Below are 109537 nucleotides of genomic sequence, written 5' to 3' on the forward strand. Positions count from 1 at the left end.
TTGCTCCGTGGGCCCGCCGCGAAGGGCCATCCATGGCCCAGCGCGGCTATCCCGGCATCCATGCCGGGATGCCCACTCCACAATGCCTGCGTGCGGCCATCGTGGTTAACGGGGCGCCGAGATCAACGTCCACCGCGAGGCGGCCTTAGAGCCGACCTGACTCTCCTGGTCGTACACCTGTCAGATCTGTGGGAGCAAAGCTTGCTCGCGAAGACGGCGGCACATCCAACGCTGATGCAGGCTGGTCCACCGCTATCGCGAGCAGGCTCGCTCCCACAGGGAAAACGCGGTCCCACCAAGAACCAGGTCGGCTACCAGGCCGCCTCGTGGTGGACGTTGATCTCGGCGCCCCGTTAACCACGATGGCCGCACGCAGGCATTGCGCAGTGGGCACCTCGGCATGGATGCCGAGGTAGCCGCGCTGGGCCATGGATGGCCCTTCGCGGCGGCCCACGGAGCAATGCCGGAGTGCGGGCATGCCGAGCCCTAGCGAGGCACCGAGTGGTGGGGCATGAGCGTTTTGCTTACTTTTGCGCTTCTCAAAAGTGAGCCGCCGTCAGGGCGGAACCCTAAGCCGCCGTTACCGCAGCAATGGATATGTACCCGATCAACAAAATCTTGGCCAGCCGTAAGGCCGCCATCGCGGGCAAGCCTTGCTCCCACAAGATTTGTGGCCGGTCTGACAGACGCGGCGACTTTTCCGACGAAGTTTTAAGGTTGCTGCTCGGAAGCGGTATCTCTAGCTTGTTCGGGTCGCTGCCAATCCAGCGACCGGGACTGCAAGCCCGCCGAATTCGTTAGGCGCCAGCGCCCGGACCCACGTCTCGGGCTCCAATTGATGCAGGAGCGCCGTTATGAAAAAACATCATCCTTCTTCGCCATCAGAAAGCACTTTCCCCTACAACGACCCCGATCCAGAAAAGCTCCAAGAGGCCGCAGACCGAGCACTCGATTACCATCTGGGCACCCACCCTGATCCCAAACCCAAACCCAAACCCAAACCCAAACCCAAACCCAAACCCAAAACCTCAACTCAAGTTTTCACCGTCATCGATACCCTCGACACCGAGTGCCTGCTAGCAAATCTCAGCGAAACCCTGGCCTCAGCCAGTGCCATGGTCAACGACCTGGCGTTCGATCTGGAAGGCTCGCGGCGGCATGTCGCGCTCGGCGTGGCGCAGATGATTGACTTGAGTGAGTTGTTGGCCAATCGAGCGCTGGATCTCATCGACCCGCGTTAACCCAGTCGCTGTTAAAACACGCACAAACAAAAAGCCCACCTTCCGGTGGGCTTCGTGTTTTAGCGTTCAAACATCAATCAGAACAGTTTCATCTTCGGTGCTTCTTCTTTCACCGGTTCGTTCTTGCCGCTCTCGGCATTCCAGCCACCACCCAGTGCCTTGTACAGATTGACCTCGCTGGTCAATTGCGAGAGGCGGTCGGTGATCAGCGATTGTTGGGCGCTGAACAGTTGGCGTTGGGCGTCGAGGAAGGTCAGGTTGCTGTCGACGCCGATGCGGTAGCGACGCTCGGCCAGGCGGTAGTAGTCCTGGTTGGCGGCGACGAAGGCGGTCTGGGCCTGCAACTGTTCGTTGTAGGTCCGGCGTGCGGCCAGGCCGTCGGAGACTTCCTGGAACGCGGTCTGAATCGACTTCTCGTAATTGGCGACGTTGATGTCTTTCTGGATTTTGGCGTAATCCAGGCTTGCCCGCAGGTTGCCGGCGTTGAAAATCGGCAGATTGATTTGCGGGGCGAAGGTCCAGGTGCCTGAGCCGCCCTTGAACAGCCCGGACAGGTCCGGGCTCAAGGTGCCGGCGTTGGCCGTCAGGCTGATGCTTGGGAAGAATGCAGCCCGCGCGGCGCCGATGTTGGCGTTGGCGGCCAGCAGGTTGCGTTCGGCCTGGAGAATGTCCGGACGACGTTGCAGCAGGTCCGATGGCAACCCGGCCGGCATTTCGCTCAGCAGGTCATCGCTCAGCGGTTGCGAGTTCAGGTTGGCCGGCAGGCCAGTACCCAGCAGCAGGGTCAGGTTGTTCTCGTCCTGGGCGACCTGGCGGGTGTAGCGAGCCAGTTGCACGCGGGCGTTCTCTACCGCCGTGCGCGCCTGGCTCAAGTCCAGGGCCGAGGCCACGCCAACTTCGGCGCTGCGCGAGGTCAGCTTGAGGCTTTGATCGTAAGCGCCCAGGGTGTCCTGGGTCAGCTTGAGCAGTTCCTTGTCGGCCTGCCAGGTCAGGTAGGCGTTGGCCACGCTGGCCACCAGGCTGATCTGGGTGCTGCGACGGGCTTCTTCGGTCGCGAAGTAGCTTTGCAGCGCTTGCTCGCTCAGGCTGCGAACCCGACCGAACAGGTCCAGTTCATAGGCACTGATGCCCAGGGTGGCCGAGTAGGAGCTGCTGATGGCCGCTTCACCGGTCTGCGAGGCCCGTGCTGGTACCCGCTGGCGGCTGCCGGAACCGGTGGCCGAGACCGCCGGGAACAGGTCCGCCCGCTGGATACGGTATTGCGCGGCATAGGCATCGATGTTCAGCGCCGCGACACGCAGGTCGCGGTTGTTTTCCAGGGCCACTTGAATCAGCTGTTGCAACGCCGGGTCATGGAAAAATTGTTTCCAGCCCTGCTCGACAGCGGCCTGGCTGGGCGCATTGGCCGATTCGTAGGCCGGGCCTTGCGGGTACTGCGCCGCAACCGGTGCTTCGGGCCGCTGATAATCGGGGATCAGCGAGCAGCCGCTGAGCACGACGGCAGCGATGGTCAGGGAGAGGAGCGACTTGCTCATTGGCCAGCCTCTTTAGAAGTTTCAGGAGTGTCGTCCTGGTCGGCATTTTTGCGGCGGCCTATCGACGACACGGTCACGAAGAACAAGGGCACCCAGAAGATCGCCAGGATGGTGGCGGTCAACATACCGCCGATCACACCGGTACCGATGGCGTGTTGGCTGCCTGAGCCGGCGCCCGTGGAAATCGCCAGAGGGACCACGCCGAGGACAAACGCCAGGGACGTCATGATGATCGGCCTCAGACGCATCCTACAGGCTTCAATGGCAGCTTCCACCAGCGTGCGGCCCTGTTCGTGGAGTTCCTTGGCGAATTCCACGATCAGAATGGCGTTTTTCGCCGCCAGGCCAATGGTCGTCAACAAGCCCACCTGGAAGTAAACGTCGTTGGACAGTCCACGCAGGCTGGTCGCCATCAATGCACCGATGATCCCCAGCGGTACCACGAGCATGACCGCGATCGGAATCGACCAGCTTTCATACAACGCCGCCAGGCACAGGAACACCATCAGCAGCGACAAGGCGTACAACGCTGGCGCCTGGGAGCCCGACAGGCGTTCCTCGTAGGACAGGCCCGTCCAGGAAATCCCCACACCGGCCGGCAGCTTCTTGGCGATGGCTTCGACTTCGGCCATGGCTTCACCGGTGGAGTAACCCGGTGCCGGCGATCCTAGAATCTCCATCGCTTCCACGCCGTTGTAACGGGCCAGTTTCGGCGAGCCGTAGACCCACTCGCCCTTGGCGAACGCGCTGAACGGCACCATGGTCCCGGCGCTGTTGCGCACATACCACTTCTGCAGGTCTTCGGGGCTCATGCGCGCATTCGGCTGACCCTGAACGTATACCCGCTTCACTCGACCACGGTCGATGAAGTCGTTCACATAGTTACTGCCCAGGGCAATCGACAGCGTGTTGTTGATGTTCGAGAGGGTAATGCCCAGCGCGCTGGCCTTCTCGTCATCGATTTCCAACTGGTATTGCGGCTCGTCGTTCAGGCCGTTCGGACGCACCTGGGCCAGGACCTTGCTCTGGGACGCCATGCCCAGGAACTGGTTGCGGGCTTCCATCAACTTCTCGTGACCGATGCCGGCGCGGTCCTGCAGGAACACGTCGAAACCGGTGGCGTTACCCAGTTCCATCACCGCTGGCGGAGCGAAGGCGAACACCATTGCATCGCGGAAGGTGAAGAAGTGTTGCTGCGCGCGGCCAGCGATTTTGAACACGGTGTTGTCAGCGTTCCGCTCTTCCCACGGCTTGAGCATGATGAACGCCAAGCCGGAGCTCTGGCCACGACCGGCGAAGTTGAAGCCGGTCACGGTGAACACCGAGGCCACGCCATCGCCTTCACCACCGTCCTTGCTGGGGCGCAGCAGGAACTCGCGCATATTGTCCACCACCACCTGGGTACGCTCGGCGCTGGAGCCGGCCGGTGTCTGCACCTGGGCGAACAGCACGCCCTGGTCCTCTTCCGGCAGGAACGCTGTCGGAATGCGGGTGAACAGCCAGACCATGCCCACCACGATGATGATGTAGGCCAGCAGGTACGGAGCCTTGTGCTTGAGCATGTTGCCCACGCCGCGCTCGTAGCTTCTGACGCCACGGTCGAAAGTGCGGTTGAACCAGCCGAAGAAACCGCGTTTCGGCGTGCCGTGCTCACCCTTGGGGATGGCTTTGAGCATGGTGGCGCACAGGGCCGGGGTAAAGATCAGGGCCACCAATACTGACAAGGCCATGGCCGAGACGATGGTGATGGAGAACTGCTTGTAGATCACACCGGTGGAGCCACCGAAGAACGCCATCGGCAGCAGTACCGCCGATAGCACCAGGGCGATACCCACCAGGGCACCCTGGATCTGGCCCATGGATTTCTTGGTGGCTTCCTTGGGCGACAGGCCTTCTTCGCTCATCACCCGTTCGACGTTTTCCACCACGACGATGGCGTCGTCCACCAGCAAGCCGATGGCCAGCACCATGCCGAACATGGTCAGGGTGTTGATGCTGAAGCCGAACGCCGCGAGGATCCCGAAGGTGCCCAGCAGTACCACCGGCACCGTCATCGTGGTGATGATGGTGGCGCGGAAGTTCTGCAGGAACAGAAACATCACCAGGAACACCAGCACGACCGCTTCGACCAGGGTTTCAACCACACCCTTGATCGACTCGCTCACCACTGGCGTGGTGTCGTAGGGGAACACCACTTCCAGGCCTTGCGGGAAGAACGGCTTGAGATTTTCGACGGTCTGGCGCAGGGCCCTGGCCGTGTCGAGGGCGTTGGCGCCGGTGGCCAGTCTCACCGCCAGGCCTGAAGCCGGGGCACCGTTGAACTGGGCATTGATGCTGTAGCTTTCACCGCCCAGGGCGACGTCCGCGACGTCGCCGACGCGCACTTGCGAGCCGTCCGGATTGACCTTGAGCAAGATGGCCTTGAACTGCTCGGCGGTCTGCAGGCGGGTCTTGCCGATGATGGTGGCGTTCAGTTGTTGACCGGGCAGGGCAGGCAGGCCGCCGAGTTGGCCGGACGCAATCTGGACGTTCTGCGCGGTAATGGCAGTGGTCACATCCACCGGGGTCAGGTTGTAGTTATTCAGCTTGGCCGGGTCGAGCCAGATCCGCATGGCGTACTGGGCGCCGAAGACCTGGAAGTCACCGACACCGGCGGTCCGCGAAATCGGGTCCTGCATGTTGGACACGATGTAGTTGGACAGGTCCTCCCGAGTCATGCTGCCGTCGCGCGATACCACGCCGATCACCATCAGGAAGTTTCTCACTGACTTGGTCACGCGGATGCCCTGTTGCTGCACTTCTTGCGGCAGCAGCGGGGTGGCCAGGTTCAGCTTGTTCTGCACCTGGACCTGGGCGGTATCGGAGTTGGTGCCTTGCTCGAAGGTCGCGGTGATGGTCATGCTGCCGTCGGAGTTACTTTCCGAGGACACATAACGCAGGTTGTCGATCCCGTTGAGCTGCTGCTCGATGACCTGCACCACGGTGTCCTGCACGGTTTGTGCGGATGCGCCTGGGTAGGTCACGGAAATGGCGATCGCCGGAGGGGCGATGCTCGGGTACTGGTTGATCGGCAATTTGAGGATCGAGAGAGCCCCGACCAGCATGATCACCAGGGCGATTACCCAGGCGAAAATCGGACGGTCGATAAAAAATTTCGACATGGTTTACTCCCCTTTGCCGCCGGCTGCTTTATCAGCTGCCTGAGCGGGGGCCGGGTTCTTGGCACCAACATTGGTGGCTTCGGTGGCTTTGACTTCCACCCCTGGCCGTACGTACTGCAACCCTTCGGTGATCAAGCGATCGCCGGCCTTGAGCCCGTCTTCGATCAGCCACTGGCTGCCGACGGTGCGGCTGGCCTTGAGCTGACGCAACTCGACCTTGTTGTCCGCGCCTACCACCAGGGCGGTCGGCGTGCCTTTGAGGTCGCGGGTCACGCCTTGCTGCGGGGCGAGGATCGCCGCGCTGTTCACACCGGACTGCAGTTGTGCGTGGACGAACATACCGGGCAGCAAGGTGTGATCCGGATTAGGGAACACGGCGCGCAAGGTCACCGAGCCGGTGGTCTGGTCGACCGACACCTCGGAGAACTCCAGCTTGCCCTCATGGGCATATTGGCTGCCGTCTTCCAGGGTCAGCTTGACCATGGCGGCGTTGTCGCCGGCTTTCTGCAAGCGGCCGCTTTCCAGCTCACGGCGCAGCTGCAGCAGCTCTACCGAGCTTTGCGTCACGTCGACGTAGATCGGGTCCAGTTGCTGGATGGTTGCCAGGGCGTCGGTCTGACCGTTGCTCACCAACGCACCTTCGGTTACCGAGGAGCGACCAATGCGACCGGAGATCGGTGCGTAGACCTTGGTGTAGCGCACGTTGATCTGGGCGGTCTGCAGATTGGCTTCCGACTCCAGGCGGTTGGCCAAGGCGGTGTCGTATTCCTGGCGGCTGACGGCTTGTTCCTTGACCAGTTGCTGGTAACGATCGGAAATCGACTTGGTGGACCGCAGGTTGGCTTCGGCGCTCTTGAGCGTCGCTTCGTACACGGCCGGGTCGATCTGGTACAGCTGTTGGCCGGCCTTGACGTCGGCGCCTTCCTTGAACAGACGCTTGAGGATGATGCCGTTGACCTGTGGGCGAACTTCGGCGACGCGGAACGCACTGGTGCGCCCCGGAAGCTCTGACGTCAGGGTGAAGGGTTGAGTCTTGAGGGTTACGACGCCGACCTGAGGAGGGGGAGGAGCAGGCGCAGCCTCTTCCTTTTTGCATCCGCTGAGCAGCGATGCCAGGGCGATGGCGGTAACCAGAGCGGTAACAGCTGGCTTGAATTGCATGGAAATCCTCGGGTCCAGGCGCGCAACTGGCGCACTCGAAAGGTGGAAGGTTAAAAAGGCGGTGTTATTCAATTAGTAGGATGCTAAGAAATATACTTACGTACATGGTTGTTTGTAAACAGCCAAATTGCGTACCATCCGGATTTACAAAAGCCTGACAAAGGCCTGCAAGGGTCGGGGACGCATTCCAAGAAACGCCGCCTCATATTTTGTTCAGCTGATCCTTACGCATTGCTTACGCATCCTGATTGAGGTGTTTACTGCCATGGTCCGTCGTACCAAAGAGGAAGCCCTGGAGACTCGCAGCCAGATACTCGAAGCCGCTGAAAAGGCCTTTTTCGAGCGAGGCGTGGCACGCACGACGCTCGCCGATATCGCAACACTGGCCGGTGTGACGCGCGGCGCCATCTACTGGCACTTCAGCAACAAGGCGGACCTGCTCCAGGCCATGCTCGATACCTTGCAAGAGCCACTCGATGAACTGGCGCGTGCCAGTGAGCGCGAAGAGGAGCTTGATCCGTTGGGTTGCATTCGCAAGCTGTTGGTGCAGTTGTTCCAGCAGGTGGCCCTGGACCCGAAAACCCGCCGCATTAATGAAATTCTGTTCCATAAGTGCGAATTCACCGATGAAATGTGCGATTTGCGCCAGCAACGGCGTGAGGTCAGTCTCGACTGCAATGTGCGCATCGTGCTGTCGTTGAGCAATGCGATGAAGCGTGGTCAACTGCCGGATGACCTGGACCCCGAAAGGGCGGCGATTGCCATCCACGCCTACATCGACGGCATTCTCTACCAATGGCTGCTGGCCCCCGACAGCTTCTCGCTGGCCGGTGAGGCTGAGCGCTGGGTAGACATCGGGCTGGATATGCTGCGCCTGAGCCCCAGCCTACGCAAATGAACAAAATGCGTAATTGCATCGGTTTGTGTCAATAGCTGATTGGCGACGGTGCCGCCGTGTCTTGATTGCGTCCAGGTCTTTTGTAGATGCACTGCGGGCACGTTGATCGCTCACGAGTCGCTATCGTGCAGGGGCGTTATGGCGTGTTCATGTACAGGCGCCAGATAGGTGCCTGTACTTGTCGTGTCGGCTGTTACCGACCGCCTGGATTATTCGACGATGAGGCGCACCGAATAGTTGAAGGGGGGTTCGAGCATTTTTCGGAAGATTTCTGACCGGCAGGTGTATTCACCATTGCCGGTATACGCGACTCTGCTTTTCCAATTTGGCCTATAACTGGATTCCAGGGCGCCGAAACCGATGGGCGCCTCAAAGTGGGTTTGCATTTGACAGCCGAAGTTGAAATTGCTCATTTGATAGGAGAGAACTAATTCAATCGGCTTGATCTTTCTCAGTGTCGGCTGCCAGCCAGCGGCGGGGTAAGTGAATCTTCGGTCATGGACGAAATAAAGTTCTTGTGTCGTTTTGGCGGCCACTTCATAAGCACTCAAGGAAAAATCCGGGGGCATGGGGATCTCACTTGAAATGTTTGTCATTTCCAAAGCGTTGGAAGTGTTGTTTGTGATCTCCACGGTAATGCGTGTGTTGGCCAGGCTGCTGGCAACTGCTACGGGCCCCAGCAGCAGGCCGAGAACCAAGTTTTTCATAATGTTCATTGCGATGTATCTCTCATGAATGCGAGGCACGCTAAAGCCTGCATAAAATAATTGTGCGGGTTTGAAGTTGCTCGGTTTAGTGTTGCTTCTACAAGATTTGAAGTGGCTTATTAAAATGAGTGGTTTTTGAGTCCGTTTGGTGGGTGGGGTGCTGTTCGGAATTATTATTAGCGTTATTGGGTGTGGTTATCCATGGTGAGTAAGTGTTGTGTTGTTATTTGATATTTCGATTGCTGAAGGAGTGGGTTGGATTTGAAGTGCGTAGATGCAAAAAAGCCCCGGCTCTTTCGAGTCGGGGCTTTTTTAAAAAGCTGATTTTTCTAATTACATCACGGGGTAGTCGATATAACCGACCGGGCCTTTTCCATAAAACGTTTCGGGGTGCGCCTCGTTCAAGGGGGCATCGGCTTTCAAACGTGCTGGCAGGTCCGGGTTGGCAATGAACGGCACACCGAAGGCGACGGCATCGGCCTTGCCCTCGGCGAGCCAGGCATTGGCGCTGTCCTTGGTGAAGCGTTCATTGGCAATGTACGGGCCGCCGAAAGCTTGCTTGAGTTGCGGGCCGATGCTGTCTTCGCCTTCCTTCTCGCGCGAGCAGATGAAAGCGATGCCACGCTTGCCCAGCTCGCGGGCCACGTAGCTGAAGGTTTCGAGGCGGTTCTCGTCGCCCATGTCATGGGAGTCGGCGCGTGGTGCCAAGTGCATGCCAACCCGGCCGGCGCCCCAGACTTCGATGACGGCGTCGGTCACTTCCAGCATCAGGCGGGCACGATTTTCCAGGGAACCACCGTATTGGTCGGTGCGCTGGTTGGTGCTGCTTTGCAGGAACTGGTCGAGCAGATAGCCATTGGCGCCGTGGATTTCCACACCGTCGAAACCGGCGGCCTTGGCGTTTTCGGCACCTACGCGATAAGCGTCGATGATGTCGGCGATTTCAGCGGTTTCCAGTGCGCGTGGCGTCGGGTAGTCGGCCAGCGGACGCACCAGGCTCACGTGGCCTTTGGGCTGGATGGCGCTTGGCGCCACCGGGGTTTCGCCGTTCAGGTACGACGGGTGCGAGATCCGGCCCACGTGCCACAGTTGCAGGAAGATTTTGCCGCCGGCGCCGTGGATCGCCTTGGTCACGTTGCTCCAGCCGCGCACCTGGTCGTTGGACCAGATGCCCGGGGTGTCCGGGTAGCCCACGCCCATTGGCGTAACGGACGTTGCTTCGCTGAGGATCAGGCCGGCGGACGCACGTTGCACGTAGTACTCGGCCATCAACGCGTTGGGTACGCGACCGGCGTCGGCGCGGCAGCGGGTGAGTGGGGCCATGATGATGCGGTTCTTCAGCTCGATGTCGCCGAGTTTGATCGGATCGAAAATAGTCGTCATGAATTACAACCTCGTCAGAATCAGGGAGTGGTTAGAAGTCAGTGAGTTGCCGGTGCCAGGTCGGCATTGCCGCCCTGGCGGAAAGTGATCAGGGTGACCAGTAGCGCCAGCACGGCTAGCGCACCGGCGGCCAGGGGCACGGTGGTCAGGCCCAGGCCGTGATCGATGACGCTGCCGCCGACCCAGGCGCCCAGGGCGTTGCCGATGTTGAAAGCGCCGATGTTCAGGGTGGACACCAGGTTTGGCGCGGCTTTGCCGAAGGTCACCACGTTGACTTGCAGGGCCGGCACGGCGGCAAAGCAGGCGGTGGCCCAAAGGAACAGGGTGATTTCGGTGGGGATCAGCGCCACGCTGGTCCAGCTCAGCACGGTTGAGACCACGGCCATGGTGATGAAGACGCCCATCAGCGTGTTCGCCAGGCTCTTGTCTGCCAGCTTGCCGCCAATGATGTTGCCCAGGGTCAGGCCCAGGCCGATCAGCACCAGGGTCCAGGTCACGCCACGGGGCGACACGCCGGTGACTTCGCCCAGCAATGGGGCAACGTAGGTGAACAGAGTGAACACCGAGGCGGAGAACAGCGCGGTCATGCTCAGGGACAGCCACAGGCCCGCGCCCTTGAGCGCTACCAGTTCCGAACGCATGTCGAGTTTTTCTTCATCGCGCTTGGCTGGCAGGAAACGGATCAAGCCGATCAGCGCAATCACGCCAATGACGGTGACGGCCCAGAAGGTCGAGCGCCAGCCGGCTTCCTGGCCCAGTGCAGTGCCCAGCGGTACGCCGAGCACGTTGGCCAGGGTCAGGCCGGTGAACATCAGGGCCACGGCCGAGGCGCGCTTGTTGGGCGCAACCAGGCCGGCGGCCACCACCGAACCGATGCCGAAGAACGCCCCGTGGCAGAGGGCGGTGACGACCCGGGCGAACATCAGCACGTTGTAGTCGCTGGCGATGGCGCAGAGCAGGTTGCCGACGATGAAAATCCCCATCAGCGCCACCAGGGCGGCCTTGCGCGGCAGCCGCGCGGTGGCCAGGGCCATGAACGGCGCACCAATGGCCACACCCAGGGCATAACCGGTCACCAACCAGCCGGCGCCGGGGATCGAGACACCCAGGTCAGCTGCCACATCGGGTAGCAGGCCCATGATGACGAACTCGGTGGTGCCGATGGCAAAGGCGCTCAGGGCCAGGATGAGGAGTGAGAGGGGCATGGTGGGGTCCTTGTCAGATCAGAGCTCTTGGCTCATTTGCTTGAGGAACTGCTGGATCACTTCCTCGTTGCGTTTGAAGAAGTGCCATTGACCGACCTTCTGGCTGCTGATCAGCCCCGCCCGTTGCAACACCGCCAGGTGGGCAGAAACCGTGGACTGCGACAGGCCGCAGCGCTGGTCGATCTGTCCGGCGCAAATGCCGAATTCGTGGTTGTGCAACTGTTCGGGGAACTGGACCTTGGGGTCTTTGAGCCAGTTGAGGATGTCTCGCCGTACTGGGTGCGCCAGGGCTTTTATTATTTCGTCGAGGTCGAGGGTCATGGGGGCAAGCTCGGGGTGAGTAAAACGCTATATCGCGATGGGGCGAACCTTAAATCGTTATTTCGCGATATACCAATATGGATTTGATCTGAGGATCGAATAAATCGCTATATCGGGTTATAACGATATTGGCGTGACGATGCTAAGCTGCTCGCCATGAACTACCTCGCGCACCTGCACCTCGGCGGCCCCGGCCGGGAACAATTGCTCGGCAGTCTCTACGGCGATTTCGTCAAAGGGCCGCTGCAAGGGCAGTACGATGCCCGGATCGAAGCGGCGATTGCCTTGCATCGGCGCATCGACATGTACACCGACCGCCATCCCTTGGTGGACGTTGCCCTGTCGCGTTTTTCCACGGTACGCCGGCGCTATGCCGGGATCGTCCTCGACGTATTTTTCGACCACTGCCTGGCCCGGGACTGGATGCTGTACGGCGAGGGGCCGCTGATGGATTTCACCTCTCGGGTGTACCAGGTACTCAATACCGAACCGCAACTGCCGGGGCGCCTGGCGCAGATCGCGCCTTATATGGCAGCGGATGACTGGTTGGGTTCTTACCGGGAGTTCGAGGTGCTTGGGCAGGTGTTGCGCGGCATTTCCCGACGCCTGTCCCGGCCGGAGGAATTGGCCGGGGCGATGCAAGAGTTGATCAGGCTCTACGAGCCGTTGAGCGAGGATTTCCGGCTGTTCTACCCACAGTTGCAGGATTTTGCGCTGAGCCAGATTGCACCACAAAACTAAATGTGGGAGCGGGCTTGCTTGCGAAAGCGGCGGTTCAGTCAACATCTCTGCTGAATGTTAAACCGCCTTCGCGAGCAAGCGCGCTCCCACAAGGGATTTCCACAGGTTCTCGGTTCAGGCTGCGATCGCAGGCCGCATCGGCGCTTGCTGTTTCTCCGGGATCTCGCCGAACAACGCCTTGTGCACCGCCTGCTGCGCCTGGAAGGCCAGGGCCGCGCGTTCCTGGCCGTGGCAGGCGATCGGTTGCAGCAGGTGAATGTGCACGTCGCCCCGATCATTGGCGAACAAGCGCATCAGGTGCGACAGCAAGTCGTCATCGCCAATGAACGGTGCCAGCGCGTCAGGTTCGCCATTGCGCAGGTAACGGATCGCCACCGGTTGCAACGCTACGTCGGCATCGATGGCCGCGGATAACAAGCGACCATGGAAAGTACGCAAGGAACGGCCATCGGTGGTGGTCCCCTCAGGGAACATCAACAGCGGATGAGCCTGTTCCAGGTGGCGGCTCATCTGTTTGCGAATCAACTGGCTGTCACCCGAGCCGCGACGGATAAACAGGCTGCCGGCCTTGGCGGCCAGCCATCCGGCCACCGGCCAGGTACGCACTTCGGCCTTGGACAGGAACGACAGCGGCGTGAGCATGCCCAGCAGCGGGATGTCGGTCCAGGACACATGGTTGCTGACCCACAGCATCGGCCGTTGCGGCAACTGGCCGTGGACCGTCACGCAAAAGGGCAGGGCATGGCTCAACCGCGCCATGAAGAACCGCGACCAACGCTGTCGACGCACCATGGAGTTGGCAATCCCCAGGCGTTCGAACAACCCGAACAGGCAAGCCATGCTCAGGCCCAACGCCACCACCAGCAGCACTCGCGCGATACGCGCGTACACCCGCAACCGGCTCATCAGACCGCTGCCTTGAAGTGACGGGCATAGCGTGGGCAGAGTTCGTCGCGCTTGAGCAGGATGAACACGTCGGCCACCTGGAAATCCTCGTCCCAGCATGGCTCGCCGCAAATCTTCGCGCCCAGGCGCATGTAGGCCTTGAGCAGCGGAGGCATTTCGGCGATGACGTTGGACGGCACGTCCAGGGTCGGCAGCGGTTTTTTCGGTACGGCTTGCAGGTGTTCGGTGCACAGGTAGCGTTCGCGCAGGCGCTGCATGATCGCCTGGGCCTGGATACCGCCGTCCTGCATCGGAATGCTCGCGCAGCCCATCAGGTAGCTGTAGCCGCCTTCGTTCAGGACTTCAGCCAGTTCACCCCAGAGCACCGCGATGGTGCCGCCGTTGCGGTAGGCCGGGTCGACGCAGGTGCGACCGATTTCCAGGATCGGGCCCTTGAGATGGACCAGGCCATGAAGGCTGAATTCTTCTTCGCTGTAGAAGCGGCCCAGGCTGCTGGCGGCCTGGTGGTCGAGCAGGCGAGTGGTCGCCACGAGACGGCCGGTATTCAGGTCGCGTACGCCGATGTGGGCGCAGTGAACATCATAGTCATCCATGTCCAGACCCACTTCCGCGCCTTTGAGCTTGGCGTTGAATTCGCCGCTGAAGACGTTGAAGCGCAGGGCCTGGGCTTCTTGCAGAGCTTTGGCGCCAATCAGGCGTTCGGCTTGCAGGCGGCGTTCATTGCCGGTGTCGCTGATGCGGGCGATCTGAGTCATAGCGAATCTCCGTGCGGGCTGTGCACCCGTCTTGGGGTGAGCCAATCGACTTTCTTTATGCAGTCATGTTGTGCAAAGTCAGGCTATGTAGCCCCGGTGTCATCGCCATGAAGCTTTGGTGATGCTTATATGACAGTCCTCAAGGAGCGCCCCATGCCCTGGCAAACCCTGATCGAACGCGGCGAACGCCTGCCCGCCCATCCGGACCTGGCCGAGGGTTATGCGACCTTGCTGCAACGCCTGGGGCCGGTCACGCCGTTCGAACTGGCGGTGGCCGGGGCGCGGTTGATGGCGACGCCGGGGCTGGCTTTCCTGGTGGGGTATCAGGCGGCGCTGCGGGTGCTGTGGCCGAGCGCACCCCAGAGCCTCGGTGCCTTGTGTGCCACCGAACAGCGCAGCCTGCGCCCGGCGGACCTGCAGACCCGCCTCAGTGATTTGCGCCTGAGCGGGCGCAAGGATTTTGTCACCGCGGGTGATGCCGCCGAATGGTTGCTGGTCGCCGCCCGCAGCGAAGCACCCGGTGAAGCGCCGCGCCTGAACCTGGCGGTGGTCTATCCCGGCGAGCCTGGCGTCACCCTGGAAAAACTCCCGGCCATCGCCTTGATGCCGGACATCAGCCATGGCCGCGTACGGCTTGACGGGGCGCTGTGCGAGTTGTTGGCCGGCGACGGTTGGGATGCCTACGTCAAACCGTTCCGCACCTTGGAAGACCTTTATGTGCTCAGTGCCATGACCGCCTGGTTGTATGGCGTGGGACAGGAGTGCGACTGGCCGCAGCCTTTGCAGTTGCGCCTGCTGGCGTTGCTGGCAGGTTGCGCGGAGGTGAGCCGTCACAACCCGTCCAGTGCTGTCGGGCATGTGCTGCTGGCTGGGGTGTTCGCCCAGTTTGAAGGGCTCGCTGGCGAGCTGAATGAGGCACTGGCCGCCGGGCCTGACGCGTGGCGCGAGATGTGGGCGCGGGATAAAGCGGTGATGGAGATGGCGGCGGGGGCGCGGGCCAAGCGGTTGGCCAAGGCGTTGGAATCTTCATTGGCTTGACGGGCCTCATCGCGGGCAAGCCTTGCTCCCACAGGTTCAGGGTTAAATGACAGTCTGTCGTAGACCTGTGGGAGCAAGGCTTGCCCGCGATGGCGTTGGTACTGTCGACACAAACATCCAAACTGTCATCAAGCCTGCTTAAACTCAGCAGGTTCAACCCTCCGAGCCCCAAGCATGTCCAAAGGCTGGTTCCTGATCCCGTTCCTGCTGCTCACCCTGGGCGTCCACGCTGAAGACTGGCCCGGCGAGCAGTGGCCAACCGGCCCGCGTCCCTCCGGGCCGGCCATCGAAGCCCTGGAACAATACGCCTTCCCGCCTCGGGACGAGGTCAGCCGCGAAGGCATCCGCACCGATGCGCTGCTGGTGATCCAGAACGGTCGGCTGGTCTATGAACGCTATGCCGGACCGACCACCGCCGACACCTCGCACCTGACCTGGTCCATCAGCAAAAGCCTGATGGCGACGGTGTTTGGCGTGGCCTACGGGGAAAAGCTGTTTGGCCTGCAGGAGCCGGCGGCCAAATATTACCCGGCGCTGAGCAAGCACCCGGACATGACCCTCGCCGATCTTTTTCACTGGGCCTCGGGCCTGGATTGGCAGGAGGACTACGAATACGCGCCGCTCAACTCCTCGGTGGTGGCGATGCTGTACACCCGGGGACGCCGCGACATGGCGGCCTTCACCGCGCAGCACGAAAGTTTCAGCCCGCCGGGGCAGGCGTTCCGTTATTCCAGCGGCGACAGCAACCTGTTGGCGGCCGCGCTGAAAAACATCGTCGGCCCGGCGCGCTACCCCGATTACCCCTGGACGGCCCTGTTCGAACCCTTGGGCATTCGCCACGCTGTCTGGGAAACCGATGCCAGCGGCACGTTCGTCGGCTCGTCCTATGCCTACCTCACGGCGCGGGACCTGGCGCGTGTCGGGTTGTTGATGCAACGGGACGGTCGCTGGGGCGAACGGCAGTTGATCCCCAAGGATTGGATCGCGTTCAATCGCGAGCCCTTCGCCCGCTTCCAGGCCGGCCAGGACGAAGCCGTCCCTGGCGGACATTGGTGGCTCAACCGCGCCGCCGACCCGACGATCCGTCCGTGGCCCGATGCGCCATCGGATACCTTCGCCGCGTTGGGCCATTGGGGCCAGGTGTTGTACATCATCCCCAGCGCCAACCTGGTGATCGTGCGCTACGGCGATGACCGCGATGGCCGTTATCGCCACAACGAGCTGCTCAAGCGAGCCATGGCGGCGTTCGCCGGGGCGGTACAGCCATGAGACGCAAACTGTTGCTCACTCTGGCGTTGGCGCTTCTCATCGCTCTACTGGGCTGGATCTGGCTTGAACGCGTGGCGCTGCGGTCCTTTCCCGACATCATCAGCGCTTACACCGCCAAGGAATATTGTTCGTGTCGCTACGTGATGGAGCAACCGGCTGATTATTGCCGTGGCTATGTGAAGCAGTCGGTGCCCATCAGCGACTTTCTCGATACCCCCGAAGCGAAGCGCGTCACCGTCAGCGGGTTGGGGCGTAGCAGCAGCGCGCGGTGGATGGGGGCGCGGCAGGGGTGTCGGTTGGAGTAAGGCCTGACACCGGTTCTACTGTGGGAGCAAGGCTTGCCCGCGATGGCGATTTCAAAAACGTCATCGCGGGCAAGCCTTGCTCCCACAGATGAACGCCTTCACCACAGGTTCCCTGTATTCCTGGGCAGTTGTTGCAACAGACAGTTTGCAAGCGCCCTCGGCCCGGTTAAGGTTCGCCACAGGTTTATCTGCCCCCCGAGTGTGTATGTTCAAGCGGTCTTTTTCTCACGCTGTCGCGACCTTGCTGCTGGCCTGCGCCGCGCTGCCGGCCCAGGCCAATTGGTACCTGGACGGCGAATCGTCGCGGCTGTCGTTCATCAGCAGCAAAAACGGCAATGTCTCCGAGGTCCAGCGGTTCCTGGTGCTTCATGGTCAAGTCCAGCCTAACGGATTGGCCCGCCTGGAGGTGGAGCTGGACTCCATCAACAGCGGCATTCCCCTGCGGGACGAGCGCATGCGGGCCGAGTTGTTCGAGATCAAGCAATTTGCCGAAGCCAGCATCACCGGGCAGATCGACTTGGCGCCGATCCAGGACCTGGCCAACGGCGCGCAGTTGGAACTGCGCCTGCCACTGACGGTGAACCTGCACGGCAAGCAGCATGAGTACCAGGCCGAACTGTTGGCGACACGCTTGGATGAACGACGTTTCCAAGTGGTGACCCTGGAGCCGGTGGTGCTCAACGCGGCGGATTTCGACTTGGCGCCGGGCCTGGAAAAACTGCGAAACCTGGCCGGGCTATCGGCCATCAGCCTGTCGGTGCCGGTGAATGCGGTGCTGATTTTTACGGCGCGCTGACATGAGCGGCCCAGTATTTCCCTGGCGTGAAGGCAATCGCTTCGAGCTGTTGATTGACGGCCCGCAGTTTTTCCCGCGCATGCTGGTGGAAATCGCCCGGGCCCAGGAACAGGTCGAACTGGAACTGTACCTGGTGGAGGCGGGGGCTTGCGCCGAGGCGATGGTCCAGGCCCTGGTCCAGGCCGCCGAGCGCGGTGTGCGGGTGCGCTGCCTGTTCGATGACTACGGCAGCCTGGCGTTTACCCTTGCCCTGCGCAACCGCCTGACCGAGGCCGGCGTAGAGCTGCGCTTCTACAATCGCCTGAGCTGGCGCCGTTGGGTGCGCAATCTCTACCGTGATCACCGCAAGCTGTTATTGGTGGATCAGCGTCTGGCGGTGGTCGGCGGCACCGGTGTGACCGATGAATTCTGGAACCCCCTCGATGACCACTGTGATTGGCACGAAGTGATGGTGGAAATCGTCGGCCCGCTGGTGCTCGACTGGCAGTTGCTGTTTGACCGCCAATGGCTCGCCAACCGCCATCGCCGTGCCTGGAAACCCGCCTCCAACTTTGGTTTGCCACGCTTGCCCCGCGTTCCACTGGTAGGTGAGGGCATGGGCCGGGTGGCGTATGCCGACGCCCGTCAGCATCGCGACATTCTGCAATCGTTGTCCCGGGCGCTTAACAGCGGTCAGAAACGGATCTGGATGGCGACACCGTATTTCCTGCCGACCTGGAACGTGCGTCGCTCCTTGCGCAAAGCCGCCGCACGGGGCATCGACGTGCGCCTGCTGCTCACTGGCCCGCGCACCGATCATCCGTCCGTGCGCTACGCCGGGCATCGTTACTACCCGCGATTGCTCAAGGCCGGGGTGCAAATATTCGAATACCAGCCGTGTTTCCTGCACCTGAAAATGGTGCTGGTGGACGATTGGGTCAGCATCGGCTCGTGCAATTTCGATCACTGGAACCTGCGCTTCAATCTGGAAGCCAACCTCGAAGCCCTCGACCCCGGGCTCAGCAGTGCCGTGGCAGCGAGTTTCGAACGTGACTTTGCCCAGAGCCTGCAAGTCAGCCTCGACGCCTGGCAACGTCGGCCGCTGTGGAAGCGGGTCAAGCAGCGATTGTGGGGGTGGGTGGATCGGTTGGTGGTGAATTTGCTGGGGCGACGGGGTTAGGGTTCACCGAAAACCGATGTGGGAGCGGGCTTGCTCGCGAACGCGGTGTGTCAGCCGACTCAATTGCTGACTGATACACCGCGTTCGCGAGCAAGCCCGCTCCCACAGGGAGTTTGTGTTGCCTGAGGATCAGAGCAACTCAAAACTCTGCTGCTTCACCTCCTGGGAATCCAGGCCGATCTGCACGTTGAACTTACCTGGCTCAGCCGCGTATTTGAGCTGGGCGTTGAAGAACTTCAGGTCATCTTCGGTGATGGTGAAGTGGACGACTTTTTTCTCACCGGCCTTGAGCATCACCTTGCGGAAGTTTTTCAGTTCCTTCACCGGGCGGATGATCGAGCCGGTCACGTCCTGGATGTACAACTGCACCACGGTTTCGCCGTCACGCTTGCCGGTGTTTTCCACCGTTACGCTGGCGTCGAGTTTGCCGGTCTTGTTCAGCGTGGTCGATGACAGGGCCATGTCCGAGAGGCTGAACTGGGTGTAGCTCAGGCCGTAGCCGAACGGGTAGAGCGGGCCAGTGGTGTCGTCGAAATATTGCGAGGTGTAGTTGCCCGGCTTGCCCGGCGTGAATGGCCGGCCGATGCTCAGGTGGTTGTAGTAGGTAGGAATCTGCCCGACCGAGCGTGGGAAGGAAATCGGCAGTTTGCCCGACGGGTTGTAGTCGCCGAACAGCACGTCAGCGATGGCGTTGCCGCCTTCGGTGCCGCTGAACCAGGTTTCCAGGATCGCGTCAGCCTGTTGCTGCTCTTGCAGCAGCGACAGTGGGCGGCCATTCATCAACACCAGCACCAGCGGCTTGCCGGTAGCCTTCAGGGCCTTGATCAGTTCGCGCTGGCTGGCGGGAATATCCAGTTCGGTGCGGCTCGACGATTCGTGGGACATGCCCCGGGACTCACCCACGGCGGCCACCACTACATCGGCTTCCTTGGCGGCTTTGACGGCTTCGTCGATCAGCACCTGGGCCGGACGCGGGTCGTCCACCACTTCCGGAGCATCGAAGTTGAGGAAGTTCAGGTAGTCGAGCACCTTCTTGTCGCTGGTGATGTTGGCGCCACGGGCGTAGATCAGCTTCGACTCAGCGCCCAGGGCGCGGGTCATGCCGTCGAACAGGGTGACCGATTGCGCAGGACGCCCGGCGGCGGCCCAACTGCCCATCATGTCGATCGGTGCCTTGGCCAGCGGGCCGACCAGGGCGATCTTCGCCGTCTTCTTCAGGGGCAGGGTCTGGTTGCGGTTTTCCAGCAGAACCAGGCTGCGGCGCGCCACGTCACGGGCATCGGCGCGGTGCATACGGCTTTCGGCGTAGGTGTCGACCGGGTCGTCCTCGGCTTTGCCAATGCGCAGGTACGGATCCTTGAACAGGCCCATATCGTATTTGGCCGCGAGCACTTCCCGTACCGCGTTATCGATGTCGCTCTGCTCGATCTCACCGGCCTTGAGCAGCCCTGGTAGTTCTTTGCCATAGAGCGAGTCGTTCATGCTCATGTCGATGCCGGCCTTGATCGCCAGCTTCGCCGCTTCGCGACCGTCCTTGGCGACGCCGTGCTTGATCAGCTCGAAGATGGCGCCATGGTCACTGACCGCCAGCCCCTTGAAGCCCCATTCCTTGCGCAGCAGGTCGTGCATCAGCCAGGTGTTGGCGGTGGCGGGCACGCCGTTGATCGAGTTCAGCGCGACCATCACCCCGCCGGCTCCGGCGTCGATGGCGGCGCGATAGGGCGGCAGGTAGTCCTGGTACATTTTCACCGGGCTCATGTCCACGGTGTTGTAGTCCCGACCACCTTCTACCGCACCGTACAGGGCGAAGTGCTTGACGCTGGCCATGATGCTGTCGGCTGCGTTGGCGCCGGTGCCCTGGAACGCCTTGACCATTACGCCGGCGATGCGCGACACCAGGTAGGTGTCCTCGCCAAAGCCTTCGGAGGTCCGGCCCCAGCGTGGGTCGCGGGAAATGTCGACCATCGGCGCGAAGGTAATGTCCAGGCTGTCGGCCGCGGCTTCCTGGGCTGCAACTCGCCCGGAGCGGTAGATAGCGTCCATATCCCAGCTCGAGGCCAAGGCCAGGGGGATCGGGAAAATCGTGCGGTGGCCGTGGATCACGTCATAGGCGAAGAACATCGGGATCTTCAACCGGCTGCGCATGGCCGCGTCCTGCATCGGACGGTTTTCATCGCGAGTGATGGAGTTGAACGTGCCACCGATGTTGCCGGCGGCGATTTCCTTGCGGATCATCTCCCGAGGCATTTCCGGGCCGATGCTGATCAGGCGCAATTGGCCGATCTTCTCTTCGAGGGTCATTTGCTTCATCAGGTTACTGATGAACGCGTCCTTGTTCTCTATGGGGGCTGGCAGGTTGTCGGCTAATACGGATTGACTGGCCAGACTGACAAACAGGCCCAGCAAACACAGCTTCTTCATGAATAGTTTTCTCGCAAGCCTAAAGGGCGGTGATCAGGACACGCCGGTCAGCCAAAATGTGAGGAGCGGCTATTGTTGTTCAGTTAAATGCAGCACACTTTCGAACCCATTGGGCTGAACTTAGTTTCGCACTGCGCATCTTTTAGCCCATCGACCTGATTCAATCCAGTGCGGCGCAGATTATGCCCCAGACGCCGGTGAGATAGGTGGCAGTGTTTTTTCCAATGTCATGCAATGGAGAGCTTCATCCGATGAATCTACGACTGAACCACCGCACTGGCCTGCAAATCCTGGCCCTGATGCTGTTCACTTCGCTGCTGGCCGGTTGCGGCATCAATAACATTCCGACCCTGGATGAACAGGCCAAGGCTGCCTGGGGCCAGGTACAGAACCAGTACCAGCGCCGCGCCGACCTGATTCCCAACCTGGTGGAAACCGTCAAGGGTTATGCCCAACATGAGCAGGAAACCCTGACCGCCGTGATTGAAGCGCGGGCCAAGGCCACGTCGATCCAGGTCGATGCCGGCACCTTGGACAACCCGGAAAAACTCAAGCAGTTCCAGCAGGCCCAGGACCAGTTGAGCGGCGCCTTGAGCCGGCTGATGGTGGTGGTCGAGCGTTACCCTGACCTCAAGGCCAATCAGAATTTCCTGGCCTTGCAATCGCAGCTCGAAGGCACCGAGAACCGCATCGCCGTGGCCCGCCGTGATTTCATCCTGGCTGTGCAGAAGTACAACACCGAAATCCGCACCTTCCCCGGTCGCCTGTGGCACAGCGTGATGTACAGCGACCTGCCGATCCGCGAAACCTTCGAGGCCACCAGCCCCAACGCCGAGAAAGCGCCTGAAGTGAAGTTCTGATCAATGCTCCACAGGCTATGGCGTTACCACGGATGAGGTTCCAATGCGCGTGTTGAAAATTGGCCTGGTGCTGCTGCTCTGGGTGTTTGCAGTCACGGCCCAGGCCGAATTGAAGTTTCCGGCGCTGACCGGGCGGGTGGTGGACACCGCCCAGATGCTCGATCCTTCGGTGCGCGGGCAACTGGACGGGCAGCTCAAGGCCCATGAGCAGGCCACCGGCGAGCAAGTGGTGGTCGTCACACTGGCGGACCTGCAAGGCACCAGCATCGAAGATTTCGGTTATCAACTGGGGCGTCATTGGGGCATCGGGCAGAAGGATAAAAACAACGGCGCGTTGCTGATCGTGGCCCGGGACGACCGTAAACTGCGGATCGAAGTGGGCTACGGTCTGGAAGATCGCCTGACTGATGCCCAGAGTTCGGTGATCATCAACCAGGTGATCACCCCGGCCTTCAAGAGCGGCAACTTCAACAAAGGTGTCAGCGACGGCGTGGCGGCGATGCTGCTGGTGTTGGGCGGCAGCCCGTTGGATGAACCGGCTCCGGTATACAGTGCGGACGGGCGGGAACAGGGTGATTTTGTCGAGCGTCATCCCGGGTTGTTCATCTTCCTGGCGTTGCTGTTTATCGTGACCATATTCATTTGCCAGATGCTGGGTATCCTGCCAGCGGGCCGAGGTGGCTCCGGCGGCTCCGGTGGGGGAGGCTTTGGCGGCGGTGGTGGTGGCGGTGGTTTCAGCGGTGGCGGGGGCAGTTTCGGGGGCGGCGGTTCGTCGGGCGGCTGGTGACAATAATAATGAGCAGGTACTTTTAACCATGGCGTTACTGACTGAACACGAACAACGCAAGGTCGCCGAGGCCATCGCCCGGGTCGAGCGCGAAACCGACGCCGAACTGGTCACCGTGCTCGCCGCCCGTGCTGACGACTACGCCTATATTCCGCTGTTGTGGGCCAGCCTGTTGGCCCTGGTGGTGCCCGGCGTGCTGCATTACCTCACGGGCTGGTTGGCCATGCACAGTCTGTTGATGGTGCAGTGGATCAGTTTCATCGTGCTGTGCCTGCTGTTTCGCATTCCAAAAGTCACCACCCATTTGGTCCCTCGTTCGGTGCGCCATTGGCGGGCCTCCAACCTGGCGCGCCGACAGTTTCTCGAACAGAACCTGCACCACACGGTGGGCAGCACAGGAATGCTGATTTTTGTTTGCGAAGCCGAGCGGTATGTGGAAATTCTGGTGGATGAAGGCATTTCCAAGCGCCTCGCCAACAAGAGTTGGGATGCCATCGTCGCGGCATTCACCCAGCAGGTTCGCCAGGGACGGACACTGGAGGGCTTCGTGACTTGCATCGAAGCCTGTGGCGAATTGCTCAAGGTGCATGTGCCGGTGACCCACGAGCGCAATGAACTGCCCAATCGGTTGGTGGTTCTGGGCTAGGAAGCATCTGCCAGCTCATTGTTATGCCAAGCGTGCTTGTGTGGCGAGGGAGCAAGCTCCCTCGCCACACAAGCCTGGTCGGCCATGAAAGATTGAGCATCATCAAGAGGGTACCGCCCGGATTTCGAACCATTCGGGAAATTCCCCGTGCCCTCACTCCCCATCCCCCCTAAAATACCCGCCATTCCCGATTCGCCCCGCCCCGAGGCCGCTTTTTCATGTCTGTCACCGCAACCCCCGCCCGTCCCGCGCCGGATCACCACGCCCAGTTCGTCGAGCTGCTGCAAACCAGCCTTGAGCAGAGCGCGTTCATCAAACTGGTGCTGGCCAAGTACGTGGGGGATGAAGCGGACCTGCAACGGCTGATCATCAAGCAACTGACGGTCAAGGATCAGCCGTGCCTGTCCTTCGTCTACCGCTACAAGACCCGCGACATCACCAAAAACTTCCCGCTGACCGAAGGCGTGGCGACCATCGCCGCGCTGGTGCCAGCGTCGTTCAAGAACGCGCATTTGCTGGCGGTCACCGACGAGGCGCAGTTGGAATACAGCAAAAAGGGCAAGAGCTCGCTGTTCAAGAGCAAACCCCAGCAACTGCGGGAAGTGCCATCGGCCGAGCACAACCGCGAGAAAAATCGCTTCCTCGACCTGAGTCGGCCGTTCCTGGCTGATTTGGGCGTGACTAACCACAAGCACGAGCTGATTCCGGCGATGTCGCGCAAGTGGAAGCAAATCAACAAATTCATCGAAGTTTTCAGCCATGCGCTGACCTCCTCGCCGCTGGCGCTGGACAAACCGGTACGGGTTTCGGATTTCGGCTCGGGCAAGGGTTACCTGACTTTCGCTATTCACGATTACCTGCGCAATACCTTGCAGGCCGAAGGCGTGGTGACCGGTGTTGAACTGCGCGAAGACATGGTCAAGCTGTGCAACGAAGCCGCCGCGCGCCTGGAGCATCCGGGCCTGAGCTTCCAGCACGGTGACGTGCGCAGCGTGGCGCCGAGCGCGGTGGATGTGATGATCGCCTTGCACGCCTGTGACATCGCCACCGACTACGCGATTCACATGGGTATTCGCTCCGGCGCTTCGATCATCATGTGCTCGCCGTGCTGCCACAAGCAGATCCGTCTGCAAATCCAGAGCCCGGCGTTGCTCAAGCCGATGCTGCAATACGGCCTGCACCTGGGCCAGCAGGCGGAAATGGTCACCGACAGCTTGCGGGCGTTGTTTCTGGAAGCCTGTGGCTACGAAACCAAGGTGTTCGAGTTCATCTCCCTGGACCACACCAACAAGAACAAGATGATCCTGGCCGTCAAACGCGCCGAACCGATGGATCCGACCGAGCTGCTGGCGAAAATCCAGGAGCTCAAGGCGTTCTACCACGTCACCGAACACTGCCTGGAAACCTTGCTGCGCAGCGATGGTTATCTCTAGCGCTCCCACAGGACCCTGTCCCGCACTTCATCAATGTGCAGCCCGTCCGGTAATGACGGGTTATCGCTCTGCGATCGACGTACCGGGCTACCTTTAATGCGTTCACCCCTAACGCATCCCCAAAGGAGCCCCACCCTATGGCCGCTAAGAAGATCCTCATGCTGGTCGGCGATTACGTCGAAGACTATGAAGTCATGGTGCCATTCCAAGCCTTGCAGATGATCGGCCACACCGTGCACGCGGTTTGCCCGGACAAAACTGCCGGGCAAACCGTGCGCACGGCGATCCATGACTTCGAAGGCGACCAGACCTACAGCGAAAAACCGGGACACTTGTTTGCCCTCAATCATGACTTCGCCAGTGTCGAAGCCGCTGACTACGACGCGCTGCTGGTGCCGGGCGGGCGTGCGCCGGAATACCTGCGCCTGAATGAAAAGGTCCTGCAACTGGTGCGTGATTTCGACCAGGCGGGTAAGCCGATTGCTGCGGTGTGCCACGGCGCGCAGTTGCTGGCGGCCGCGGGCATTCTGGAAGGGCGCGAATGCAGCGCTTATCCTGCGTGCGCCCCGGAAGTACGTCTGGCGGGCGGGACCTTTATCGATATTCCGGTGACCGAAGGCCACGTCCAGGGCAATCTGGCGACCGCCCCGGCGTGGCCGGCGCACCCGAACTGGTTGGCGGGGTTCCTGACCTTGCTGGGCACGGCCATCACCCTATAGCGCGGCGGGCCTGACTGGCAGAACAAGCGCCGCGGGTCTTTACTGCTTGGGCAACTATTTGCGCGCCTGAGGAGAACTCCTATGTCTGGATGGTACGAAATCAGCAAAAGCAGCAACGGCCAGTTTCGGTTTGTGCTCAAGGCGGCCAACGCCGAAACGATTTTGACCAGCGAGCTGTATGCCACCCGTAGCGGTGCTGACGGCGGCATCGCGTCGGTACAGAAAAACAGTCCGTTGGCCGAACGCTATGAACTCAAGAACACCAAGGACGGCCATCCGTACTTCAATCTCAAGGCCGTCAACCACGAGGTGATTGGCAGCAGCGAGGCCTACGCCTCGGACGCCGCCCGGGATAAAGGTATCGCCAGCGTCAAGGCCAACGGACCGACGACGGTGATCAAGGACAAGACCCTGGCGGCGCTTTGAGTTTCCCCCGGTAGACGGCGTAGGAGCTGTCGAGCGAAGCGAGGCTGCGATCTTTCCGCAGGCGCTTGAGTCCCAAGCGAAAGATCAAGGGATCGCAGGCTTCGCCAGCTCCTACAGCGCCGAGCCAAACCATGCACTGACCTGAAGGTGGGTTTCCCGGTCATGCATGCGCAGGTTAAACCTCCACCGGCACCGACAGCCTCGGATCGCCCAACGGATGGCTCTTGGCATCGAAGAACCGCAGTTCCACCCCCAACCCCTGGAACACTTTGGCGTAATGGCGCTTCTGGTGCTGGATGAACGCCTGGCTACGGGGGTAGATCGAAATTGCCACGGTTTTCGGCGCAGCCAGGCGCAGGGCATGCACGATGTGGCTGTCCTGCTCGCCCAAGGCATGACCGAACAGGCACAGGTTGTCGCCGTGGTGCAGCAACTGGTCATAGCAGAACGACAGGTAGTCGGAGCTGCGGATGGTCTTGAGCTTGTCCTGGCTCGGGCCTTCATTGACGAACAGCGGCACGTCGTCGAGGGTCTTGATCGTGTTGTTGATGGCGAAACTGCCCAGCAGCGTGCCCTCGGTGGAGGTGAGCTTGCGCGCCGTGCCGTCCTGGTTTCGCACCAGGTGCAGGCCGCCGTGCAGGTACAGCAGGCGCGGTTTGTCCGTGGCTACCTGGCTCAGATCAAAACCGTGGTCGCTGCCGAGGAACAAGTCGGTGAGGGTCTGCGGCGCATGCTGGATCGCCCAATAGTTGAGCAAATCGTAGTTGGTGGTGAACACCGTGCGGTAGCGACTCAGCTCCTGGTTGAGCGTCGCCAGGGTTGACGGCTGCACCAGTCGCCAGGGGATATGCACAGCGTGCACGGTGTTGATCAGCGCTTCCTTGATCGCGTAGTAGCGATTGCGCGGGGCGGCGGAGCTGACGGCCAGGGCCTTGTTGACTCGGCTGGTGGTTTTCAGCGCGCCGAGCACTTGCTCGAAACTGCGCGTCTGCATCGCGTCGAACACGCTCAGTTCCGACGGGCTCAGCGGCTTTTCTTCAACGGTGCGGGCATTTTCGAACAACGAGTCATAGCCGAAATCGTCCCATACGGCGCGGCTGGCACCATTGCCCACCAGCAAGCCGCTGAAGGTGGTATGGGCGCGCAAGGCCTCCCAGTCTTCGAGCCGGGCGTCATATTCCTGGAAATCGGTCATCGCGAAGCTTATCCCAAACGTGGCAAAAGGCAGGGCGCGACTTTATCACGACCCAGTCTTGAGCCAGATCAAGATACGTCGTGACTACTCGGTCATTCTGTAGGCCCTGCCGATCCGGCCTCAACCAGGAGCGTGACCCCATGAGCAGTACTTTTTTTATTCCCGCCGTGAACATCATGGGGCTGGGCTGCCTCGATGAAGCGATGACCGCCATCCGCAACTACGGTTTTCGCAAGGCGCTGATCGTCACCGACGCCGGGCTGGCCAAGGCCGGCGTCGCGAATATGGTGGCCGAGCAACTGGCGCTGCAGGACATCGATTCTGTGATCTTCGACGGTGCCAAGCCCAACCCGAGCATTGCCAATGTCGAACTCGGATTGGGACTGCTGAAGGAGAGCCGGTGCGATTTCGTGGTGTCGCTGGGCGGTGGTTCGCCCCACGATTGCGCCAAGGGCATCGCCCTGTGCGCCACCAACGGTGGCCAGATCCGTGACTACGAAGGCGTCGACCGCTCGAGCAAGCCGCAATTGCCGTTGATCGCCATCAACACCACGGCCGGCACCGCCAGCGAAATGACCCGTTTTTGCATCATCACCGACGAAACCCGCCACGTGAAAATGGCGATTGTCGATCGCAACGTGACCCCGCTCATGTCGGTCAACGACCCGGCCCTGATGGTGGCGATGCCCAAGGGCCTGACCGCCGCCACGGGCATGGATGCGTTGACCCATGCGGTCGAGGCTTATGTGTCCACCGCTGCCAATCCGATCACCGATGCCTGCGCGCTGAAAGCCATCACCCTGATCAGCGAGAATCTGCGCAAGGTCGTACGCGATGGTAGCGATCTGACGGCGCGGGAGAACATGGCCTACGCGCAGTTTCTGGCGGGGATGGCGTTCAACAATGCTTCCCTGGGTTTCGTACACGCGATGGCGCACCAGTTGGGTGGCTTTTACGATTTGCCTCACGGTGTATGCAACGCGGTGCTACTGCCTCATGTGCAGAGCTTCAACGCCTTGGTGTGCGCTGCTCGCCTGACCGACGTGGGGCAGGCGATGGGTGTCGACACGCGCGGGTTCAGCCCGGAAGAGGGCGCCCAGGCCGCCATTGCGGCGATTCGTCGCCTGGCCCATGACGTGGAAATTCCGGCCGGTTTGCGTGACTTGGGCGTGCGCCTCAATGACGTCCCGGTGTTGGCTGCCAATGCCTTGAAAGACGCTTGCGGCCTGACCAACCCGCGAGCGGCGGATCAGCGGCAGATCGAAGAAATTTTCCGCAGCGCGTTTTAAGGGGCCCGTGGCGGCATGAACCTCACGCATAACATCGCCGCCATCCCCAGCAGCGTGCACAACGCTGCCAGCGGCCAGGCCTGTTGGCTCAACAACAGGCTGGCCATGGCGCCCATCACCGACGCCATCAGTTGATGCAGAAAACCGCTCAACGCCATGGCGTAGGCACCGGCCACCGGTGAACCCTCGTTGGCCAGGGACAGGCTGATGGGATAGGTCAACGACTGGCCGAACACCGCGAAGCAATACGGCAGCCAGAAGAGCAACGCGATGCTGCTCAGGGTGAGGCTGCCTGCCAGCATGGTCGCGCTACCGCCCAGCACCAGTGCGATGCCCCAGCCCATCATCCGTCGTTGGCCGGTACGCAACACAAAAGCGTTCACCACCAGCGCGCCGAGCAGATACGCTGCGCTGATCGGCCAGCCCAGCAGACCGTACTCAATGGGCGACCAGTGGAAGCTTTCCTGCAGAATCAGCGGTGCGGCGGTATTGAAGGCGACGATCACTCCGTAACCCAGACCACCTGCGAATGCTGGTAGCAGAAAACCCCGGCACCTGAGTATCTGCCCGTAAATACGCCACGCCGATTGCCCGTTGCGGGCCTCTGTCAGCGCCGGGAACCGTGCCCGGGACACGGCCGCTGCCATGGCCAGACTGCTAGCGCCTAGCCCGTAGAAGATCGCCTGCCACCCGAAAGCCGCCTGGATCAGCGAGCCCAGGTACTGGCCGATGCCGAGGGCGATCACGAAGGCAATCGATATCCATGACAGGGCCTTGGCCAACAGATCGCCGCTGAAACTGTCACGAATCAACACCCGCGCCATCACCGAGATGCCGCTGGCACCGATGCCCTGGATCAGCCTGAACGCCAGGAATGCCTCCACTGTCGTGCCCAACGGCAGGGCCATATTGGCCAGGCCGTACAGCCCCAAAGCCGCCAGCAAGATCGGTTTGCGCCCCAGGCGCTGGCCCAGGCTGCCCCACAACAACATGGGCAGCGCCATGCCGATCAGGTACACCGACAACCCCCAGGATGCCCGGGACGCATCGCTCCCCAGGTCCCGGGCGATATCGGGGAGGGCCGGCAAGTAGATGCTCATGCCCAGCTGCGCGAGGAAGACGGTGGTGCAGGTGACGATCAGGGTCGTGCGGTTCTTCATCAAGCACTCGTTTCAAGGACGGATGTCACGTCCGTGGGCCAGCAGCAGGTCGGTGAGCCGTTCGCAGAATGAGCGAATCACGTTGGGCTCCATATCGGCACGCAGAGTGATGCGGATTGCGGCCTTGCCTTGCGGTACCACGGGGAAAAAGACCGCTGAAGTGAAATACCCCAGCTCGGCCAGTTCGACCGCCACGCTATTGGCCAGGGTCGCTTCACCGCAGGGCATCAGACGGATCGCCATGGGGCTGCTGCGCTGTTCGGTACGAACGAGGCTGTCGAAGAGGCGGATATTAGCCTGCAAACGCTCCTGCAAGGCACTGAATTCCCGGCTGCGGTGCAGGCGGATCGAGGCCATGCCGGCGCCAATGGCCGCTGCGTTCAGGCTTTGGGACCAGTTGCTCGGTCCTCCATAGCGTTGCACCAACGCTTTGTGCCGTTCACTGCCAAACATGGCCAGCCCGCCACTGGCCCCGAACGACTTGGCCAGTGAGGCGACAATCAGGGTGCGCTCGTCCACCGCATGGAAGCGCGAACGGGCCAGGCCAGCGCCGCATTGTCCTACGGTAGACAGCGCGTGAGAGTCGTCCAGGTAGAGAAACAGGCCATAACGATGTTTGAGATACAGCAGGCTGTCCAGATCCGCTACGCCGCCCATGCTATAGGCGCCATCGGCCACGTAGGCCACGTTGCGTTGTTGTTTGCACAGGTCTTCGAGGAAATCCATGTCATTGTGCGGGCACGTGATGACTTGAGTTTCATCGGCGCAGGCAGCCTTGATGTGATTCATCGAGTAATGGGCATGTTTATCAAACACCATCACCGGCGGCCGATTGTCCGTCAGCACGCCGCTGGCCAGCAACGGCAGGATCCCGGCGCTGGCAGCACTGCACGACAGGGCGCTGAGGCAGCTGGCGCCAAACAACTCTGACAATTGGGTTTCGTATTGGTCCAGGATCGCCAGCTTGCAGCGATTCTTTGAGTTGGCCACACGCAGGGTCCCGGTTTCCCATAGGGCGGTCATGGCGCCGTCCAGCAGCGCGGGGTGGTAATCCAGGCCCAGGTAGGAAGTGGTGCAGAAGTGATGAAAGGTCCGGCCGTACTGGTCGACCAGGACATTGGGGGTCTTGACCTCGACATTCAGCCCCGAGATTTTTCCGACTTCGGCGCTCTTCCAGTCCGGATCCGCGAGGGAAATGGCTTTGCGGTAGTTGGTGAAGTGATGGGTCGATTGTGCAGTCATGGCGCGATTACATTCCTTGGTTGAGTGGTGCTGTCCGTGGGGTGTTTCAATATCTGTGTGTTTCCAGACTTTACAGATCGTTGTGCCGGGCTTTGAATCGGCTATTTCTGGTGTGTTTGAGTGTTACGGGAGACTTCTGTGTAGGACCTTGCCTAAGGGCTTGGGCGGCAAATCCATTCGCGCCGTCAGAGCTCGGTGAAGTCGTGTTTTTACCCCCGAATATGCTGCGTTTCGCTTTGCCAGCAGCGCAGGCGCGACACCGGTTGGCGGCGTAACGTCGATATCTTTCTAAAGGTTGCTTATCCATGCTCTCAGGCTTCAATCATCTGACCCTTGCCGTCACCGATCTGGACCGCAGCGTGGGGTTTTATCGCGAGCTGCTGCAGCTTCGTCTTGAGGCCAAGTGGGACAGCGGGGCTTATCTGTCGCTGCCTGGGTTATGGTTGTGCCTGTCCCTGGACCCGGCGCGAAAAACCGAGCCCGCCGCGGACTACACCCATTACGCGTTCAGCATCGATGCGGGAAATTTTCCATTGCTGATGGCGCGGCTGAACGCCGCCCAGGTAACGCCCTGGCGCGACAATCGCAGTGAAGGTGATTCGTGTTACTTCCTCGATCCGGATGGGCACAAGCTTGAGGTCCATGTGGGGGACCTGGCTTCCAGGCTGAAGGCTTGTCGGCAGGCTCCTTATGCGGGAATGGAGTTTTTTACGGATCCGTGAGGGGGCGAGTTGTCTGGCGTTGCGGTACTCGTCGATGTTGTCTTGCGGATCTCACCGTTTTCATACTGATCACTTACGCTATCCTCATCGTATGTATGGGGGCGTGTCAGGGCTGCACGCTGTATCAGCGTGGTGAACTGCCCCCCGGACTCACTCACCGCCGCATCATCCGGATGACCTCCAGCACCATGGATACTCGAAGTTCCGCGCCGCTGGCCAGTTACATCGATCTTTTGATGGACGCTGTGTGTGCCGTCGATGGACAAGGGCGGTTCGTGTTTGTCAGTGCCGCCTGTGAGCGCATTTTCGGCTACACCCCGCAGGAGTTGATTGGCCGGCCGATGATCGACATGGTGCACCCTGCCGACCGCCAGCGAACCCTTGAGGCGGCACGGGAGATCATGGACGGCGAGCCCAAGCTCAATTTCGAGAACCGCTACCTGCGCAAGGATGGCCAGGTGGTGCACATTTTGTGGTCGGCGCGCTGGTCGCCGGTGGATCAACTGCGGATCGCCGTGGCGCGGGACATCACCGAGCGCAAGCAGGCCGAGTCCCGGCAGGCGGCGTTGTATGCGATTTCCGAGGCGGCCCACGCAGCGGCGGATTTGCTGGCGTTGTTCAAGCGCATCCACCTGATCATTGGCGAGTGGTTGCCGGCGCTGAATTTTTCGGTGGCGTTGTATGACGAGCAATGTGCGCAACTGAACTTTCCTTACCACGTTGACGATCTGGAGCGGCAGCCTGAATTGCCCGGTACGATCACCGGGCGTTTGTGCGCTGAGGTGATTCGCAGTGGTCAGCCGATCCTGCTGACCCCCGGTTGCCGCCAGTTGCCGCCAGGTTTTTCCGACCTCGTGGCGCGTCCGGACGCGCCTTGTTGGCTGGGCGTACCGCTGAACTCGCAGAACGGTACGATCGGCGCGTTGATCGTCAAGAGCGCCCCAGACAACGAACGTTACACTGAGCAGGACAAGGAACTGCTGCAATACGTCTGTGCACAGGTCACCATCGCCATCGAGCGTCAGCAATTGCACGCCCGGTTGCAGCACATGGCGCAGTACGATCAGTTGACCCAAGTGCCCAACCGCGCATTGCTGCGTGACCGGTTCAAGGCCGCACTGGTCACCGCTCGCGCTGCGTCAGGGCGCATGGCCTTGCTGTACATCGACCTGGATCGCTTCAAACAGATCAACGACACCTACGGCCATGGGGTGGGTGACATGCTGTTGCAAGCGGTGGCCAGTCGTCTCAAGGGATGTATCCGGGATACCGACACCGTGGCGCGCATAGGCGGCGATGAGTTCGTGGTCCTGCTCCATAGCATTCAGACTTTGGAAGATGCCCATCGCGTACAGGAGAAAATCCGTCATACGCTGGCCCAGCCGCTACGCCTGGACGGGCATTGCCTGAGCATCGAGCCGAGCATCGGCGTGGCCTGTTTCCCCGACCATGGCACTGAGGACGTGGCACTGTTCCGTCACGCCGACGCGGCGATGTACGCCGCCAAACGCCAGAATCACGAGGCGTCCGGCATCTGACCGCGCACCACCGTTCGTCGTGGTGTTAGACGTTTTTTTCAAACCTTTCAGGCACTGTCCCTTTCCTATGTAAGGCGGATCCCACTCGCCGGAAACATCGCCCGCGATCGAACCAAGACGTTTGAAGTGGGTCGCAAAAGTGGGAGAACCACCAACACGAGCGTCGTGAAAGCAGTATTTGGCCGAAAACCGCGCCAGGCGTCTCGCTAAATCGTCACAGGTGGTTCTGATTCAGAGGCAGGGAAACCCGCCAGAAACTTTTATCAGAGGAGGGCGCGACCATGAGCCGTATGGCCACCTTTTTTCGTACCACCAGTCTTGTCGTGCTGATGGGCCTGGGTGCCGGCAGTGCCTGGGCTCAATCGCCTGTCGAATTCATCAACGATGCTTCGGCCAAAGGCATGGCCGACATCGAAGCCAGTCGCATGGCCCACGGGAAAGCCGAATCCAGAGAGGTCAAGGATTACACCATTATGGTGATCAACGACCGCACCACTGCCAATCAGCACCTGGCGAAGATCGCGAAGAAGCTCGACCTGCCGGTCGCGCCCCGTGAAGAGGTCGCGGACAAGGCCAAGACCCTGATGCCGCAGGTGCAGGAGGGCGAGTCGTTCGAAGCCGCCTATGCCGCCAGCCAGGTCAAGGCCACCGAGGACGCCATCGCGCAGATCCAACAGCAGGCCCAGAGCACCGAAGTGCCAGAAATAAAGGCTTTCGCCGACGAAACCCTGCCTAAATTGCAAACCCATCTCAAAATGGCCCGGGCGCTCCAGGCCAGCCGCTGATTCGCCGTACGTTTTACATTCAGGACCGGGGCGCTCGCGCTCTGGTTCATCTTGCCCGCAGAAAAGGAGAGCCTCGATGTCCACACGCCGAGAACCCAACCAATACGCGATGCAGAACCCGCTGACTCAATATCCTCGTCCACCCTTTCCCGACCAACCCCAGTCGCCTCCGGGCATCGACCAGGACATGGTGCCCAAGCCGGATCACGGCGAAAAAAGCTATCAAGGTTTCGGCCGCCTGGAAGGGCGCAAGGCGCTGATTACCGGTGGCGACTCGGGGATCGGCCGCGCGGCCGCCATCGCCTATGCCCGGGAGGGGGCCGATGTAGCGATCAATTATTTGCCCAGTGAAGAGCGGGATGCGCGGCAAGTCATCGAACTGATCGAAGCCGAAGGGCGCAAGGCCATTGCAATACCGGGCGATCTCAAGGACGAAGCCTTTTGCGTCCAACTGGTGAGAAGTGCTCACGAGCAATTGAGTGGCCTGGATATTCTGGTGAATGTCGCCGGCAAACAGGAAGCGCAAAAAGACCTTGCCGACATCACCACTGCGCAATTCGACGACACCATGAAAACCAACATCTATGCGATGTTCTGGCTCTGCAAGACGGCGGTGCCGCTGATGCCGGCGGGAGCGACCGTGATCAATACGGCGTCGATCCAATCCTACGACCCGTCCGCGACGCTGTTGGATTACGCCACCACCAAAGCGGCCATCGTGGCATTCACCAAGGCGCTGGCCGGGCAGGTCATCGGCAAGGGCATCCGTGTCAACGCCGTGGCACCGGGGCCGATCTGGACCGTGCTGCAACCCAGCGGCGGACAACCGCAAGAGAAGATTCCTACGTTCGGCTCCCAGGTGCCGATGAAACGTCCAGGTCAACCGGCCGAATGCGCGCCGCTTTATGTGTTGTTGGCATCCCAGGAGTCGAGTTACATCACTGGAGAAGTGTTCGGCGTGACGGGCGGCAATCCGCTACCTTGATGCTTGACCGGACCGTGCGAGTGGCACACCACCACTCGCGCGCCCCACTCAACACTGGTTCAGATCGATCTTGTTCTTTTCCTCCAAGCCTTCCAGGCCTTTGACTTCGTCTTCACCCATCGCCTGGTAATGCTTTCTCAGCGCCTCCAATTGCTTGAGATCCAGCGCTTCGAGCCCGAGCATCGCATTTTGCGCATTCTTGGTCGCTCGCAATAACTCGTCGACCTTCAGATGCAAGATGTCGGTATCACGGTTCTGCGTGTTCTGAATCAGGAACACCATCAGGAAGGTAATGATCGTCGTCGACGTGTTGATGATCAGCTGCCACGTATCATTGAACTGGAAAAAAGGTCCGCTGACGGCCCATAGCACCAGCAACACGATGGCCCCCAAAAAGGTCTTGGGGCTCCCCGCCCAGAGGGCCAGTTTTTGTGCGATTTTTGCGAAGGTCATTGCTGTTTTCCTTGTGGGATGCACCTGTCTGGTGAGACAGCAACGACGTGATGAAAATTCTGCTTATGTTGGGTGGCGGTCTTTAGGCGAACGTCTATCGCCCTGCCAGAAGACCGTCGCAACATTTGCCATGTCCAAGGGTCACTCCTTAAAGACCTCAACCGGAGTACACCATGAACGCCACCCGCACCTTCTGCCTTGCCTGTTGCCTGTTCGCCCTGCAGGGCTGCTTCGACAACTCGGGCAATGAGACCAAGGACAACACCGATGGCACCAAGTCTTCGATACAGATGAAAGAGTCCGGTTCGGAGAAAAAATAACCCTTGTGAGAGCGAGCCTGCTCGCGATGGCGTCAGATCGGCAACATTGATATTGGCGGGTCTACCGCTATCGCAAGCAGGTTCTGTATTTCAACCTGCTATTTTTCAGCGCCCCTGCTGCAGCACTTTCAGCGCCGCCGAGGCCAGAAAACCTGAGCGGCTTTTTTCCTCAGGATGGTGCAACACATATTCATCAATACGATTGAGCAGGTAGCCAGGCAAAGTGATGTTGAGCTTCTGCGCCTTGCCCAGGTACTTGGTCACATCAATGTCCACCAGCGCCCAAGTGCAGCCGGCATATTTTGGATTGGCTGCATGCAAGGTGACGGTATTGGCCGACGGAATCGGCGAACCGTCGTCAGCCAGAATCTCGAAGTGCCCCTCAATGGCCTCACGTGCCATCGCCATGGCCTCGTCCAGGTCGTCGCCAGCGGAAAAACAGCCGGGAATATCCGGCACCTCAACACCCCAGGCGTGCTTGTCATCGCCCATGGAAATCGCAATCGGGTAAAGCATTTCAATCGTCCTCCGCAGACGTAGCGCAACTGGCCGTCTGAAGCAGCGCCTGTTGCAAAATACTGATGGCCGTTTTTTTGAGCAGGTCCTTCTTTGGATGGGGTACCGTCACCAGCCCCGGCTTGGTCGGATGCTTGAAGTGATGGTGACTGCCCCGACCCCGCACCAGATACCCACCGTCCGCAATAATTTGGCTTATCAGAAATCGGCTATTCACATCACCTCCGTGTGGTGTGATTGGTAGGTACTATACCTACTGAAATTAAATGATCAACACTATAACCACCGAAGGCGATATCGGTAGGTAAGTGCAGTCATTGCTACGAAGTCTAGAGGCCGTGTTGCACAAGGGCGGAGGTGAGGTGGGTTGGGTTTATTTCTGGATGTGATGAGCGGAGGATTGCGCCCGTGGCGAGGGCACTTTCTCCCGCTGGGGTGCGTAGCCGCCCCGGATTTTCGGCTCAGTTTGCTTTCGTTCTCAAGCATGAGTCCCAGCAGCGAACTCTACGACTGCTGCACAAACGTCAGTCGCACCGCAAACCCAATCAAAAGACTCCCAAACAGCCACTGCTGCAAGCGCTGGGCCGAAGGGGAGCGCTGGAGCCAGCGCCCGAGCGCCACACCTACCAGAGCGTAGGCGCTATCAAACAAGAAACCGACGCTGACCAACATCACGCCCAGGGTCGCAAACTGCCCCAGCACCGGCCCGCCCTGTGGATCGATGAATTGCGGCAACAACACCGAGCAAAACAACAAGGCCTTGGGATTGAGCAGATTCGTCAGCAGCCCACGCCGAATCGCCAGGTGCCAGTGTCGCTTTCTGGCCTCGACAGCGGCGCCTTCAAAACTTGGCAACAACGTGGTCCGCAAGCATTGAAAACCGATCCATAACAAGTAGGCAGCCCCGGTCAGGCGCACGACATCGAAAGTCCATGGCGCCGTCTTGAACAAGGCCGAAAGTCCCAGCGCCGCCAATGCAACATGACATCCACGAGCAATCCCCAGGCCCACCGCCGTCGCCAGCGCCGCGCCCTTGCCCTGACGGGCACCGGTTTGCAGCAGCAGAATCATGTCCGGCCCTGGCAACACGTACACCACCATCAAGGCCATCAGAAACAACCAGAGCTCTGCCATGCGACACCCCCTTCATCGATGATTCTCAAGCATCAAGTCTATGGCTGACGGGCGGGGCAGGTGGTTGCGAAGTCAGCTTCTAAAGATTCATTAATTGGCATAACCTGCCAGCTATTCGCACTATTCAATTGGGAACTGCCAATTCATGAAATTGGACGCCTTCGACCGAAAAATCCTCGCCGCGCTGCAACGCGATGGCCGCCTGAGCAATGTGCAACTGGCCGAAGAAATCGGCCTGTCCCCGTCGCCCTGCTTGCGCCGTGTGCGGATGCTTGAAGAAGCCGGTGTGATTCGTGGTTACCAAGCCAATCTCGACCGCGACGAAGTGGGGCTTGGATTAACAGTTTTTGTCGGCGTGAAGGTTGAGCGGCACAACGACGAACAAGCCGAAGCCTTTCGCCAGGCCGTCACGGCATTGCCGGAAGTGATTTCGGCGTTTCTGGTGTCAGGCGAATCGGATTTTCTGTTGCAAGTGGTGGTGCCGGACTTGCGGGCTTACGACCGTTTTCTCACTGGGCGGCTGCTGAAGTTGCCGGGGGTGAGTGATATCCGGAGCAACTTTGCGATTCATACGGTGAAGACGCCGGGGGCGTTGCCGTTGGGGCATTTGCCGGGGGGCGGTTGATATTTTCGGATGTGCGTCAGCACCTATTCATTGGCGCAACGTCGCGCAATCGCCTTCAACATGCGACGGCGAATAAGCCCACTGACCGGTCGAATCAGGTACCAGTACGAAGTAAAACTTCGCAGCGCATCAGCATCGAGGCAATGCACCCGCGTCTGCGTGGTGACTCTCGTCAAGCCCGGCCGCAATAACTGGCAGGTGAAACCGATCACCAGCTTCACACAGCCCGGCTCATCGAATACCCGGAACGCCTCGGCATCCGCTACAGGGACTTGGCCGTAGTCAGCTTTCCAAAGCTTGCCGGCGAGTCCGTAAACAACTTCCGTATCGTCATCGCGCTGCAGCAACGTGAAGTTATCCAGGCCGAACGAAGCGGGCCGATCAGCCCCTTCGCGCCAAGGCCGGCCCAGCAGGCGCATCGGGAGCTCGCGGAGCTTGATTGCATATCGAAAAAAGCGGTCGTCTTCAGGACGATGAGCGAGGACATGCGCCATCGCACGGGAAGGGGCTACGGGAACGTCCACTGAATGCTGCTCACTGAACTGGTACGTAGGGAGATGTGAATCAATAAGGCGCATCCCTTGCTTCCCTTCATCTTTACTCGAGGTGGCCATTACATTAGGGCGCAACATCCACAAATTCCAGACCAAAAAAAACCGGCCACCAAGAGCCGGTTTTTTACGTCCCTCGTCAAAACCACACGACGTGAGACCAGAATTCGATTGGAGCGGGTGAAGGGATGATCAGGCGATCCTACCCATTTGACCGACCGACGAAAAAGAGCCAACAACACGTTCAACTGACCGAAAAACAGTTAACGCTCTTTCTTACGCAACTCTCTGATCTTGCCTACAAAAGCTGCGGGAGCTACCCGCTATCCACATCTGGGTAGATAGGAAATAGTGCCCCGCAGAACGGAGTGCACGATTGCTGATAAGCGATTGACGTCCGACACCGCATTTTGACTCTATTGATCGGTGCTGCTCGCACGTCAGTGACGTCAAGCGCAGATGATGAATCTTTTTTTTGGTATCGCGGTGTAATACCATGAACAATAAGCAGCTCAGCACGCTCAGAGCCATATTCTCTAAGCCGACACCTTCAATGTTGGAGTGGGCCCGTATTGAGTCACTGCTTGGCGCAGCGGGTGCCAAGACCATTGAAGGCAGTGGATCGCGTGTACGTTTTGAATTGAATGGCGTGGTCGCAACCTTCCACCGGCCCCACCCAGACAAAGAAGCAAAGCCCTACCAGGTACGTGATGTTCGGGCTTTCCTTGAACAAGCAGGAGTTACACCGTGAACGTTATGAATTATCAGGGCTACGCCGCGCGAATTGACTACAGTGATGAGGACGGTCTGTTTGTAGGCCACATTGCTGGTATTAAGGATGTCGTCGGGTTTCACGGCGAATCTGTCAGCGAGCTTCGAGCCGCGTTTGAAGAGGCGGTTACTGATTATCTGGAGACGTGTGCCAAACTGGGGCGAGCGCCGCAGAAGCCTTATTCTGGCAATCTCAGCCTTCGCCTCGCCCCCGCGCTCCATGCAACGGTCGCGGTAAAGGCTCAGCTCGCTCACAAGAGCATCAACCAGTGGGTGGCCGATGTTCTTGATCGTGAAGTGCATGCCTGAAGACAGACTGCGACAGGAAGCCAGATCTCAGTTGCCTCCGTTAAACTCCGTTTGCCGATAGCCCACGGCCCATAACTGGTTAAGCCGCGTCATGTTCTCCGAGTCATCACCTCCCTTCGTATTCCCCGGTCTGTAAACAATGGGGACGCATCTATTTATTCTCGAGAACACCGCCAACCACAAATTCCAGACCAAAAAAAACCGGCCACCAAGAGCCGGTTTTTTACGTCCCTCGTCAAAACCACACGACGTGAGACCAGAATTCGATTGGAGCGGGTGAAGGGAATCGAACCCTCGTTATCAGCTTGGGAAGCTGGAGTAATGCCATTATACGACACCCGCTCAGAGCGGCTGACTTTGTACCAGATGTGGGCACGGATTTGAAGTTTTTCTTTACGCACGACGAGGTCAGTCGTCTACGCAAGCCTCAAACCAGAGCGGTCGTTCGCGGGCAAGCCCCCGTAGCCAAAAAAGCACAGGGTGGGGCTTGCTCGCGAGGACTCGGTTTCAGATAGCCGGTGCATGGTAGCCCTGCACGTAGCTATAGCGCGGTCGGCTTTCGTGGCGAGCCGGTTTGAGGAAGTCCAGCAAGGCGTTGCGGCTGTCCCGGCAGGCGGCTTTGTGCTCCATGTCCAGGAAGTGTCCGGTGGCTTGCAGTGTGCTGAAGCTGCTGTGCTGCACGTGATCGGCAAAAAGCCTCGCGTCGTCGGCCGCGGTGTATTCGTCCCATTCGCCGTTCAGGAACAATACCGGGACGTTGATTTTTTTCGCTGCGTTGACGTAGCACAACCGATCGCTGTGGAGCACGTCGCTGATGTGGAAATGCATCTGCCCGTATTCATGCTCGGCCAGGCTGCTGACGTGGCGATAGTTGAAGCGCTTGAACAGCGGCGGCAGGTGTTTGCCAATCGTGCTGTTGACCAGGTGCCCGACACGGTCGCCGTCCAGGCAGCCGAGGTAATCCACGCCGCGCTCCAGGTAGTCGCGCATCGGCGCATTGAGCACCGGCGAGAATGAGCTGATCACCGCTTTTTCGATGCGCCGTGGGCGCTGCGCCAATGCAGTCAGCGTGGCGGCGCCACCCCAGGAAAAGGACAGCACATGCTCGGCGGCGAAGTGGTCGATCAGTTCCAGAAGGATCTGGCCTTCGATCTCTTTCGTCAGCATTTGCTCATGTCGGTTGTGGGCCTTGGACTTGCCCGCGTAGGGCTGGTCGTACAGCACGACATTGAATTGCGGGTAGAGGTTTTTGGCGGTCTGTGCAAACGACGCAGTGGTGGCCATCGAGCCGTTGACCAGAATAATGGTCTTTTGTGCGGCGTCTGCGCGATAGAACTCCGTGTAAACCCGATACTGACCCTGTATATCCAGCACAGCGATTTCTGGCCTCATGTCATAAGACTCCTGGCAAGCGGGTATGCGCGCAATAAGATTGCACGGGCAATGTGACAGGTAGGCATACGCCTGAAAGATAAGGCCCATGTCGATCCGAACAATGGTCGACGGGTGTTGTTATAGGCGGGCAGTTTGCCGGAGGAGCAAGGCGGAACCTGAGGATTCCAACCGGCAAAAGGTTTCTTGGAAGTATGTTGTGACTCATCGGTCACATTTCGGCCGACGGTTTGATTCAAGCAGGGGGGCGACTGTTGCGCAAGTACCGATTGGAAAATTGTTCGACACTTCTGCCCAGCGGTAGCGGGTTCAAATGAGATGGACTTCCCCGGGGCTCAAGGCGCGGTACTGGCCAGGCTCGAGATGGGCGTCCAGCGTCAGTGGCCCCATGCGCTCACGGTGCAGGCGCAACACCTTGTTATCGAAGTGGCCGAACATGCGTTTGACCTGGTGATAGCGCCCTTCAACGATGCTCAGGCGCGCCGATTTTGGCCCCAGCAGTGTTAGCTCCGCTGGTTGGGTGGTGAGGTCTTCGAAAGCGAAGTACAGGCCGCGAGCGAAGGTGACGGCATATTCGGCGGTGATGGTTTGCTCGGTCTCGACGTAATAGACCTTGGGCAGTTTGGTCTGGGGTTGGGTCAGGCGCCGCGACCAGCTTCCGTCATTGGTGATCAGCATCAGCCCTGTGGTGTTGAAGTCCAGGCGCCCGGCGATGTGCAGGTCGTCCTTGTCCGGTTCGTCCAGTAAGTCGAGCACGGTGGGGTGCTGCGGATCGCGGGTGGCGCTGACACAGCCGGGCGGCTTGTGCAGCATGAAGTAGCGCGCTGGGCGGCCCGCTTGCAGCACCTGCTCATCGACTTCAACCCGACTGAACTCACGCACTTGTGCATGGGGATCGTCGACGGTCTGGCCGTCGATCCGCACGCGACGCTCCACCAGCAGCAGGCGGACCTGTTGGCGGTTGAAACACGGCAGATTACTGAGGAAGCGGTCAACGCGCATGGGCGGGCAGGGCAAGAGAAAAAGGGACGCGCATCTTATCCAATCGGCAGTCCCTTGGCTTGCAACTGCTCCAGTACCTGGGCGCAGCGCGGACATAAACAGGATTGATCTCGCTGTTCGGCCGGCAACGCTTCAAGCACGGCCGGGTCGATGCTCACGCTGTAGCACCAGCAGGTGCGGTCGACGGTTCGCGGGTCGGCCAGGGTGCAGTCATTGGTGGCGCCGCAGGCCGGGCACAGGTCGGGTTTATTCATAACTGGAGTGAGGCAGTTCCACGCAGGTTCGGTTGCACCCGGTCTGCCGGGCGCGTTGCAGCGCATGATCGGTCCGCAACAGCAGACTGTGCAAGACGTCTTCGTCCTGCAAGGTGGTGAGGCCGATGCTGACGGTCACCCGTAATTGTTTCCCACTGCAGAAATAGCGTTGGTTTTCGATGTGCTGGCGAACTTTCTCAGCGATTTTCAGACCGGTCTGCCCATCGGTGTCCTTGAGCAGTACGACAAAGGTATCGGCACTCCAGCGACACACGATGTCCGACTGCCGCAGGCTTTCAGTCAGATCGCGCGCTACCCCGGTCAGTAGTTGATCAGTGGCGATGTGACCGTGGTTGGCGTCCAGCCGCTTGAAGTCGTCCAGCTCCAGCAACAGCGCGGTCAAGGGTTTGGGTTCGCGCTGGGCTTCGTGCAGGGCTTGCACCGCCAGCAGGTCGAAGCCTCGGCGGTTCGGCAGTTCGGTCAGGCTGTCGAGGATGGTCTGGGCGTCGATGCGGCGTTGATAGCTGTTGATCAGTTGATAAAGGATTGCCAACACGGCCAGTGTCACGAGCAGGCCGATCAGCAGGTTCAGGTACAGCGTCTTGAGAGTGTGGTCCCGTACCGAGGTATGGGCAGCCTGGTAGCCCAACAATGAAATGATCAGAAAGCCTGCACCGAGCAGCAGCACTACGAGCAGGAGCGGCTTACGCTGGGAATACAACGGCGAACGGAGCGACATGGCGATTTCCTTGGCGCAGACCCAATGAAATCAGTTTAGTGGCCTTGTAGGAAAAGATGCTCGGATTTGCAGGGTTTATAGCACTGTGGCGAAGGAGCAAGCTCCCTCGCCACAGGTTCACAACTACTTAAGGCTTTGCAGGTAAGCCCGCCATCCCCCCAAATGGCTGATCTCCTGCGCGCCCTCCAAGCCATACGCCTCGCAAATGAATCCGCTTTCCCAACGGCCATCGGCCAGTTGCACCTTGCCCAGCCCCAACGGCGCGGGGATGCCGGTCAGGAACGAACCCAGTTCGCTGCTCGGCATTTCCCAGACCTCGACCTCAATCGCCACGCCACCTTCACTGACCCGAAGCATGCCGGGGCGCAAGGGTGGGCCGCCGGCCAGGGCATAGAGGCGGTAATCGGGTGAACTGCGGGTGGCTTCGACCAGGTGGGCACCGCGTTGCTTGAGCTGCCAGTTAAGCGCCAATCCGTCCAGGTGCGCCCCGCACACCACCAGTCGTGCCCGGTCGTGGCGTGCCGGGTTGGTTGGCGTTGGCAACGCCGGATCCTGCTGGCGCTGCAAGGCATCGGCCACGCCGAGCAGGTATTGATCAGTGAAGGCTCGACCGAACAGCGTCACGCCCCAAGGCAGGCCGTTGGCCATGAACGCGCTGGGGACGGCGACGGCGGCATAGTCCAGCAGGTTCATGAAATTGGTGTAGTAACCCAGCTCGGAATTGCGCAACACCGGTTCGGCGGCCAGCTCGGCGAGGGTCACCGGACGGCCGATGGTCGGCGTGAGGACGCAATCGAGGGTTTCCATGACGCGGTCGCATTGGGCTTTGAGTGCTTGCAAACGGTACTGGGCGCGGAAGGTCTGTACGCCATCCACGGTAGGTGCTTTCGCCAATACGGCGCGGATCACTGGTAATACGGCGTCAGGCTCGCGCTCCATCAATTGGCCGGCGACGCTGTAGCGCTCGGCGACCCAAGGCCCTTCATATAGCAGGCGTGCGGCTTCCAGGAACGGCGACAAGTCCAGTTCCACCGCTTCGCCACCTATGCGTTCGAGCCGCTCGATGGCGTCCAGAAACAGTTGCGGACCTTCGTCGCAGCCGAAAAAGGCCAGGTCCTGGGGGCGAGGCACGCCGAAGCGAAAGCGTCGCGGCGCGCCGAATGCTGAGCCGTCGTTCCACAGCGGATTGCTGCGGCTGTATTCGTCGCGGGGGTCGAGACGAGCCGTCAGCGCCAGTAACTGGCTGGCTTCCCGCGCCGTTGCGGTGAAGGTCGTGACGCAGTCCAGCGTGCGACAGGCCGGTACTACGCCGGCCGTGGAGATCAAGCCCTTGGTGGCTTTCAACCCCAGCAGATTGTTCAGTGCCGCAGGTACCCGACCGGAACCGGCGGTGTCGGTACCCAAGGCAAAACTTGCCACGCCCAGGGCCACCGCCAGTGACGAGCCGGCGCTCGAACCGCCCGCCGGATAGTCGGACAGTACGCTGTTGCGGCAGGCGCCGTAGGGCGAGCGGGTGCCATTGAGTCCGGTGGCGAACTGGTCGAGGTTGGTCTTGCCCAGCGGAATCGCGCCCAGCGCCAATAACTGCTCGACGATGGTGGCCGAACGTTGCGGCACGTAGGCAAACGCCGGACACGCGGCAGTGGTGGCAATGCCGGCCAGATCAATGTTGTCCTTGATCGCGAAGGGCACGCCGTACAGTGGCAGGCTTTCCAGGTCGCGGCCTTCCAGTGTGGCCAGGAAGGGTTCGAGTTCCTCAAGCGTCAGCAGGTGGATGAACAGGTGATAGTCCGGATTCAGCGCGGCGGCTTTTTCCCGCAGGCTCGACAGCACTTGGCGAGGCGTCAGTTCGCCGCTGCGGTAGGCGTTGCGCAGATCGTCCAAACGTAGAGAGAGGTTCATGGTGTTAATCCTTTGATTGAGTTCAGTCACGTTCCAGCACCACGACGCGCTGTCCGGCGCGCACCGCTGAACCTGGCTGGACGCGAACTTCGCGCACCACCCCGGCCACGGGCGCCAGCACCGGGATTTCCATCTTCATCGACTCCAGAATCACCAGCACATCACCGACGGCGACCCGGGCGCCCACTTCCACCTGCACCTGCCAGAGGTTGCCGGCGATGTGGCTGTCGACGCTCATTTGATCCTCGCTCAGTAGCGTGTTTTCGTCCGGCGCGGGGGCAGGTTCTTCGCTGTCGAAGTGCGCCTGGCCACTGGCGATCCAACGCTCGCGCTCGGCGTTGAAAGCGCCTTGTTGCTGCTGTCGGAACGCGGCGATGCTGTCGGCCTCCTGCGCCAGAAAACGCTGGTAATCAGCGAGGTTGAGCTGGCTGTGTTCGATGTTCAGGTCGAAGCGGCCCAGGGGGAAATCCCGGCGGATGCGCAGCAGTTCATCGGCACTGACCGGGTAGAAACGAATCTGGTCGAAGAACCGCAGCAGCCAGGGCTTGCCGTCAAATGCGGCAACGTCCCGATACCGGTTCCACATCTGCAACGTGCGCCCGACGAACTGATAACCCCCCGGACCCTCCATGCCGTACACGCACATATAGGCGCCGCCGATGCCCACCGAGTTTTCCGCGGTCCAGGTGCGGGCCGGGTTGTATTTGGTGGTCACCAGCCGATGCCGTGGGTCCAGCGGCGTGGCGACCGGCGCGCCGAGGTAGACGTCCCCCAGGCCCATCACCAGGTAGCTGGCGTCGAACACGGTGCGTTGCACTTCGTCGAGGTTGGGCAGGTCGTTGATGCGCCGGATGAACTCCAGGTTGCTTGGGCACCAGGGCGCGTCCTTGCGCACCGTGGTCATGTATTTTTCGATCGCCAGTTGGCAAGCCGGGTCGTCCCAGGACAGCGGCAGGTGGACGATGCGCGACGGCACTTGCAGGTCCTGTGCGGCGCACACCGCGTCCCATTCCCCGGCGACAATGGCCAGGAGATCGGCCAGGGGCAGTTGCTCGGGTTGATAGTGCACTTGCAGTGAGCGAATGCCCGGGGTGAGGTCGATCACACCGTGCAATTGTTTGTGTTCCAAAGCCTGCATCAAGGCATGGGCGCGAAAGCGCAGCACGAGGTCCAGTTCGGGGGCGCCGATTTCCAGCAGTAGATGGGTGTCGCCGGACAATCTCGCCACCAGGCGGGTATCGTCCCGCCCGATATCCAATACCACAGGCGACGAAATCCCCTGTGGGAGCGAGCTTGCTCGCGATAGCGGCGGGACATCCAATATTGATGTAACTGACAGACCGCTTTCGCGAGCAAGCCCGCTCCCACATTGATCCCATTTCAAGGCCAGAGATCGGGCGGTCGATACATCCACCGGCACAAACCGCACCTTGTCCCCCGCCTTGAGTTGCCCCAGTTGCCAGAGGTCCGCCTCGATCACCGTCACCGGGCAAACGAAGCCGCCCAGGCTCGGGCCGTCGGGGCCGAGGATGACGGGCATGTCGCCGGTAAAGTCCACGGCACCGATGGCGTAGGGATTGTCATGGATGTTGGAAGGATGCAGGCCGGCCTCGCCACCGTCGGCGCGTACCCATTCGGGTTTCGGCCCGATCAGGCGCACGCCGGTACGGCTGGAGTTGAAATGCACTTCCCACGCCGTGTCGAAGAAGGTCTGGATGTAGCACTCGGTGAAGTATTCCGGCGCGCCGTGAGGGCCATAGATCACACGAATCTGCCGCACGCTCGGCAACTCAAGAACCGGCACGCTCGTTTGCGGCAGCGCCGTGTGCTCATCCAGTGGCTTGAGGTGCAACACGTCGCCCGTGCACAACGCCCGTCCGCCATGACCGCCGAACTGGCCGAGGGTGAACGTGCTTTTACTGCCCAGGTAATCCGGCACTTGCACGCCGCCTTGCAGGCACAGGTAACTGCGCGCCCCGGCCCCAGCGATGGTGCCGATCGCCAGGGTGGCGCCGGCTCCAATCGACAGCACGGTGTTCATCGGTACGGCTTCACCGTCGAGGGTCAGCGCAATCACCGCACCGGTCACGGCCACCCGGGCAGGGCAGTTGAAGCGCAGCAGCGGCCCGCTCATGGTGATTTCCAACGCCGCCGCACCTTCTTCATTACCCAGCAGGCGATTGCCCAGGCGCAGCGAACGGCTGTCCATCGGTCCCGACGGCGGCACACCCACCGCCCAATAGCCGAGGCGACCGGGATAGTCCTGGATGCTGGTCTGGGTACCGGGGCTGAGCACTTCAAAGGTGTTGGCGCGATAGACCAGCGCCTCCAGGCAGCGGGTCCAGGGCTGGCCGTTGGCAAACGGTGCATCGAGGAGGATCTGTTGCAGGTATTGGCGGTTGGTTTCCACGCCGTACAGCAGGCTTTCATCCAGCGCTTGATACAAGCCCAGGCGTGCCTGCTCGCGGGTGGGGGCCCAACGAATGACTTTGGCGATCATCGGATCGAAGTAAGGCGGGATCTGGCAACCGGCCTCGACCCAGGTGTCGATGCGCAGTTGTTTGCCATCGCATTGCGGGAACTGCACGGTGGTCAGCAGCCCTGGGCTAGGCTGGAAATCCCGGCCCGGATCCTCGGCATACAAACGTGCCTGAATCGCATGGCCCTCGGCTTTCAAACCCTGGCGTAACTCGCAAAGTGGCGGCAGGTCTCCGGCGGCCAGTTGCACCATCCAGCGCACCAGATCCACGCCCCATACTTGCTCGGTGACGCCATGCTCGACTTGCAGTCGGGTGTTCACCTCCAGGAAATAGAAGCGTCCGGCATCGCTGTCGAACACGAATTCCACGGTGCCGGCGCTGCGGTAGTTCACCGCCTTGGCCAGTTGGATCGCCGCCGCACAGAGTTCGTCAGCCATGCCTTCGGGCAGGTTCGGCGCCGGGGTTTCCTCGAGGACTTTCTGATTGCGCCGCTGCACCGAGCAGTCGCGTACGCCCAGGGCGATCACCTGGCCCTGGCCGTCGCCGAACACCTGCACCTCAAGGTGCCGCGCGCGTTCGATGTACTTCTCGATGAATACCCCGGCATCGCTGAAGTTGTTCTGGCCCAGGCGCCTCACCGTTTCGAAGGATTCGCTCAGCTCGGCGGCACTGCGACACACGCGCATGCCGATGCCGCCGCCACCGGCAGTGCTTTTGAGCATCACCGGATAGCCAACCTGCGTCCCTGCCAGCAGCGCGGCGTCGAGGCTGTCGAGCAGTTCGGTGCCTTCGAGCAGCGGCACGCCGTGTCGGCGTGCCAGGTCGCGGGCGGTGTGCTTGAGGCCGAACACACGCAGTTGCTCCGGCGTCGGGCCGATGAAAGCGATATTTGCGGCTTCGCAGGCTTCGGCGAAGGCTGCGTTTTCCGAGAGAAAACCGTAGCCGGGATGGATCGCCGTCGCGCCGCTGCTTTTGGCGATCGCCAGGAGCTTGTCTACCGCCAGGTAAGTGGCGGCCGCCGCGCCTTCGCCCAGGCAATGGGCTTGGTCGGCTTGCAGGATATGCAAGCTGGCGGCATCGGCCTGGGCATACACCGCCACACCTTCGACCTTCAGTTCACGCAGGGTCCGCAGGATGCGGCAGGCGATGGCGCCACGGTTGGCGATCAGGACTTTTTCGAACATGGCATAACCCCCTCAGGCATGCATGGCTGCCTGAACCGGGATGCGGGCCGTCCCGCAGTTTTCGATGGCCGCCGGGGTCGTCCCTGGTGGCGAAATAATCAACTTCAAAACACCGCTGAACCCTGTGGGAGCGGGCTTGCTCGCGAAAGTGGTGTGTCAGTCAACATCTATGTCACTGTCGGACCGCTTTCGCGAGCAAGCCCGCTCCTACATTGGATCGTGGGTGTCTGGTAACGCTATTTAATGCACTGCCCCGACCGGCTCTGGCACAACGCAAACAACCAGCGCCGCAGGCGGCTGAGTTTCAGTTCCATATCAAAAGCTCCGCAGGTGTGGGGTTGTAGGCATTGCATGGGTTGTTCAGTTGCGGGCAGTTGGAGATCAGGACGATCACGTCCATCTCGGCTCGCAGGTCGACGTATTTGCCCGGCGCCGAGATCCCGTCTTCGAATGTCAGGCCGCCGTCGGCAGTGACCGGCACGTTCATGAAGAAGTTGATGTTCGGTCCGATATCGCCCTTGCCCAGGCGACCGTCATGGGCGCAGGCCCGCAGGTAGTTGTCGCGGCAGCTGTGCATGTAGCGTTTTTCCAGGGCGTAGCGCACGGTGTTGCTTTCCTGGGCGCAGGCGCCGCCGAGGGTGTCGTGGCGCCCGCAGGTGTCTTCGACGATGGTCAGCATCGGCTGGCCTAGGTTGGAGTACAGGACGCTGCCGGTGCTCAGGTAAACGCTGTTCTGCCGGCGCAGCGTGCGCTGCACGTCGTAGCGTTCCTTGGGGTTGGCCAGGCTGTAGAACAGCGTGTCGACCGCCTGGTTGCCCTCCAGGTCGAGGATGCGCAGGGTCTGGCCAGCCTTGACCTCCACCAGCCAGGGTTCCCCGGCGGGAATGGTGGCGCGATAGATAGCGGTGTCAGGCTGCTTTTGTACGGTGGCGATGGCGAGTGACATGGCAGCGATCCTCAGGCGAACAGACGGTCGGTGTTGATGAAACCGCGCTGGTTTTCCGGGCGCGACTGGCGGCAGTGCTCGGCGACGCTGGGGTCAGCATTCATCCAACTGAGCTTGAGCGGTTGCGGGGCGTATTGCGGGTTCGGGTCCATCGGGTGTTGCAGCGCAGTCAGCACCACCAGGGTGTCCATCGGCGCGTACAACTCGATGTAATCGCCGGCCTTGGAGTGGCCTTCAACGAAGTGAAAACCTCCGGCCTCATCGACATTGACCCGACTGAACAGGTTGAGGGTCATCAGCAGGTCGGACAGGCCCAAGCCCCATTTGCCCAGCTCCACCAGCAGGTTGTCGGTGCCATTGCGAAAGAAGCCGTTGCGCAGTTCCTGATAGCGGCCCTGACCGTATTTCTGCGCGACTTCCTCGGCGCAGAGCACGCCGCCCAGGCTATCGCTCCAACCGCAGGTGTCGGCGGTAATCGCCGCCAGTACCCGACCCATGTCCGAGTACAAACAATGGCCAGCGGTGAGTTTGGCGGTGTGTTGGCATTTGAGGCTGTCGGGCAGGTTCAGGCGTTCGGTTTTTTCGTTGGCGTTGAGTAGCGTCAGGCTCACGTTGGCACCGCCGCGCAGGTCGGTCAGGCGCAGCAGTTGGCCGCGCTTGAGCACAAAGGAACGGTGGCCGCCACCGGGCAGCAGCTCTTCGGCGAAGGGGGGAAACAACGGGATCGAATCGGTCATGGGAAAACTCCTTTCAAGCGCTACGCAACATGCCGGCCAGTTCGGCGGGCAGGGCGTCGACGGCGGCCCGGGCGGTGCGCCGGTCGCTGTTCAGTGGAATGTCATAGGTGATGCGCGCGCCAAAGGCGCCGGGGGCGTGCGGGTCGACACGGACCTTGTCGAACACCAACAGGCGCGTGCCGAGGCTGAAACCTTCGGACAGGTCATGGGTGACCATGAACACTGTCAGCCGGGTTTCGCGCCACAGCTCCAGCAACAAGGCGTGCATGTCTTTGCGAATGCCCGGATCGAGGGCACCGAAGGGCTCGTCCAGCAGCAGGACACGGGGCTTCATGATCAGTGCCTGGGCGATGGCCAGCCGTTGTTGCATGCCGCCGGACAGCTGCGCCGGGTATTTGTCCAGCGCGTGGCCGAGGCCGACCTTGTCCAGCAGGTGCGCGGCTTCTTCGCGGACCTGGCGTTTGGCGTTGCCGAACAGCCGGCCCAGCAGCGGCGAGCGCGGCAGTTCCAGGCCCAGGGCCACGTTGTCCAGCACGGTCAGGTGCGGGAATACCGAATAGCGCTGGAACACCACGCCCCGACTGGCATCCGGTTCGCCGGCCAAGGGCTGGCCGTCCAGGAGAATCTGCCCGCGACTGGCGCGTTCCTGGCCCAGCAGCAATCGCAGGAAGGTCGACTTGCCGCAGCCGGACGCCCCCACGAGTGTGCAGAATTCGCCCTCGGCGACGCTCAGGTTCAAGCGCTCAAGCACCACCTGATCGCCATACTGTTGCCAGACGTTGTTCACGGTAATGAAGCTCATGCCTTCGCCCCCTCGTACCAGGGGAACGCTTGCCGGGTCAGGCGCTTGAGGCCCCAATCCATCAGCCAGGCGAGCAGGGTGATCCACACCACGTACGGCAAGATCACGTCCATCGCCAGGTAACGCCGCACCAGGAAAATCCGATAGCCCAGCCCATCGGTGGAGGCGATGGCTTCGGCGGCAATCAGAAACAGCCAGGCCGACCCCAGCATCAGCCGCAGGGAAATCAACAGGCGCGGCAGCAATTGCGGCAGCACCACCCGCAGCATCAGGGTCCAGGTCGAAGCGCCGAGGGTCTGGGCCTTGATCAGCAGCTCGACCGGGATTTCCCGGGCGCGCTGTTCCAGATCCCGAGCCAGGCACGGCGTGATGCCAATGACGATCAGCATGACTTTCGACAATTCCCCCAGGCCAAAGACGATGAACAGGATCGGCAGGATCGCCAGCGGTGGCACCATCGACACCACCGTGAGCAACGGCGATAACGGTGCGCCGAACAACGGTAGCGTGCCGGCGGCAATGCCCAGGCACAGCCCGGCGAGGGCACTGATGCCCAGGCCGATGGCCAGTCGCCGCAGGCTCGACGCGGTGTCTTGCCAGAGCAGGTAATCGCCGCTGCGGGCGTCGGCCGTGAAGGCCAGGCGTTTCACCGCGTCGGCCATTTGCACGGCGCTGGGCAGCAGCTTGTCGTTAGGGTTGTCCGTCAACCGTTCGGCCGAGCCCATGAAGTAGGCGAACAACACCAGCGCGAAGGGCAGGATCACCAGCAACAAGCGGCTGGGACGATCCGGGTAGCGGTTGATCAGGCGCATGCCAGCTCCTCCGGTTTACAGCTTGGCGTCGGCGGCCAACTGCACGTAGGTCGGGTCAAAGCGCAGCTTGAGGTTGGCCTTGTCGCCGCGGGTCACGCCATTGGCGAACGCCATGCCGACCGCGTCGGTATTCTTGGCACCTTCGCCCAGCAAGCCGTGCTGGAACGAGAACTCGGCCACCTTGCCCATGGTTGCGGGCAGTTGCTGGCTGGTGGCGAAGCTCAGGGCTTCCTTGGGTGTGGCGAACAGCTTGGTGGTGTCCAGTTGCGCCTGGAAGCCGGCCAAGTCGGTGCCTGAGGCTTTGGCCATGTGTTCCAGTGCCGTCTTGCTGGCGGCATTGTTCGCGTTCATCAGCGCCACCACTTCAAACCAGGCGCCGGTCAACGCTTTGCCCAGGGCCGGGTTGTCCTGCAGGGTCTGGGTGTTGACCACCATCATGTCCATGATCTCGCCGGGCACTTGGCTGGAATTGAACACTTCGCTCACGCCGGGCTGGGCCTTGATGTCCGAGAGCATCGGGTTCCAAGTGGTGACGGCCTTGACCTGATCAGTGTTGAAGGCGGCGGAGATGTCGGCGTCGGACGTGTTGACGACTTTCAGGTCTTTCTCGGTGAGGCCGACCGAATCCAGGGCGCGGGCCAGCAGGTAGTGGGAGACCGACAGTTCCACCAGGTTGACGTCCATGCCCTTGAGATCAGCGACTTTCTTGCCAGCGCCCTTGAGGACGATACCGTCGTTGCCGTTGGAGAAATCGCTGACGATCAGCGCGGTGCTGTCCACGCCACCGGCGGCGGGAATGGTCAGGGCGTCCATGTTGGTCATGGTGCAGCCGTCGAACTGACCGGCGGTGTACTGGTTGATGGATTCGACGTAATCATTGAGCTGCACGACATCGATCTTGATGCCGTACTTCTTCGCCCACTTGTCGACGATGCCTTGGCTGCCGGCGTATTCCCAGGGCATCCAGCCGGCGTAAATGGTCCAGCAGACGCTGAAGTGGTCTTTTTGCGCCGCGGGGGAGGAAAGGCTCATCAGGGCCGAAAAGGCGGCGATGAGCAGGGACGACAGACGAAGCTTGAGCATGGTGGTTCTCCAGTTGATCAAGGGCGGACAGGAGCAACGCGGCACCGCGAACGGTGGCTTGTCTCCCGGGCTTTTGTCCCGCCGTGTAACCTCAACTGGAGGTCGCCAACTCTCGGACCAGTCACTCGCCAGAGGCGAGCCGGAACCCTAGTCAGCCATTGCAAATTGTGGTGCCGCGAACCTGTGATGACTCCTGCACGAGGTTTTTTAAAGCGAGAGCCGTGCCAAGTCCGCCGAAGGCCCGGGCCAGAGAGGGTGGGGGCAGGGGAGGGATGATTGAGCGTGGATTTGTGCTTGCTTGTGGTGCCATCGCGCACCGGAAGAGGGCGACGAGCGACATGTTTCCAGTTGTTGCCGGGGCGCACCAGATTCCGATTTCGCTGTCAGATTAATCGTCAGTCACCCAATAGATGACTGCCGCCCATCAGCGTCGCTGATGTGGCCCATTCGCGGTCCAGGAGGCCGCCATGTATCGACGACTGCTGCTCATTGCGTTTCTCGGTTTGACTCTTTCGGCATGCGTGCCTTATTACGACGGAGACTCGAGCTACTACCGTTCCGAAGTCTATACCTCACCGGCGCCAGTCTATTACGGCGGCGGGAGCTACTATTCGGCTCCGCGTGGTTATTACGCTCCGCGGTATTACCAACCGGCGCCACGCTATTACTCGCCGCCGCGTTACTACCAACAAGGCCCACGCTATTACTCGCCACCGCGAGCGGCGTACCGGTCTTATCCAAATCGGGGCGGCTGGGACGGCCATAACCGGGGCGGCTGGAATGACGACCGCCGTGGCCGAGGTGGGCGTGATCATCGGGGACGCGGCGGTCATGACGGGCGGGGCAATCACCGCTGATCGCTGGGCAACAAAAAGCGGCGCATTGAGCGCCGCTTTTTTTGTGCCTGTCATAAATCCGGTGAGATAACTTTTGCTCCCACCGATCACTCCCACTGAGTGTCATCCAGGGGCTTTACTCGTTGGACAAATCCGCCAACGGATGCCGACCTTCCCACGCCTTGTGGAAATGCGCCTCCACCGCTGCTTCAGGGACATGATTGATGTCCGGCCAGTGCCAATGGGGTTTGTGATCCTTATCGATCAACCGCGCCCGCACACCTTCGCTGAACTCCGGATGGCGGCAGCAGTTGAGGCTCAAGGTGTATTCCATCCGGAACACCCCGGCCAACGACAGATGCCGGGCACGAGCGATCTGTTCCCAGACCAGATGAGCGGTCAGTGGTGAGCCTTCGCTCATGGTCTTGGCCGCCCGGGCGATCAATGGATCCGGGTGGTCCACCAGCAGGCTGAGGGCCTTCCAGGCGCAGCGCACATCGCTGACATCCAACCACTCGTCGATTTTCTGCCGACGTGGCAGCCATTGGGCTTCGGGCAGTTGCGCGACGGCTTCCTGCTGCAGCGCCTTGAGCAGGCTGTTGAGCTGCATCTGGGTCTGTTCCTGCCAGTTGAGTTGCAGCAGGCCCTCGATCAAGTCGTCCTGTTGTTCATCCAGCAAAAACCGGTCGGCCAGGCCCAGGTCGATGGCATCCCGGGCATTCATGTGGGCGCCGGTCAGGCCAAGAAACAGACCGAGCTTGCCCGGCAGGCGCGACAGAAACCAACTGGCGCCGACATCCGGGTACAGGCCGATGCTGATTTCCGGCATTGCCAGGCGACTGCTCGGCGTGACGATCCGGGTACTCGCGCCTTGCAGCAGGCCCATGCCGCCGCCCAGGACATAGCCATGGCCCCAGCACAGCAAGGGTTTGGGGTAGGTGTGCAGGTTGAAGTCCAAGCGGTATTCCGCCGCGAAAAATTGCCCGGCCAGGGGCGGTACTTCACCAGGGGTGGCCCGGCAGGCCTCCACCAGGCTGCGCACTTCGCCGCCGGCGCAGAAGGCCTTGGCGCCATTGCCGCGCAGCAGCACGCATACGATTTGCGGTTCTCGGGCCCAGGCATCGAGACGATCGCGCAGGGCGTTGATCATTGGCAGGGAAAGGGCGTTCAGGGATTTTTCGGCATCCAGCGTGGCAATGCCAACGCGGGCACCGTCGATGCCGGTGAGTTCTTCGAAGTGCAGATTCATCGTGACCTCGATCAGAAAATTGAATGTTCAGTATGACCGCTGCGTAGGAAAGTGCCGGTTCTGCGTCAGATCAATTGACAAGCCATGTAGGCTTTCCTAGGGTGCGCCCATTGTTTTTACCGGGTGCAATCATGACTGCTGATGACCGTATCAAACTCGAACCGAGCTGGAAGCAGGCACTGCGTGCCGAGTTCGACCAGCCCTACATGGCAGAGTTGCGCGAATTCCTGCGTCGGGAATACGCCGCCGGCAAGGAGATTTATCCACCGGCGCCGCTGATTTTCAATGCGCTCAATTCCACGCCGCTGGACAAGGTCAAAGTGGTGATCCTCGGCCAGGACCCGTACCACGGCCCGGGCCAGGCCCATGGTTTGTGCTTCTCGGTGCAACCGGGCGTGCCGACGCCGCCGTCGCTGGTGAATATCTACAAAGAATTGAAGCGCGACCTGAACATCGATATTCCCAACCACGGTTACCTGCAAAGCTGGGCCGACCAGGGGGTATTGCTGCTCAACACCACCATGACCGTTGAACGCGCCAATGCCAACGCCCACGCGGGCAAGGGCTGGCAGCATTTCACCGACCGGGTCATCGAAGTGGTCAGCGAACACCAGCCACACTTGGTATTCCTGCTATGGGGCGCCCATGCCCAGGGCAAGCAGAAACTGATCGACGCCACCAAACACCTGGTGCTGACCTCGGTCCATCCGTCGCCGCTGTCGGCTTACCGTGGGTTTTTGGGGTGCGGGCATTTCAGCCGGACCAACAAGTTTCTCGAACAACAGGGCGAAGCGCCGATTGATTGGCGGTTGCCGCCGGTTTGAGCGGTCGGCTATGGGGCCCCATCGCGAGCAAGCTCGCTCCCACATTGATCTGTGTATGCCGCAAATCCATGTGGGAGCGAGCTTGCTCGCGATGAAGGCAACTCGGTTTATTAATCAGAACCGGGCTTGCGCATCCAATACCTGAACAACGGTTCCGCCAGAAACAGCACAAACAACAGCCGCATCACTTGCAACGCCGTCACCAGCGGCACCGACAGTTGCAGCGTCTCCGCTGTCAGGCTCATTTCCGCAATGCCGCCAGGCATCATGCCCAGTGTCAGCGAGCGCAGGTCCAGATGGGTCAGGGTGCTCAGGCCTAGGGCCGCGAGGGTGGCGATCAGCATCGTCAACACCGTGCCGATCAAGGTGCGCCCCATGAACGAGGGCGCCCGGCGGAAGAACTGCCGGTTGAAATGACAACCCAACCCGCTGCCGATCAGCCACTGGCCGATCTGGCTGCCGCCATTGGGCAGGCCGATGTGCAGGTCCCAACCGATGCTCACCGCTGCGCTCACCAGCAACGGCCCGAACAACCATGGGTTGGGTTGGCGCAAGCGCTCCCAAATCCAAGCGAGCAGGGCGCCCGCCGGGAACAGCAGCGCCAGCCACAGCCAGTCCACCGTCGTGTTGTGCTGCGCCGGGGCACCTTCACCCAACAGGTATTTGAACGCCGCCGGTACGCACAGCACCACCACCAGCACCCGCAGGCTCTGACCGGCGGCGACGCGGCTGAGGTCGGCGCCGTTGCGGGCGCCGAGGTTGACCATTTCACCGGAACCGCCGGGCATGCTGGAGAAAAAAGCGGTGGCGCGGTCTTCACCGGTGCGGCGCATCAGCCACACACTCACCACGCTGGACACGCTGGTGATCAGCGCGCCGAAGAAGATCAGGCCAAAGTGGCTCAGCACCTGCTCCATCACCACTGGGGTGAAGTGCAGGCCGATGCCAATGCCCACCACCCATTGGCCGCATTTACGGCCGCCGGGGATTTCCATCAGTTGCCACGGCGTCAGGCACCGTACCAGGATGATCGCCAGCAATGAGCCGACCATCCAGGGCAAAGGCCAGCCGATCAGGCTGGCCAGATACCCGCCGGCCAGACCGACCAGCGGGGTTCCCCACCATTGTCTGAATGTTGCCTCAGACATTGGCCAGGGCACGACGTTGCGCCGCGCGCCGACGCCAGATCCGCACCAGTGGCATGAACAGCATGATCGCCGTCAGGATCCAGCAACCGAAGGTGATCGGGCTCGACCAGAGGATCTCCAGCGCACCGTTGGAAATCGACAGCGCCCGACGCAGGTTTTGCTCCATCAGCCCGCCGAGGATGAAACCCAGCAGGACCGGTGACAACGGGAAGTCCAGCTTGCGCAGGATGTAACCGAAGATACCGATGCCGATCATCAGGAACAGGTCGAACGTAGTGGCATGCACCGCGTAGACGCCGATCCCGGTGATGATCGCGATGACCGGGACCAATGCCCAGTTCGGCACGGCCAGGATGCGGGTGAAGATGCGGATCATCGGGATGTTGAGGATCACCAGCATGATGTTGGCGACGAACAACGACGCGATCAGGCCCCAGACGATATCCGGCTGTTGCTGGAACAGCAGGGGACCGGGGGTGATGTTGTACAGCGACAGGGCGCCGATCATTACCGCCGTGGTGCCCGAGCCGGGCACGCCGAGGGTCAGCATCGGTACCAGCGCACCGCAGGCCGCGCCACCAATGGCGGTTTCCGGGGCGGCGAGGCCGCGCTTGTCGCCCTGGCCGAACGTGCCACTGGTGCCGGCGATGCGTTTTTCAGTCATGTAGGCCACGGCACTGGCCAGGGTCGCGCCCGCGCCAGGCAATACGCCCATGATGAAACCGAGCACGCCGCAGCGGATGTTCACCCAGAACACCGAGGCCGCTTCCTTGACGTTGAACATCATCCGCCCGGTAGCTTCCACCGCTTCCTGGCCGCGATGGGTTTTCTCCAGCAGCAACAGGATTTCACTGATGGAGAACAAGCCCAACACCAGCACGACGAACTGAATTCCGTCGGTCAGGTGGATGTTGTCACCGGTGAAGCGGTAGACGCCGCTGTTGGCATCGATCCCGACACTGGACAGGAACAGGCCGATCAGCGCCGCGATGAAGGTCTTGAGCGGTCGGTCGCCGGCCATGCCGCCGAGGCAGACAATGGCGAACACCATCAGGACGAAGTATTCCGCCGGCCCGAACGCAATCGCCCATTTGGCCAGCAGCGGTGCGAACAACACCATGCCGCAGGTGGCGATGAACGCGCCGATGAACGAACTCCACGCTGACAGCGACAACGCCACCCCGGCCAGGCCCTGACGCGCCATCGGGTAGCCGTCGAGGGTGGTCATTACGGTGGAGGCTTCACCGGGGATGTTGAGCAGGATCGAGCTGATACGTCCACCGTATTCGCACCCCAGGTACACCGCCGCCAACAGGATTAGCGCCGATTCCGGCGGCAGCCCCAGCGCGAAGGCGATCGGGATCAGCAGCGCCACGCCGTTGATCGGGCCCAGGCCCGGCAGCAGGCCGACCACGGTGCCGATCAGGGTGCCGGTCAGTGCGGTGACGAGGTTGTAGGGGGTCAGTGCAACGCCAAAACCCTGGCCGAGATAATTCAGGGTATCCATATCAATTCTCCAGGACGTCGAGCAGGCCCAGGGGCAGCGGCACGTCCATCAGCTTGTCGAACAACAGGTAGAGACCGATGGCCATCAGGCTGATGATCACCACGCTCGGCACCCAGCGGCCGCCGTACAGGCGGGCCATCGGCACGCCGATCAGGATGCTGGCGACGATGAAGCCCAGGGGTTCGAAGGTCCCGGCGAAGACCAGCAACAGCACTACGCAAATGCCGATCTTCTGCAGGGTTTCGCGGTCCAGTTGCGGGTCGTCGTCGCTGTGCACGACGGGCGTAGGGCGAAACAGCATGTACAGCAGCGCCAGGCCCATCAGTCCCAGGATCAATAATGGAAAGGCGCGCGGGCCGACCGGTTCATAGGAAAAGGCAGCCTGATACGGCCAGGCCATCAGCGCCAGGCCGATACAAACCAGCAGCAGCACCGCGGCAAAAATACGTTGGATGGTGAGCATGACTAACTCCTGGGCGGCGCTGACAGTACCAGCGCCGCCGCGAGAACAGAGACGGTTACTGGATCAGGCCGAACTCTTTGGCCAGCACCTTGTAATCAGCCACTTGCTTCTTCACGTAGGTGTCCAGTTCCGGGCCGGTCATGGCGAACGGGAACAGCTCGCGCTGGTCACGCAGCTTGGCGAACTCTTCGGAAGCCAGCAGCTTGTCGAAAGCGTCTTTCCACCAGGCATAGTCTTCGTCGCTGACCTTTGGCCCGAGGTAGAAGCCGCGAACCACCGGCCAGACGATGTCGTAGCCTTGTTCCTTGGCGGTCGGAATGTCTTTCATTTCCGGCTCGTCGATGCGCTTCTCGGCAAACACGGCCAGCAGGCGCATGTCACCGCTCTGGATGTGGGGCATGGAGTCGGAGATATCGGTACTGCCCACCTGGATGTGGCCGCCCAGCAGCGCGGTGGCAATTTCACCGCCGCCTTCGAGGGCGACGTAACGCAGGTCGCGCGGGTTGATGCCGGCGGCTTTGGCGATGAGTGCGGTCTGCATCCAGTCCTGACTGCCCACGGTGCCGCCCGAACCAATCACCACCGAGCCTGGATCTTTCTTCAGGGCCTGGACCAGATCGTCGAGATTCTTGTAGGGCGAGTCGCTTTTCACGGCGATAGCACCATAACTGGTGCCAACGGCTGCCAGCCAGCGCACGGCGCTTTCGTCAAAACGACCGAACTTGCCCTGGGCCAGGTTCAATAGCGAGCCGCTGGACCAGGCCACCAGTGTGCCGGCGTCGGCCGGGCGCTGGGCGACCACTGCGTTGTAAGCCACCGCGCCGACACCGCCCGGCATGTAGGTGACGCGCATTGGCTTGGTCAGCAGCTTTTGGTTGACCAGTGCGCTTTGCGCCAGCTTGCAGGTCAGGTCGAAGCCGCCGCCAGGGGAGGCCGGTGCGATGCATTCAGGGCGCTTCGGTTCGGCGAGCAACTGCCCGGCGAACATCAGGCATCCGGCGGCCAAGGCTACTTTACGCAGTGATAGGTTCATTGTTGTCTCCACAGGAATTGTTGTTGTGCGTGGTGAAAAATTGTCGTTGACGGATCCCCGCCCAAGTCATCGTTGATGGGGCGCGCAGGTCGTTACCGGAATTGAATGCGGGGCGACATCGCTCAAGGCGGTCTGGTTCAAGCGAGAAGGGCGAGCAGGCGCTGGGGCCTGGAGCTGCATGGACAGCATGGTGAATACTCCGCTTTTATTTTTCTTATTAGGACGAAAACGCTTCGTGGCATTTTTCATTCGCGATCGGGCGTCGCGGCGGGCAGTCGAAACTATCCGTAAAGGGACTCTAATGGCTCAACCTTTCGCTAACCTTTCAGAAGCTTTCAGAATGTTTTTTGCCTTCACAGCGGCGGATGCGGCTGTAAACTCCGCGCCAAAGAATGGCGTCGACCATCCCTGAATCGAGGAAAAATCCATGCGTGTTCTGCTCGTCGAAGACCATCTGCAGCTCGCCGAAAGTGTAGCTCAGGCGCTCAAGAGCACCGGTTTGACCGTTGATGTGTTGCACGACGGGGTGGCGGCTGACCTGGCCTTGAGCAGTGAGGAGTACGCCGTGGCGATCCTCGATGTGGGGCTGCCGCGCATGGATGGCTTCGAGGTGCTGGCGCGTTTGCGGTCCCGGGGCAAGACCCTGCCGGTGTTGATGCTGACCGCGCGCAGTGACGTCAAGGACCGGGTCCATGGCCTGAACCTGGGAGCCGACGATTACTTGGCCAAGCCATTCGAGCTCACGGAGCTTGAAGCGCGGGTCAAGGCGTTACTGCGTCGCAGCGTCTTGGGGGGCGAGCGCCAGCAGCGCTGTGGTGGGCTGGTCTATGACCTGGATACCCGCCGTTTCACCCTCGACGACGAACTGCTGACCCTGACGTCACGTGAGCAGGCCGTGCTGGAGGCGTTGATCGCCCGGCCAGGGCGGGTGATGAGCAAGGAGCAGGTGGCGGCCCAGGTGTTCGGCCTGGACGAAGAAGCCAGCCCCGATGCCATCGAAATCTACATCCACCGCTTGCGCAAGAAGCTCGACGGCCATGCCGTGGCCATCGTGACGTTCCGCGGCCTGGGCTACCTGCTGGAAAACCGTGATGCATAAGCCCGACAGCCTGCGCTGGCGGCTGCTCAGGAACCTGGCGCTGTTGTTGGTGGTGCTGATGCTCGCCAGCGGCTTGAGCGCCTATTGGAACGGTCGCGAGGCTGCGGATACCGCCTACGATCGAACCCTGCTGGCCTCGGCCCGGACCATCGCCGCCGGCCTTTCGCAGCGCGACGGCAGCCTCAGCGCCGATGTGCCTTACGTGGCCCTGGACACGTTTGCCTATGACAGCGCCGGACGCATCTATTACCAGGTCAATGACATCAATAAGAAGCTGATTTCCGGCTACGAAAATCTTCCTGGCCCGCCGCCTGGCACGCCGCGCACGGACGATTATCCAGCCCTGGCACGCTTCTACAACGCCAGTTATCAGGGCCAGAACGTGCGGGTGGTGAGCCTGCTCAAGGCGGTGAGCGAGCCGAACATGAATGGCATGGCGGAAATTCGTGTGGCGGAAACTGAAGAGGCGCGGGTCAGCATGGCGCGCAGCCTCATGGCCGACACGCTGTTGCGCCTGGGCATGCTGGCCGTGGGCGCGCTGTTGCTGGTGTGGTTCGCGGTCAGTGCCGCGCTGCGCCCGCTGGAACGCCTGCGTACGGCGGTGGAGGAGCGCCAGCCAGACGATCTACGGCCATTGCCGCTGGTGGAAGTCCAGCATGAACTCTGGCCCCTGGTGCGCGCCCTCAACCATTTCACTGAGCGTTTGCGCGGGCAATTTGAGCGCCAGGCGCAATTCATTGCCGATGCCGCCCATGAACTGCGCACGCCCCTGGCTGCGCTCAAGGCGCGTCTTGAACTTGGCTTGCGCGCCAGTGAACCGGCGACCTGGCGTGAGACCCTGGAAACCGCGGCACAGGGGACCGATCGGCTGACCCATCTGGCCAACCAGTTGCTGTCCCTGGCGCGCGTGGAAAACGGCGCCCGGGCCATCGCCGAGGGCGGCGCGCAACTGCTTGATCTCAGCCAACTGGCCCGTGAGCTGGGCATGGCCATGGCCCCGCTGGCCCATGCCCGAGGTGTGGCACTGGCCCTGGAGGCCGACGAGCCGGTATGGCTGCGGGGCGAGCCGACTTTGCTGAATGAGCTGTTGAGCAATCTGGTGGACAACGCCCTGGCCCATACACCGCCGGGTGGCAACGTGATCCTGCGGGTCATGGCGCCAGCGGTGCTGGAAGTCGAGGATGACGGGCCAGGCATCCCTCTGCATGAACGGGATCGGGTGTTCGAACGCTTTTACCGACGCAACCAGCAAGTGGCCGGTTCAGGCCTCGGGTTGGCGATCGTCGGTGAAATCTGCCGCGCCCACCTGGCGCAGATCACCTTGCATGATGGGCAGGAAAGTGGGTTGAAGGTGCGGGTGAGTTTTATCGCAGGTTCAGAGTGATCCAGAGTCGAATCTGAGGATAGATGGGCAATGCAGAACCCTGTGGCGAGGGAGCAAGCTCCCTCGCCACAGAAGCGTTTTGCGACTTCAAGTCGTTCTAGTAAAACATCGTCCGCGCTTCTTCGATATCCGCGCAGCGACCCTTGTTGTCCGGATCGATTCCCAGCTTCTTGAAGGCCGGCACCGCGAATACATCAATTTTGCTGAGGGGATGGTCGGTGTCCTTGTAGCAATACAGCGCTGCGACCTGCACCAGGTCGACATAATCGATTTGCTTCGAATCCCGGTCGAAATCCAGATACTGCCCCGGCAGCTTCACCAACCGCTCTGGAAACTCCCAGACGCTGAGCAGCTTGTCTCCCAGCACGGGGTGAATGGTTTCGATGACATGATTGAGGCTGACCGGGTCCGAGAGCAATTCATTGTTGTCTTGTGCATACGTCAGGATCGGCAGTACGCCGATCTGGTGCACCAGTCCGCCGAGTGCAGCCTGGTCGGGCTTGAGTTGCGTATAACCACGACACAACGCATAGCTGACGCCGGCGATCTCCAGGCTTTTGCGCCAGACTTCGCGCATCTTCTGTTCCACCACCTCGGAGCGGGCATGGAATATCTGCTCCATGACCAGGCCGATGGCCAGGTTGCTGCTGTAGTTGACCCCCAGCCGAGTAATGGCTGTGTGCAGGTCAGTGACTTCCTGGGTGGCGCGCAGCAGCGGGCTGTTGACCACTTTGATCAGGCGTGCCGAGAGGGCTGTGTCGCGGCCGATTACTTTGCTCAGGTTGCTGACGCTGATTTCCGGGTCTTCGGCGGCCCGGCGAATCTGCAGGGCCACTTCCGGTAATGTTGGCAGAACCAGATCATCGTTATCGATGGCCTGCACCAAATCCCGTTGGACCTTATCCGCCAAATCGCTCATTTCGATTCTCTAGGGTGTTGCGACAAATGCTGCGATCAGCGCTGGATTTCGCGGTCACGGTCCAGCTCGTAAGGCAGGTCCAGCAACTGCAAGGCCGGGCCTTCCAATGCACCGAGGTGAAGATTGCCATCCTCTGCTGCTTCGGCCTGCAACACCGCCAGCAGTTCAATGTTTCGCTCGGCGCGAGCGGCAATCACCACTTCGCCTATGGAACTGCCGTGAGTGGGAGAGAACAGTGCGGTGCCGGGCTCGGGCAGTTCGCTGGCGTCCAGTTGCAGGCGATACAGGCGTCGCTTGAGCTTGCCCAGGTACTGCATGCGGGCAACGATTTCCTGGCCGGTGTAGCAACCCTTCTTGAAACTCACGCCGCCGACGGCTTGCAGGTTGAGCATCTGCGGGATGAATAATTCGCGGGTGGCCGGCATGACCTGGCCGATCCCTGCGCGGATCTGGCCCAGCAACCATAGGTTCAGGTCCGCCTCGGCCAATGTTGCGCCCAGTCGCGATTTCAGCGTTTCTGCCTGTCCGGCGGGGGCCCACAGCTCGGCGCGACCGGGCGAGACGCGGATGGCGATCAAGGATTCATGGCGAGCCACGCTGTCGGTGTCGGCCGGCAGCTCCAGGCCCAGACTGGTCAGCGCCTTATCGGCGTCTCCCAGGCCGAAGCGAACCCAGGCGGCGCTTTCATCGGTGAGTTTGGATTTGGAGAACACCGCGTATTTTTTCAGGTCGGCCAGTTGCGGCTCGAGCAGTTCGTTGGCCATGGCCATCAACACGCCGTCGCCTTCTAGCAGGATACGGAAACTCGATTGCATCCGGCCTTTCTGGGTACAGCGGGCGCCGAGGCTGGCCCGGCTGTCGCTCAGGTAGTTGAGGTTGCAGGTCAGTTGACCTTGCAGGAATTTGCCGGCATCCACGCCGCGGACTGCGAGAACGCCTTCGTGGGACAGGGTGCAAAAAAAAGCGGAATCAGCCATGGGTCATCGCAGGGTAAAAAGTCTGGTACACATCATAAGGTGGCGCCCTTGAAATGGGTAGTTCACAAAGGATCGGTAGTGCCCGACAAAGCTGTCTGTTCCACCACGGCGGGGCCTGTATACTTGCGCTCTATTTGAGGAGCGCTCCATGGTCGAAGATGTTGAACTGAATCGCCTCTACTGGCACAGCCGCCGGGGCATGCTTGAGCTGGACGTGTTGCTGGTACCGTTCGTGAAAGAGGTTTATCCCCATCTCAATGAAGTGGACCGTGCGTGCTACGTCCGCCTGCTCGAATGCGAGGATCAGGACATGTTCGGCTGGTTCATGGAGCGCAGCGAATCCGAGGACCCAGAGCTGCAGCGCATGGTCCGGATGATTTTGGACCGTGTCCAGCCCAAGTAGTCGCTTTGAATGCCGCTGGCAGGCCTCCGGGCAACTGCTGGCGGCCTATCTCCTGGCCCAGGTGTTCGCCCTGGGTTCGTTGCTTTTGCTGTCCATTCCGTTCTGGTTCGCGGCGCTCGGTGTTGCGCTGTGCCTGGCCCATGGCGCCTGGACGATACCGCGACATCTATTACTGACCCATCGCCGCGCCTTTTGCGGCTTGCGTCGTGATGCCGCTGGCTGGCAGCTCTGGAACAGAGCCCATGGCTGGCAGCCGGTGCAGTTGCGCCCCGACAGCCTGGCCCTGCCGATGATCGTCGTGTTGCGTTTTCGCTTGCAGGATGAACGGCGGGTCCGCTCGCTGTGCGTGCCCCGCGACGCGCTGGCGCCGGATGAACATCGGCGCCTGCGGGTACGGCTCAGGTTCAGTCGGCGTAGGTGGGCGGCACCAGGATAGTGTCCAGCGCCTCGGGCAGCAGGTTCGGGTAGTCGAGGGTGTAATGCAGTCCCCGGCTTTCCTTGCGCTCCATGGCCGAGCGGATCATCAACTCGGCCACCTGGGCCAGATTGCGCAGTTCGATCAGGTCGCGGCTGACCTTATAGTTGCTGTAGAACTCATCGATTTCATCGAGCAGCAGGCGCACTCGATGCTGCGCCCTTTGCAGGCGCTTGTTGGTGCGCACGATGCCGACATAGTCCCACATGAAACGCCGCAACTCGTCCCAGTTGTGCGCAATGATCACGTCTTCATCCGAATCGGTGACCTGACTGGCATCCCAAGAGGGCAGGGCGGCAGGAATGGCGATCTGCGGCAACTGTTCAAGAATGTCTGCCGCTGCCGAGCGCGCATAGACGAAACATTCCAGCAGCGAGTTGCTGGCCATGCGGTTGGCGCCGTGCAGGCCGGTGAAGCTGGTTTCGCCAATGGCATACAGGCCAGGCACGTCGGTGCGACCCTGCTGGTCGACCATCACGCCACCGCAGGTGTAATGCGCCGCCGGTACCACCGGAATCGGTTGCTTGGTGATGTCGATGGAAAACTCCAGGCAGCGCTCGTACACCGTCGGGAAGTGACTCTTGATGAACGCTTCGGGCTTGTGGCTGATGTCCAGGTAAACGCAATCGATGCCCAGGCGCTTCATTTCATGGTCGATGGCCCGGGCGACGATGTCCCGTGGCGCCAGTTCGGCGCGCGGATCGAAGCGTTGCATGAAGCGTTCGCCGTTGGGCAGCTTCAAGTGAGCGCCTTCGCCACGCAGGGCCTCGGTCACCAGGAAGCTCTTGGCCAGTGGGTGATAAAGGCAGGTGGGGTGAAATTGATTGAACTCCAGGTTCGCCACCCGGCAACCCGAGCGCCAGGCCATGGCAATGCCGTCACCGCAGGCGCCGTCGGGGTTACTGGTATAGAGGTAGACTTTCGCTGCGCCACCGGAGGCCAGGATCACGAAGCGCGCGCCGTAGGTGTCGACTTCGCCGGTGCCGCGATTGAGCACGTAGGCGCCCAGGCAACGATCGCCGTCCAGGCCCAGGCGCTTTTCGGTGATCAGGTCAACCGCGACGCGCTGTTCCAGCAACTCGATGTTCGGCCGTTGCCGGGCTTGGGCGAGCAGGGTCTTGAAGATCGCCGCACCGGTGGCATCAGCCGCGTGAATGATGCGCCGATGACTGTGGCCGCCTTCGCGAGTCAAATGAAACTCGAAACCGCCGTCCTCGGTGCCGGATTGCTCGTCACGGGTGAACGGCACGCCCTGGTCGATCAGCCACTGGATGGCTTCCCGGCTGTGCTCGACGGTGAAGCGCACCGCTTCTGGGTTGCACAGGCCTCCGCCGGCGTTGAGGGTATCTTCGACGTGGGACTCAATGGTGTCGGTGTCATCCAGCACAGCGGCGACGCCACCCTGGGCCCAGAATGTCGAACCGTTGGCCAGGTCGCCTTTGCTCAGTACTGCAATACGCAGATGCTCGGGCAAAGTCAGGGCAAGGCTCAATCCGGCGGCGCCGCTGCCGATTACCAGAACATCGTGTTGAAACTGTTGGCTCATTTGGAAGGTTTCCGCTCAAAGCGACCCGGGTCGGGGTTGGCGCAAGACACCGCTTTAACGGGTCAGGCAGCCACGCAGCCCACTAGTATATAGAGGGGGGGATCGGCACAATAGCCGGGCATTCATGGCAATGTGAAACCAGCGTGACGCAAAAGCGGCACGCTTCGTCGGATCACGATTTCGCTGGATGGGCGATAAGGCGGCCTTTTCGAGGACAGAACACTGTTTATCTCGTCACGGTTGCCCAATGTTCAATTCACAGAGCTATAAATAGCGGGAACTTTTGCTGCACGCCTACGTTCAATAGACGGTTGTCTGCAAAAGGGAGCAGCGTCGGGTTGGTGCAAGATTTCGATTGGAGTCTCTGCCGACAGGCCCGGCGACAGATTATTCGCGCAGCCGGGGAATCTCGCGCTGCGTTTTTCGTGCGTGCCGAGATCAGAGCGCGCCGGAAACTTGCTTGAAAGGGGGAGAACTTTTGCGAAAAGCCCGAGTCTATGTTTGCAAGCCCGGTCAATTAGTAATGCAAGCCTCCTTCGAGCTTATCGAGGAGTGTTCATGCTAACCCAGGAAGAGGATCAGCAGCTGGTCGAGCGCGTACAACGCGGCGACAAGCGAGCTTTCGATCTGTTAGTGCTGAAATACCAGCACAAAATTCTCGGGTTGATCGTGCGTTTCGTGCACGACACCCATGAAGCGCAAGATGTTGCTCAGGAAGCCTTCATCAAGGCCTACCGCGCACTTGGTAATTTCCGCGGGGACAGCGCGTTTTACACGTGGCTTTACCGCATCGCCATTAACACGGCGAAAAACTATCTGGTTTCACGCGGCCGCCGGCCGCCGGATAGCGATGTGAGTTCTGAAGATGCGGAGTTCTATGACGGCGATCATGGCCTCAAGGATCTCGAATCACCGGAACGAGCGTTGCTGCGGGATGAGATTGAGGGCACTGTCCATCGAACCATCCAGCAATTACCCGAAGATTTGCGTACGGCTTTAACTTTACGTGAGTTTGACGGTCTGAGTTACGAAGACATTGCGAGCGTCATGCAATGTCCGGTGGGTACCGTGCGCTCCCGGATTTTCCGCGCCCGGGAGGCCATCGACAAAGCCCTGCAACCTTTGTTGCAGGAAAACTGAGACAGCGGCGACAGCCAAGAGAGGAACGCCATGAGTCGTGAAGCCCTGCAGGAATCGCTGTCCGCAGTGATGGATAACGAAGCGGACGAACTGGAATTGCGTCGGGTATTGAATGCCTTCGACGATGTTGAAACCCGTGAGACCTGGGCTCGTTACCAGATCGCCCGGGCTGTTATGCACAAGGACTTGCTGCTTCCTCGCCTGGACATCGCTGCGGCCGTTTCTGCTGCATTGGCTGACGAAGCCGTACCGGCAAAAGCTTCCCGCGGACCATGGCGCAGCCTGGGTCGCCTGGCAGTTGCCGCCTCGGTTACCGTAGCCGTTTTGGCCGGTGTACGTCTGTACAACCAGGATGAGATTGCCGGCGTGCAGATGGCGCAGCAGTCCACCCAGCCCGGCCTGGCCGCTCCACAGGTCAAAGGCCCAGCGGTACTGGCCGGTTACAGCGAAGGTTCGGAAGCCGCAGGCCCAATGGTCAACGGTGTTCTGCAAGGCCAACCAGGCTGGCATGATCAGCGTCTGCCCAACTACCTGCGTCAGCATGCTCAGCAAGCTGCCTTGAAAGGTACTGAAAGCGCGCTGCCTTACGCCCGTGCAGCCAGTTTGGAAAACCGTTAACAGAGTAAGGAAGACCATTGCGCGCCATACCTCTATTCACGCTTCTGCTTGGTGGCTGGTGTGCGGTTCCAGCCTATGCCGGTGAGGCTCAAGACTGGTTGAATCGTCTGAGTCAAGCCGAGCAACAGCAAAGCTTCCAGGGCACTTTCGTTTACGAGCGCAACGGTAGTTTTTCTACCCATAACATCTGGCATCGTGTCCAGAATGGCAAAGTCCGCGAGCGGTTACTCCAGCTCGATGGCTCGGCACAGGAAGTCGTACGCATTGATGGGCATACTCAATGCGTCAGCGGCTCCTTGATCGCAGGGCTGGGCAATACGCCTGACGGCACAGCACGTGCGCTTGATCCGCAAAAACTCAAGAATTGGTATGACCTGGCCGTCATTGGCAAGTCACGCGTGGCCGGGCGTCAGGCGGTCATTGTGGCTGTGACGCCCAAGGACCAGCATCGCTATGGTTTTGAGCTGCATCTGGACAAAGAGACTGGCCTGCCGCTCAAGTCGTTGTTGCTCAATGACAAAGGCCAATTGCTCGAACGCTTCCAGTTCACTCGCTTGAATATTGCCGACCCCTCGGACGGCGAGCTGCAAGCCAGTGCGGACTGCAAGGCTGTTGCACAGGAACCTGATAAGACCGATGCAGTGAAAACTGCCTGGCATTCGGACTGGCTTCCACCCGGTTTCGAATTGGCCAGCAGCACCGCGCGCAAGGATCCGGACACCCAGGTCCAGGTCAATAGCCTGATGTATGACGACGGCCTGGCTCGCTTCTCGGTGTTCCTCGAGCCGTTGAACGGCGCCACCGTCACCGATACGCGCACTCAACTTGGCCCGACGGCTGCCGTCTCTCGTCGCCTTACGACGCCTCAAGGCGAAATGATGGTCACGGTGGTTGGCGAGATTCCGATCGGGACGGCGGAACGGATCGCGCTCTCCATGCGTTCCGACGTTACGGCGACTCAGTAACGTGCTGTTTGGGTGGTTCGATTGCGCAAGAGGCTGATAACGCCAGGGCTTGATCGAAATGCCGAAACTTCCTGTCAGCATTTTCATTTGCAAAACTTCCTGTTTTTTTCTATAGGTCAGAGCCGCTCGGCTCTGGCCTTGTCTGTTCCCGGAACAAAAATACCGGCGTATCTTGCCTTGGTGTTTCTTGCTCCATATCGCTTAACCATGCTCGTCGTAACGGGAGCCGTATGTCGATACCACGCTTGAAAACCTATCTCTCCATTTTTGCCACCGTGCTGGTGCTCGGTCAGGCCGTTCCTGCGGTAGCGGTCGAATTGCCTGACTTCACGCAACTGGTTGAACAGGCCTCGCCTGCGGTGGTGAACATCAGCACGACCCAGAAACTGCCGGATCGCCGCGTATCGGACCAACAGATGCCTGACCTGGAAGGTTTGCCGCCGATGCTGCGCGAGTTCTTCGAGCGCGGCATGCCGCAGCAGCCGCGTTCACCCGGCGGTGGCCGCCAGCGTGAAGCGCAGTCCCTGGGCTCGGGCTTCATTATCTCGCCCGATGGTTACATTCTGACCAATAACCATGTGATCGCCGATGCCGATGAGATCCTGGTGCGTCTGGCCGATCGCAGTGAGCTCAAGGCCAAGCTGATTGGCACCGACCCACGCTCCGACGTGGCGCTGCTGAAAATCGAAGGCAAGGACCTGCCAGTACTCAAGTTGGGCAAATCCCAAGACTTGAAAGCCGGCCAGTGGGTGGTGGCGATCGGTTCGCCGTTCGGCTTCGACCACACCGTGACCCAAGGTATCGTCAGTGCCATCGGCCGCAGCCTGCCGAACGAAAACTACGTGCCGTTCATCCAGACCGACGTGCCGATCAACCCGGGTAACTCCGGTGGTCCGCTGTTCAACCTCGCCGGTGAAGTGGTGGGTATCAACTCCCAGATCTACACCCGTTCGGGTGGCTTCATGGGCGTGTCCTTCGCCATTCCAATCGATGTGGCGATGGACGTCTCCAACCAACTGAAAAGCGAAGGCAAGGTCAGCCGCGGCTGGTTGGGCGTGGTCATCCAGGAAGTGAACAAGGACCTGGCCGAGTCGTTTGGGCTGGAGAAACCAGCCGGTGCGCTGGTGGCGCAGATCCAGGAAGGTGGGCCAGCTGCCAAGGGTGGCCTGCAAGTGGGTGACGTGATTCTGAGCATGAATGATCAGCCGATCGTCATGTCCGCCGACCTGCCGCACTTGGTTGGCGCTCTCAAAGCCGGTGCCAAGGCCAATTTGGAAGTGATTCGCGAGGGCAAGCGCAAGAACGTCGAATTGACCGTCGGCGCCATCCCTGAAGAAGGCAAGGAGCTGGATTCGCTGCCTAAGTCCGGTGTCGAGCGCAGCAGCAACCGCCTGGGCGTGGCTGTGGCGGAGCTTACCGAGGAGCAGAAGCGTACTCTGGAGCTCCAAGGGGGCGTAGTGATCAAGGAGGTGCAAGAAGGTCCTGCCGCCCTGATCGGCCTGCAGCCGGGTGACATCATCACGCACCTGAACAACCAGGCAATCAGTTCCGCCAAGGAATTTACTGATATAGCCAAGGCACTGCCGAAGAATCGTTCGGTGTCGATGCGGGTTCTGCGTCAGGGACGTGCGAGCTTCATCACCTTCAAGCTGGCCGAATGACCGGTTAGCGGCTCAATAAAAAACCGCCTCGATAGAGGCGGTTTTTTTGTGCGCGCTGAATACTCAGCCCATCATGTCCTTGACCATGCGTTCCTGCTCCATGAGCTCTCGCTGGCGGGCATCGATGCGTGACGACAGCGGGAAATTGGTGCCAGCACGGCGTTTGGCGAAGTCCAGTTGCTGGATGGCCTGGCGGTAATCGCCCACCAGGGCGAAGTACTCGGCACGCGCCTGGTGCAAGCCGATGATATTGCCCGACAGACCACGGGTCTCGGCCACCATGTACCAGATGTCCGGGTCGTCCGGGCGGGTCTTGAGCAGGCTCTCCAGGGCTTTCTCGGCGTCGGCGGGGCGGTTCTGCTTGAGCAGCAGGTCGACGCGCACCTGATTGAGCGGGTAGTTGCCCGGGTATTGGCTGAGCATCCGGTCGACGCGAGATTGAGCGTCGGCCAGCTTGTTGCTGGTGATGTCCAGATCCACCTGGGCCAGGTTGTAGATGATCTCGTTGGGCGATTTGGCCAGCAGCGGCTTGAGGTTCTCCCTGGCTTCATTCAACTGGCCACCCTTGATCTGCGCAATCGCCAGGCCATAGCGAGCCACGTCGTTCTTTGGGTTCTCATCCAGTTGCGCCCGGAAGCGCTTGGCGCCCAGGCCCGGGGTCTCTTCATAGGTCAGTTGGACCCGGGCGCGAATCAGTTGATAGCGCATGCTGTCCTCGATACCGCCCGGCCTGGCCTGTTCGGCGCGGTTACGGGTGTCGGCGATCCGCGATTCGGTCACCGGGTGAGTCAGCAGGAATTCGGGTGGTTTGGCGTCAAAACGATACTGGCGCATCAGGCGCTCGAACATGGTTGGCATGGATCGCGGATCGTAGCCGGCTTTCTCCAGGTTCTGGATACCGATGCGGTCGGCTTCCTGTTCGTTCTGGCGAGAGAAGCGCCGTTGCTCCTGGATGGCGGCCGCCTGGGTCCCGGCAATGGCCGCGATCCCGGCGTCACCGCCACCGGCGGCGGCTATCACGATACCGGCCAGCAGCGCTGCCATCATTGGCACCTGCATGCGTTGCTGGGCTTCGACGCCGCGGGCAAAGTGGCGTTGCGACAAGTGGGCCAGTTCGTGGGCCATGACCGAAGCGTACTCGCCTTCGGTCTGTGCGTTGAGGAACAGGCCACCGTTGACCCCGACAATGCCGCCAGGAGCGGCAAAGGCGTTGAGCTGTGGGCTGTTGATCAGAATGAACTCCAGGCGCCGATCGTTGACCTGGCTGGTCTCCACCAGTTTGTAGACGCTGGACTCGACGTAGTCCTTGAGCTGTGGATCGTTGAGCTGTGAAACCTGGCTGCGCAGCAGGGCCAGCCAGGCGCGGCCCAACTGGTGTTCCTGTTCCGGCGAGACGATGGCAGAACTGGCGTCGCCAAGTGACGGCAAGTCGTCGGCGAAGCCTGGTGAGGCAAGCAGGCAGGCAAGCGTCAGCAGGGTAGGGCGCAGAAATGTCATGCACGAAGCCTTAGTCGACAAAGACCCTACTGTAGCCGGACACCGGGCCCGGGACCAGATATTCTAAGCCGCTCAACCACCTGCTGCGGAGCGAACCGATGACCGATGCTGTAGCCCACGATGCCGAATTGGACGCCAGCGGCCTGAATTGTCCGTTGCCGTTGCTCAAGGCCAAGCTGGAACTCAATCGTCTGGCCAGCGGTGCCGTGCTCAAGGTGACCGCGACGGACGCGGGTTCCCAGCGCGACTTCCGCACCTTCGCCCGGCTGGCCGGTCATACGCTGCTGCGTGAAGAAGACGATAACGGCATCTACCGTTACTGGCTGAAGAAAGCCTGAAAATCGACTGCGTTTCTTAAGGATTTTTAATGTTCAAAGTGTTACGCGACTGGATCCAGCGCTACTTCTCCGACGAAGAGGCCGTGGTGCTGGCAGTGCTGCTGTTCCTGGCCTTTACGGCAGTCCTCACCTTGGGCGGCATGCTGGCACCCGTGCTGGCCGGGATGGTGCTGGCGTATCTGATGCAAGGCCTGGTCACGACGCTGGAGCGTCTGCGACTACCCGGCAGCGTGGCGGTCGGGCTGGTGTTCGCCCTGTTCATGGGTTTGTTGGTGGTGTTCATCGTGGTGATCGTACCGCTGCTCTGGCACCAGTTGGTGACGTTGTTCAACGAACTGCCGGGGATGCTCGCGAAATGGCAATCCCTGCTGTTACTGCTCCCCGAGCGCTACCCGCACCTGGTATCCGACGAGCAGGTGTTGCAGACCATCGAAGTGGTGCGTGGCCAGATCGGCAAGTTCGGCCAGTGGGCGTTGACGTTTTCGCTGTCCAGTCTACCGCTGTTGGTGAACATCATGATCTACCTGGTGCTGGTGCCGATTCTGGTGTTTTTCTTCCTCAAGGATCGGCAAATGATCGGGCGCTGGGTCCGTGGCTACCTGCCCCGTGAGCGGGCGCTGATTACCCGGGTCGCCCAGGAGATGAATCGCCAGATCGCCAATTACATTCGCGGAAAAGTCATCGAGATTTTCATCTGCGGCGCGGCGACCTACGTCGGTTTCGTGGCCCTGGGGCTCAATTATTCCGCCCTGTTGGCACTGCTGGTGGGCGTTTCGGTGGTGGTGCCCTACGTCGGTACCGTGGTCGTGACTGTGCCAGTGGCACTGATTGCGCTGTTCCAGTGGGGCTGGAGCGACCAGTTCATTTATCTGATGGCGGTCTACGGGATCATTCAGACGCTGGACGGCAACGTGCTGGTGCCACTGCTGTTCTCCGAGGCGGTGAACCTGCATCCGGTGGCAATTATCTGCGCGGTGTTGCTGTTTGGCGGGTTGTGGGGCTTCTGGGGAGTGTTTTTTGCGATTCCCCTGGCGACGCTGTTCAAGGCGGTGCTGGATGCGTGGCCGAGCAAGGAACCGGTGGTGGCGCCGTTGTTGTAGCGGTCAATCTGGTTTAGTCGATGAGGCTGATGATTCCTTCGCGAGCAAGCCTGCTCCCACATTGGATCTGCGGTGACCTGGTCATCACAGAACCTCTGTGGGAGCGGGTTTGCTCGCGAAGGGCCTGAAGCGCCCCAGGGTAAAGTCAGGCCTTGTTGAGCGCCTGAGCCGCCGCCAACACCGCCTCCACATGCCCTGGCACCTTCACGCCGCGCCACTCCTGGCGCAGCACACCGTTCTTGTCGATCAGGAACGTGCTGCGATCAACGCCCAGATACTCTTTGCCATACAGCTTTTTCAGCTTGATCACGTCGAACAACTGGCAGACGGCCTCGTCCTTGTCGCTGATCAGCTCGAAGGGGAATTCCTGCTTGCACTTAAAGTTCTCGTGGGACTTGAGGCTATCCCGGGAGACGCCGAACACTTCGGTGTTGGCGGCCTTGAACTGCGCATACTGGTCACGAAAACCCTGGCCTTCAGTGGTGCAGCCCGGAGTGCTGTCCTTGGGGTAGAAGTAAACCACCACCTGCTGGCCTTTGAGGGCGGCGAGGCTGACGGTCTGCCCGCTGGTGGCGGGCGCCTGGAAATCGGTAACCGGCTGGTCGACGGCAACGGTCATGAACGCTTCCTTACATTGGGTTTTGTGGGCGCCACGGTTCTATCAGTGCATCCAGGTTCATCGCATCGGCGAAGTCCAGGAACTGATCGCGCAGCCAACTGATCTGGGTACCGGCCGGCAGTGTCACGGTGAACGTGGCGTTGAGCATGGTGCCGCCGGTTTGCGGCGCCTGATAGGTGTCGCAGGTCAGGTTTTCCAGTTCGACCTGGTGGTCCATGAAAAACTGGCACAGCTCGTTGATGATGTCCGGCCGGTAGGCCGAGCTTACATAGGCCACGTAGGGCAGGGCCTGGGGACGGTTCTCCAGGGCGGCGCTGCGCACCACGTTGACGGTGAAGGCGTGCTTCTTGGCCAGCAGCGGCAGGCTGCCTTCCAGGCGGGCCAGGGCATCCCAGCTACCGGAGATTTCGAGCACGAGCGCACTGCATTCGCCATGGCGGGTCAGGCGTGAGGTTACGACGGCGCAGCGATTTTCATGGCTGGCGCGGCACAGGACGTTAGTCAGCTCCATGGGGTTGGCGCCAAGGGCACTGATAACAAGGAATTGTTCGCGGACTGTGGGGGTGGACATGCAGCATTCCTAAAGCGATGAGCGGTCGGTACTTCTGCGGCTCGGCACGGCGTCAGGCCCGGATAAACGAACGACTCAAGCCCTGTGCCTGGGGTTGTGCGGCATTCCGGGAACGACGGGAATGCACCAGGACAAACGCAGGATCGGGGCTTGTGGCGACGAAAACGGAGGCTGGGAACCGGTGAATGAGCTTATCAGTACCGATCAAAGCCTGAAGGGTAGCGAAAACCATCGCCAAGGGGAATGGTAGTTCGCTTGTACAAGCATCTTGGCGCCAGTACCATTACCGCTCTCTTTTTCCGGCAGGAGCGGTTTCATGATTGCGGGCAGTATGGTGGCACTGGTCACACCCATGGATGCACAAGGGCGTCTTGACTGGGCCAGCCTCAGCAAACTCGTGGACTTCCACCTTAACAACGGCACCCATGCCATTGTCGCCGTCGGTACCACCGGTGAGTCGGCAACCCTCGATGTCAACGAGCACATCGAAGTCATCCGGGCCGTGGTCAAGCAGGTCGCCGGCAAGATTCCTGTTATCGCCGGTACCGGCGCCAACTCGACCCGCGAAGCCGTCGAGCTGACCCGCAACGCCAAGGAAGCCGGCGCCGACGCCTGCCTGCTGGTCGTGCCGTACTACAACAAGCCGACCCAGGAAGGTTTGTACCAGCACTTCAAATATATTGCTGAAGCGGTCGATATCCCGCAGATCCTCTATAACGTTCCCGGCCGCACCTCCTGCGACATGCAGGCCGAGACCGTGATTCGCCTTTCCACCGTCCCGAACATCATCGGCATCAAGGAAGCCACCGGCGACATGACCCGCGCCAAAGCCATCCTCGATGGCGTGAGCCAGGACTTCATCGTCCTGTCCGGCGATGATCCGACCGCGGTCGAGCTGATCCTGATGGGTGGCAAGGGCAATATTTCCGTCACTGCCAACGTCGCGCCGCGCGAAATGGCCGACCTGTGCGAAGCAGCGCTCAAGGGTGACGCCGAAACTGCACGGGCAATCAACGAAAAACTGATGCCGCTGCACAAAGACCTGTTCCTCGAAGCCAACCCGATTCCGGTGAAATGGGCTTTGGTCGAAATGGGTCTGATGCACCAAGGCATCCGTCTGCCGCTCACCTGGCTCAGCGAAGCCTGTCACGAACCGCTGCGGCAGGCCATGCGCCAGTCCGGCGTCCTGGTTTAATTGAGGAAGTACAACGCATGAAGCGAATGGCCGGACTTTCCGCACTTGCCTTGATTATCTCCAGCACCAGTGGCTGCGGATGGATTTGGGGCCCGGAAGGTTACTTCCGCGACCGTGGTAGCGATTACCTGGAAGCGCAACAGACTGCACCGATGCAACTGCCACCTGATGTCAGCGTCGCCAAGCGCCTGGATCCGCTGCTGCCGATCCCGCGCAACGTGGCCGACGACAGCGTCAAGGGCGAATACGTCGTCCCACGTCCGCAGCCGCTGTCGGCCATGGCCGATGCCAGCGACTACACCTTGCAAAAGAGTGGCGATTCAAGCTGGGTCATGGCCCAGCATCCACCGGCCGAAGTCTGGCCCGTGGCAATCCAGTTCTTCCAGGACAACGGCTTCCGCCTGGACGAACAACGCCCGCAGACTGGCGAATTCACCACCACCTGGCAACGTTCCGATGAGCTGTCCGCAGCCATGGCCAAGCGCATGAGCGCCGCCGGCGTCGCTGCCGACAGCGAAAGCCGTGTGCGAGTGCGCATCGAGCCAGGCGTGCAGCGCAATACCAGTGAAGTTTATGTGGTCAGCGCCGAGCGTCCTGCCGGCAGCACGGCCGACGTGGCGTTCACCAACCGTTCGGTCAATACCGGCCTCGACGCTGCACTGGTGGACGACATGCTCGCCAGCATGAGTCGTAACGCGGAGCAGGGTGGTTCGGTGTCGATGCTGGCGTCCAAGGAGTTCGATGCGCCGAGCCGCGTCAGCCTGAGCGAAGACGGCAGCGGCAACCCGGTGCTCAACGTCGGCTCCGACCTGGACCGTGCGTGGTCGAGTGTTGGTCGTGCGCTGGAGCAGGGCGAGTGGCGGGTTGAAGACATCAACCGCAGCCTGGGCCTGTACTACATCAACCTCGCCGAGAAGGCCGAGAAGAAAGACGAGAAGCCTGGCTTCTTCAGTGGCCTGTTCGGCAGCAAGCCGGACAAGGAAGAGGTTGAAGCCCGCGCCGAGCGTTATCAGGTTCGCCTGAGCAAGGTGGGCGACAACGTCCAGGTCACCGTCGAGAAGAACATCAACACCGTGGCGCCGGCCGATGTGGCCCGCAAGGTATTGGGCGTGATTCAGGATAACCTGGGCTGATCCGATGCGTTTTGCCGTTCTCGGCAGCGGTAGCCAGGGCAACGGCACGCTTGTAGCCAGTGCTGGCACCTATGTGCTGGTCGATTGTGGTTTCTCCCTGCGGGAAACCGAGAGGCGCCTGTTGCGCCTGGGTGTGCACCCGGCGCAACTGAGCGCGATACTGGTGACCCACGAACATGCCGATCACGTGCATGGCGTGGGTTTGCTGTCTCGGCGCTACAATCTGCCGGTGTACCTGAGCCGTGGGACGCTGGGTGGCCTGCGCAAGCCCATCGAGCCCGCCGGTTTCGTGGCCGGGGGCGAGCAACTGCGTATTGGTGCCCTGGATATCAGCGTGGTCAGTGTGGCGCATGATGCCCGGGAGCCGACGCAGTATGTGTTCAGTGACGGCGAGCGGCGTTTCGGCTTGCTCACTGACCTGGGTTCATATTGCGACAGGGTGATGGACAGCTACCGGGATCTCGATGCGTTGATGATCGAGTCCAACCACTGCCGCGACATGCTGGCGCGCGGGTACTACCCGTATTTCCTCAAGCAGCGGGTAGGCGGGGAACACGGACATTTGAACAACCACCAGGCGGCGTTCCTGGTGGCCGAGTTGGGCTGGCAAGGCCTGCAACACCTGGTCCTGGCCCATCTGAGCAGCAAGAACAACCTGCCGCAGCTGGCCCGGCAATGTTTTGTCGACACCCTCGGGTGCGACCCGGACTGGCTGCAACTGGCCGATCAAGATTCAGGGCTCGACTGGCGACATATCGCCTAGCCCACTACTTACCAAGCGGAGCCCATCATGGAAAAACGTGAAGAACTCTACCGCGGCAAAGCCAAATCGGTTTACAAGACCGACGACGCTGACCGCTTGATCCTGCTGTTTCGCAACGACACTTCGGCGTTCGACGGCAAGCGCATCGAACAGCTCGACCGCAAGGGCATGGTGAACAACAAGTTCAACGCCTTCATCATGCAGAAACTCGAAGCCGCCGGCGTGCCGACCCAGTTCGACAAGCTGCTGGGCGACAACGAATGCCTGGTCAAGAAGCTGGACATGATCCCGGTCGAATGCGTCGTGCGTAACTACGCCGCCGGCAGCCTGGTCAAGCGCCTGGGCGTGGAAGAGGGCATGAAGCTCAACCCTTACACCTTCGAACTGTTCCTGAAGGACGACGCCAAGGGCGACCCGTTCATCAACGAATCCCACGTCGTGGCATTCGGCTGGGGCACCGCCGAGCAATTGGTCCGCATGAAAGAGTTGTCCCTCAAGGTCAACGAAGTGCTGACCAAGCTGTTCGACGACGCCGGCCTGCTGCTGGTGGACTTCAAGTTGGAGTTCGGTGTGTTCAGCGACGGCTCCATCGTCCTGGGTGACGAATTCAGCCCGGACGGCTGCCGTCTCTGGGACAAGGACACCAAGAAGAAAATGGACAAAGACCGCTTCCGCCAGGGCCTCGGTGATGTCATCGAAGCCTACGAAGAAGTCGCCCAGCGTCTGGGTGTACCGCTGTAATCGACGCAAGCATCTGATAGCACGGAAAAAATTTCGCTCGGGGGTTCGCTTCCGGCGAATGTGCTGGTATGATGCGCGCCACTGGAGAGATGCCGGAGTGGCCGAACGGGACGGATTCGAAATCCGTTGTACTGGCGACAGTACCTAGGGTTCAAATCCCTATCTCTCCGCCATTATTGTGTATGACTAAGCCCCTGAAATTGTTAAAGATTTCAGGGGCTTTTTCGTTTCTGGGATTTGGTTTAGGGTATGTTTAGGGCGAAAAACGCAGGCATCGTGCCGCTCTAGGCGACTCTGTGACCGAAATTGTTCTGCTCCCCGGGCCGACGCAACTCGTTTGGCTGTGGGGTTGTCTCCGGGGCACGAACTGGACTGGCTCGTGCTGACTGATAAGGTTCCGTTACTTGTCCAAAACTACGGTGCGCAGGCGGTAAATTCGCTATCGAATAATTTTAAGTTGGCCGTCTGAAAACAATTTCTTGGATATTCGGTTTTTACAGCCTCTTGGGGATTACGAGTGCAAGTCGACGTGGTCAAAAGCGCTCTACGGTTCAGAATTATGGAGTTTTCCGAGGCATCGGAGTTTTGGATGGAACGAAAGGAGGGAGGTGAGATTTAGATCAGCGCAAATGAAGGGGCTGCGATTCATATCCCCCATCACTGATCGTTTGATAAGATTGCGACGGTGAAACCCAAACATGCAGAATTCTGCTGGTAGCTAATTTACTCATGAGGGGGCACCGATAGTGTTCGAGACTCCCCCGACAGGATATCTAATGAAGCTTATTCACATCGGGCTCCCCAAGGCAGCGTCCACTTACATTCAGGCTGCGGCACAGCAGCGGGGCGACGTGCAAGTACTGCAATGGCACAACTATGCACAGAATATCGTCCATTCGGCCTCTCTGAACGCTTATCTGAGCGGGCCGGGTGAGTCGAGCATAGCGCCACATCAGTTGCTGGCTGACACCCCCACTTTCGTGAGTAGTGAAGAGCTCTGCGGGTGGGCCCCGCGCCCCGTAACGCAACTCGAAATTCAAACGTACCAGAACCTGGTGGCGGCGGCGCTGAAGCGTGAATTAGCCGGAGCTAAAGTACTGATTGTGACAAGAAGCCCATTGTCATTTGTGGATAGCTATTACAATCAGGCAGTAAAAGAAGGTGCCTCTGAAAACCCTTATGTGTTTGTCGAGCGGTGGCGTGCTCTGTTGCTCGAGCTTCTGAACTATACCAGGCTGTGCGATCTTTACTCTTCACATTTTGGCGCGCCGAATGTACTGGTTATTCCCGTAGAATTATTACGTGACGACCCCACTCATTTTTACGACATGATTGAAGGGTACGCAGGCTTTACCCTGAGGCCCCGCTCTCCTGAGAGTATTCAGCACAACCGCTCACTAACCAGCTATGAGCTTCAGGCTATGAGAGTGCTAAATCGGATTGTAAAAATACTTTCGGCAGATCAACAGGGCAAGCCAGAGCAATTTCTGCTACCTCATTTAAACTCGATAAAACGCAGCTTTTTATCGTATTACCTTGAAAATGATCCGAACTCCATGCGGCGCAGCCAGCGGTCGCTTCGGGCGGTCGGGGTCGGTATCGATAAGCGCCAGGCATCAACGGTTTTTCTTGAAAAAAGCCGTGCGCAAATCATTTGTGGCTTGAAGGGCCTGGAGCACCATTCCTTTCCGAGTAAATATCTATCTAGGTACTTGGCAGAAGTTGGCGGTGATGCCTCATGATCCGGTCATAACGGTAACGCCCTAGACTGGGCACAATAAAACGATGCCAAGTAGAATGCTCGGCGTAGACGAACTAACTTTGTGAGACGCTAGACTATTTTTATGACTTCGCCAGCCAATAACCATAATTTGACGTCTGTCAGCCATCCTATGACCCAGGCTGAGTTCGTCCATTACATGGGGCACCATGGCGCTGTACTTTAGTTGACGGGCCTCTCGGCTTTCGGGAAGTCGAGTTTGGCAATGGCCTTGGAGGCTCATCTGCTGAGGTCTGGTTACGCGTGCTACACACTTCGGAGACAATGTTCGCAAAGGGCTTAATGCCGACCTCGGCTTTTCAGAAGGCGATAGAACAGAGAGCATTCGCCGGGTTAGTGAGGTAGCAGCGCTTTTTGCCAATGTGGGTCTAAGCAGACTGGTTGAATAGTTGCTGAGCACATCCTGCCAAGAGCTGACCGGTGATCGAAGTCTTCAAGAGCGAGAAAATTAATTTTTGAGTTTCTCTGCGTTGGAGCGGGTGAAAGGGCGTCGAGCCCTTGTTATCAGCTTGGGAAACTAATAACGAGTGAGTACAGGGCATGATGAACGAGGCTTGGAAATATTAAGCTTTTCGAAGTTTGCGTAAATACAGTTTTCCAAGAATGACGCCAATTAGACCTTTTTGCACTCTTCAAATGTGATGGTGTCTGCTGATGCGGGATTTAATGTTCGGAGATTGGAGCGCTTCCGGTTGAGGAGTCATGGGCGATAGACATGGTTGGACGCCTGGTGCCGAGTCAAGGCCTCGAAAGCGTGGGACGCGGGGCTCGCCACCAGAATTTCATTGTTTGATCCCCAGTAGCAAATCACTGGTTCGTGACAATTGAGCTAATGTCTCTTTAGCAGATGGCTCCTCAGCCGATAGCTAAGACATGCCCCCGATAAAGGAGTGACACCCCATGCTGCGGTTCTTTGCCGATCTAGGCTTCCGCTGGAAAATCACCCTGCCAATTGCTTTCCTGGCGCTGTTGCTGGTGCTGATGGGTTGGTCGGGTATGCGTGGCATTGACCAGGTGACTGAGTCCAGCACGCAACTGACCAAGCGTTATTTGCCGGCCATCAGCCTGCTGCTCAATGCTGATCGCGATCTCTACCAGGCCTTTGTAGCCGAGCGAAGCCTGCTTGATGGTCATGCCGGCGAACATCTGAAAGCACTCAGCGCCAGTCATGGGGAGAATGCGAAGCAAGCTTATGACCGCGTGCAGAAATATGCTGCGATGCAGCCGGGTGCCGAAGCGCAGGCGTTGGTTGCTCAGTTCAATGACGCCTTTGCAAAGTGGACGCAGGTTTCGCGGCAGGTCCTGGAGCTGTCCGTGGGCAATCCAGAGGCAGCCAGTACGCTGAGTTTTGGTGACAGTGAGCGCCTGTTCGAGGCGATGCGCGATTCGATCGACAAGCTTGGCGAACTGGAAGACCAGGCGTCGCATCGCGAAGGGGATGCGGCGATCGAAAATGGCGAGGAAGTGGGGATGCATCAGGGCGCAATTCTGCTGGTCGGGTTGCTCGGCTGTATCCTGGTCGTTGTTGCCCTGCCGCTTGTCGTATTGAGCCCTATGCGTCGATTGCTTAGCCGCGTCGAACAAATTGCCGAAGGCGGTGGCGATTTGAAGGGGCGCCTCGAGGTGCGTTCGGCTGACGAATTGGGCCAGCTTGGCAGTGCCTTCAACCGCTTCCTCGACAAATTGCAGCCACTGATTGCCGAGGTGGGCCGGGTTACCGGGGAGGTCGATTCCGCAGCGCGCGCCATGGCCAGTATGGCCGCGACCAATGACAAACTGATCAGCAGCGAACATGCGGCTCTTGATCAAGTCAGCACCGCCGCGACCCAGATGAGTGCTGCCGTGCACGAGGTGGCGCATAACGCGCTAAGTGCTTCGGACGCCGCGCAGCAAGCTAGCAGTCAGTCCCGCGATGGTGCCGAGGTTGTCAGCAGCACCATCGAATCGATCCGCCAATTGGCCCAAGAGGTGGAAAGCGCCTCGGGAACCATCGAAGCATTGGCCCAGGAGACCTCCAGCATTGGCGCGGTACTTGAGGTGATTCGCGGCATTGCCGAGCAAACCAACCTGCTCGCACTGAACGCTGCCATCGAGGCGGCGCGGGCTGGCGAGCAGGGTCGCGGTTTTGCTGTCGTGGCCGACGAAGTCAGGGCGCTCGCGGCGCGTACCCAGGATTCGACCAAGGACATCCAGGTGCGTATTGAGCGCCTGCAATCCGGTGTCGCCAAGGCTGTACAAGCCATGCACGTTGGTAGCACCAAGGCCCGCGACAGCGTCGAGCGCGCCGCGAGTGTGGATCAGGTGCTCAGTGGCACCGGCGGGTCGATACAACGGATTAACGATATGGCCGCACAGATCGCCAACGCATGCGAAGAGCAGAGTAGCGTCACCGAGGAGATAGCCCGCAACATCTCGGACATTCGCGACCTGTCCAACGAAGCGGCGGAGAACTCTGCCCAGAGCATGCATGCCAGCCAGCAGCTTTCCAATCTCTCGCAGAGCCTGGCAGAGCTGACTGGCCGCTTCCGGGTCTGAGCCAGCGGCTAGCGTGGTCACCATCGAGCCCGCGGCGGCGTTTGTCAGCGACCGTCAGCGGGCCCTGACAGCGGGAAGCTCTGTCCTGCTGGCCTCTCAGATCCAGACATCATTGACCGCCGTTCGCTCATTGGTTTCATCTCCGGTGTTGATGACGCCACGTGGCTCGATCAACAGCAGCTTCACTTCTCGGGCGGCGCAGGGCTTGTGCTCGACGCCTTTCTTGACGACGTACATCTCGCCTGGGCCAATCATCACCGCGCCGTCGCGAAAGTCGATCCGCAGCTCACCTTCGAGCACGATAAACGTTTCATCGGTGTCGGCATGGCTGTGCCAGACGAAATCGCCTTCGAGCCGGGCAATCTTGAATTGGTAGTCGTTCATTTCGGCCACGACTTTTGGCGTCCATTGTTCCTGGAACAGTGCGTACTTTTGAGCGAAGTTGATGGGCGAGTATTGAGTGGTCATCGATGCATGCTCGTATCGTGAGGGGGGGAAGCGCCACCTTACTGTCCTGGTCGGAGGCGGTATTGCATGATCGTGCAGCTTTTGCCACGCTCAGTCTTCAACTGAGCATTTTCAGCCAGCGTGCCGGTGAGATGCCGAACGCCTGGGTATGCAACCGGGTCATGTGGCTCTGATCGAAAAAGCCACTGGCCAGGGCGGCATCGCTCAACGGCATGCCGTGTAATACCAAGCGACGGACTTCATTCAATCGACGTTGGATGATATAGCGATAGGGGCTGGTGCCGTATAACGCACGAAAGTCCCTGGACAGGCTCCACCGGTCCCGACCGCTTGCCTGGACCAAATCATCCAGGGTAATGCTCTGGCCAAGGGCATCATGGATGTACAGTCGTGCACGTTCCGCCGCCGGATAGTCAAGCAGTCGCCGCCCGCGCCGGTTACCCGCCGCGCTGTCGAGTGCCTGAGCCACGTCGTAGATGGCATCCTCTTCCTCCAGGGGATCGAGCTGATGATCCATGCTGTTCAATAACCTGCGGGTAGCGATATTGAGGCGAGGATCGCTCGATAACCCTCCTTCGATAAAGGGCAATGGTCTGCCGCCCAGCACTTGCTGGATCATTGACGGTTCGATGTAGAACATCCGGTAACGAAAGCCATCACTCGTCCCCGCCTCACCATCGTGAACTTCATCCGGGTGCAGGACGATGGTTCCACCGGGTTGGCTATGGCGCTTGGTGTGTCGGTAATTGAAGCTCTGGACACCGGCAAGCGTGATCCCGATGGCGTAGGTGTCATGCCTGTGGGTGGTGTAGCCATGCCCCCTGAAATAGGCTTCGATGCGTTCCAGTTTTCTCGATTCAGGCGCCCGCACCAGCCAGTCGCGGTTGTGAGTGGATTGAATCATTGACCGGCCTCTCGTTTTTTGTCTGCATGATATCCGTCTGGTGGGCTCAGGTTGAGGCCGCAGAAAGCTGCCCACCCCGGAGCAGCTCGCGGGTCGACGCAGCGGGACGCCGTCTAGATTTCCTTCACCAGCGTCTCGCCCTGAACACTTTTGATCAGCCCGATGACGTGAAGGCAGTCAGCCTTGTTCACATAGGATTCGCCGCTGGCGATCGTTTCGTGGTTGCCGGCTCTCAAGCGCCAACGCCATTGGCCTTTTCCGGTGCTTTGGGTGCCTCGGGTCTGCCTGTATATTTCAAAATACATCGGTTCGCTCCATGCGATTGAGTCATTCAAGACATGTAGTGCACATGTCGCTTCAAAGCCTAGCCAAGCTGATATTTTTCGCTATCGCAAATACGTTTCCAATGGTTATGAGTTATTGCCAACAATTGCAGCGCTTCGCTCAAACGGGCTCTTGCCATGGCCTGGCACTAAGGTTTGCTCGCAATGACGTTGAACCGTGCGCACACCAAGGCAAGCTGCCCAAGGCTTGAAGCGCGAAACAAAACTGCCTGAAAGCAGCCAGTCGAGGTATGGTTGCGACGGCTGAACCATCTAGTCATATTTTCGAATTGGAGTCGAACACATGCCTCACCTGCACATGGAGTACACCGCCAACCTGCCTGACCTGAACGCCGAGGTAGCCCTGCTGCGCCTGAACAATGCGCTAGTGGCTTCCGGTCAATTCGCCGCCGAATTGGATATCAAAAGCCGGGCCGTGAAGCATGAGACTTTCCGGGTGGGTACGAGTCTGGTCGAGCGGGGTTTCGTACACGTGAAGCTGGCCTTACTGAGCGGCCGTTCGCCGGAAATCAAGAAACAACTGTCCGCTAGTCTGCTGGCGGTGATCCAGGAATTGGGGCCATGGCCGGATGAGGTCAACGTGCAACTGTGCGTGGAGATCCTCGACATCGACCGAGAGCCGTATGCCAAGGCCTTGATCGGTCAATGACGATCAGGCTTCGCGTGGGGCGCAGACCTTGATGATCTGTTCGCGCAACCAGGTATTGGCGCTGTCCTGATCGGCGGTCAGGCTCCAGTGCATGTCCAGGGTAAAACCCGGCAATCCCTTGGGCGCTTCGTGTCGATTGAAAATCGCCTCGTTGGCCAGCAGTTTCTGGATGCGGCGGGGCAGGGTCAGGATGAAGTCGGTGCCGGTGATCATCTTCAGTGCCGCGCTGTAGCTGTTGGCGCGAGCGGCAAGCTGGCGTTGATGGGCCTGCTGTGACAGCCAAGCATCCACCCTATTGGTGGGCGAGTTCCAGGGTGTCGGGAAAACGTGCCGGCGCCCCAGGAAAGCCTGAAGGCTCAGTTGCGCGTCCAGCGGCGTCGCCCGTTTATCCACGACACAAACCAGGTCCTCCTCCAGCAATTGCCGGGATTTGAAACCGGCATGGGGGCTGTGCACGTTCGGCCCGAAGCCAATCACCAGGTCCAGGCTGCCGTCGCGCAATTCTTCGCCAGGTATGTCGGCCTCAAGCTTGTGCACGTTTACTGTCACTGGCAGGTCGGCGTGGTCGAAGCGTTGCAGCAGCTGCGGGAGGATCAGGTGTTCGAAGTATTCCGGAGCGCAAATGTTGAAGGTGACGGCTTGGCGGGACGGATCGAACGTCGGCGCGCCGGCATGACACCGGTTGATGCTTTGCAAAATGGCGCGCACATGATCGTACATGCCCTCGGCTTTATAGGTAGGGCGCATGCCCGTACGAGTGTTGATAAACAGCTCGTCCTCGAAACAGCTCCGCAGTTTCTTGAGGCAGTAACTGACCGTCGACTGGCTGACACACAATGCCTCGGAGACATCGGTGACACTGCTTTGCTCGTACACGGCGCTAAACACCATGAGGTCTTGCATATCGAGTTTTCTGAGGGCGTTACTGTTCAGCATCCGTTCTGTCTCGCTGTGCTCCTTGCGCGGATCTTGCGCAATCAGACTGATGATCCTAGCGGAACGATCGTCCCAAGAGAATGCCGTTGAGGCTGTTTCACGGTCGGGAGTGGGACAGATAATGTTGTGAACACGACGGAGCCGACTAACGCTTGACTTGTCGGGCATTGTTTAGCCTGGCTTGATCCAAGCTCCATCAAATCAGTGTTTAACGACCCATGGTGCCGTGGGACGCTTTCAGGATGTATTTCCTGTGATGCGTTTATGGACGATTGGCCTGCGGCATTCCAATACTCGTCATCCGCCGTGCCCGGCCCGGTCGGCCGATCCACGCCTGCCGTTGCCTCCTCGCTGTGTGCGCTGCCCTCTGAACTGGCTTTTTGGGCGCTCTGGCATTGTCGCCATGCGCGTCCTCCGGATGCTCGTATCTGCTGTTGATCATCAACAGTGTTCGCTGATGGCGAACACGGACTGACGGCGCCTCATCGCCCGTCCGACACGTCAATACGAGCCTTCCCATGAGTCTTTCCAATCTTTCTTTCGCCCCCGTGCAACAAGCCCTGGCGTTCCTGGCGCAACACCCGGATATCGAGCTGTTCGAACTGTTTATTCTCGACAACAACGGCGTGCCCCGGGGCAAGTTGTTGCACCGGGATGAGTTGCTGGCGGTGTTCGAAAGCGGTCGACCATTGCCCAGTACGATTCTGGGGCTGACCCTCAATGGCGATGATGTGGAAAACTCCGGATTGGTCTGGGAGGTCGGTGACATCGATTGCCGGGCTTATCCCATCAGTGGCAGTTTGCAGCGCATGCCGTGGCGGCTGATTCCCACAGCTGCGGTACAGGTCAGCATGCACCCTCAAGAGGGCATGCCGGCGACCATCGCCGATCCGCGGTATGTGCTTAGCCGGGTGATTGAAGCCTTGCAGGCGGACGGCTATTACCCGGTGATGGCGGCGGAGCTGGAGTTTTATCTGTTGGATGCACAACGCGACAGCCAGGGCCGGCCGCAACCGGCGCGGGATGCAGATGGTGGCCGGCCACGCGCCACCCAGGTCTACGGTTTGCGCGAACTGGAGCAGATCGAGCCCTTCCTGGCGGACCTTTATGCTGCGTGCAAGTTGCAGGGTATTCCGGCCCGGACAGCGATTTCCGAATACGCACCGGGGCAGGTGGAGATCACCCTTGAACACCGTACCGATGCCCTGCAGGCCATGGATGAAGCGGTGCGCTACAAGCGGCTGGTCAAGGGCGTCGCGCATAAGCACGGCATGCTTGCGTGCTTCATGGCCAAGCCGTTCGATGATCTGGCGGGCTCCGGCATGCACATGCACGTCAGCCTGGCGGATCGCGATGGCCACAATCTGTTTGCCAGCGAAGCGGCTGACGGTACGCCGTTGCTGCGCCACGCGGTGGGTGGGATGCTCGACACTTTGCTTGATTCGCTGTTGATGTTCTGTCCCAACGCCAATTCCTACCGCCGCTTCCAAAGCAACAGCTACGCGCCGCTGGCAGCGACCTGGGGGGTGGACAACCGCACCGTGAGCCTGAGAGTTCCGGGTGGCCCGGCCTTCTCGCGCCACATCGAGCACCGCATTTGCGGTGCTGATGCCAACCCGTACCTGGCCGCCGCTGCGATACTGGCCGGCATCCATCATGGCATCCGGGAACAGTGCGACCCCGGAGCGCCGGTCGAAGGTAACGGCTACGCCCAGGCGACGGAGCTGTTGCCCACCGATTGGCTCACCACCTTGCGCGCCCTTGAAGCCTCGACCTGGGCGCGGCAAACCTTGGGTGACGAGTTCCTTGGCGTTTACCTGGCAGTCAAGCGTGCCGAATACCGTCAGTTCATGGGCGAGGTAGGTGAGCAGGACTGGCGTTGGTATTTGCATCAGGCCTGACGATCGCTTAAATCCGGAACTTAAAAAATTATTTAGTAGCAACTTTTTCACGAAAAATTGATGGTGGGCTGCCTAAAGTTTGTGTTGCCGTAGGAAACGAATTGTTCACGTTTTCTTCGGCACTTCTTTTTCAAAGAGCAACTTTCAGGAAGCCGCCAACCATCATGCTGACTATTAGAGCCGTGCGCCCGGAGTGGGTGACGCTGGTCGCCAGTGCTTTTTTATTAGTGGGTTTCAACGTCATTCTCTGGCAACACCTGCTGACGATCACGGCGGCTGGCGGTCGGGGCATGCTGTTGTGCGTGGCGTTTGGTGTGATGATTTTCGCTGCGTTCAACCTGGTGCTGACGCTGCTGGCGTTCCGTGCGGTGCTCAAGCCCTTGTTGGTGCTGCTGTTTTTGATCAGCGCCGGGGTGGCGTATTTCATGGCCCAATATGGCGTGCTGGTCGACGCCGGCATGTTGCGCAACTTCGCTGAAACCAATGCCACGGAAGTCCGTGATCTATTGTCGCTGAAGTTATTTGCCTACCTCGGGCTATTAGGAGTATTGCCGTCCTGGTTATTGTTAAAGACCCCGATCAACTATCGCCGTTGGCCCAGAGAGTTGTTGAGTAAGTTCATTGTCGGCGTGGTCTCGGCTGCGGTAATTGGCGTGGTTGCCCTGGCCAATTACCAGGGGCTGTCTTCGTTGTTTCGCAACCACCACGAACTGCACTTGATGGTCGTACCGAGTAACTACATCGGTGCTTCGATCGGGTACTTGCGCGAGCAGGTCGCGTCCGCCAAGCAGCCGTTCATCCCGTTGGGCGAGGATGCGATTCGCAACCCCGCCTGGCAAACCCATGCCCGCAAATCCTTGACCGTACTGGTGGTAGGGGAGAGCGCTCGTGCCGAGAACTTTGGCATCCTCGGTTATAACCGCGATACCACGCCGGCCCTGGACAAAGAGGCCGGCCTGATCGCCTTTACCGATGTGTATTCCTGCGGCACCGAAACCGCCGTGTCGGTGCCGTGCATGTTTTCCAACATGGGGCGCAAGAATTACGACGCCAGCAAGGCCAAGAATGAAGAAGGCCTGCTCGATGTGCTCAAGCGCGCTGGGCTGGAGGTGATCTGGCGTGACAACCAGTCTGGCTGCAAAGGCACCTGCGACCGCGTCACTCTGCAGGATGTCAGCAATCTCAAGGATCCGATCCTGTGCGCCAACAGTGAGTGCCGCGACGAGATCCTGCTCCAGGGGCTGCAGCATTTCATCGACACGCTCGACAAAGACACAGTGCTGGTGCTGCATCAGATGGGCAGCCACGGGCCGGAATATTTCAAGCGCTATCCCAAGGAGTACGAGCATTTCACCCCGGTGTGCGAAAGCAACGCGCTGAACAATTGCAGCCGCGAGAGCATCGTCAATGGCTACGACAACACGCTGGTGTATACCGATCATGTGTTGTCGACCTTGATCGACTTACTGCGGGCCAATCAGGACAAAGTCGACACGGCCATGTTGTACCTGTCGGACCACGGCGAATCCTTGGGCGAATACAACCTGTTCCTCCATGGCACGCCCTACATGCTTGCCCCGGAGCAACAGAAACACGTGGCGATGCTGGCCTGGTTTTCCGACAGCTATCAGAAGTCTTTCTCGGTCGATACCCATTGCCTGCAGATGAGTCGAGACAAACCCCTGAGCCAGGACAATCTGTTTCATTCGATGCTCGGGTTGCTGGAAGTCAACAGCAAGGTCTACAACCAGGACCTGGACCTGTTCGCCAGTTGTCGCAGTGCGGTAATCGACGGTGTGTTGGCCCGGGAATGATCACCTACACCTTTTTTTCACGCAGGGTTGTTTAACCTGCCAGCCAACCATTCTTTCAAGAGCTGTTCGAATGTCCGGGCCACCCCCATCCAAAGTCGAACTTGAGTTCGCCAGGCATCACGATCAGGAGCATGCGCAGGTCTGCCGCCAGCCGGCGCCCAGACGGCTGCGTCTCTCGTTCTGGCGTGACGAACAAATGGTGCGCAACGCCCTGAAAGTGGCCGGCGAGCCTGGGCTGGTGCTGGATGTGGCATGTGGCGCAGGGCGATTTTGGCCGGTGCTGGCCGAGCATGCCAACCGGGTGATCCTGGCGGCGGACCCATCGCCGGATATGCTTGAACATGCACTCACCCACCATGGCGGGGCGTTGCTCAAGCGGGTCAAGACCTTTCCGAGTTCGGCGTTCACCATCGGGCTGTCGGCCAACGCGGTGGATTGTATTTTTTGTCTGCAACTGTTTCGGCACATCTGCGCCAGCGAGCATCGGTTGGCGCTGCTGCGCGAATTTCACCGGGTCAGTCGCGATACGGTGATCGTCTCGGTCCAGATCGAAGGGCGCTTTAAAATCGGCCATTCGTCACAACACAGCCTGGCCGGCAAGGCTGATGTTGAAGCCGAGTTCCGTCAGACCGGTTTTGCGGTGCTGTGGTATCAGGATTTCGTGCCCGGTTTTGCGCTGACGCGGGTTTACGTACTGCGTAAGACCGGTTAAGTCCTGATGTAGGACTATTCTTGCGTTTTCGCAGGCGATTTCTCTCAGGCTCCCGCTCTATGGATGCTCGCAATGGCCGGCGGCGATATATACTGCGCGCCATTCTTCAAGGGAGAGCCGTGTGGCCATCGATATTCACTGGATTCGCGACAACGATAGCCTCGGTCAGTTTTGCGCCGAATGGCAGCAGTTGCCATTCGTCGCCCTCGACACCGAATTCATGCGGGTCGACACCTTTTACCCGATTGCCGGTTTGCTGCAGATCGGTGATGGCAAGCGTGCCTACCTGATTGACCCCTTGACCATCGACAACTGGCAGCCCCTGGCCGCACTGCTGGAAAACCCGACAGTGCTCAAGGTGCTGCACGCCTGCAGCGAAGACCTTGAAGTGCTGCTGCGTTTAACTGGCAGCCTGCCCGCGCCCCTGTTCGACACTCAACTGGCCGCCGCTTACCTGAACCTGGGTTTCTCCATGGGTTACTCGCGACTGGTGCAGGAAGTGCTCGGCATCGAATTGCCCAAGGGCGAGACTCGCTCCGACTGGTTGCAACGGCCGCTGTCCGAGACGCAGATCAGCTACGCGGCTGAAGATGCGGTGCATCTGGCGGAGGTTTTCGTACAACTGCGTCCGAAGCTTTCCAACGAAAGATACGCCTGGGTACTGGAGGACGGCGCCGAACTGGTGGCCAACCTGCGTCGCGAAGTCGACCCCTATGAGGTGTACCGTGAGGCCAAGTTGGCCTGGAAACTTTCCCGTGCCCAACTGGCCGTGCTGCGCGAACTGTGTGCCTGGCGCGAGCGGGAGGCGCGTGCCCGTGACGTGCCGCGCAACCGTATCATCCGCGAGCATTCGTTATGGCCCCTGGCTCGCACGCAGCCGGATAATCTCGGCGCGCTGGCGAAAATCGAAGATATGCACCCGCGTACCGTACGCCAGGATGGCGAGTTTCTGCTGGAGCTGATTCAGCGCGCCGCCAGCGTGTCGCCCGAGCAATGGCCGCCGGCGGTGGCTGAGCCGTTGCCCATCGAGGCCTCGGCGCTGGTCAAGCGCCTGCGGGCGCTGGGCCAGGCTGAAGCCGAGCGCCTGGGGATTGCCCCGGAGCTGATGCTGCGCAAGAAAACCCTCGAAGCGCTGCTCAAGAGCGGCTTTCCCGAGGGCCCTTACCAATTACCCGATTCGCTGCGTGGCTGGCGCCGCGAATTGATGGGCCAGGCGCTGCTCGACAGCCTGGCCACCGCCGGAGAACAGCCTTGAAACGTATCTGCTCCATCTACCGAAGCTCGAAGAAAAACGAGATGTACCTGTATGTGCTCAAGAGCGATGCCTTGAAGCGTGTGCCGGAACCTCTGATGGCTGCCTTTGGCAAGGCGATCCATGCCTTTGACCTGGTGCTGAGCCCCGAGCGGGAGCTGTCCCGGGAAGACATCGGCAAAGTGCTGGAAAACCTCGACACCCAGGGGTATCACCTGCAGATGCCACCGGCCGAGGACGAATACATCGAGCATTTGCCCGAAGAGTTGCTGCGACGCAACGATCCGGTCTGATGCTCTCCTGGGCACCCGTCCTGGGGGCTCTTGAAACACTGGAATGGTTTATTGGCGATGACCGCCTGGATAGAGCGACACTCTGTCGGCGGTTGTCTGCATTGTTTTTGAAAGGTTGATTCATGCGCGTTCTGATTGCCGAACACGACCACGCGGTGTATGCCCAGCTTCTGCGTCAAGCTGCACCCGATCTCGAAGTCCTGACCAGTGGCGACTCTGCCGAACTGTCGCGACTGGCCGCCGATTGCCCGGTCTGGCTGGGTCAGCCCGATCTGCTGGGCACCCTGTTGCGTCAAGGTCATCGTCCGCTCTGGCTGCAATCGACCTGGGCGGGCATCACGCCGCTGCTGGCCGAGGGCTTGACGCGCAATTACCGCCTGACCCGTGCGGTGGGCATTTTCGGCCAGGTGATGGCCGAGTACGTGCTGACTTACATGCTCGGCCATGAGCGCGAGGTGCTGGCGCGGCTGGTCAGCCAGGTCGAGCGCAAGTGGGACAACCGCCAGGGGCAAGGTTTGGCCGGGCGCAAGGTACTGATCGTCGGCACCGGTGATATCGGCCAGCGTGTGGCGCAGTTCCTGGTGCCGTTTGGCGTGCAGTTGTATGGTATTGCCAGCGAAGCCCGGGAGCTGGCGCCTTTCATTGAGGTCGGGGCGCTGGAGGATTTGCCGCGGTTGGTAGGTGAGGTGGATTACGTGATCAACCTGCTGCCAAACACGCCTAACACCCATGACGTGTACGACGCGGCGCTGTTCAAGCAATTCAAGCCAACCGGACTGTTCATCAATGTCGGACGCGGCGTTGCGGTGGTGGATGCGGACCTGGTGCAAGCCTTGAAAGAAGGGCACCTGGCCGGCGCAGTGATCGACGTTTGCAGGCAAGAGCCGCTGCCGCAGCGTCACCCATTCTGGACCGCCTGGGGCCTGCTGTTGACCGGCCATAGCTCGGCGCCCACCTCACCGACGATGATGGTGCAGTTGTTCCTGGAAAACCTGCGGGCCTATCAGGCCGGCGAAGTGCTACGCGGGGAAGTGGATTTCACCCGGGGCTACTGAAGCCACCCCGATAAAATTAATGTGGGAGCGGGCTTGCTCGCGAAAGCAGTGTGTCAGTCGACATCAATGCCGACTGATCTGACGCTTTCGCGAGCAAGCCCGCTCCCACAGTTTTTAGAGGGTGAAGTCGCCTTCCGCCACCAGTTCACTCAACGGTCGGCGCGGGCTTGGGGTTTCGCGGGCCTGGAGGTAATCGGCCAGGGTCGATTTGTCCCCCAGCTTGCCGATTGCCACGGCGGCGTGCAGTGCATAGCCTTGCGGGATCTTCAGTTCCTTGCGGGTCAGTTCCTGGTCGAAACCGGCCATGCCATGGGTGTGCCAGCCGCTGAGGCTGGCTTGCAGCGCGAGATGGCCCCAGGCCGCGCCCGTATCGAAGGTGTGGCACAGCGCCGGGGTTTCTTCGGTGGCGCCGGGTACCGCGAAGGTGGTTTTCGAGGCGATAATCACCAGCGCCGAGGCATGTTGAGCCCAGCCGCGGTTGAATTCATTGAGCAGGCCCAAAAAACGCTCCCAGTTTGGCGTGTCGCGGCGCGCATAGAGAAAGCGCCACGGCTGCGAGTTGTACGCCGACGGCGCCCAACGAGCGGCTTCGAAGAAGCCCAGCAGGGTCTCCTCGGCAATGCTCTCACCGGTAAAGGCTCGGGGCGACCAACGCTCGATGAACTGAGGATGAATAGCGTAATCGGCAATGCGAGAATTAGCGCTCATGGACTTACCTGACTGGGTTCGGGAGGTGGATGACGCAACCTACTTCCCGACGCGCGGCCTGACAAGCCCCTCCCTACCGACAGTCGCCAATGCTTGGCCTGGAGCGGTCCCGGCACTAGACTGTCGGCCTTTTCACCACCTGATGTTGATGCTTGAGCCATGGCCGCCAAAGTCGAACCGTTCTGGATACGCAAAACCCTCGATCAGCTCGACTCGCAGGAGTGGGAATCGCTGTGCGATGGCTGTGGCCTGTGCTGCCTGCAAAAACTCGAAGACGAAGACGACAACAGCGTCTACTACACGCGCATCGCCTGCAAACTGCTGGACCTGAAAACCTGCCAGTGCACCGACTATCCCAACCGCCGCGACTTTGTTCCCGACTGCATCCAGCTCACGCCGGGCAAAGCCGATGAGTTCAAATGGCTGCCGCCGACCTGCGGTTATCGGCTGGTCAGCGAGGGCAAGGACTTGCCGTTGTGGCACCACCTGGTCTGCGGCGACCGCGATGCCGTGCACCACGAACGCATTTCTCAGTCTGGGCGTATGTTGGCCGAGGGCAGCGTGCCCGAAGACGATTGGGAAGATCATCTGATTTTTCGCGCCGGCTGATCCGCTGGTGTCGCATCACCTGGGGGAGCCCATGGCTGCAGGACTGAAACGGATGCTGGCGGCTGGGCTGCTGGCGGTGTGCGGGCCACTGTGGGCGGCGCAGAAAGTCGATCTGGATTATCACGTGCATCTGTTGCCGCAGAGCGACCAGGCTGAGGTGCGCCTGACCCTGGCACGGGGTTCGGCGGTGCGCAGCCTCGATTTTGACCTCGGCGATGGCAGCCGCTACAGCGACTTCAAGGCTGATGGTCAATGGCAGTTTTCGCCGGGTAAGCAAGCGCGAGGTGTCTGGCGCCCGACCGCCGACAAGTCCAGCCTGAGCTACCGCGTGCGCATCAGTCATGCCCGCAAGACAGGCACCTTCGAAACCCGCATGACCCCGGCATGGGCCTTGCTGCGCGGCGATGACCTGGTGCCGTCGGCCAAGCTCGATCAGCAGGACGGTGTCGAACTGGTTGCCCGCCTGGAGGTTGAATTGCCCGACGGCTGGAAAAGCATCGAAACCCCCTGGCCGCGCATCGGCAAGCAACGTTTTCGCATCGACAACCCCTCGCGGCTCTTCGACCGTCCCACTGGCTGGATGCTCGCTGGCAAACTGGGCAGCCGCCGCACACGCCTGGGAGAAACCGAAGTCACGGTGGCCTCGCCCCGAGGCCAGGGCATGCGCCGGATGGACGTGCTGACGTTGTTGACGTTCGTCTGGCCGCAGGTGCAGGCGCTGGTGCCGCGTCATCCCGCCAAGCTGCTGATTGTTGGTGCAAGCGACCCATTGTGGCGTGGCGCCCAGGCCGGCCATGACTCGATTTATCTGCACAGTCGCCCGCCGCTGGTCAGCGAACGGGGCAGCAGCGCGTTGTTGCGCGAGTTGGTGCAGGCGCTGGCGCGTGTTCATGATCATGATCGCAGCGATTGGATCAGCGAAGGTCTGACCGAGTACTACGCCATCGAACTGCTGCGTCGTGCCGGTGGCATGAGTGATGACCGCTACCAGGCCCTGAATGACCGGCTCGCGCGGGACAGCAAGGGCGTCACCACCTTGCGCGGTGAGCAGGTCGGCCCGGCTGTGGTGGCCAAGGCAGTATTGCTGCTGCAGGAACTGGATCGCGAGATCCGCTTGAAAACCCGTAACAAGCGTTCGCTGGATGATGTGTTACAGGGGGCTATGCGCCTGGAAACGGTCGACACCCAGGAGTTTGTGCAGCTCAGTGAAAGCATCCTGGAGGGGAGCTCTACTGTGCTGGATACCCGGTTACTTCAGTGACACCGCTATCGCGGGCAAGCCTTGCTCCCACAGGATTGAGTCATACAAAATCCAATGTGGGAGCAAGGCTTGCCCGCGATGAGGCGATCAATTTCACCGCAAAAACTTAGAATCCAGCTTTTGGTGACGGCGAATCCAACGAATCATTCCCCGTCACCGTAGCCGTACCCGTCGCCGCCTCGGCATTGGCCTTCAAGCGGCTCAGCTCATCACCGGCCTGCTCGATGCGGGCGCGGGCGCTGTGCAGATTCTGACGGTTCTTTTCCAGCAGGCTTTTGGCCGAGCAATGCCCGGTGATGCCCCGCGCCAGCGCCATGCCGCCGATCGCCAGTTGGGCCAAGCCGATCACTCCGCCACGGCGCAAGCCTTTGCCCATCATCAGCACGCCGCCGGCCAGTGAGCCAATGCGTTCCCAGCCGTGCACGTTCTGCGGCGGATGAGATTGGAAAGGGGTGGTCTCAATCGGCTCGAACGGGTTGTTATCGCTCATGATCTGTCTCCAGTGTGGGGATCGGTATAAAACTGACTGCCCGAGCGATTCCCTTGTTCAATCCAATTGCACACCGATCAGCGGAATTGCGGGCCCGAACGGGTGTTGTTGCCTTTGGCCATGCGGTCGTACAGCACGACGTTGACCGTGGCGGCCAGGTTCATGCAGCCGGTAGTGGGGATGTACACCACGTCTTCGCACCAATCGCGAATGTCTTTATCCAGCGAGCCGTCCTCGGGGCCGAAGATGTACAACGCCCGGTCCGGGTGCGTGTATTCGGGCAAGGGACGAGCGCCTTCCACCAGTTCCACGGCCACCGGCACACAGCCCAGGGGCAGGATTTTCTTCAGGTCGTCGATGCCGATCAGCGGAATGTCGTAGTGGACTTTCTTGGTGTCGGTGACGAAGTCGGCGGCGCGCTCATAGCGCTTGCCGGTGTAGAACACCGACGCCACGCCGTAGCAGCCGGCGGCACGCATGACCGAACCGACGTTTTCCGGTGACTTGGGGTTGAACAGACCGATGCAGCTATAGCGTTTGTTGGCCACGGACGGGGTGCCTTTGGGAAAAGGCGCGATTATACGGGGAATGGGGCTGCGTGTTCAGTTTGTGAGTGGGGGCTGATGGTCGGTTACCTATTCACGAACCTGACCAATCGGTAACGTCCCCGCCAGCGTCGTGAAAGGCACCAGTCGTTATGGTTTGCCTGACAAATGACTGCCGGAGTTCCTCATGAAGACCCTTGATGCCTTGCTCGCCGTTTCGATCCTGTCCCTTTCTTCCCTTGCCTTGGCGGAAGGAGGAGGTGACCGGGTTTATGGCCGGATGATCCAGAACAATCAACAAGCCATGGCGCAATACGCCGCCGCAAACGGCAAAGCCGTCGCCGAAATCGTTCATTACGAATACGGCATGAAACTCGATGTAAAAAAAGTGGTGAGCATTACACCGGCCAATAAAGGCTGTGGTGTCGGACCGTCGCGCATGACTTACGAAGACTCGAACGGCAAGCTCAATACCGTGGAATACAGGCTCCTGGGTGATAACTGTCCGAATGGCGGCTGATTACCGTCTCGTTTGTTCTCCTTTGGTTTTGAGACGGTCAGGCGCCTGGTGGCGCCTGTTTTTTATGTGCTCCGGATTATTGTGCTGGCGTGTTACGCAACCTCAAGGCATTGAACACCACCGATGCCGAACTCACGCTCATGGCGATGGCGGCAATCATGGGCGAGAGCAAGTGACCGGTCAGGGGGTACAGCAGGCCTGCTGCCAACGGAATACCCATCGAGTTATAGAGGAAGGCAAAGCCGAGGTTTTGGCGCATGTTCCTGACGGTTGCCACCGAAAGGGTGCGGGCCCGCAAGATCCCCATCAAATCGCCTTTTACCAAGGTCAGTTGGGCGCTGTTCATTGCGACATCAGTGCCTGTCCCCATTGCAATGCCTACGTTCGCCCGAGCCAGAGCGGGTGCGTCGTTTATCCCGTCACCCGCCATCGCGACCTGGCGGCCATCGCGTTGCAGGTCCGCCACCAGGCGCTCCTTGTCCTCGGGTTTGACTTCGCCATGGACCTCTTCAATGCCCATCTCCCTGGCCACGGCGCGTGCGGTGGTGAGGCCGTCGCCGGTGGCCATGATGATTTTTATGTCGTGAGCCTTGAGCCGGTTGACCGCTTCCCTGGAGGTCGGCTTGACCGGGTCCGAGACGGCCAGCAGCCCGGCCAGCACGCCGTCGACCGCCATGTAGATAATGCTGATGCCTTGGGCGCGTAGTTGTTCGGCCTGTTGTTGCAATGGGCTGACGCTGATACTGGCGGCGTCCATCAGGGCGGTATTGCCCAAGTGGACCTGCTTGCCGTCCACCAGGCCACTGACACCGATGCCACTGGCGGATTCAAATGAAGCAGGCTTGATCAGTTCAAGGTGCTCGGATCGTGCGTGATCGACGATGGCGTGGGCCAGGGGATGCTCGCTGCCCTGGTCGAGGCTGGCGGCCAACAGCAGCACCTGGCGGTCGTCGAAGCCCTGGGTGGCCTTCACGCTGTGAAAAGCTGGGCGACCTTCGGTCAGGGTGCCGGTCTTGTCGACGATCAGCGTGTCGATCCTGCATAAGTTTTCGATGGCGCTGGCGTCCCGGAAAAGCACGCCCAGGCTGGCAGCCTTGCCGGTGGACACCATGATCGACATGGGTGTTGCGAGCCCCAATGCGCAGGGGCAGGCAATGATCAGCACGGCGACGGCATTGATCAGCCCGAAGACCCAGCCAGGTTCGGGCCCCAACAACCCCCAGCCGAAAAAGGTCAGTACGGCGATGGCAATCACGCCCATGACGAAATAACCAGCGATCACATCGGCCATGCGTTGCATCGGTGCTTTCGAGCGCTGGGCCCGGGCGACCATCTGAACAATTTGTGCCAGGACAGTCTCGGCGCCGACCTTCTGCGCCGTCATCACCAAGCTGCCGTGGGTGTTGATCGTGGCACCGATCAGGCTGTCCCCGGCGCGTTTGATCACTGGAACCGGCTCGCCGGTGAGCATCGACTCGTCAACGGCACTTTCCCCTTCGAGCACCGTACCATCGACCGGGACCTTCTCGCCGGGCCTGATCCTCAGGTGGTCACCCCGATGGACGTGGCTCAGGGGGATGTCTTGTTCCTGGCCATCGGCATTGATTCGGCGCGCGGTTTTGGGTGACAGCCCCAGCAGCGACTTGATGGCGGCCGACGTCTGCGAGCGAGCCTTGAGCTCCAGCATCTGCCCCAGCAACGTGAGGGAGATGATCACCGCGGCGGCTTCAAAGTAGACGCCGATGCGTCCCTCTTGCATGAACGTGGCGGGAAATCCCTCAGGCCAAAACGTGGCTGCGACACTGTAGAGATAGGCCGCCGCGGTACCCAGGCCAATCAGGGTCCACATGTTCGGGCTACGCTGGCGAACAGAGGCCACACCCCGCACAAAAAACGGCCAGCCTGCCCACAGGACCACTGGCGTGGCCAGAAAAAACTCGACGAGATTTTGCGTGACGCCGTGAAACAGCGACAGGGCGTGCCCCGCCATGGCGAGCACAGTGACGATCACCGTCAACGGCAGGGACCACCAGAAGCGGCGGGTGAAGCCCTTGAGTTCTGGATTGTCCTCTTCTTCCAGCGCGGGCATCACCGGCTCCAGCGTCATGCCACACTTGGGGCAGGTGCCGGGGCTGGATTGGCGTATTTCCGGGTGCATGGGGCAGGTGTATTCAGTCGCCATGTCGCCGCTGAGCACTGAAGCACTGTGGTGAAGGTGCACGGGAGTGTCGGACATGGTCAGGGGCCTTCCTGATCCCTGCGGTTTACGGGTGATTCGCCATGTCGTCCATGACCGCCATGGCCATGGCCGTGCCCGTGTCCGAAGACATGCATCAAGGGACACATCAGGAGAATCAGGTACGGCCAATTCCCCGCGATGTGGCTGAAGTGTTCTCGCGCCAGATAGAAGAGGCCGATGGCCAACAACATGATCAATACAATGCCGGTCTTGTTCCGCCAGAAGGGCGTTGTGCCAGCAGATGGGGGTTGATGAGTGTTCATGGTGTCGCTCCTTCAGGCCGGGCGCGCCGCCACCCATAGCCACAGCATAGGCAGGGCGTGCTTTGGCAGATTGATATTCATCAACCTTGGCTTACTTCGCCTGTAAATGAGGGAAGTAACGGGCATGCTAAAGGTGCGGAGCTGTCAGCGACCTGACGGGGACATTGCAGATTTGTCAGCGGGTTCCCATGAAAGCGGCTTAGGCAGCCGCTGCACAGTGGAGTAGGCCACTTGTGGCGAGGGATTTTACCTGTGGCGCAAAACGTTGCTGCGGAAGATAAAACCGCTCGCCGCAATGGCTGACTATTCGTCTTTCTTCATCAACCCGGCCAGCGCGGCGAAGGGGTTGTGGGTCGCCTTGGCGATTTTCGGGGTGCTCAGGGAGCCGTCGCCGAAGTATTGCTGGTCGGTGTAGCGCGAGTGTTCGTTGTCGTGGCAGTACAGGCACAGCAGTTCCCAGTTGGAACCGTCCTGCGGGTTGTTGTCGTGGTTGTGGTCGCGGTGGTGAACGGTCAGTTCGCTCAGGCGCTTGCCGGAGAACTCACGGGCACAGCGGCCGCAGACGTGGGGGTACATTTTCAGGGCTTTGTCGCGGTAGCCCATTTCCCGATCACGCTGGGCGTCGGCGAGGATGCGGTCCAGCTTGGCGGTGTTGGACGGTGGCGTTGACGAACTCATGGGTTCACCTTTGTAAAAAAGACTGATGACGGTTGAACAGAGTTTAGCTCAGCCCTTGAGCTTCTCGGCAATCCAGATGGTGTGGCGGGTGCCTTTGTTGCCATGGGCGAACACTTGCACTTCTTCGGCCTTGAAACCGGCCTTTTTCAACTTGTCGGAAAACTGCCGGTCAGCGCTGGCCGACCACACCGCCAGCACGCCCTTGGGCCGCAGGGCCTTGGCGCAGGCAGCCAGGCCACCGGTCGAATACAGCCAACTGTTGGCTTTCTGGGTCAGGCCTTCAGGGCCATTGTCGACGTCCAGCATGATCGCGTCGAAACCCTGGGGCTCGGCTTGCAGTACCTTGGCCACGTCCTCCATGCGGATCACCGTGCGCGGGTCCGACAGCGGCCGTCCGGCCTTTTCACCGAGGGGGCCGCGGTTCCACTCCACCACGCCGGGTACCAGTTCGGCCACCACCACCTCGGCGTTCTTGCCCAGGTGCTTGAGGGCCGAAGCGAGGGTAAACCCCATGCCCAGGCCACCGATCAGCACGCGCGAGCCAGGGCGACCGGCAACCTTGCGGCAGGGAATCTCTGCCAGCGCATCTTCGGAGCCGTGCATGCGGGTGTTCATCAACTGCCCGCCGTCACCGCCCTGGATCTTGATGACGAAGTCTTCGCCGTACTCGAACAGGCACAAGGCACCGCCGTTGTCAGGGATGGGAGTGGTGTCGAGCAGAACGAAACGTTTCATGTAAGTCTCATGAGGGAGGGCAAACCGGCGCGGTAAGGACTAGCCTGAAGGTAGACAATAGCCACGGAGCCATTGATGAAGAGCACCATTCTAACGGCCATTGCCTTGGCGGCGCTCTCGATAAGTTGGGTGCAGGCCCAGCAACCGACGATTCCAGTAACCCCGGCGACCATTCCCGGCTCGCCCGGCACTGCCACCCCGATGCCGTACCCACCGGTCACGCCCAACGGCATACCCAAGCCAGGGTCTGGAAGTAACGGGCCGCCGCTGCTGCCGCCGATCGAAATGCCCAAGCCGCCCAAGGATCAGCCAATACCGGGCATGGAGCCGAAACCGCCGAAGGCCAAGTCGCCGGGTGGGTAGGCCCGATACGTGTCACTTAACTTCCAGCATGACGAAATCCTGTGGGGGCACGGTTAAACCTGCTGCGAGAGCAACTGCCCATCGGCCATGCGCAGACGCTTGGACAGCGAGACCGCGAGGGCGCGGATGATTTTGGCGGCGATCTTCGGGGCGTCGTTGAGCATTTTTTCCAGGGAGTCCTTGCCCAGGTTCAGCAATTGGCAATCACTGGCGGCGATGCAACTGGCCGAGCGTCGCTCGCCATCGAGCACGGCCATTTCGCCGAATGCCCGGCCACTGCGCAGCGTAGCGATGGTCACGGGTTGACCGTCGGGGCCGGTTTTCTGCACGGCCACTTGTCCGGTGTGGATGATGCACATGAAGCTGCCGGCATCGCCCTCGCGAAAAATCGCTTCGCCCTCGGCGATGGCGCTGATGCTGAAGTAGCCCGACGCAGCGGCGAAGTCGACAGGCAGCAATTGGTCGAACAGACCGCAGTCCATCAACCAGTCGCGGATTTCTTTGTTCAGTAAGGTCGGTTCTGACATGTCGTCACGGTCTTTTTCTTGTGTCTGTTGCGGGTTCGGGTTGGCCTGGGTGTAAGACGATACCTGGGACCGGTTCTTGTGGGAGCAAGGCTTGCCCGCGATACAGGCGACTCGGTCTGTCTGTCAGATCAAGCTGATGTCATCGCGGGCAAGCCTTGCTCCCACAAAGGCTCGCTCCCACATTGGATTTTGGTTGTCTCAGAGCCTTGCGCATGGAGCTAAGACCCAGCGATCCGATGGAGTTCCTCAACCCAACCCCAAAACCTTCAAAACAAATGCATATTCGAGCGCTACGTCACGCAATCCCTGGTAACGCCCGCTCATTCCGCCGTGGCCGGCGCCCAGTTCGGTCTTGAGCAACAGTGGGTTGTCATCGGTCTTGGTGGCGCGCAATTTCGCCACCCACTTGGCCGCTTCCCAATACTGCACGCGGCTGTCGTTGTAGCCGGCGATCACCAGCAGCGCCGGGTATGCCTGGGCACTGACGTTTTCGTACGGCGCGTAGGCCCGGATCCGATCATAAACCTGCGGTTCTTGCGGGTTACCCCATTCGTCGTATTCGGTGACGGTCAATGGCAGGTCCGGGTCGAGCATGGTGTTGAGCACATCGACGAACGGCACTTCGGCAATCGCGACCTTGAACAGCTCCGGGCGTTGATTGAGCACCGCGCCGATCAGCAGGCCACCGGCACTGCCGCCGCTGATCGCCAGTTGCTCGGCGGTGGTGAAACCGTTGGCGATCAAATGCTCGGCGCAGGCAATGAAATCGCTGAACGTATTGTGCTTGTGCTCCTGTTTGCCGGCGCGGTACCAGGCTTCCCCCAGCTCACCGCCGCCGCGCACGTGGGCAATGGCGAACGCCACGCCACGGTCGAGCAGGCTCAGCCGCGAATGGGAAAACCACGGGTCGAGGCTTTCGCCATAGGCGCCATAACCGTACAAGTACAGCGGCACCGGTTGGCCGAGGGCTTCGCGCTTGACGACCAGGCTGATGGGCACCTGGGTGCCATCCGGTGCTGTCGCCCAAAGCCGCTGGCTGACGTAGGCATCGGCGTCGAATGGGCCCAGTACCGGGGTTTGCTTGAGGACGACCTGTTCGCCGCTGGCCAGGTCCAGTTGGCGGATTTGTGCCGGGCGGTTCAGGGCTTCGTAGCGCAGGCGAATCCGGTTGCTGACAAACTCCAGGCTGTTCTGCACATGCAGGCTGTAGGCCGCGTCCGGCAATTGCACGCGATACGCCGGCAAATCCTGTGGGTGAACTTCGATGATCGGCAGGCCGCCTTCACGCAGGCTCAGGGTCATGGCGCTTGCGTTCAAGCTCAGGCCGTCGATCATCACCGTGTCGCTGTGGGGGATCAGGTTCTGCCAGTCGGCTTCGGTCGGTGCCACGCCTGTGTCGGCGGCCTGGTACAAGGCAAAGTTGATCCCGTCGCGGTTACTGCGGATCAGCCAGGTCCATTGGCCGTCGAGCAGGCCGTGGTCGACGTCGTATTCATGGTTTTCCTGGCGTGGCGCCAGGCAGGTGAAGGGCTGCTGCGGCTGCGTGGCGTCGAGCACCCAGACTTCACTGGTGGTCTTGCTACCCAGGGACAGGATCAACTGCCGCTCGGAGCTGGAACGGTAGCAGTGCAGGAAGAAGCGCCCGTCCGGCTCATGGAACACTTCTTCGGCGGCGGTGCCATCCAGGCGATAGCGCCAGAGTTTGTGGGGGCGATGGGTCTCGTCCAGTTCGCCGAAAAACAGCGTCAGGCTGTCGTTGGCCCAGGTCATGCTGCCGTCGCACTGTTCAAAGGACAGCTCGCTGACCTTGTCGTTGGACAATTCCTTCACGAACAGGGTGTAAATCTCATCGCCCGTGGTGTCCAGACTGTAGGCCAGGCGCTGGTGGTCGGGGCTGATGCTGAAGGCGCCGAGGGAAAAGAATCCGCCTTCGGCCAATGCGTTGGGGTCCAGCAGCAGTTGTTCGCGGCGCTCATCCACGCTCAGGCTGTCGTCGGCCGGACGCGGGCAGCGGTAATGGCGCGGGTATTCATCCCCAGCGGTGGTGCGGGTGTAATACAGGTACGGACCCCAGGGCGAGGGCAGGGACAGGTCGGTCTCGAGGATCCGGCCCTTGATCTCCTGGAACAGGGCTTCGCGCAGTTTGGCCTGGTCGGCGAGTTGCGCCTCTTGATAGCTGTTTTCCGCCTTGAGGTAATCGAGCACGGCGTCGGTGTCGCGTTCCTGCAGCCAGGCGTACGGGTCAACACCGGCGTCCCTGTGGGCAATCGGGGCGTTGGAAACGTGGGCAGATAGGGACATGAAAGACTCTCAAACGATGTACGAAAAGCTCGGCAGACGCCGGGGCAGCCTGATGAGCGAAAAGCCGTTACTATAAGCGCCTATTTGCCTGCCTTGCCATGGACACCATGACCGAGAACGACTATCTGATTGCCTGGGGCCTTTATGCCTTCGCTGCCCTGGGCTGCCTGTTGGTATGGATGCGCATGACCCGCTGGATGTGGCGCTGGTTTCGCGAGCCGTTGCGGCTGCTGATGGCGGTGCTGCTGTTCAGTCCCACTGTCGTTGATCCGGTGAAGGAAAAAATCGCCCCGGCCCTGGCCATTGTGGCCCTGGACGTGCTGTTCAAGGTCGGTAACAACGTCTGGCGGGCAGCGTCCGATCTGCTCATGTACGGCATGATCGCTTTCGGCCTCTATTTGATTTTTGTGTTGATCCGCTTCCCCATCGAGCGTGCATCCAACGCTCGCAAGGAACGGGCCGCCGCCGCAAAAGCCGCCGCCGCGGCCGATGAGCCTGAGGATGAGCCGCCGTTCGGCGTGGCCGGTGATGACCGTTACGGTCGCCCGCCAGTGCCGAGCAACCCGCAGCGTTCGCGTATCGAACCGCGTCTGTAACCAGGCCTGCCCTTTGAAGCGAGAGTTCGAGCATGTGTGAGTTATTGGGCATGAGCGCCAATGTGCCGACCGACATCGTGTTCAGCTTCACCGGGCTGATGCAGCGCGGCGGCAAGACCGGGCCGCACCGGGACGGCTGGGGCATCGCGTTCTATGAGGGCCGTGGCCTGCGCCTGTTCCAGGACCCGGCCGCCAGCAGCGAGTCGGAAGTGGCGAACCTGGTGCAGCGCTATCCGATCAAGAGCGAAGTGGTCATCGGACACATCCGCCAGGCCAATGTCGGCAAGGTCTGCCTGTCCAACACGCACCCCTTCGTGCGTGAGTTGTGGGGCCGCAACTGGTGTTTTGCCCACAATGGCCAGCTCGCCGATTTCCAGCCTGGGGTCAGCTTCTACCGTCCGGTGGGCGACACCGACAGCGAAGCGGCGTTCTGTGATTTGCTCAACCGCGTGCGCCAGGCATTCCCGGAACCGGTGGAGGTGGAGCAACTGCTGCCGTCCTTGATCCAAGCTTGCGCCGAATACCGCAGCAAAGGCGTGTTCAACTGTTTGCTCAGTGATGGCGACTGGCTGTTCTGCTACTGCTCGACCAAACTGGCCCAGATCACCCGTCGCGCCCCATTCGGCCCGGCGCGGCTCAAGGATGTGGACGTGATTGTCGATTTCCAGGCCGAAACCACGCCCAACGACGTGGTCACGGTCATCGCCACCGAACCCTTGACCGAAAACGAAACCTGGACCCGCTACGAACCGGGCCAATGGAGCCTGTGGCGGCGCGGCGAATGCGTCAGCCACGGCCAGACCGAATAAGGACGTCACGTTATGTTGCTCAGTTATCTACGGCTGGTGTTGTTCGCGGTGGGCCTGTTGGTTGGGGTCCAGGTGCCGGGTTTCATCAGTGATTACGCCAAGCGGGTCGAAGCGCATCTGATCGAGGCGCAGACCGGCCTGCAAGGTTTCCAGGGCACCGCCAACCAGTTCTTCAAGGGTGACATGCAGGCCCTGGTGGCCCATTACCGCGCCAGCGAAGACCCGATCTTTCGCAGTGATGCCGACAGCCTGAACACCTTGCTCGTGCGCCAGCAGGCTCTGGACAAGCAATTCCAGGCAATGCAAGGCCCGTGGTACATCCGCTTGCTGCAAGTGGCGCTGGCCGCCGATCCGGACATTCGCAAGGAAACCTGGAACGGCTACAGCTACCAGATCCTGCTGACCCCCGAGGCGATGGTCTGGGGTATCAGCGGCGCCATGCTGCTGTCGTTTGGCCTTGAATGCCTGTTCCGCCTGATCGACTGGGTGGTGCTGGGCGGCAAGCGCCTGCGACAGAGCCGGCCGATCGAAGAGCGCGACCTGCGCGGGCTGTGACGCTGCTGGGCAAAAGGCTCTGGTGGCGAGGGAGCAAGCGCCCTCCCACAGGGGATCTCACGTGTGACGAAGATCCAGTGTGGGAGCGAGCCTGCTCGCGATGAGGTCCTGAAGGACGCCAGAAACTTACTTGGAAAGAAACCGCATCCCTTCCTCCAACCCCTGCAAGGTCAGCGGATACATCCGGTCTTCGACCAATTCCCGCACGATATTGGTCGAGGCGGTATAACCCCAGGTATCTTTCGGGTAAGGGTTGATCCAGATGAGCTTCTTGTACTTCTCCATGAAGCGCTGCATCCACACATAACCGGCTTCTTCATTCCAGTGTTCGACGCTGCCGCCGGCCTGGGTGATTTCATAAGGCGCCATGGCGGCGTCACCGATGAAAATCACTTTGTAGTCGGCACCGTACTTGTGTAACAGGTCCTGGGTCGAAGTGCGTTCCGAGGTGCGGCGCAGGTTGTTCTTCCACACGGACTCGTACACGAAGTTGTGGAAGTAAAAATACTCCAGGTGCTTGAACTCGGTCTTGCAGGCCGAGAACAGTTCTTCGCAGATTTTCACGTGGGCATCCATCGAACCGCCGATGTCGAACAGCAGCAACAGCTTCACGGTGTTGCGTCGTTCCGGGCGCATCTGGATGTTCAACAAACCGGCGTCCCGGGCGGTGTGGTCGATGGTGCCGTCGATGTCCAGCTCTTCGGCCGCCCCTTGGCGGGCGAACTTGCGCAGGCGGCGCAGGGCGATCTTGATGTTACGAGTGCCCAGTTCCACCTGGTCGTCGAGGTTCTTGTACTCGCGCTGGTCCCAGACCTTCACCGCCTTGCCCTGGCGCTTGCCGGCGTCGCCGACGCGGATGCCTTCGGGGTTGAAGCCACCGGAACCGAACGGGCTGGTGCCACCAGTGCCGATCCACTTGTTGCCGCCGGCATGGCGTTCCTTCTGTTCTTCCAGACGCTTCTTGAATTCTTCGATCAACTTGTCCAGGCCGCCCAGGGACTGGATCTGCGCCCGCTCTTCGTCGCTCAGCGAGCGCTCGAATTCCTTGCGCAGCCAGTCTTCGGGAATCAATGCCTGGAGATGATCGTCGAGTTTCTCCAGGCCATTGAAATACGCGGCGAACGCCCGGTCGAACTTGTCGAAATGCCGTTCGTCTTTCACCAGGATCGCCCGGGCCAGGTAATAAAACTCGTCCATGTCGGCGAAGATCACCCGCTGTTTCAGCGCGTTGATCAGGTCCAGCAGTTCACGTACCGACACGGGCACCTTGGCGGCGCGCATCTCATTGAACAGGTTAAGCAGCATGGCAATCGCCCTCGCTCTTGTTAAACGAAGAGGATCAGCGAGTGCCGCGACGGCTCATGAACGCCAGGCGCTCAAGCAGTTGCACGTCCTGCTCGTTCTTGACCAGGGCACCGGCCAGCGGAGGAATGGCCTTGGTCGGATCACGCTCGCGCAGCACCGCTTCGCCGATGTTGTCGGCCATCAGCAGCTTGAGCCAGTCCACCAGTTCGGAAGTGGAAGGCTTTTTCTTCAGACCCGGCACCTTGCGTACGTCGAAGAACACGTCCAGCGCTTCGCTGACCAGGTCTTTCTTGATGTCCGGGTAATGCACATCGACGATTTTCTGCAGGGTGACGCGATCGGGGAAAGCGATGTAGTGGAAGAAGCAGCGGCGCAGGAAGGCGTCCGGCAATTCCTTTTCGTTGTTGGAGGTAATGATGATGATCGGGCGCTGCTTGGCCTTGATGGTTTCATCGGTCTCGTAGACGTAGAACTCCATCTTGTCGAGTTCCTGCAGCAGGTCGTTGGGGAATTCGATGTCGGCCTTGTCGATTTCGTCGATCAGCAGGATCACCCGCTCCTCGGATTCGAACGCTTCCCAGAGCTTGCCCTTCTTCAGGTAGTTGCGCACGTCGTGGACCTTGTCCACGCCCAGTTGCGAGTCCCGCAGGCGGCTGACCGCGTCGTACTCGTACAGGCCCTGGTGGGCCTTGGTGGTGGACTTGATGTGCCAGGTAATCAGGCGCGCGCCGAAGGACTCGGCCAGTTGTTCGGCCAGCATGGTCTTGCCGGTGCCCGGTTCGCCCTTGACCAGCAACGGCCGCTCCAGGGTGATGGCGGCGTTCACGGCCAGCTTCAGGTCATCGGTGGCCACGTAGGCGCTGGTGCCTTCGAACTTCATCTGCAATTTCCTCGAACGTGTCGCCGGCCTGACGAGGCAGGGCGCGCGAAATAAATAACGTGCCCGACTATAACGCGCCGCCCCGCCGACTGTGAACGCAGACGCTGTATTCAGTCTCTGAATGGAGCGTCACATGTTGACTCAGTCTCGGCGCCTTGCCAGTATTGCATATCGCCAAATTGGCGATATGTTTGGCGCATGTCTACTAAATATCGATTCAGAGATACCTACCGCATTCAACTGCGCGAAAGGGACCATCCACCACCCCATGTCCACCTCACCGGTGGCGGGCTGGATGTGATGCTGAGCCTGGAAACCGTCGAAGTGATGATGGGGCGGGCGCCGCCGTTGATCATTAGGGAGGCACTGGGCTGGGTCAGGGCCCATCAGGCACAACTGTTGGAGGATTGGCAACGATGCTACCCATGAAACGACCGCGGCTGTGGGCCGTGCAGGCCTTATTACCGTTCAGTCTCGAACTGACGTTCATTGACGGGCAGCGGTT

General features: G+C 60.4%; 112 protein-coding genes, 2 tRNA genes, 3 pseudogenes and 1 riboswitch (1 of these 118 cut by a window edge). Of the genes and pseudogenes, 61 read left to right on the forward strand and 56 right to left on the reverse strand.

Going from position 1 to position 109537, the window contains the following annotated elements; translation table 11 throughout:
• Positions 1–854 precede the first annotated feature (854 nt).
• Positions 855–1241 (forward strand): DUF6124 family protein, encoded by a 387-nt coding sequence (locus tag ACWNZ1_RS00005; RefSeq protein WP_456027279.1) that lies wholly within the window; start codon positions 855–857, stop codon positions 1239–1241.
• 77 nt (positions 1242–1318) lie between these two features.
• Here the strand turns inward: ACWNZ1_RS00005 and adeC are convergent, their stop codons facing one another.
• From adeC to ACWNZ1_RS00020, 3 genes are read right to left on the reverse strand one after another with little or no spacing between them, the layout of a single operon-like run.
• Positions 1319–2776 carry an AdeC/AdeK/OprM family multidrug efflux complex outer membrane factor gene (adeC, locus tag ACWNZ1_RS00010; protein ID WP_135844114.1) on the reverse strand — a complete coding sequence of 486 codons (1458 nt, stop codon included), beginning with the start codon at positions 2774–2776 and terminating at the stop codon, positions 1319–1321.
• Entirely contained in the window at positions 2773–5937 is a 3165-nt protein-coding gene (gene emhB / locus ACWNZ1_RS00015; protein ID WP_256452309.1) for an efflux RND transporter permease subunit EmhB, read from the reverse strand. Before emhB ends, adeC begins: the two co-directional genes overlap by 4 nt.
• A gap of 3 nt (positions 5938–5940) precedes the next feature.
• Positions 5941–7098, reverse strand: coding sequence for an efflux RND transporter periplasmic adaptor subunit (locus ACWNZ1_RS00020; protein ID WP_135844116.1), 1158 nt, complete (start codon positions 7096–7098; stop codon positions 5941–5943).
• 265 nt (positions 7099–7363) lie between these two features.
• Between ACWNZ1_RS00020 and ACWNZ1_RS00025 the strand changes: the two genes are divergently transcribed.
• Positions 7364–7996 (forward strand): TetR family transcriptional regulator, encoded by a 633-nt coding sequence (locus ACWNZ1_RS00025; RefSeq protein WP_135844117.1) that lies wholly within the window; start codon positions 7364–7366, stop codon positions 7994–7996.
• Between the two features lie 209 nt (positions 7997–8205).
• On the opposite strand, the gene ACWNZ1_RS00030 is transcribed toward ACWNZ1_RS00025, so the two are convergent.
• The 4 genes from ACWNZ1_RS00030 to ACWNZ1_RS00045 all read right to left on the reverse strand — a co-directional run bounded on the left by ACWNZ1_RS00030 (position 8206) and on the right by ACWNZ1_RS00045 (position 11612).
• The gene (locus ACWNZ1_RS00030; protein WP_256452310.1) at positions 8206–8712 is read right to left on the reverse strand and encodes a hypothetical protein; all 507 of its coding nucleotides are present in this window, start codon (positions 8710–8712) and stop codon (positions 8206–8208) included.
• Between the two features lie 324 nt (positions 8713–9036).
• The gene (locus tag ACWNZ1_RS00035) at positions 9037–10086 is read right to left on the reverse strand and encodes an alkene reductase (protein WP_135844119.1); all 1050 of its coding nucleotides are present in this window, start codon (positions 10084–10086) and stop codon (positions 9037–9039) included.
• Positions 10087–10124: 38 nt separating this feature from the next.
• On the reverse strand, positions 10125–11291 hold the full coding sequence (locus ACWNZ1_RS00040; protein ID WP_135844120.1) for an MFS transporter: 1167 nt from the start codon (positions 11289–11291) through the stop codon (positions 10125–10127).
• A gap of 18 nt (positions 11292–11309) precedes the next feature.
• The gene (locus ACWNZ1_RS00045; protein WP_135844121.1) at positions 11310–11612 is read right to left on the reverse strand and encodes an ArsR/SmtB family transcription factor; all 303 of its coding nucleotides are present in this window, start codon (positions 11610–11612) and stop codon (positions 11310–11312) included.
• 156 nt (positions 11613–11768) lie between these two features.
• Between ACWNZ1_RS00045 and ACWNZ1_RS00050 the strand changes: the two genes are divergently transcribed.
• Positions 11769–12353 (forward strand): acyl carrier protein phosphodiesterase, encoded by a 585-nt coding sequence (locus ACWNZ1_RS00050; protein WP_135844122.1) that lies wholly within the window; start codon positions 11769–11771, stop codon positions 12351–12353.
• A gap of 114 nt (positions 12354–12467) precedes the next feature.
• On the opposite strand, the gene ACWNZ1_RS00055 is transcribed toward ACWNZ1_RS00050, so the two are convergent.
• Positions 12468–13259, reverse strand: a complete 792-nt coding sequence (locus ACWNZ1_RS00055; protein WP_280944752.1) for a lysophospholipid acyltransferase family protein — start codon at positions 13257–13259, stop codon at positions 12468–12470.
• On the reverse strand, positions 13259–14014 hold the full coding sequence (olsB, locus tag ACWNZ1_RS00060; protein WP_135844124.1) for an L-ornithine N(alpha)-acyltransferase: 756 nt from the start codon (positions 14012–14014) through the stop codon (positions 13259–13261). The genes ACWNZ1_RS00055 and olsB overlap by 1 nt, the downstream gene beginning before the upstream one ends.
• A 153-nt stretch (positions 14015–14167) precedes the next feature.
• Here olsB and ACWNZ1_RS00065 point away from each other — a divergent pair, with 153 nt between their 5' ends.
• The 5 genes from ACWNZ1_RS00065 (at position 14168) to ACWNZ1_RS00085 (ending at position 18581) form a co-directional block, all read left to right on the forward strand.
• Positions 14168–15052 carry an acyl-CoA dehydrogenase middle domain-containing protein gene (locus ACWNZ1_RS00065; protein ID WP_135844125.1) on the forward strand — a complete coding sequence of 295 codons (885 nt, stop codon included), beginning with the start codon at positions 14168–14170 and terminating at the stop codon, positions 15050–15052.
• A 174-nt stretch (positions 15053–15226) separates the two neighbouring features.
• On the forward strand, positions 15227–16321 hold the full coding sequence (locus tag ACWNZ1_RS00070) for a serine hydrolase domain-containing protein (protein ID WP_135844126.1): 1095 nt from the start codon (positions 15227–15229) through the stop codon (positions 16319–16321).
• On the forward strand, positions 16318–16626 hold the full coding sequence (locus tag ACWNZ1_RS00075; RefSeq protein WP_135844127.1) for an amidase: 309 nt from the start codon (positions 16318–16320) through the stop codon (positions 16624–16626). The genes ACWNZ1_RS00070 and ACWNZ1_RS00075 overlap by 4 nt, the downstream gene beginning before the upstream one ends.
• A gap of 205 nt (positions 16627–16831) precedes the next feature.
• Positions 16832–17422: a YceI family protein gene (locus tag ACWNZ1_RS00080; RefSeq protein WP_135844128.1), complete on the forward strand. Its 591-nt coding sequence runs from the start codon at positions 16832–16834 to the stop codon at positions 17420–17422.
• Position 17423: 1 nt separating this feature from the next.
• On the forward strand, positions 17424–18581 hold the full coding sequence (locus tag ACWNZ1_RS00085) for a phospholipase D-like domain-containing protein (RefSeq protein WP_280944753.1): 1158 nt from the start codon (positions 17424–17426) through the stop codon (positions 18579–18581).
• A 129-nt stretch (positions 18582–18710) separates the two neighbouring features.
• Here the strand turns inward: ACWNZ1_RS00085 and bglX are convergent, their stop codons facing one another.
• Positions 18711–21002 (reverse strand): beta-glucosidase BglX, encoded by a 2292-nt coding sequence (gene bglX, locus ACWNZ1_RS00090; protein ID WP_135844130.1) that lies wholly within the window; start codon positions 21000–21002, stop codon positions 18711–18713.
• Positions 21003–21253: 251 nt separating this feature from the next.
• Between bglX and ACWNZ1_RS00095 the strand changes: the two genes are divergently transcribed.
• The 6 genes from ACWNZ1_RS00095 to ACWNZ1_RS00120 all read left to right on the forward strand — a co-directional run bounded on the left by ACWNZ1_RS00095 (position 21254) and on the right by ACWNZ1_RS00120 (position 25873).
• Positions 21254–21862: a LemA family protein gene (locus tag ACWNZ1_RS00095; RefSeq protein ID WP_256452313.1), complete on the forward strand. Its 609-nt coding sequence runs from the start codon at positions 21254–21256 to the stop codon at positions 21860–21862.
• Between the two features lie 43 nt (positions 21863–21905).
• Positions 21906–22649, forward strand: a complete 744-nt coding sequence (locus ACWNZ1_RS00100; RefSeq protein ID WP_256452314.1) for a TPM domain-containing protein — start codon at positions 21906–21908, stop codon at positions 22647–22649.
• A gap of 28 nt (positions 22650–22677) precedes the next feature.
• Positions 22678–23295, forward strand: a complete 618-nt coding sequence (locus ACWNZ1_RS00105) for a TPM domain-containing protein (protein ID WP_256452315.1) — start codon at positions 22678–22680, stop codon at positions 23293–23295.
• Between the two features lie 218 nt (positions 23296–23513).
• Positions 23514–24728, forward strand: coding sequence for a class I SAM-dependent methyltransferase (locus tag ACWNZ1_RS00110; protein ID WP_265072788.1), 1215 nt, complete (start codon positions 23514–23516; stop codon positions 24726–24728).
• Positions 24729–24865: 137 nt separating this feature from the next.
• A complete protein-coding gene (locus ACWNZ1_RS00115; RefSeq protein WP_135844135.1) occupies positions 24866–25447 on the forward strand; it encodes a DJ-1/PfpI family protein in 582 nt (193 codons plus the stop codon).
• Between the two features lie 81 nt (positions 25448–25528).
• Complete coding sequence (locus tag ACWNZ1_RS00120; RefSeq protein ID WP_456027280.1) at positions 25529–25873, forward strand: YegP family protein; 345 nt, start codon at positions 25529–25531, stop codon at positions 25871–25873.
• 175 nt (positions 25874–26048) lie between these two features.
• On the opposite strand, the gene ACWNZ1_RS00125 is transcribed toward ACWNZ1_RS00120, so the two are convergent.
• Complete coding sequence (locus ACWNZ1_RS00125; protein WP_256452317.1) at positions 26049–27068, reverse strand: DUF4917 family protein; 1020 nt, start codon at positions 27066–27068, stop codon at positions 26049–26051.
• 140 nt (positions 27069–27208) lie between these two features.
• On the opposite strand from ACWNZ1_RS00125, the gene yiaY reads away from it, so the two are divergent.
• Positions 27209–28357, forward strand: a complete 1149-nt coding sequence (yiaY, locus tag ACWNZ1_RS00130; protein WP_135844138.1) for an L-threonine dehydrogenase — start codon at positions 27209–27211, stop codon at positions 28355–28357.
• Here the strand turns inward: yiaY and ACWNZ1_RS00135 are convergent.
• Both ACWNZ1_RS00135 and ACWNZ1_RS00140 read right to left on the reverse strand, forming a co-directional pair.
• On the reverse strand, positions 28354–29517 hold the full coding sequence (locus ACWNZ1_RS00135; RefSeq protein ID WP_256452318.1) for an MFS transporter: 1164 nt from the start codon (positions 29515–29517) through the stop codon (positions 28354–28356). The genes yiaY and ACWNZ1_RS00135 overlap by 4 nt on opposite strands.
• A gap of 12 nt (positions 29518–29529) precedes the next feature.
• Positions 29530–30759 carry an aminotransferase class I/II-fold pyridoxal phosphate-dependent enzyme gene (locus ACWNZ1_RS00140; protein ID WP_256452319.1) on the reverse strand — a complete coding sequence of 410 codons (1230 nt, stop codon included), beginning with the start codon at positions 30757–30759 and terminating at the stop codon, positions 29530–29532.
• A gap of 305 nt (positions 30760–31064) precedes the next feature.
• On the opposite strand from ACWNZ1_RS00140, the gene fos reads away from it, so the two are divergent.
• The 4 genes from fos to ACWNZ1_RS00160 all read left to right on the forward strand — a co-directional run bounded on the left by fos (position 31065) and on the right by ACWNZ1_RS00160 (position 34789).
• Positions 31065–31481 (forward strand): fosfomycin resistance glutathione transferase, encoded by a 417-nt coding sequence (gene fos, locus ACWNZ1_RS00145; protein ID WP_135844141.1) that lies wholly within the window; start codon positions 31065–31067, stop codon positions 31479–31481.
• A 188-nt stretch (positions 31482–31669) separates the two neighbouring features.
• Positions 31670–33019, forward strand: a complete 1350-nt coding sequence (locus ACWNZ1_RS00150; RefSeq protein WP_135844142.1) for a diguanylate cyclase domain-containing protein — start codon at positions 31670–31672, stop codon at positions 33017–33019.
• A 281-nt stretch (positions 33020–33300) separates the two neighbouring features.
• Complete coding sequence (locus tag ACWNZ1_RS00155; protein ID WP_135844143.1) at positions 33301–33804, forward strand: DUF4142 domain-containing protein; 504 nt, start codon at positions 33301–33303, stop codon at positions 33802–33804.
• A gap of 76 nt (positions 33805–33880) precedes the next feature.
• Positions 33881–34789: an SDR family oxidoreductase gene (locus ACWNZ1_RS00160; RefSeq protein ID WP_135844144.1), complete on the forward strand. Its 909-nt coding sequence runs from the start codon at positions 33881–33883 to the stop codon at positions 34787–34789.
• Between the two features lie 48 nt (positions 34790–34837).
• Here the strand turns inward: ACWNZ1_RS00160 and ACWNZ1_RS00165 are convergent, their stop codons facing one another.
• On the reverse strand, positions 34838–35242 hold the full coding sequence (locus ACWNZ1_RS00165) for a low affinity iron permease family protein (protein ID WP_135844145.1): 405 nt from the start codon (positions 35240–35242) through the stop codon (positions 34838–34840).
• 173 nt (positions 35243–35415) lie between these two features.
• Here ACWNZ1_RS00165 and ACWNZ1_RS00170 point away from each other — a divergent pair, with 173 nt between their 5' ends.
• A complete protein-coding gene (locus ACWNZ1_RS00170; protein WP_178084240.1) occupies positions 35416–35562 on the forward strand; it encodes a hypothetical protein in 147 nt (48 codons plus the stop codon).
• Positions 35563–35667: 105 nt separating this feature from the next.
• On the opposite strand, the gene ACWNZ1_RS00175 is transcribed toward ACWNZ1_RS00170, so the two are convergent.
• The 3 genes from ACWNZ1_RS00175 to ACWNZ1_RS00185 form a co-directional block, all read right to left on the reverse strand.
• Positions 35668–36078, reverse strand: a complete 411-nt coding sequence (locus ACWNZ1_RS00175; protein WP_280944754.1) for a type II toxin-antitoxin system HicB family antitoxin — start codon at positions 36076–36078, stop codon at positions 35668–35670.
• Between the two features lies 1 nt (position 36079).
• Positions 36080–36295, reverse strand: coding sequence for a type II toxin-antitoxin system HicA family toxin (locus tag ACWNZ1_RS00180; protein WP_256452322.1), 216 nt, complete (start codon positions 36293–36295; stop codon positions 36080–36082).
• 287 nt (positions 36296–36582) lie between these two features.
• Positions 36583–37212, reverse strand: coding sequence for a LysE family translocator (locus ACWNZ1_RS00185; protein WP_256452323.1), 630 nt, complete (start codon positions 37210–37212; stop codon positions 36583–36585).
• Positions 37213–37357: 145 nt separating this feature from the next.
• On the opposite strand from ACWNZ1_RS00185, the gene ACWNZ1_RS00190 reads away from it, so the two are divergent.
• Entirely contained in the window at positions 37358–37837 is a 480-nt protein-coding gene (locus ACWNZ1_RS00190) for an Lrp/AsnC family transcriptional regulator (protein ID WP_135844149.1), read from the forward strand.
• A gap of 23 nt (positions 37838–37860) precedes the next feature.
• Here the strand turns inward: ACWNZ1_RS00190 and ACWNZ1_RS00195 are convergent, their stop codons facing one another.
• Positions 37861–38415, reverse strand: coding sequence for a hypothetical protein (locus tag ACWNZ1_RS00195; protein WP_265072791.1), 555 nt, complete (start codon positions 38413–38415; stop codon positions 37861–37863).
• Between the two features lie 469 nt (positions 38416–38884).
• Here ACWNZ1_RS00195 and ACWNZ1_RS00200 point away from each other — a divergent pair, with 469 nt between their 5' ends.
• Together ACWNZ1_RS00200 and ACWNZ1_RS00205 are read left to right on the forward strand one after the other, a co-directional pair.
• Positions 38885–39139 carry a type II toxin-antitoxin system HicA family toxin gene (locus tag ACWNZ1_RS00200; RefSeq protein WP_280944755.1) on the forward strand — a complete coding sequence of 85 codons (255 nt, stop codon included), beginning with the start codon at positions 38885–38887 and terminating at the stop codon, positions 39137–39139.
• Entirely contained in the window at positions 39136–39468 is a 333-nt protein-coding gene (locus ACWNZ1_RS00205) for a type II toxin-antitoxin system HicB family antitoxin (RefSeq protein WP_024616089.1), read from the forward strand. Before ACWNZ1_RS00200 ends, ACWNZ1_RS00205 begins: the two co-directional genes overlap by 4 nt.
• Positions 39469–39736: 268 nt before the next feature.
• Here the strand turns inward: ACWNZ1_RS00205 and ACWNZ1_RS00210 are convergent.
• The 12 genes and pseudogenes from ACWNZ1_RS00210 to ACWNZ1_RS00265 all read right to left on the reverse strand — a co-directional run bounded on the left by ACWNZ1_RS00210 (position 39737) and on the right by ACWNZ1_RS00265 (position 52801).
• Positions 39737–39810 (reverse strand) — tRNA-Gly (locus ACWNZ1_RS00210).
• A gap of 165 nt (positions 39811–39975) precedes the next feature.
• Positions 39976–40860, reverse strand: coding sequence for an alpha/beta fold hydrolase (locus tag ACWNZ1_RS00215; protein WP_135844150.1), 885 nt, complete (start codon positions 40858–40860; stop codon positions 39976–39978).
• 309 nt (positions 40861–41169) lie between these two features.
• Positions 41170–41862 (reverse strand): pseudouridine synthase, encoded by a 693-nt coding sequence (locus tag ACWNZ1_RS00220; RefSeq protein ID WP_135844151.1) that lies wholly within the window; start codon positions 41860–41862, stop codon positions 41170–41172.
• Positions 41863–41897: 35 nt separating this feature from the next.
• Complete coding sequence (locus ACWNZ1_RS00225; RefSeq protein WP_135844152.1) at positions 41898–42116, reverse strand: cysteine-rich CWC family protein; 219 nt, start codon at positions 42114–42116, stop codon at positions 41898–41900.
• Positions 42109–42720: pseudogene (locus tag ACWNZ1_RS00230) on the reverse strand (GGDEF domain-containing protein); the annotation flags it as partial. The pseudogene ACWNZ1_RS00230 and the gene ACWNZ1_RS00225, both read right to left, overlap by 8 nt.
• A gap of 258 nt (positions 42721–42978) precedes the next feature.
• Positions 42979–44757 carry an allophanate hydrolase gene (atzF, locus tag ACWNZ1_RS00235; protein WP_135844154.1) on the reverse strand — a complete coding sequence of 593 codons (1779 nt, stop codon included), beginning with the start codon at positions 44755–44757 and terminating at the stop codon, positions 42979–42981.
• Between the two features lie 22 nt (positions 44758–44779).
• Positions 44780–48421, reverse strand: coding sequence for an urea carboxylase (uca, locus tag ACWNZ1_RS00240; protein ID WP_256452326.1), 3642 nt, complete (start codon positions 48419–48421; stop codon positions 44780–44782).
• Positions 48422–48725: 304 nt separating this feature from the next.
• Entirely contained in the window at positions 48726–49367 is a 642-nt protein-coding gene (locus tag ACWNZ1_RS00245; protein ID WP_135844157.1) for an urea amidolyase associated protein UAAP2, read from the reverse strand.
• Positions 49368–49378: 11 nt separating this feature from the next.
• Positions 49379–50104, reverse strand: coding sequence for an urea amidolyase associated protein UAAP1 (locus ACWNZ1_RS00250; RefSeq protein WP_135844158.1), 726 nt, complete (start codon positions 50102–50104; stop codon positions 49379–49381).
• A 13-nt stretch (positions 50105–50117) separates the two neighbouring features.
• The gene (locus ACWNZ1_RS00255) at positions 50118–50906 is read right to left on the reverse strand and encodes an ABC transporter ATP-binding protein (protein WP_256452327.1); all 789 of its coding nucleotides are present in this window, start codon (positions 50904–50906) and stop codon (positions 50118–50120) included.
• On the reverse strand, positions 50903–51718 hold the full coding sequence (locus ACWNZ1_RS00260; RefSeq protein WP_135844160.1) for an ABC transporter permease: 816 nt from the start codon (positions 51716–51718) through the stop codon (positions 50903–50905). Before ACWNZ1_RS00260 ends, ACWNZ1_RS00255 begins: the two co-directional genes overlap by 4 nt.
• Positions 51719–51733: 15 nt before the next feature.
• Complete coding sequence (locus tag ACWNZ1_RS00265) at positions 51734–52801, reverse strand: putative urea ABC transporter substrate-binding protein (RefSeq protein WP_265072797.1); 1068 nt, start codon at positions 52799–52801, stop codon at positions 51734–51736.
• Between the two features lie 60 nt (positions 52802–52861).
• Positions 52862–52963: riboswitch (guanidine-I (ykkC/yxkD leader) on the reverse strand.
• Between the two features lie 305 nt (positions 52964–53268).
• On the opposite strand from ACWNZ1_RS00265, the gene ACWNZ1_RS00270 reads away from it, so the two are divergent.
• The gene (locus ACWNZ1_RS00270; RefSeq protein WP_256452328.1) at positions 53269–53658 is read left to right on the forward strand and encodes a hypothetical protein; all 390 of its coding nucleotides are present in this window, start codon (positions 53269–53271) and stop codon (positions 53656–53658) included.
• Between the two features lie 115 nt (positions 53659–53773).
• Here ACWNZ1_RS00270 and ACWNZ1_RS00275 read toward each other — a convergent pair whose 3' ends face one another.
• Complete coding sequence (locus ACWNZ1_RS00275) at positions 53774–54886, reverse strand: enoyl-CoA hydratase/isomerase family protein (RefSeq protein WP_135844163.1); 1113 nt, start codon at positions 54884–54886, stop codon at positions 53774–53776.
• A gap of 128 nt (positions 54887–55014) precedes the next feature.
• Here ACWNZ1_RS00275 and ung point away from each other — a divergent pair, with 128 nt between their 5' ends.
• Positions 55015–55710, forward strand: coding sequence for a uracil-DNA glycosylase (gene ung, locus ACWNZ1_RS00280; RefSeq protein ID WP_456027442.1), 696 nt, complete (start codon positions 55015–55017; stop codon positions 55708–55710).
• Between the two features lie 110 nt (positions 55711–55820).
• On the opposite strand, the gene ACWNZ1_RS00285 is transcribed toward ung, so the two are convergent.
• From ACWNZ1_RS00285 to ACWNZ1_RS00300, 4 genes are read right to left on the reverse strand one after another with little or no spacing between them, the layout of a single operon-like run.
• A complete protein-coding gene (locus ACWNZ1_RS00285; RefSeq protein WP_135844165.1) occupies positions 55821–56858 on the reverse strand; it encodes an AbrB family transcriptional regulator in 1038 nt (345 codons plus the stop codon).
• Positions 56851–58365: a tripartite tricarboxylate transporter permease gene (locus tag ACWNZ1_RS00290; protein ID WP_135844166.1), complete on the reverse strand. Its 1515-nt coding sequence runs from the start codon at positions 58363–58365 to the stop codon at positions 56851–56853. The genes ACWNZ1_RS00285 and ACWNZ1_RS00290 overlap by 8 nt, the downstream gene beginning before the upstream one ends.
• Position 58366: 1 nt before the next feature.
• On the reverse strand, positions 58367–58828 hold the full coding sequence (locus ACWNZ1_RS00295) for a tripartite tricarboxylate transporter TctB family protein (protein WP_122566065.1): 462 nt from the start codon (positions 58826–58828) through the stop codon (positions 58367–58369).
• Between the two features lie 55 nt (positions 58829–58883).
• Complete coding sequence (locus ACWNZ1_RS00300; RefSeq protein WP_053178422.1) at positions 58884–59861, reverse strand: Bug family tripartite tricarboxylate transporter substrate binding protein; 978 nt, start codon at positions 59859–59861, stop codon at positions 58884–58886.
• Between the two features lie 178 nt (positions 59862–60039).
• On the opposite strand from ACWNZ1_RS00300, the gene ACWNZ1_RS00305 reads away from it, so the two are divergent.
• From ACWNZ1_RS00305 to ACWNZ1_RS00315, 3 genes are read left to right on the forward strand one after another with little or no spacing between them, the layout of a single operon-like run.
• Positions 60040–60273, forward strand: coding sequence for a hypothetical protein (locus tag ACWNZ1_RS00305; protein ID WP_456027281.1), 234 nt, complete (start codon positions 60040–60042; stop codon positions 60271–60273).
• A 15-nt stretch (positions 60274–60288) separates the two neighbouring features.
• Positions 60289–60960, forward strand: coding sequence for a response regulator (locus tag ACWNZ1_RS00310; RefSeq protein WP_025212358.1), 672 nt, complete (start codon positions 60289–60291; stop codon positions 60958–60960).
• The gene (locus ACWNZ1_RS00315; protein WP_135844167.1) at positions 60953–62344 is read left to right on the forward strand and encodes a sensor histidine kinase; all 1392 of its coding nucleotides are present in this window, start codon (positions 60953–60955) and stop codon (positions 62342–62344) included. The genes ACWNZ1_RS00310 and ACWNZ1_RS00315 overlap by 8 nt, the downstream gene beginning before the upstream one ends.
• Before the next feature lie 97 nt (positions 62345–62441).
• Here ACWNZ1_RS00315 and ACWNZ1_RS00320 read toward each other — a convergent pair whose 3' ends face one another.
• Positions 62442–63263 carry an HDOD domain-containing protein gene (locus ACWNZ1_RS00320; RefSeq protein WP_135844168.1) on the reverse strand — a complete coding sequence of 274 codons (822 nt, stop codon included), beginning with the start codon at positions 63261–63263 and terminating at the stop codon, positions 62442–62444.
• A 35-nt stretch (positions 63264–63298) separates the two neighbouring features.
• The gene (gene ygfZ / locus ACWNZ1_RS00325) at positions 63299–64240 is read right to left on the reverse strand and encodes a CAF17-like 4Fe-4S cluster assembly/insertion protein YgfZ (RefSeq protein ID WP_135844169.1); all 942 of its coding nucleotides are present in this window, start codon (positions 64238–64240) and stop codon (positions 63299–63301) included.
• Positions 64241–64388: 148 nt separating this feature from the next.
• Here ygfZ and ACWNZ1_RS00330 point away from each other — a divergent pair, with 148 nt between their 5' ends.
• Complete coding sequence (locus ACWNZ1_RS00330; protein WP_003184348.1) at positions 64389–64643, forward strand: FAD assembly factor SdhE; 255 nt, start codon at positions 64389–64391, stop codon at positions 64641–64643.
• Positions 64627–65079, forward strand: a complete 453-nt coding sequence (locus ACWNZ1_RS00335; protein WP_256452329.1) for a protein YgfX — start codon at positions 64627–64629, stop codon at positions 65077–65079. Before ACWNZ1_RS00330 ends, ACWNZ1_RS00335 begins: the two co-directional genes overlap by 17 nt.
• On the opposite strand, the gene nadB is transcribed toward ACWNZ1_RS00335, so the two are convergent.
• Positions 65048–66664: an L-aspartate oxidase gene (nadB, locus tag ACWNZ1_RS00340; protein ID WP_135844171.1), complete on the reverse strand. Its 1617-nt coding sequence runs from the start codon at positions 66662–66664 to the stop codon at positions 65048–65050. The two genes, ACWNZ1_RS00335 and nadB, sit on opposite strands and share 32 nt — an antisense overlap.
• A gap of 558 nt (positions 66665–67222) precedes the next feature.
• On the opposite strand from nadB, the gene rpoE reads away from it, so the two are divergent.
• The 4 genes from rpoE to ACWNZ1_RS00360 all read left to right on the forward strand — a co-directional run bounded on the left by rpoE (position 67223) and on the right by ACWNZ1_RS00360 (position 71048).
• A complete protein-coding gene (gene rpoE / locus ACWNZ1_RS00345) occupies positions 67223–67804 on the forward strand; it encodes an RNA polymerase sigma factor RpoE (protein WP_003172477.1) in 582 nt (193 codons plus the stop codon).
• 30 nt (positions 67805–67834) lie between these two features.
• A complete protein-coding gene (locus ACWNZ1_RS00350; RefSeq protein ID WP_025212364.1) occupies positions 67835–68422 on the forward strand; it encodes a sigma-E factor negative regulatory protein in 588 nt (195 codons plus the stop codon).
• 17 nt (positions 68423–68439) lie between these two features.
• A complete protein-coding gene (locus ACWNZ1_RS00355; RefSeq protein WP_135844172.1) occupies positions 68440–69387 on the forward strand; it encodes a MucB/RseB C-terminal domain-containing protein in 948 nt (315 codons plus the stop codon).
• Between the two features lie 230 nt (positions 69388–69617).
• Positions 69618–71048 (forward strand): DegQ family serine endoprotease, encoded by a 1431-nt coding sequence (locus tag ACWNZ1_RS00360; protein ID WP_135844173.1) that lies wholly within the window; start codon positions 69618–69620, stop codon positions 71046–71048.
• Positions 71049–71111: 63 nt separating this feature from the next.
• On the opposite strand, the gene ACWNZ1_RS00365 is transcribed toward ACWNZ1_RS00360, so the two are convergent.
• Positions 71112–72545: a M48 family metalloprotease gene (locus tag ACWNZ1_RS00365; protein ID WP_135844174.1), complete on the reverse strand. Its 1434-nt coding sequence runs from the start codon at positions 72543–72545 to the stop codon at positions 71112–71114.
• Between the two features lie 98 nt (positions 72546–72643).
• Between ACWNZ1_RS00365 and ACWNZ1_RS00370 the strand changes: the two genes are divergently transcribed.
• Both ACWNZ1_RS00370 and ACWNZ1_RS00375 read left to right on the forward strand, forming a co-directional pair.
• Positions 72644–72883 carry a sulfurtransferase TusA family protein gene (locus tag ACWNZ1_RS00370; protein ID WP_135844175.1) on the forward strand — a complete coding sequence of 80 codons (240 nt, stop codon included), beginning with the start codon at positions 72644–72646 and terminating at the stop codon, positions 72881–72883.
• 29 nt (positions 72884–72912) lie between these two features.
• The gene (locus ACWNZ1_RS00375; protein ID WP_135844176.1) at positions 72913–73983 is read left to right on the forward strand and encodes an AI-2E family transporter; all 1071 of its coding nucleotides are present in this window, start codon (positions 72913–72915) and stop codon (positions 73981–73983) included.
• A gap of 145 nt (positions 73984–74128) precedes the next feature.
• Here the strand turns inward: ACWNZ1_RS00375 and ACWNZ1_RS00380 are convergent, their stop codons facing one another.
• Both ACWNZ1_RS00380 and ACWNZ1_RS00385 read right to left on the reverse strand, forming a co-directional pair.
• Entirely contained in the window at positions 74129–74602 is a 474-nt protein-coding gene (locus ACWNZ1_RS00380; protein ID WP_135844177.1) for a peroxiredoxin, read from the reverse strand.
• A 10-nt stretch (positions 74603–74612) separates the two neighbouring features.
• Positions 74613–75173, reverse strand: a complete 561-nt coding sequence (locus tag ACWNZ1_RS00385; RefSeq protein ID WP_123342296.1) for a glycine cleavage system protein R — start codon at positions 75171–75173, stop codon at positions 74613–74615.
• A gap of 316 nt (positions 75174–75489) precedes the next feature.
• Here ACWNZ1_RS00385 and dapA point away from each other — a divergent pair, with 316 nt between their 5' ends.
• The 9 genes and pseudogenes from dapA to ACWNZ1_RS00430 all read left to right on the forward strand — a co-directional run bounded on the left by dapA (position 75490) and on the right by ACWNZ1_RS00430 (position 83320).
• A complete protein-coding gene (gene dapA / locus ACWNZ1_RS00390; protein ID WP_135844178.1) occupies positions 75490–76368 on the forward strand; it encodes a 4-hydroxy-tetrahydrodipicolinate synthase in 879 nt (292 codons plus the stop codon).
• Between the two features lie 17 nt (positions 76369–76385).
• Positions 76386–77501, forward strand: coding sequence for an outer membrane protein assembly factor BamC (bamC, locus tag ACWNZ1_RS00395; protein WP_135844179.1), 1116 nt, complete (start codon positions 76386–76388; stop codon positions 77499–77501).
• A 4-nt stretch (positions 77502–77505) separates the two neighbouring features.
• Complete coding sequence (locus ACWNZ1_RS00400) at positions 77506–78264, forward strand: MBL fold metallo-hydrolase (protein WP_135844180.1); 759 nt, start codon at positions 77506–77508, stop codon at positions 78262–78264.
• A 27-nt stretch (positions 78265–78291) separates the two neighbouring features.
• Entirely contained in the window at positions 78292–79005 is a 714-nt protein-coding gene (purC, locus tag ACWNZ1_RS00405; RefSeq protein ID WP_018606833.1) for a phosphoribosylaminoimidazolesuccinocarboxamide synthase, read from the forward strand.
• A gap of 83 nt (positions 79006–79088) precedes the next feature.
• A tRNA-Ser gene (locus ACWNZ1_RS00410) sits at positions 79089–79178 on the forward strand.
• A gap of 603 nt (positions 79179–79781) precedes the next feature.
• Positions 79782–80747: a hypothetical protein gene (locus ACWNZ1_RS00415; RefSeq protein WP_135844181.1), complete on the forward strand. Its 966-nt coding sequence runs from the start codon at positions 79782–79784 to the stop codon at positions 80745–80747.
• A gap of 243 nt (positions 80748–80990) precedes the next feature.
• Positions 80991–81174, forward strand: a pseudogene (locus ACWNZ1_RS00420) (adenylyl-sulfate kinase).
• Between the two features lie 511 nt (positions 81175–81685).
• Positions 81686–82462, forward strand: a pseudogene (locus ACWNZ1_RS00425) (MCP four helix bundle domain-containing protein); the annotation flags it as partial.
• A 78-nt stretch (positions 82463–82540) separates the two neighbouring features.
• On the forward strand, positions 82541–83320 hold the full coding sequence (locus ACWNZ1_RS00430; protein WP_406550158.1) for a methyl-accepting chemotaxis protein: 780 nt from the start codon (positions 82541–82543) through the stop codon (positions 83318–83320).
• A gap of 96 nt (positions 83321–83416) precedes the next feature.
• Here ACWNZ1_RS00430 and ACWNZ1_RS00435 read toward each other — a convergent pair whose 3' ends face one another.
• The 3 genes from ACWNZ1_RS00435 to ACWNZ1_RS00445 all read right to left on the reverse strand — a co-directional run bounded on the left by ACWNZ1_RS00435 (position 83417) and on the right by ACWNZ1_RS00445 (position 84997).
• A complete protein-coding gene (locus ACWNZ1_RS00435) occupies positions 83417–83788 on the reverse strand; it encodes a cupin domain-containing protein (RefSeq protein WP_135844183.1) in 372 nt (123 codons plus the stop codon).
• A gap of 97 nt (positions 83789–83885) precedes the next feature.
• A complete protein-coding gene (locus ACWNZ1_RS00440; protein WP_256452331.1) occupies positions 83886–84692 on the reverse strand; it encodes an AraC family transcriptional regulator in 807 nt (268 codons plus the stop codon).
• A gap of 113 nt (positions 84693–84805) precedes the next feature.
• Positions 84806–84997, reverse strand: a complete 192-nt coding sequence (locus tag ACWNZ1_RS00445) for a YegP family protein (RefSeq protein ID WP_135844185.1) — start codon at positions 84995–84997, stop codon at positions 84806–84808.
• A gap of 322 nt (positions 84998–85319) precedes the next feature.
• Here ACWNZ1_RS00445 and ACWNZ1_RS00450 point away from each other — a divergent pair, with 322 nt between their 5' ends.
• Positions 85320–85685 carry a 5-carboxymethyl-2-hydroxymuconate Delta-isomerase gene (locus tag ACWNZ1_RS00450; RefSeq protein WP_280944762.1) on the forward strand — a complete coding sequence of 122 codons (366 nt, stop codon included), beginning with the start codon at positions 85320–85322 and terminating at the stop codon, positions 85683–85685.
• A 3-nt stretch (positions 85686–85688) separates the two neighbouring features.
• Here ACWNZ1_RS00450 and ACWNZ1_RS00455 read toward each other — a convergent pair whose 3' ends face one another.
• A complete protein-coding gene (locus ACWNZ1_RS00455) occupies positions 85689–86621 on the reverse strand; it encodes a LysR family transcriptional regulator (protein ID WP_256452333.1) in 933 nt (310 codons plus the stop codon).
• Between the two features lie 518 nt (positions 86622–87139).
• On the opposite strand from ACWNZ1_RS00455, the gene ACWNZ1_RS00460 reads away from it, so the two are divergent.
• The 6 genes from ACWNZ1_RS00460 (at position 87140) to ACWNZ1_RS00485 (ending at position 93648) form a co-directional block, all read left to right on the forward strand.
• Complete coding sequence (locus ACWNZ1_RS00460) at positions 87140–88522, forward strand: glutamine synthetase family protein (protein ID WP_256452334.1); 1383 nt, start codon at positions 87140–87142, stop codon at positions 88520–88522.
• Between the two features lie 164 nt (positions 88523–88686).
• Complete coding sequence (locus ACWNZ1_RS00465; RefSeq protein WP_456027282.1) at positions 88687–90336, forward strand: phosphoethanolamine transferase; 1650 nt, start codon at positions 88687–88689, stop codon at positions 90334–90336.
• 70 nt (positions 90337–90406) lie between these two features.
• A complete protein-coding gene (locus ACWNZ1_RS00470; RefSeq protein ID WP_135844190.1) occupies positions 90407–91048 on the forward strand; it encodes a class I SAM-dependent methyltransferase in 642 nt (213 codons plus the stop codon).
• Between the two features lie 121 nt (positions 91049–91169).
• Complete coding sequence (gene rnd / locus ACWNZ1_RS00475) at positions 91170–92303, forward strand: ribonuclease D (RefSeq protein WP_135844191.1); 1134 nt, start codon at positions 91170–91172, stop codon at positions 92301–92303.
• Positions 92300–92593: a YcgL domain-containing protein gene (locus ACWNZ1_RS00480; RefSeq protein ID WP_092204454.1), complete on the forward strand. Its 294-nt coding sequence runs from the start codon at positions 92300–92302 to the stop codon at positions 92591–92593. Before rnd ends, ACWNZ1_RS00480 begins: the two co-directional genes overlap by 4 nt.
• 122 nt (positions 92594–92715) lie before the next feature.
• Entirely contained in the window at positions 92716–93648 is a 933-nt protein-coding gene (locus tag ACWNZ1_RS00485) for a D-2-hydroxyacid dehydrogenase (protein ID WP_265072800.1), read from the forward strand.
• A 114-nt stretch (positions 93649–93762) separates the two neighbouring features.
• Here the strand turns inward: ACWNZ1_RS00485 and ACWNZ1_RS00490 are convergent, their stop codons facing one another.
• A complete protein-coding gene (locus tag ACWNZ1_RS00490; RefSeq protein WP_135844195.1) occupies positions 93763–94356 on the reverse strand; it encodes a nitroreductase family protein in 594 nt (197 codons plus the stop codon).
• A 159-nt stretch (positions 94357–94515) separates the two neighbouring features.
• On the opposite strand from ACWNZ1_RS00490, the gene ACWNZ1_RS00495 reads away from it, so the two are divergent.
• Both ACWNZ1_RS00495 and ACWNZ1_RS00500 read left to right on the forward strand, forming a co-directional pair.
• On the forward strand, positions 94516–94965 hold the full coding sequence (locus tag ACWNZ1_RS00495; RefSeq protein WP_135844196.1) for a YcgN family cysteine cluster protein: 450 nt from the start codon (positions 94516–94518) through the stop codon (positions 94963–94965).
• A gap of 31 nt (positions 94966–94996) precedes the next feature.
• Positions 94997–96226 carry a hypothetical protein gene (locus tag ACWNZ1_RS00500; protein ID WP_135844197.1) on the forward strand — a complete coding sequence of 410 codons (1230 nt, stop codon included), beginning with the start codon at positions 94997–94999 and terminating at the stop codon, positions 96224–96226.
• Between the two features lie 106 nt (positions 96227–96332).
• On the opposite strand, the gene ACWNZ1_RS00505 is transcribed toward ACWNZ1_RS00500, so the two are convergent.
• Both ACWNZ1_RS00505 and ACWNZ1_RS00510 read right to left on the reverse strand, forming a co-directional pair.
• Positions 96333–96716, reverse strand: coding sequence for a YgaP family membrane protein (locus ACWNZ1_RS00505; protein WP_135844198.1), 384 nt, complete (start codon positions 96714–96716; stop codon positions 96333–96335).
• A 77-nt stretch (positions 96717–96793) separates the two neighbouring features.
• Complete coding sequence (locus tag ACWNZ1_RS00510) at positions 96794–97264, reverse strand: RNA methyltransferase (protein ID WP_003198862.1); 471 nt, start codon at positions 97262–97264, stop codon at positions 96794–96796.
• A 184-nt stretch (positions 97265–97448) separates the two neighbouring features.
• Between ACWNZ1_RS00510 and ACWNZ1_RS00515 the strand changes: the two genes are divergently transcribed.
• Positions 97449–97781 (forward strand): DUF2790 domain-containing protein, encoded by a 333-nt coding sequence (locus ACWNZ1_RS00515; RefSeq protein ID WP_135844199.1) that lies wholly within the window; start codon positions 97449–97451, stop codon positions 97779–97781.
• A 76-nt stretch (positions 97782–97857) separates the two neighbouring features.
• Here the strand turns inward: ACWNZ1_RS00515 and ACWNZ1_RS00520 are convergent, their stop codons facing one another.
• The 4 genes from ACWNZ1_RS00520 to ACWNZ1_RS00535 form a co-directional block, all read right to left on the reverse strand.
• Positions 97858–100017 carry a copper-transporting P-type ATPase gene (locus tag ACWNZ1_RS00520; protein WP_456027283.1) on the reverse strand — a complete coding sequence of 720 codons (2160 nt, stop codon included), beginning with the start codon at positions 100015–100017 and terminating at the stop codon, positions 97858–97860.
• 2 nt (positions 100018–100019) lie between these two features.
• Complete coding sequence (locus ACWNZ1_RS00525) at positions 100020–100283, reverse strand: DUF2933 domain-containing protein (RefSeq protein WP_135844201.1); 264 nt, start codon at positions 100281–100283, stop codon at positions 100020–100022.
• Positions 100284–100586: 303 nt separating this feature from the next.
• Positions 100587–100961 carry a YajD family HNH nuclease gene (locus ACWNZ1_RS00530; protein ID WP_003184246.1) on the reverse strand — a complete coding sequence of 125 codons (375 nt, stop codon included), beginning with the start codon at positions 100959–100961 and terminating at the stop codon, positions 100587–100589.
• 48 nt (positions 100962–101009) lie between these two features.
• Positions 101010–101696, reverse strand: coding sequence for a spermidine synthase (locus ACWNZ1_RS00535; protein ID WP_135844203.1), 687 nt, complete (start codon positions 101694–101696; stop codon positions 101010–101012).
• A 75-nt stretch (positions 101697–101771) separates the two neighbouring features.
• On the opposite strand from ACWNZ1_RS00535, the gene ACWNZ1_RS00540 reads away from it, so the two are divergent.
• The gene (locus ACWNZ1_RS00540) at positions 101772–102059 is read left to right on the forward strand and encodes a hypothetical protein (RefSeq protein WP_135844204.1); all 288 of its coding nucleotides are present in this window, start codon (positions 101772–101774) and stop codon (positions 102057–102059) included.
• Between the two features lie 53 nt (positions 102060–102112).
• Here the strand turns inward: ACWNZ1_RS00540 and ACWNZ1_RS00545 are convergent, their stop codons facing one another.
• Entirely contained in the window at positions 102113–102586 is a 474-nt protein-coding gene (locus tag ACWNZ1_RS00545) for a cyclic nucleotide-binding domain-containing protein (RefSeq protein ID WP_014337065.1), read from the reverse strand.
• A 246-nt stretch (positions 102587–102832) separates the two neighbouring features.
• Positions 102833–104887: a S9 family peptidase gene (locus ACWNZ1_RS00550; protein ID WP_456027284.1), complete on the reverse strand. Its 2055-nt coding sequence runs from the start codon at positions 104885–104887 to the stop codon at positions 102833–102835.
• A 98-nt stretch (positions 104888–104985) separates the two neighbouring features.
• Here ACWNZ1_RS00550 and ACWNZ1_RS00555 point away from each other — a divergent pair, with 98 nt between their 5' ends.
• Genes ACWNZ1_RS00555 through ACWNZ1_RS00565 form a run of 3 tightly spaced genes read left to right on the forward strand, consistent with a single transcriptional unit; the run spans position 104986 to position 106847 of the window.
• The gene (locus ACWNZ1_RS00555; RefSeq protein WP_135844206.1) at positions 104986–105483 is read left to right on the forward strand and encodes an MFS transporter; all 498 of its coding nucleotides are present in this window, start codon (positions 104986–104988) and stop codon (positions 105481–105483) included.
• A gap of 32 nt (positions 105484–105515) precedes the next feature.
• Positions 105516–106292 (forward strand): class II glutamine amidotransferase, encoded by a 777-nt coding sequence (locus ACWNZ1_RS00560; RefSeq protein WP_135844207.1) that lies wholly within the window; start codon positions 105516–105518, stop codon positions 106290–106292.
• Positions 106293–106304: 12 nt separating this feature from the next.
• Entirely contained in the window at positions 106305–106847 is a 543-nt protein-coding gene (locus ACWNZ1_RS00565; protein WP_135844208.1) for a DUF2937 family protein, read from the forward strand.
• A gap of 126 nt (positions 106848–106973) precedes the next feature.
• Here ACWNZ1_RS00565 and ACWNZ1_RS00570 read toward each other — a convergent pair whose 3' ends face one another.
• Together ACWNZ1_RS00570 and ACWNZ1_RS00575 are read right to left on the reverse strand one after the other, a co-directional pair.
• A complete protein-coding gene (locus tag ACWNZ1_RS00570) occupies positions 106974–108152 on the reverse strand; it encodes a vWA domain-containing protein (protein WP_135844209.1) in 1179 nt (392 codons plus the stop codon).
• A 34-nt stretch (positions 108153–108186) separates the two neighbouring features.
• Positions 108187–109032, reverse strand: a complete 846-nt coding sequence (locus ACWNZ1_RS00575; protein ID WP_003184225.1) for an AAA family ATPase — start codon at positions 109030–109032, stop codon at positions 108187–108189.
• Positions 109033–109230: 198 nt separating this feature from the next.
• Between ACWNZ1_RS00575 and ACWNZ1_RS00580 the strand changes: the two genes are divergently transcribed.
• Together ACWNZ1_RS00580 and ACWNZ1_RS00585 are read left to right on the forward strand one after the other, a co-directional pair.
• Positions 109231–109461 (forward strand): DUF4160 domain-containing protein, encoded by a 231-nt coding sequence (locus ACWNZ1_RS00580; protein WP_135844211.1) that lies wholly within the window; start codon positions 109231–109233, stop codon positions 109459–109461.
• Positions 109449–109537, forward strand: partial view of a DUF2442 domain-containing protein gene (locus ACWNZ1_RS00585; protein WP_135844212.1) — the 5' end (the start) only. 412 nt of this gene lie beyond the right edge of the window; 89 of the gene's 501 nt are visible here — the first part of the coding sequence; its start codon is at positions 109449–109451; the stop codon falls past the right edge of the window. The genes ACWNZ1_RS00580 and ACWNZ1_RS00585 overlap by 13 nt, the downstream gene beginning before the upstream one ends.

The sequence above is a fragment of the Pseudomonas sp. CFBP 5748 genome (assembly GCF_053850495.1).

Excerpts from the sequence above, each read along its gene's own strand:
- ACWNZ1_RS00245 (WP_135844157.1), bottom strand. The coding sequence starts at position 49,367 with ATGTCACTCGCCATCGCCACCGTACAAAAGCAGCCTGACACCGCTATC.
- rpoE (WP_003172477.1), top strand. The coding sequence starts at position 67,223 with ATGCTAACCCAGGAAGAGGATCAGCAGCTGGTCGAGCGCGTACAACGC.
- ACWNZ1_RS00365 (WP_135844174.1), bottom strand. The coding sequence starts at position 72,545 with ATGACATTTCTGCGCCCTACCCTGCTGACGCTTGCCTGCCTGCTTGCC.
- ACWNZ1_RS00570 (WP_135844209.1), bottom strand. The coding sequence starts at position 108,152 with ATGCTGCTTAACCTGTTCAATGAGATGCGCGCCGCCAAGGTGCCCGTG.
- ACWNZ1_RS00460 (WP_256452334.1), top strand. The coding sequence starts at position 87,140 with ATGAGTCTTTCCAATCTTTCTTTCGCCCCCGTGCAACAAGCCCTGGCG.
- ACWNZ1_RS00310 (WP_025212358.1), top strand. The coding sequence starts at position 60,289 with ATGCGTGTTCTGCTCGTCGAAGACCATCTGCAGCTCGCCGAAAGTGTA.
- ACWNZ1_RS00140 (WP_256452319.1), bottom strand. The coding sequence starts at position 30,759 with ATGACTGCACAATCGACCCATCACTTCACCAACTACCGCAAAGCCATT.
- ACWNZ1_RS00150 (WP_135844142.1), top strand. The coding sequence starts at position 31,670 with ATGGATACTCGAAGTTCCGCGCCGCTGGCCAGTTACATCGATCTTTTG.
- purC (WP_018606833.1), top strand. The coding sequence starts at position 78,292 with ATGGAAAAACGTGAAGAACTCTACCGCGGCAAAGCCAAATCGGTTTAC.
- ACWNZ1_RS00470 (WP_135844190.1), top strand. The coding sequence starts at position 90,407 with ATGTCCGGGCCACCCCCATCCAAAGTCGAACTTGAGTTCGCCAGGCAT.
- olsB (WP_135844124.1), bottom strand. The coding sequence starts at position 14,014 with ATGACTCAGATCGCCCGCATCAGCGACACCGGCAATGAACGCCGCCTG.
- ACWNZ1_RS00195 (WP_265072791.1), bottom strand. The coding sequence starts at position 38,415 with ATGCGCCTTATTGATTCACATCTCCCTACGTACCAGTTCAGTGAGCAG.
- ACWNZ1_RS00005 (WP_456027279.1), top strand. The coding sequence starts at position 855 with ATGAAAAAACATCATCCTTCTTCGCCATCAGAAAGCACTTTCCCCTAC.
- ACWNZ1_RS00135 (WP_256452318.1), bottom strand. The coding sequence starts at position 29,517 with ATGAAGAACCGCACGACCCTGATCGTCACCTGCACCACCGTCTTCCTC.
- ACWNZ1_RS00515 (WP_135844199.1), top strand. The coding sequence starts at position 97,449 with ATGAAGACCCTTGATGCCTTGCTCGCCGTTTCGATCCTGTCCCTTTCT.
- ACWNZ1_RS00450 (WP_280944762.1), top strand. The coding sequence starts at position 85,320 with ATGCCTCACCTGCACATGGAGTACACCGCCAACCTGCCTGACCTGAAC.
- ACWNZ1_RS00170 (WP_178084240.1), top strand. The coding sequence starts at position 35,416 with ATGAACGCCACCCGCACCTTCTGCCTTGCCTGTTGCCTGTTCGCCCTG.
- nadB (WP_135844171.1), bottom strand. The coding sequence starts at position 66,664 with ATGAGCCAACAGTTTCAACACGATGTTCTGGTAATCGGCAGCGGCGCC.
- ACWNZ1_RS00490 (WP_135844195.1), bottom strand. The coding sequence starts at position 94,356 with ATGAGCGCTAATTCTCGCATTGCCGATTACGCTATTCATCCTCAGTTC.
- ACWNZ1_RS00035 (WP_135844119.1), bottom strand. The coding sequence starts at position 10,086 with ATGACGACTATTTTCGATCCGATCAAACTCGGCGACATCGAGCTGAAG.
- ACWNZ1_RS00545 (WP_014337065.1), bottom strand. The coding sequence starts at position 102,586 with ATGTCAGAACCGACCTTACTGAACAAAGAAATCCGCGACTGGTTGATG.
- ACWNZ1_RS00215 (WP_135844150.1), bottom strand. The coding sequence starts at position 40,860 with ATGAGGCCAGAAATCGCTGTGCTGGATATACAGGGTCAGTATCGGGTT.
- ACWNZ1_RS00250 (WP_135844158.1), bottom strand. The coding sequence starts at position 50,104 with ATGACCGATTCGATCCCGTTGTTTCCCCCCTTCGCCGAAGAGCTGCTG.
- ACWNZ1_RS00330 (WP_003184348.1), top strand. The coding sequence starts at position 64,389 with ATGGTCGAAGATGTTGAACTGAATCGCCTCTACTGGCACAGCCGCCGG.
- ACWNZ1_RS00295 (WP_122566065.1), bottom strand. The coding sequence starts at position 58,828 with ATGCTCACCATCCAACGTATTTTTGCCGCGGTGCTGCTGCTGGTTTGT.
- ACWNZ1_RS00070 (WP_135844126.1), top strand. The coding sequence starts at position 15,227 with ATGTCCAAAGGCTGGTTCCTGATCCCGTTCCTGCTGCTCACCCTGGGC.
- ACWNZ1_RS00380 (WP_135844177.1), bottom strand. The coding sequence starts at position 74,602 with ATGACCGTTGCCGTCGACCAGCCGGTTACCGATTTCCAGGCGCCCGCC.
- ACWNZ1_RS00275 (WP_135844163.1), bottom strand. The coding sequence starts at position 54,886 with ATGAATCTGCACTTCGAAGAACTCACCGGCATCGACGGTGCCCGCGTT.
- ACWNZ1_RS00115 (WP_135844135.1), top strand. The coding sequence starts at position 24,866 with ATGGCCGCTAAGAAGATCCTCATGCTGGTCGGCGATTACGTCGAAGAC.
- ACWNZ1_RS00555 (WP_135844206.1), top strand. The coding sequence starts at position 104,986 with ATGGACACCATGACCGAGAACGACTATCTGATTGCCTGGGGCCTTTAT.
- bamC (WP_135844179.1), top strand. The coding sequence starts at position 76,386 with ATGAAGCGAATGGCCGGACTTTCCGCACTTGCCTTGATTATCTCCAGC.
- ACWNZ1_RS00440 (WP_256452331.1), bottom strand. The coding sequence starts at position 84,692 with ATGATTCAATCCACTCACAACCGCGACTGGCTGGTGCGGGCGCCTGAA.
- ACWNZ1_RS00185 (WP_256452323.1), bottom strand. The coding sequence starts at position 37,212 with ATGGCAGAGCTCTGGTTGTTTCTGATGGCCTTGATGGTGGTGTACGTG.
- ACWNZ1_RS00535 (WP_135844203.1), bottom strand. The coding sequence starts at position 101,696 with ATGAAACGTTTCGTTCTGCTCGACACCACTCCCATCCCTGACAACGGC.
- ACWNZ1_RS00350 (WP_025212364.1), top strand. The coding sequence starts at position 67,835 with ATGAGTCGTGAAGCCCTGCAGGAATCGCTGTCCGCAGTGATGGATAAC.
- ACWNZ1_RS00165 (WP_135844145.1), bottom strand. The coding sequence starts at position 35,242 with ATGACCTTCGCAAAAATCGCACAAAAACTGGCCCTCTGGGCGGGGAGC.
- ACWNZ1_RS00100 (WP_256452314.1), top strand. The coding sequence starts at position 21,906 with ATGCGCGTGTTGAAAATTGGCCTGGTGCTGCTGCTCTGGGTGTTTGCA.
- ACWNZ1_RS00045 (WP_135844121.1), bottom strand. The coding sequence starts at position 11,612 with ATGACCCTCGACCTCGACGAAATAATAAAAGCCCTGGCGCACCCAGTA.
- ACWNZ1_RS00040 (WP_135844120.1), bottom strand. The coding sequence starts at position 11,291 with ATGCCCCTCTCACTCCTCATCCTGGCCCTGAGCGCCTTTGCCATCGGC.
- ACWNZ1_RS00300 (WP_053178422.1), bottom strand. The coding sequence starts at position 59,861 with ATGAACCTATCACTGCGTAAAGTAGCCTTGGCCGCCGGATGCCTGATG.
- ACWNZ1_RS00495 (WP_135844196.1), top strand. The coding sequence starts at position 94,516 with ATGGCCGCCAAAGTCGAACCGTTCTGGATACGCAAAACCCTCGATCAG.
- ACWNZ1_RS00550 (WP_456027284.1), bottom strand. The coding sequence starts at position 104,887 with ATGTCCCTATCTGCCCACGTTTCCAACGCCCCGATTGCCCACAGGGAC.
- ACWNZ1_RS00485 (WP_265072800.1), top strand. The coding sequence starts at position 92,716 with ATGCGCGTTCTGATTGCCGAACACGACCACGCGGTGTATGCCCAGCTT.
- ACWNZ1_RS00500 (WP_135844197.1), top strand. The coding sequence starts at position 94,997 with ATGGCTGCAGGACTGAAACGGATGCTGGCGGCTGGGCTGCTGGCGGTG.
- ACWNZ1_RS00540 (WP_135844204.1), top strand. The coding sequence starts at position 101,772 with ATGAAGAGCACCATTCTAACGGCCATTGCCTTGGCGGCGCTCTCGATA.
- ACWNZ1_RS00190 (WP_135844149.1), top strand. The coding sequence starts at position 37,358 with ATGAAATTGGACGCCTTCGACCGAAAAATCCTCGCCGCGCTGCAACGC.
- ACWNZ1_RS00265 (WP_265072797.1), bottom strand. The coding sequence starts at position 52,801 with ATGCTCAAGCTTCGTCTGTCGTCCCTGCTCATCGCCGCCTTTTCGGCC.
- ACWNZ1_RS00260 (WP_135844160.1), bottom strand. The coding sequence starts at position 51,718 with ATGCGCCTGATCAACCGCTACCCGGATCGTCCCAGCCGCTTGTTGCTG.
- ACWNZ1_RS00285 (WP_135844165.1), bottom strand. The coding sequence starts at position 56,858 with ATGTCTGAGGCAACATTCAGACAATGGTGGGGAACCCCGCTGGTCGGT.
- ACWNZ1_RS00030 (WP_256452310.1), bottom strand. The coding sequence starts at position 8,712 with ATGAACATTATGAAAAACTTGGTTCTCGGCCTGCTGCTGGGGCCCGTA.
- ACWNZ1_RS00200 (WP_280944755.1), top strand. The coding sequence starts at position 38,885 with ATGAACAATAAGCAGCTCAGCACGCTCAGAGCCATATTCTCTAAGCCG.
- ACWNZ1_RS00120 (WP_456027280.1), top strand. The coding sequence starts at position 25,529 with ATGTCTGGATGGTACGAAATCAGCAAAAGCAGCAACGGCCAGTTTCGG.
- ACWNZ1_RS00270 (WP_256452328.1), top strand. The coding sequence starts at position 53,269 with ATGTATCGACGACTGCTGCTCATTGCGTTTCTCGGTTTGACTCTTTCG.
- ACWNZ1_RS00105 (WP_256452315.1), top strand. The coding sequence starts at position 22,678 with ATGGCGTTACTGACTGAACACGAACAACGCAAGGTCGCCGAGGCCATC.
- ACWNZ1_RS00080 (WP_135844128.1), top strand. The coding sequence starts at position 16,832 with ATGTTCAAGCGGTCTTTTTCTCACGCTGTCGCGACCTTGCTGCTGGCC.
- dapA (WP_135844178.1), top strand. The coding sequence starts at position 75,490 with ATGATTGCGGGCAGTATGGTGGCACTGGTCACACCCATGGATGCACAA.
- ACWNZ1_RS00445 (WP_135844185.1), bottom strand. The coding sequence starts at position 84,997 with ATGTATTTTGAAATATACAGGCAGACCCGAGGCACCCAAAGCACCGGA.
- ACWNZ1_RS00415 (WP_135844181.1), top strand. The coding sequence starts at position 79,782 with ATGAAGCTTATTCACATCGGGCTCCCCAAGGCAGCGTCCACTTACATT.
- ACWNZ1_RS00305 (WP_456027281.1), top strand. The coding sequence starts at position 60,040 with ATGGACAGCATGGTGAATACTCCGCTTTTATTTTTCTTATTAGGACGA.
- fos (WP_135844141.1), top strand. The coding sequence starts at position 31,065 with ATGCTCTCAGGCTTCAATCATCTGACCCTTGCCGTCACCGATCTGGAC.
- ACWNZ1_RS00375 (WP_135844176.1), top strand. The coding sequence starts at position 72,913 with ATGTTCAAAGTGTTACGCGACTGGATCCAGCGCTACTTCTCCGACGAA.
- ACWNZ1_RS00360 (WP_135844173.1), top strand. The coding sequence starts at position 69,618 with ATGTCGATACCACGCTTGAAAACCTATCTCTCCATTTTTGCCACCGTG.
- bglX (WP_135844130.1), bottom strand. The coding sequence starts at position 21,002 with ATGAAGAAGCTGTGTTTGCTGGGCCTGTTTGTCAGTCTGGCCAGTCAA.
- ACWNZ1_RS00370 (WP_135844175.1), top strand. The coding sequence starts at position 72,644 with ATGACCGATGCTGTAGCCCACGATGCCGAATTGGACGCCAGCGGCCTG.
- uca (WP_256452326.1), bottom strand. The coding sequence starts at position 48,421 with ATGTTCGAAAAAGTCCTGATCGCCAACCGTGGCGCCATCGCCTGCCGC.
- ACWNZ1_RS00160 (WP_135844144.1), top strand. The coding sequence starts at position 33,881 with ATGTCCACACGCCGAGAACCCAACCAATACGCGATGCAGAACCCGCTG.
- adeC (WP_135844114.1), bottom strand. The coding sequence starts at position 2,776 with ATGAGCAAGTCGCTCCTCTCCCTGACCATCGCTGCCGTCGTGCTCAGC.
- ACWNZ1_RS00465 (WP_456027282.1), top strand. The coding sequence starts at position 88,687 with ATGCTGACTATTAGAGCCGTGCGCCCGGAGTGGGTGACGCTGGTCGCC.
- ACWNZ1_RS00025 (WP_135844117.1), top strand. The coding sequence starts at position 7,364 with ATGGTCCGTCGTACCAAAGAGGAAGCCCTGGAGACTCGCAGCCAGATA.
- ACWNZ1_RS00095 (WP_256452313.1), top strand. The coding sequence starts at position 21,254 with ATGAATCTACGACTGAACCACCGCACTGGCCTGCAAATCCTGGCCCTG.
- ACWNZ1_RS00400 (WP_135844180.1), top strand. The coding sequence starts at position 77,506 with ATGCGTTTTGCCGTTCTCGGCAGCGGTAGCCAGGGCAACGGCACGCTT.
- ACWNZ1_RS00020 (WP_135844116.1), bottom strand. The coding sequence starts at position 7,098 with ATGCAATTCAAGCCAGCTGTTACCGCTCTGGTTACCGCCATCGCCCTG.
- atzF (WP_135844154.1), bottom strand. The coding sequence starts at position 44,757 with ATGAACCTCTCTCTACGTTTGGACGATCTGCGCAACGCCTACCGCAGC.
- ACWNZ1_RS00520 (WP_456027283.1), bottom strand. The coding sequence starts at position 100,017 with ATGTCCGACACTCCCGTGCACCTTCACCACAGTGCTTCAGTGCTCAGC.
- ACWNZ1_RS00225 (WP_135844152.1), bottom strand. The coding sequence starts at position 42,116 with ATGAATAAACCCGACCTGTGCCCGGCCTGCGGCGCCACCAATGACTGC.
- emhB (WP_256452309.1), bottom strand. The coding sequence starts at position 5,937 with ATGTCGAAATTTTTTATCGACCGTCCGATTTTCGCCTGGGTAATCGCC.
- yiaY (WP_135844138.1), top strand. The coding sequence starts at position 27,209 with ATGAGCAGTACTTTTTTTATTCCCGCCGTGAACATCATGGGGCTGGGC.
- ACWNZ1_RS00055 (WP_280944752.1), bottom strand. The coding sequence starts at position 13,259 with ATGAGCCGGTTGCGGGTGTACGCGCGTATCGCGCGAGTGCTGCTGGTG.
- ACWNZ1_RS00220 (WP_135844151.1), bottom strand. The coding sequence starts at position 41,862 with ATGCGCGTTGACCGCTTCCTCAGTAATCTGCCGTGTTTCAACCGCCAA.
- ACWNZ1_RS00050 (WP_135844122.1), top strand. The coding sequence starts at position 11,769 with ATGAACTACCTCGCGCACCTGCACCTCGGCGGCCCCGGCCGGGAACAA.
- ACWNZ1_RS00530 (WP_003184246.1), bottom strand. The coding sequence starts at position 100,961 with ATGAGTTCGTCAACGCCACCGTCCAACACCGCCAAGCTGGACCGCATC.
- ACWNZ1_RS00255 (WP_256452327.1), bottom strand. The coding sequence starts at position 50,906 with ATGAGCTTCATTACCGTGAACAACGTCTGGCAACAGTATGGCGATCAG.
- ACWNZ1_RS00315 (WP_135844167.1), top strand. The coding sequence starts at position 60,953 with ATGCATAAGCCCGACAGCCTGCGCTGGCGGCTGCTCAGGAACCTGGCG.
- ACWNZ1_RS00125 (WP_256452317.1), bottom strand. The coding sequence starts at position 27,068 with ATGACCGATTTCCAGGAATATGACGCCCGGCTCGAAGACTGGGAGGCC.
- ACWNZ1_RS00320 (WP_135844168.1), bottom strand. The coding sequence starts at position 63,263 with ATGAGCGATTTGGCGGATAAGGTCCAACGGGATTTGGTGCAGGCCATC.
- ACWNZ1_RS00175 (WP_280944754.1), bottom strand. The coding sequence starts at position 36,078 with ATGCTTTACCCGATTGCGATTTCCATGGGCGATGACAAGCACGCCTGG.
- ACWNZ1_RS00075 (WP_135844127.1), top strand. The coding sequence starts at position 16,318 with ATGAGACGCAAACTGTTGCTCACTCTGGCGTTGGCGCTTCTCATCGCT.
- ACWNZ1_RS00455 (WP_256452333.1), bottom strand. The coding sequence starts at position 86,621 with ATGCTGAACAGTAACGCCCTCAGAAAACTCGATATGCAAGACCTCATG.
- ygfZ (WP_135844169.1), bottom strand. The coding sequence starts at position 64,240 with ATGGCTGATTCCGCTTTTTTTTGCACCCTGTCCCACGAAGGCGTTCTC.
- ACWNZ1_RS00065 (WP_135844125.1), top strand. The coding sequence starts at position 14,168 with ATGCCCTGGCAAACCCTGATCGAACGCGGCGAACGCCTGCCCGCCCAT.
- ACWNZ1_RS00435 (WP_135844183.1), bottom strand. The coding sequence starts at position 83,788 with ATGACCACTCAATACTCGCCCATCAACTTCGCTCAAAAGTACGCACTG.
- ACWNZ1_RS00505 (WP_135844198.1), bottom strand. The coding sequence starts at position 96,716 with ATGAGCGATAACAACCCGTTCGAGCCGATTGAGACCACCCCTTTCCAA.
- ACWNZ1_RS00385 (WP_123342296.1), bottom strand. The coding sequence starts at position 75,173 with ATGTCCACCCCCACAGTCCGCGAACAATTCCTTGTTATCAGTGCCCTT.
- ACWNZ1_RS00580 (WP_135844211.1), top strand. The coding sequence starts at position 109,231 with ATGTCTACTAAATATCGATTCAGAGATACCTACCGCATTCAACTGCGC.
- ACWNZ1_RS00290 (WP_135844166.1), bottom strand. The coding sequence starts at position 58,365 with ATGGATACCCTGAATTATCTCGGCCAGGGTTTTGGCGTTGCACTGACC.
- ACWNZ1_RS00560 (WP_135844207.1), top strand. The coding sequence starts at position 105,516 with ATGTGTGAGTTATTGGGCATGAGCGCCAATGTGCCGACCGACATCGTG.
- ACWNZ1_RS00085 (WP_280944753.1), top strand. The coding sequence starts at position 17,424 with ATGAGCGGCCCAGTATTTCCCTGGCGTGAAGGCAATCGCTTCGAGCTG.
- ACWNZ1_RS00525 (WP_135844201.1), bottom strand. The coding sequence starts at position 100,283 with ATGAACACTCATCAACCCCCATCTGCTGGCACAACGCCCTTCTGGCGG.
- ACWNZ1_RS00155 (WP_135844143.1), top strand. The coding sequence starts at position 33,301 with ATGAGCCGTATGGCCACCTTTTTTCGTACCACCAGTCTTGTCGTGCTG.
- ACWNZ1_RS00110 (WP_265072788.1), top strand. The coding sequence starts at position 23,514 with ATGTCTGTCACCGCAACCCCCGCCCGTCCCGCGCCGGATCACCACGCC.
- ACWNZ1_RS00575 (WP_003184225.1), bottom strand. The coding sequence starts at position 109,032 with ATGAAGTTCGAAGGCACCAGCGCCTACGTGGCCACCGATGACCTGAAG.
- ACWNZ1_RS00565 (WP_135844208.1), top strand. The coding sequence starts at position 106,305 with ATGTTGCTCAGTTATCTACGGCTGGTGTTGTTCGCGGTGGGCCTGTTG.
- ACWNZ1_RS00430 (WP_406550158.1), top strand. The coding sequence starts at position 82,541 with ATGGCCGCGACCAATGACAAACTGATCAGCAGCGAACATGCGGCTCTT.